Genomic DNA, 115,343 nt, shown 5'->3' on the forward strand with positions numbered 1-115,343 from the left:
AAACGAATTCCGTGGCGCTTTAGATTCTGTAGAAAAAGTACAAGAATTAAAATCAGCAGGAAAAATAAAATTAATTACTCCAGCTGAAGTCGTAGGTTTCAAAGGAACGGAAAGAATTGAATCTATAGATGTTGAAATGAACGGCGCACGCATGAATGTGCCAACCGATTATTTCATTCCACTTTTCGGACTAACTCCAAAATTAGGCGCTATTGCCAATTGGGGATTAGAAATTGAGAAAAATGCGATCAAAGTAAACAACGCTTTAGATTATCAAACCAATATTGACGGAATTTACGCCATTGGTGATGTGAATACTTATCCAGGAAAATTAAAGTTGATTTTATGTGGTTTCCACGAAGCGACTTTAATGTGTCAAAGTGTGTATAACAGAATCAACCCAGGAAAACGCTATGTGTTAAAATACACAACTGTTTCTGGAGTGGATGGTTTTGATGGAACAAGAAAAGAAGCAGAAAAAGCAGTTGTAAAATCTATAGATTAAATATAATTTTGTTTCAAGTTTCAGGCTTCAATTTAAGCGAACCTGAAACTTGAAACTTGAAACTTGAAACTAAAAATGCCACAAGACGTAACCATTTTTATTACCGACAGAAACGGTATAAAACACGAAGTTTTAGCGCCAACCGACATGAATATGAATGTGATGGAATTAATCCGTTCGTATGAATTAGCTGAAGAAGGAACTGTTGGTGTTTGCGGCGGAATGGCGATGTGCGCTTCTTGTCAATGTTATTTACTTAACGATGTTTTAAAAACAGAAAGAAATGACGACGAAGAAGCAATGCTAGCTGATGCATATCACGTAAAGGACAATAGCCGTTTAGGTTGCCAAATTCACATTTCTGAAGAGTTAGAAGGTTTGGAACTGGAAATTGCACCGGAACAATAGAATGTAACTATTTTGTAACTTTTTTATATTTTCCTCGTATAATAAAAGTAACAAAAAATAATAGATGCAAAATCCTACTAATTTACTAGGTTTACACGTATTACTTACCTTAAAAACAGCACACAATAGTAAACTTACTACTTGTGATTCTTTCATAACTTTTGTAAACTTACTTTTACAAGAGCATGATCTAGAATTAATAGGTCAAACTTCACATGTTTTCGAAAATAACAGCTTTACCATTGCTTTTTGTTTGAAAGAATCCCATATTTGTATTCATACTTGGCCAGAAATAAATCAATTAACTACTGATGTGTATTTGTGTAATTATTCTTGTGATAATACGCAGAAAGTTAGAGCTATTTCAAATCAAATTACGAATTATTTTGAAGCAACTATTGTGAAACAAACTGAAATTGAAAGGTAATGAGTGTTTGTACTTGCCCAAAATGTAGTCATACTACAGAGATAATCAATACAATTGATTTTAAGACTTTTGGTTGTTCAAATTGTGGACATGTTTTTACATTTCAAAATTCCAATTCTGAAAATTATTCTTTTTCTTCGTATAAGAATACTCAAAACATGTTATCAATTGGTCTTAAAGGGATTTTTGATAATGAAATGTTTGAAGTTGTTGCCGTAATTGTAAAAAATTTAGGTTGGTATACTTATTCGAGAGAATATACACTTCAATCTCAAAGCGGAAAATTTGTTTATTTATCAGAATGTAACGGGCATTGGATAAAACTAAAAGAAATTGAAGATTTAGATTTAAAACAGTTTAATAGAATAGATATTTATTACAATAATATCACCTATAAAAAATACGATGATAGTAAAACTGACATCATATATTTAGCAGGTTTTTATGATTTTCAAATAAAAACATCAAAAGTGTATGCCAGTGAATTTATTTGTCCTCCTTATATTTTGTCTATGGATGATTTTGGAGGCGATCATGTTTATCACGGAGAACATATCACCAAAAATGAAATAGAGAAAATATTTAAGGTTAATAATTTACCATCAAGAAGTAGTGTTGGAATTGTTCAGCCTTTTTATGTAGATTTCGTAGATACGGCAAAAATATTTGTTGCAACCATTATTATTATGTTGTTCATTTATATTTTATGGAGCCAATCTTCCACTCAAACGGTACTTTCAACAAGTTTAAATATAGATACTTATAAAAGCAAAGAATATGTTTCACCATCATTTGAATTTACTGGCGGCGCATCACCTTTAAAAATAGAAATTAATGCTCCAGTAAATAATTCATGGGCTTATACCGGTGTGAGTTTAGTAAATGAAAACACAAGTGAAGAGCAATTTGCTGAACAAGATATTGAATATTACCATGGTAATTCAGGCGGGGAAAGTTGGACAGAAGGAACAACTAATGAAAGTTTTTCTTTTTGTGGGGTAGAACCAGGAAAATACCATTTAGCATTTACTACATCAGCTGAAGAAAGATCCAATTATATTCCACCTGGAGCAACTTATGACCCAAATCAAACAATTACAACCGAAAGTGTAGATCCAAGTTTAGAAATGTCAATTAAAGCTACATTGGAAAAAACACCCTTTTGGAATGTTGGTTTTTGTATGCTAATTTTGGCTGGAGGAATTGTTCTTTTATTTGGACTAAAATACATCTTTGAAGTTTCAAGATGGAGCGATAGTAGTTATTCACCTTATAAATCAGAGGAAAGTTAATATGGATGCTGTTTTAAATTTTATTAAAAGGAATATATTCGGTTTTGCTATTGCAATTCCAGTTTTCGTACTATTTATATTTTTTACTTATAAAGGAAATAGAATTTGCGATTGTAAAGAAACAGAAAAAACACAAAGCGGCTCTTCTACCTATAGAGGCGGCGGCGTAAATAGATTTTATCACAAATAATAACATCAATATTTAATAATAATATAAACTGAAAAATATGTTAGTAAACGGATTAATTAACTCAATAGTGTTTTCATTAGTTGGAATCGTAATTTTATTAATTGGATATTTCATCATTGAAAAAGCGACACCAGAAAACACTTGGAAAGAAATTGTACAAAACAAAAACACCGCATTAGCTATCGTTTTTGGAGCATTAATTATAGGCATTTCTATGATCATTAGCGCCGCTATTCATGGGTAAAAAATTCTTAAAATTTGAATATTTACTTTTATTTGCCGTATTTATAATCGCAACTTGCGGACTTATTTACGAATTAATTGCAGGAACTTTAGCGAGTTATTTACTTGGCGATTCTGTCAAACAGTTTTCGTTTATTATTGGTGTGTACTTGTTCTCCATGGGTGTGGGTTCGTATTTTGCGAAATTCATCAAAAAGAATCAGCTAAACACTTTTATTGAAATAGAAATAATTGTCGGTTTAATCGGCGGTTTAAGTTCTGTCTTGCTATTTATCCTTTTCGAAAAAGTAGATTATTTTCAGGTTGTTTTATATCTTTTGGTTTTTATTACAGGCTGTTTAGTAGGTTTAGAAATTCCGCTTTTAATGAATATTCTGAAAGAAAAAGTAGAGTTCAGCGAATTAGTGTCCAATGTTTTTACGTTCGATTATATTGGCGCTTTATTAGCTTCGGTTTTATTTCCTTTAGTATTTATTCCTCAATTAGGTGTGATTAAAACCTCGTTGTTTTTTGGGATGATTAATATTTCTGTTGCGATATGCTTAACTTTTTTATTGCAAAAAGAAATCAAAAACAGCTTGCTACTGAAATTCAAATCCATCTTTTCATTTTTGCTTTTAGTAGTGGTTTTCTATTTTTCTAACGAAATTTTAAGCTTTTCTGAAGAAAAATTATACGGAGAAAATATTGTTTTTACCAACACAACACCGTATCAAAGAATCGTTTTAACGCACAATAAAAACGATTATAAACTCTATCTAAATAACAATCTCCAGTTTTCATCTGCCGACGAATACAGATATCACGAAGCTTTAGTGCATCCAGCAATGGAAAACGCTACTAATATTGAAAACGTATTGGTTTTAGGCGGTGGCGATGGTTTAGCATGTAGAGAAATTTTAAAATATCCAGCAGTTCAAACCATTACACTTGTAGATTTAGACGAAAAAATGACGCAAATGTTTAAAGAAAATACCATTCTTAAAACCTTTAATCACAATTCGTTTCTAAATAAAAAAGTCACGATTCACAACCAAGATGCTTTTCTTTGGGCCAAAACAACTACCAAAAAATATGATGTAATTATTATCGATTTTCCAGATCCTTCCAATTATAGTTTAGGGAAATTATATTCGCTTAATTTTTATAAAACGTTAGCGAAGTTAGCCAATCCAAACACGGTAATCGTAATCCAAACGACTTCGCCTTATTTTGCGCCTAAATCGTTTTGGTGCATCAATAAAACCGTTAAACAGGTGTTTCCAAATACAGATGCCTATCATGTTTATGTACCTTCTTTTGGTGAGTGGGGTTATACCATTGCGACATTAAATTCAAAAAACACTTTTGATAAAGTAAACAGAAAAGTAAATCATCTTAAATTCTACAACCATAATTATAAAAGTTTAAATCAATTCCCAGAGGATATGATGGCTAATAATTTAGAAATTAACCGATTAGATAACCAAATTTTAGTACGCTATTTTGATGAAGAATGGGGAAAACTCTAGTCAATTCTCAAGAAGAAACTTTGTAAAAAGTGTTGTTTTTGCAAGCATATTGGCTCAAATTCCAGGTATGTTGCATTCTTGTAAAAACACCTTAGCCGAAATTTTCTTAAAACTCACAGGAACAAATCATATTTTAGGCCACCGATTATGGCTTAAAAACTTTCCAAAACCAACTGAAATTATAGAAATTCCAATCCTAATTATAGGTGGTGGAATAACAGGTTTGTCTGCTGCAAGACAATTGGTTAAAAAAAATAAAACCAACTTTTTGTTATTAGAGTTAGAAAGTACTATTGGCGGAAATTCTAGTTTTGGTACCAATAAAGCCACTTCATTTCCTCACGGAGCACATTATTTACCATTACCGAATTTACATGATAAAGAATTAATTTCTTTTTTACACGAATCGAAAATTATAACGCATTTTGAAAAGGAAATGCCAATTTTCGATGAAACTCAACTGTGTTTTAAACCGCAAGAAAGACTTTTTATCAAAAATAATTGGCAAGAAGAATTAATCCCAAAATACGGAAATTCTGAAATAGCTAACGAAGAAATCAATCGCTTTTTTGAAATTACATCGCAACTAAAAGATGAAAAAGGTTTTGATGGATTGTATCATTTTGACATTCCGATTAATAAGATTTCTAAAGAAAAAAAATACCGTGATTTAGATACAATAACCATGAAAGATTGGTTGTCTAATAATAAATTCTCTTCTGAAGAACTTTTAGAATACGTAAATTATTGTTGTAAAGATGATTTCGGAATTGGTATAGATTTCGTTTCTGCTTGGGCTGGCTTATTCTATTTTACTGCCAGAAAACACGATACATCAACTACTGAAAATGTATTAACTTGGCCAGAAGGTAACGGAAGGTTAGCAAAACATTTAGCTAAATACGTTGAAAATAAAGTCAAAAAGAATCATTTAGTTTATGAAATTAAGCAAAACGATACATTAGTAGAAATACTTTGTTTTGATGCGAAAAACAATAAATCTGTGATGTATAATTGCGAAAAAGTGATTTGTTGTACGCCACAATATATTAACTCATATTTATTTAAAGACAGAAAAACAAGTGCTAAATTCCAATATGCGCCTTGGTTTACGGCAACTATAAGTTTAAAAAAAGAATCCGAATTGAACAATTCAGAATTGTATTGGGATAATGTAATTTATAAATCGAAAGGTTTGGGTTATATTTATAATCAGCATCAAACCATAAATCAAATTGTTGACAATAAATCGATTACGTATTATTATTCCTTTTCAAATTCGAACTTAAAAGAAGCTAGGAAAGAATTCTTAAAAATGAAAGAAGAAGAGATTAAAAACATCATTATTTCCGATTTAAGTATCGCACATCCCACAATTAAAGAAGAAATTGAAACTATTGAAATATATAAAATGGGTCATGGTATGATTAGTCCAACTCCAAATTTTATCTTTAGTGAAGAAAAAGAAATGGCTGCTAAAAATATAGAGGATAAAATATTTTTTGCTCACAGTGATTTATCAGGAATATCTGTTTTTGAAGAAGCTTTTCATCAAGGAATAGATGTTGTAAACCAAATTTTCAATGAAACAACCTTGGATTCATAAAGCCAAAACAGACGGAATTTTCATTTTAGCACCATCATTTATAGTGTTGCTTATTGTTTTTCTGTTTCATAAACAATTAATGACAATTGAAGAAAATTATTCATTTTATGTTTGGTTAGTTTTGATTGTTGGTATTGATGTGGCGCACGTTTACGCGACTTTATTTAAAACCTATTTCGTAAAAGATACCTTTAATCAAAGTAAAAAACTTTTGATTTCATTGCCAATAATCTGTTTTTTAATTGGATTGATTTTGTTTTCATTTGGTGCTTTGGTTTTCTGGTCTTTTTTAGCATACGTTGCTGTATTTCATTTTATCAGACAGCAATATGGTTTCATGCGATTGTATTCGAGAAACGAAGTCAAAACCAAGTTTCAAGTTTTTTTAGATAATCTAATTATTTATAATGCTACGGTTTTTCCCATGTTGTTTTGGTTTTTATCGAACAATAGAAAATTCAATTGGTTTGTTGAAAATGAGTTTTTTCTGTTCGAAAACACCAACATCATAACGTATTTTTACTATTTGTATTTTGCTATAATTGGAGTTTATGTTTTTAAAACGGCTTACCTTTTTCTAACTAAAAAAGATTTTAATATTCCGAAAAACGCCTTAATTATTGGAACCTATTTGTCGTGGTATTTCGGAATCGTTTTCTATAATAACGATTTAATATTCACTTTATTAAACGTAGTTTCACACGGCATACCTTATTTGGCTTTGATTTATTTTAAAGAAGTAAATGAAAGTAAAATTAGTTTTATGAAAGGGATTTCTTCATTCAATAAGATTGCCATTTTTCTTGTCTTCTTGTTGGGAATTGCTTTTGTAGAAGAGTTTTTTTGGGAGATTTTTGTATGGCAAGAAAACTTCACTTTTAATTTTGATGTTTCCGAAAACTGGCAACTCATTTTAGTGCCATTATTAACCGTTCCGCAGTTTACTCATTATTTACTTGATGGTTTTATTTGGAAAACTAAAAAGTAATTATTCGTAATCTCTCAACTTCTGTGGTGTTTCAATATATTCTTTTACAATTTGTAAAACGCCATCGTCATTGGTATCAATGAGCCATTTAATCAATGAAATTTTGCCGTTTTCAATTTCAATTCCGGTAATGTTTCTTGGGTGAACACAACTTCCATCGTTAAAGAAATTTAGTAAATTTTCACTTGGTTTTGGAAAATGTGGGCGATGCGTATGTCCAATTATAGTGATTTTGTTTCCGTTATTTGCAATCCATTTTTTGATTCTTCTTTCCACTTTCAACGATTCGATATAATTTTTAGCCGGACTAGTTGGATCTTTAATTCCCCAAACTTGAAGTGGTTTCCACAAAACTCTCACAAAAAAGCGATTGAATTTCCAACCTACATAATTCATAAAATCTGCTTGATGTCCGTGCGTTAAAAACAATTCCTGACCTGTATCAGCATTTTCTAAAACTATCGCTTCATTGAAGGTTAAATTAGGCATTAAAGGTAGGTTTTTCCCAGCAGTAGTGTCAAAATATTCTGAAAAGTGTTTTTTTACAACCTCTTGATTTCGATAAACCATATCGTGATTCCCGTAAATCATGTGAAGTTTCTTTTTTTCGTAGAACTTTTTTAAAAGCAAAAACACATTTTTATTCGCTTCAATAATATCTTTAAAAAATAAGTTTTCCCATAATTCATCGCCATCACCTAATTCGATATATTGAAAATCATTTTTGTAATACTGATTTAAAGCGTGCATATAAATGTTGCGATTATTAGCAAAATCATCTGCAAAACTTCCATCTCCACGATGGCAATCACTAAAAAAAATAAACTTATCCGAATCGGTAAATTTAATTCGGAGTGCATTTTTATAAGCTCTAGTTAATCGGGTTTGTGAAGACATGATAAGTTATTTCTAACAAATATAAGTAAAATAGTATTCGTTTTTTATTCTCTATAAACACAAAAGCCACTATTAAAGTGGCTTTGTTTATTTTTATTTGATAAAATTATTTCCCTGTGAAAACCGCTTTTCTTTTTTCTAAAAAAGCAGTTGTCCCTTCTTTAAAATCTTCTGTTCCAAAAGAAGCACCAAAGTTTTTAATTTCTGTTGCAAAACCATTTACGCCATCTTCAAAATTTGCATTGATAGCTTCAATCGCTTTAGCAATTGCTACACTCGAGTTGTTACTTATTTTTGTAGCAATTGATTTTGCTAAATCTAATAATTCTTCTTGTGGAACTACGTGATTTACTAATCCGTAACTTTTAGCCGTTTCTGCATCAATCATATTGGCTGTCATGATCAATTCCATAGCTCTTCCTTTTCCGATCAATTGTGCCAAACGTTGTGTGCCGCCATAACCTGGAATTACGCCTAAAGTAACTTCTGGTAAACCCATTTTAGCATTCGTAGAAGCAATTCTGAAATGACAACTCATGGCTAATTCTAATCCACCACCTAAAGCAAAACCATTTACAGCTGCAATGACTGGTGTTTGTAAATTTTGTACAAAATCAAACAATAATTCTTGACCTTTGGCAGCTAATTGTTCTCCTTCTGATACAGAAAAATGAGCAAATTCAGAAATATCGGCTCCAGCAACAAATGCTTTTTCACCACTTCCTGTTAAAATAATAACTTTTGTATTGGTGTCTTGATTTAATTCGTTAAAAGCAGCATGTAATTCTTCAATTGTAGCTATGTTTAAAGCGTTTAATTTGGTTGGTCTGTTAATCGTAACAATCGCTAAATTGTCTTGTTTTTCAATTAAAATATTTTCCATTTTTTAGTTTTTTATTGGTAATGTGACAGTGAATGTTGTTCCTTTTCCTTCTTTGGTGACAAAAGTAATGGTTCCTTTATAATTTTCAATAATATTTTTAATTATGGCTAAGCCTAATCCCATTCCAGAATTTTTTGTAGTAAATTTAGGTTCGAAAATATAAGCTGCATTTTCTGTTGAAATCCCAATTCCGTTATCACAAACTTTTAAAACAAATTGAGTGTCAGTTTTTGAAAGATCTACAGTAACAGATTTTTCTTCTTGATTTTCTGGAATTGCTTGAATCGCATTTTTAACTAAATTCGTAACAACTCGTGTCAGTTGAGCTCGGTCAAAAAGTGTAAAAATTTCTTTTTCTGTGGTTTGAAAACGAACATAGTCTTCATCAAATATTTCCAAAGCCATTTTACTTATTTGAACAATATTTACCAGTTCGTTTTGTTGTCCTGGCATGTTGGCGAAATTCGAAAAAGCACTTGCCACCGTTGTCATCGTATCAATTTGATGAATTAATGTTTCCGAATAATCGTTTAATTTCTGATTGATATTTGGATCGTTGACATCAAATTTTCTTTGAAAACTCTGAATGGTCAATCGCATAGGTGTTAACGGATTTTTAATTTCGTGTGCGACTTGTTTGGCCATTTCGCGCCAAGCGTGTTCCCGTTCACTTTGGGCTAGTTTTTGTACGCTTTCTTCTAACGTATCCACCATGTTGTTGTACGATAAAATTAGCCCGTTAATTTCTTGATTTCCGGGTTGAAGCGTAAGTTTTTGGTTACGTTCATTTAATTGTGTGACTTCTAATTTTTCCGAAATTTGAGAAATAGATTTCGTAATATTACTTGACAATAAATAAGAAAGTAATATCGAAATGATAAACATGATAATATATACTTGCGCATATCGGGTTAAGAAATTACGAGCTTCTTCATTATAAAAATCGCTGTTTTCTTCATATGGAATGTTTAATATCGTTAAGTTTTTAAACTTAATATCTTTAATGTAACTGAATGACGATTTTAAATACGTGTCGTTTTCTTTAGATTTAGTAATTACGATTCTTTTCTCAGAAGAATTTCTTAAATCATTGAGAATTTTTGCTTCTATATTTGGTATTTTTTTATCAATTTTAAATGCCGATTTTGAAGATAAAAGTAATTTACCATTTAAATCGAAAAAATTAATTTCTAAACTATGAATGTCAGATAATTCGTGAATTCTATCTTTAAAAATATAGCGAACATTTTTTGTTAAAAGCGGATAACTTGTAGTTTTTAAAATGTATTCAATGTGTTCTTTTATGGCGCTTTCTTTACGAGATAAGCGTTCTTCATGATATTCTTTAGCTTCGTATCGGAAGTGAATTAAAGACACTATCGAAATTAAAATAGTTGAGAATGTCGTTAAAAACAACATCGACAAAAAGATTCTTCGTCTTAACGATAGCGTATGTATTTTGAAAAATTTATTCACCTTTTTTTTCTCTAATTCTTTTGTAGAATTTAAATCCAAGCATTATTATTACAGAAAATAATACAATTCCAACTACACCATAAATCCAATTGATGGCATTTTTTAAAATGACTAAAAAAACTACGGCAAACAAAATTATTGTCGCACCTTCGTTCCATAAACGCATAAAGTTAGACGTGTAGTTGATTTTGTCATTTTGTAATTCTTTATAAATACTATGACATTTAAAATGATAAATAAACAATAAAACCACAAAACCTAATTTCACTTGCATCCAAGGCATTTCTAAAAAAGCGGGATTTAAATGTAACAAACAAAGCGCAAAAACTGTTGCTAAAACTGCACTTGGCCAAGTAATAATATACCACAAACGATAGGTCATTATTTTATATTGCTTTTGCAAAATTTCTTTTTCTGGTGAAGGCATTTCATTCGCTTCAATTTGATACACAAACAAGCGAACAATGTAAAATAAACCTGCAAACCAAGTGATTACAAAGATTAAATGTAAGGACTTTAGATAATTGTAATATTCCATTAATATAGTTTCAAGTTTCAGGTTTCAAGTTAACTAAACAAACTTTAAACCTGAAACAAATTTAATTATTTTTAAATTCTTCAATCCATTTCGCCACTACACCACACCATTCGTCTTCGTCATTCATACAAGGAATCGCTAAAAATTCTTCACCACCGTGATGTATAAATTGTTCGTTGGCTTCCATGGCAATTTCCTCTAACGTTTCTAAGCAATCTGCAACGAAAGCTGGAGTAACAACCGCCAATTTCTTAATTCCTTTTTCAGGCATTTTGTTAATTTCAACATCTGTATAAGGTGTTAGCCATTTGTCTCCCGCTAAACGCGATTGAAAAGTTTGGCTGTATTTTCCTTCTGGAATGCCTAATAATTTCACCACTTGTTTCGTCGTTTCATAACATTGGTGACGGTAGCAAAATTCGTGCGCTGGCGAAGGTGTATTACAACAAGAACCATCAATTTTACAATGAGATTTAGTTATATCTGTTTTACGAATATGACGTTTTGGGATGCCGTGGTACGAAAACAATAAATGATCGTATTCAAAACTTTCTAAATGTTTTTTTATAGAATTTGATAAAGCTTCAATATAACCTGGTTTGTTGTAAAAAGCAGGAACATTCGTAAATTTCATGTTTGGAAAATGCTTGGCGCGAAGTTCTTCAGCTAAAACTAAAATTGTTGTAGTAGAAGCCATAGCATGTTGCGGATATAAAGGAAAAAGCATGACTTCAGTTACACCTTTGTCGTGTAATTCTTGTAAGCCTTTTAAAATTGTCATTGTCCCATATCGCATGGATAAAGCTACAGGAATATCAACTAGACCTTTTACTTTTTCGTGCATTCTTTTTGATAATACAATTAAAGGCGAACCTTCACTTGTCCAAATTCTTGCATAGGCTTCTGCAGATTTTTTAGGTCTGGTTTGTAAAATAATTCCTCTCACTAATAAAGCACGTAATAAAAACGGAACGTCTATTACGTATTTATCCATTAAAAATTCATCTAAATACGGCTTAACGTCTTTTGCTGTTGGACTTTCTGGTGATCCAAGATTGACTAATAAAACTCCTTTCATAATATGTTTTTATGCTTTTATAAATTAACGTTTAAATTCAATAAGTATTTTTTTGGTGTAGTACCAAATTTCTTTTTAAAGGCTGCAATAAAATGGCTCGATGTGCTGTAGCCGATTTTTAAACCTACTTCATTCACATTGTATGAACCAGATTCTAATAGTTTTCGAGCAAATTCCATTTTATAATCGAATAGAAAATTAAAAACAGTATCGCCATAAATTTCTTTAAATCCTGCCTTTAGTTTTTTCATCGAAATACCAACTTCATCAGCTAATTCTTGTAAACCAGGTGGTTCAGCCATGTTTTTGATGATAATTTCTTTGGCTTTTTTAATTTTTAAGACATTTTCTTCGTCAGATAAAAATGGACAATGTTCTGCGTTTGGATCTTCATTCGTATTGAAAAACAAACTTAATAATTCGTAACTTTTACCTTTTAAATACAAAGTTTTTATAGACGAATTCTGGTTGTAATGAAATATCTGATTCAATACAATTGCCATTGATGGACTAATGCTTTCTTCGGTATAATATTTTTTCTCTAAATTGTCTTTACTTAAAAACGGAATCATTTCCGTATCTGAAGAAAACAAAGTGTGAAATTTTTTAATTGAAATTAATATAGAAATAATCCAACTTTTCGGAGCAACTTCTAAATGAAGTGGCAATTCTTTTTGCGGATTGTATAATAAAAGTGCTTTTTCTTCATTTAAATCTAAAGTATACGAATTGTTGTTGAAGATAAATTTCCCTTTACCTTTTACATTAAAATGAAACTGAATTAAACCGCTACCTACTTGTTTTTCAAGTGTTTCGGTGTTCTCAGAATCATTTTGAAAACGGAGTAAGGTGAAATCATCGTCAATTTTTATTTCTTCAAATGAACTCATAGCGTTATTTTTTTATGAAATGTTTAATCAAAAACAGCTTTCTTATTTATAATAATTCTAAACAAACAACTTGTATGGTGTTGGATTTGTTGCAAAGTTACTAGTTTATAGCAAAATAATTGCAATTTAATCAAAAAAAACTAATTACGATATAAAAAGTACTTTTAGCGTTGTTTTTATAAACTTGGAAACAATAATTTTGTGCATCTTTAAGAGATAACCCAATTTATGGACAATCATTCACCTGCAAAACAAAATACTTTCTACGCGATCGGTTTGAGCTACAAAAAAGCTGATGCCGAAATTAGAGGTAAGTTTAGTTTAGACGACAAAGCAAAAGCCAATTTATTGGAACAAGCCAAAACGAATGGTGTGGAAAGCTTATTAGTTACTTCTACGTGTAACCGCACCGAAATTTACGGTTTTGCACAACATCCTTTTCAATTGATTCATTTGCTTTGTGAAAACAGCTTAGGAACCGTTGAAGAATTTCAAAAATTCGCTTACGTTTACAAACAAAAAGAAGCTTTAAATCATATGTTTCGTGTTGGAACAGGTTTAGATAGCCAGATTTTAGGCGATTTTGAAATAATAGCCCAATTGAAAAATGCTTTTGTAGAAAGTAAAAAACTAAATTTAGCCAATGCTTATTTAGAGCGTTTGGTGAATTCAGTAATTCAGGCAAGTAAAAAAGTTAAAAACGAAACCGAAATTTCAAGCGGAGCAACATCTGTTTCTTTCGCGGCGGTTCAATATATTTTTAAGAATGTAGAAGACATTTCTAACAAAAACATATTGCTTTTCGGAACAGGAAAAATTGGAAGAAATACGTGTGAAAATCTAGTCAAACATTCGAAACACGATCAAATTACATTAATCAACAGAACAAAAGATAAGGCGGAGAAATTAGCCAAAAAATTAAATCTTATTGTTAAGGATTATTCTGATTTGCAAATCGAATTACAAAAAGCAGATGTAGTGGTAGTTGCAACTGGTGCTCAAAATCCAACTATCGATTTAGATATTTTAAATTTAAAGAAACCGTTGTTGATTTTAGATTTATCTATTCCGAAAAATGTAAACGAAAACGTAAAACAAAACCCATTTGTAACTTTAATTCACATGGATCATTTGTCGCAAATGACGGATGAAACTTTAGAAAACAGAAAACAACATATTCCCGCTGCCGAAAATATCATTACAGAAATTCTAACTGAATTTTTAACTTGGTCTAAAGGCAGAAAATACGCACCAACTATTCATGCTTTAAAAGCGAAATTAAACGCGATTAAAGAATCGGAAATCAATCACTTGAAAAAGAAAAACGCCGATTTTAATGAAGAATATGCTGAAATTATAACAGCTAAATTAATTCAAAAAATAACCAGCCATTTTGCCAATCATTTAAAAGATGATAATACCGTTGTGGAAGAAAGTGTGGAATGGATTAACAAGGTTTTTCAAATTGAAAATGTAAACCATTAAGAAATTAAGGTTTTATAACATAAAAATGAAGCAAAAAACAATACGAATAGGAACTCGCGATAGCGAATTAGCACTTTGGCAAGCCAAAACAGTTGAAAAACAACTGAACGATTTAGGTTATAAAACTGAAATTACTGCCGTAAAATCGGAAGGCGATATTGTTTTAGATAAACCTCTATACGAATTAGGAATCACAGGAATTTTCACGAAAACACTAGATATTGCGATGATTCAAGGCAAAATTGATATTGCTGTGCATTCTATGAAAGATGTACCAACTCAATTGCCAAACGGAATTATTCAAGGTGCAGTTTTAGAAAGAGCATCCACGTTAGATATTTTAGTTCATAAAGGAAATTTAGATTTCTTAACTCAAGAAAATAGCACAATTGCCAGCAGTAGTTTACGAAGAAAAGCAAGCTGGTTACACAAATACCCAACGCATGCTGTAGAAGATATTCGCGGAAACGTAAATACACGTTTGCAAAAAGTAGCCGATTCTAATTGGAGTGGCGCCATTTTTGCCGAAGCCGGTTTAGAACGTATCAACGTAAAACCTGCCACTTTTATTCCATTAGATTGGATGATTCCTGCACCAGCTCAAGGTGCGATGTTAGTGGTTTGTAATGCAGAAGATTTATTTTCTTTAGAAGCGGTTTCGCAATTAAATCATATTGAAACAGAAATTTGTACCTACATTGAACGTCAGTTTTTAAGAACGTTAGAAGGTGGTTGTACCGCACCAATTGGAGCACTTGCCATTTATAATGAGAAAGAAGATGTTATTGATTTTACAGGTGTGTTATTTTCAATTGATGGAAAACAAAAACTTGAAGTCAAAAAAACAGTAGAAGTTTCCGAATGGAAAAAATTAGGATTCCATTGTGCGCAAGAAATTTTAGCCAATGGCGGAACATCAGTAATGACTGAAATTAAAGAAAAATTAAAAAAATAATGTCTGATAAAACTACAATACTTTCAACCAAAACACTTTCAACAATCCAAAAACAAGTATTGTTAGATGCAGCTATTCAAGTTGTGGAAGCCGATTTCATTAAAACAGAAAACGCTTCTTTCGAAATCAAAAACCTGAACAAAAATTTGATTTTTACGAGTCAAAATGCGGTTTTAAGTATTTTACAACATCCAACAATTGAAGATTTAAAACAAAAAACAGTTTTTTGTGTCGGATTAAAAACGAAAGAATTACTTAACGAAAACGGTTTTACAGTAGAAGCCTATACAGGTTACGCGGAAGATTTAGCCGAAATTATTACGTTAGTGTATTCAGATGAAAGTTTTACTTTTTTTAGCGGAAATCTTCGAAGAGATACCTTGCCAGAAATGTTGTCTGAAAACGAAATCACTTTTAACGAAATTAAAGTGTACGATACGACGTTAACACCGCATAAAATCTCAGATAAAGTAGACGGAATTCTGTTTTTCAGTCCATCAGCCGTAACGAGTTATTTGAAAAAGAACACGCTTGCCAACGAAAAATTATTTTGCATCGGAAATACAACTGCTGATGCTTTAAGAGCGGTGTTGTCTGAAACTAAAATTAAAAACATTAAAACCGCGTACCAACCAAGTGTTGAAAACGTTATTGAACAAGTTATAGAATATTATAATAATTAAACTTAGTGCCTTTGCGCCTTTGTGGCAAAATTAAAAAAAATGATAAAAAACGATTTATTCCTACGTGCCTTAAATAACGAATCTGTTGAACGTCCACCAGTTTGGATGATGCGTCAAGCCGGAAGATATTTACCAGAATTTAGAGCGTTACGCGACAAATATGATTTCTTCACACGTTGTGAAACACCAGAATTAGCAGCAGAAATTACAGTTCAACCAATTAGAATTGTAAAACCAGATGCAGCTATTTTGTTTTCAGATATTTTGGTTGTGCCACGTGCGATGGGAATTCACGTAGAATTAAAAGACAATTTAGGACCAATTATTCCAAATCCAATCCGTACTTCGCAAGATGTTGAAAAAGTTTTCGTTCCAGATGTGAATGAAACTTTAGGTTATGTTTTTGATGCGATTAAATTAACCAAACAAATGTTGAACGATGAGGTGCCATTAATTGGTTTCGCAGGTTCACCTTGGACGATTTTCTGTTACGCTGTAGAAGGAAAAGGCTCTAAAAGTTTCGATACAGCGAAAGGATTTTGTTTTTCGAATCCAGTAGCAGCACACGTTTTATTACAAAAAATTACAGATACGACTATCTTATACTTAAAAGAAAAAGTAAAAGCAGGTTGTAACGCCATTCAAATTTTCGATTCTTGGGGAGGAATGTTGTCTCCAGTAGATTATCAAGAATTCTCATTTCAATATATCAACCAAATTACCGAAGCTTTAGCAGAAATGACTCCAGTTATTATTTTTGGAAAAGGATGTTGGTTTGCATTAGGAGATATGGCAAAAACAAAAGCTTCAGCTTTAGGAGTTGATTGGACGTGTTCGCCAAGAAACGCCCGTTATTTATCAGGTGGAAAAATTACGTTACAAGGAAATTTCGACCCATCAAGATTATTATCGCCGATTCCAACCATCAAAAAAATGGTACATGAAATGATCGACGAATTCGGAAAAGACAATTATATCGTTAACTTAGGTCACGGTATTTTACCAAATATTCCTGTGGATCACGCGAAAGCATTTGTGGAAGCGGTTAAGGAATACGGTCAGTAATATTTTTAGTTATTGCTAAATAGTTTAAAACAATTTATTATGAAAAAAATTATTTCAGCATTATTAATATTTGTATCAGTAATTTCATATTCTCAGATTGATGTAATAAAAAAGTATGATGAGTTTGATAAAACATCAGAAATTGAAATTAAAAACATTATTATTTACGAAGATAAAAATGATAATCTACAATTAGATTTAAGTAAATTTTGCATTTACAGCGAAATTAATAATAATGTAACGTGTTCAAATTATACTTTAAATATTAAAAGCAAAAAAAAAGAAATTAGTTCTACTGAACCTATAACGTCATATATAAATTTTTTATTTGATGATAAAACCACAATAAAATTATATTATGATGGGCCGTTTTTGATAGAAGCAATAGATTTAAGTTTTAATTTGTCTGAAAAAGAATTTATTGAAATTTCAAGTAAAAAAATTGAAAAAATTAGAATTCATACTGATAAAAATAATGATTATGAAATAAAAACTGAAAGTGCTTTAAAAATAAGAGAAGCAATTCAGGAATTATTAAATGCAAAATAGTTTAAGAACTTTTGATTTTTTACAATGAAAAATAAATTCTACTCATACATACAAAACCTTCAAGACCAAATTGTTGCTGGACTAGAAGCAGTTGAAGGAAAAGCCAAATTTCGCGAAGACATTTGGGAACGACCAGAAGGCGGCGGCGGAAGAACACGCGTAATTGAAAATGGAAACGTTTTTGAAAAAGGCGGTGTAAATATTTCGGCAGTTCATGGTAAATTACCTGAAGCTATGCAGAAAATGTTTAATGTTGGTGAAGCTGATTTCTTTGCTTGTGGATTGAGTTTAGTCATTCATCCAAAAAACCCAATGGTTCCAACGGTTCACGCGAATTGGCGCTATTTTGAAATGTACGACGATAATGGAAAAGTAATCAACAGCTGGTTTGGTGGCGGACAAGATTTAACTCCGTATTATTTGTTTGAAGAAGACGGAAAACATTTTCATCAAACGTGTAAAACGGCTTGCGACAAACACAATCCAGAATTCTATCCAAAATATAAAAAACAATGTGACGCCTATTTTTGGAATGCTCACAGAAACGAAGCGCGAGGTTTAGGCGGTTTATTTTTCGATTATTGTAAAGAAACGGATGACATGAAAATGGAAGATTGGTTCAATTTCGTAACAGAAGTTGGAAATTCTTTCATACAAGCCTATGTTCCAATTGTAGAAAAAAGAAAAGACTTACCTTTTACATCAGAACAAAGAACTTGGCAAGAAATTCGCCGTGGACGTTATGTAGAATTCAATTTGGTTCATGATAAAGGCACGCTTTTCGGACTAAAAACCAACGGAAGAATAGAAAGTATTTTGATGAGTTTACCACCACATGTGCAATGGGTATACGACCATCATCCAGAAAAAGATACCGAAGAAGAAAAATTGATACAAGTTTTAGAAAATCCAATAGATTGGATATAAAATCCAATAATTATGAAAAAAGCAATAATTATAGTTTTAGGAACTGGTTTGTTTTCTTGTAACTCACAAAAAGGAATACAAACAGACTACGAAGTAAACAAAAATGAAACATTCGAAGTGATTTTAAATTCTAATCCGACTACAGGATATTCTTGGAAATGGGTAAAAAATCAATCTTCAAAACTGGTTGACTCTGTAAGTACAACTTATACCCAAGATAAAGCCGAATCTGGCATGGTTGGTGTTGGTGGAAAAGAAATTTGGAAATTCAAAGGAAAAGAATCTGGTGTTGATACTTTAGTTTTTGAATACGCTCGTTCTTGGGAGAAAAATGCTGCTGCTGAAACAAAAAAAGTAGTGGTAAGAGTAAAGTAAAATTCTAAATCAACAAACAAAAAATTTAGATACAGTAAACTCCGGCGGAGTTAAACATTTATAGAGAAAAGTTAATTAAAGTTTTAGAAAACCCGATAGATTGGATGGTGTGCTAAGATCACAAATCCCACATCGTAAATCGTAAATAAAAAAATTATGTTTCCATTACAAAGAGGACGTCGTTTAAGAGTAAACGAATCCATAAGAAGTTTAGTTCGTGAAACCACATTAAGTCCAAGTGATTTTATGTTTCCGATGTTTATAACGGAAGGTGAAAATGTACAAGTAGAAATTCCTTCTATGGTGGGTATTTACCGTCGTTCGATTGATTTAACAGTAGAAGAAGTTAAAGAAATTTTCGCATTAGGCATTCGTGCGGTAAACATTTATGTAAAAGTAGATGAATCCTTAAAAGATAATACCGGAAAAGAGGCTTGGAATCCTGATGGATTAATGCAACGTGCCATCAAAGCCATCAAATCGGCTTGTCCTGAAATGATTGTGATGCCAGATGTAGCATTAGATCCGTATTCAATTTATGGTCATGATGGAATTATTGAAAAAGGTGATATTGCTAACGATGCGACAAATGCAGCTTTAGTAAAAATGGCCGTTTCTCACGCACAAGCGGGTGCCGATTTTGTAGCGCCAAGTGACATGATGGACGGAAGAGTTTTAAGACTGCGCGAAGGTTTAGATGCAGCAGGATTTCATAATGTTGGAATTATGAGTTATTCTGCGAAATACGCATCCGCTTTTTATGGTCCGTTTAGAGATGCATTAGATAGTGCGCCAGTTGATAATATCGAAATTCCAAAAGATAAAAAAACGTATCAAATGGATTATGCCAATCGTATCGAAGCGATAAAAGAAGCTTTAATGGATGTAGAAGAAGGTGCCGATATGGTGATGGTTAAACCAGGAATTGCCTATTTAGATATTGTTCGTGAAGTGAAAAATGCGGTTAATGTTCCTGTAACGGTTTTTCATGTTTCTGGAGAATATGCTATGATTAAAGCCGCTTCAGAAAGAGGTTGGTTAGATCATGATAAAATTATGATGGAACAATTAATGTGTATCAAAAGAGCAGGTGCGAGTTTAATTTCGACATATTTTGCTAAAGAAGCTGCGATTTTATTAAATAAATAATGAAGTGATATTTGTCATTTTTATTCTTGAAATAAAGTAATAGATTTGACAATCAAAATAAATTCGTAATGAAAAACTATAGAAAACTTCTCTGTTTAGCGGTACTGACTTTAGGTTTTGTTAGCTGTGGCGAAAAAAAAGAAACGGATCCAATGGGAAATCCTATTGAAGAAACAAAAACCACAACAACAGCACTTTCTTCTGAAGATTTAGGGAAAGAATTATTTGAAGGAAAAGGTATGTGTGCGACTTGTCACAAACCGGATGCCAAAATTGTTGGGCCAAGCATCAAAGAAATTGCTAAAATGTATACCGAAAAAAAAGCGAGTATTTCCTTATTCTTACAAGGAGAAGCGGATCCAATTGTTGATCCGACTCAGTTTGAAATCATGAAAGCAAATTTCGCGATTACGAAAACAATGACCGAAGAAGAGCTTAAAGGCTTGGAAGATTACATGTTAAGTTTTAAATAAGTATAAAATAAAAAAAGCTCAAAACATTGTTTTGAGCTTTTTTTTGTGCGGGTGAAAGGACTCGAACCTTCACACCTTGCGGCACCAGATCCTAAGTCTGGCGTGTCTACCAATTTCACCACACCCGCGTGTAATGGAGTGCAAATATATAAACATTGTTTGCTTCTACAAAATAATTTTGTTTTTTTATTTTTATCTTATTAAAGTTCGAAATGTATTTTATAAAAAATTAATATTTTTATTGTGTTATTCAAAAAAAATTAATGTTTTTTATCGATTATTTTTATATTTTATCGATTATATTAAAATTATTATTATTTTAGGCCTCTATAATATTAATTATCCCCCAGATATGAAATCAAAATTACTAAACTTCGGTTTGCTTTTTTTAACCGCTATAGTTGTTTCTATAGTTACTTTTAGCGTTTTTTCTGATTCAGAAATAGTTAAGCAATTCCCTAAAAAATGTTCCTCAAACTAATGATAATTTAGTTGATGAAGAAAAACAGCAAGATGTAATTACAAAAAATTACATTGTTGAGAATCAGATTGCTGATTTTAATAAAAATGTTGTTTCTAAGGCGCAAGTTTTGTCTGAGAAAAACACTCCATCACTAGAGCATAAAAATCAATTAAGTGAAATTGAGGCTTTAAGAGCAAAACATCAAGAAATGCTTGATAAGCAATTATTCAAGAAAACATTTTTAATGTCTAAGTCTGAAAGAAAGGCTGAAGGACTTCCTCCAAATAAATATTTAGAACAAGATTATGCGATGACTGCTAATCCTGCTTTAGGAAGACCTACAGGTGAAAATTTATCAGCAATTAGAGTGCAATTAGAGAATGCTAGAAATGAAGCATTAACTAACAGAACACCAGGCGATGGTGCAGATAATTCATGGGTAGAAAGAGGACCAAATAATGTTGGAGGTCGTACTAAAGCACTAATTTTTGATCCTACTGATGCTACTAATAAAACAGTTATTGCTGGAGGAATTAGTGGTGGTTTATGGAAAAACACAGATATTACTGCTGCAACTTCTTGGACAAGAATGGCACTTCCAGAAAATTTAAATGTAGTAACATTGGCTGTTGATCCTATAAATTCAAGTATTTGGTATGCTGGAACAGGTGAATCTTACACGGGAGATGTTAATGGTAATGGAGTGTGGAAAACAACAGATGCTGGAAATTCTTGGTATCAAGTTTTCGGTGGAGGAACAGTTAGTACAACTTCACAAGTGGTATATAATTTAGATATTATTACGCCTTCTAATGCAGGTGTTATAAGAGGTTATGTAACTTCTGCTGCTAATTTTGGTAATCCAATAACAACTTCTTTTACTGCTCCAATAGTATTAGCTAATGACGGAACTGCTCCAACAGACGACGGTTGCTCTACACTTACTGGGACTTATACTAATAAAATAATTTTAATTAGAAGAGGTATTTGTAGTTTTGAATCTAAAGTGCTTCAAGCTGAAATAAAAGGCGCTGTCGGTGTAATAATCATGAATAACGTAGCTGGAGGTGGTGTTCTTGGGATGTCTAGTTCTAATCTTGGAGTAGTAATTCCTTCTGTTATGGTTTCAAAAGAAGATGGTGATTTATTAGTTGCTAATCTTACAAATTTAACTGGAACTTTTCAACCAACTTTACCTGGAGAGTTTACAGGAAATGAAGTTTCAAATATTCAAATGATTAATGATATTGCTATTAAAAACAATAATGGTGTTTCTGAAATATATGCAGCTGTAGGTGATGGTTTTTTAGGCGGCGCTTACATTAATGCCTCAAATTATGGTTTGTATAAATCTATTAATGGAGGTGCCACTTGGACTAAATTGTCTCTTCCATTAGCTATAAGTGGTAATGAAACTTGTCCTATGGATATTGAAATTGCAAATGGCGGAAAAATTTGGGTTTCATCAACTCATAGTACAACTTTTAATGATGGAGGTGGTAGAATTTTCTCTTCTAATGATAATGGTGCCACTTTTGCTTTAAGACATACAGTCGTAGGTAATGGTGGTGGTGCTAGGACTGAAATTGAAGCATCTAATACATCTCCAGATAAAATTTATGTGTTAGCTCAATTAGATCAAGCGGATGCTGCAAATCCTGCAATTGAGGTTCAGTTGTTGTTAACAACAAATGGCTTTACTACCGCTCCTACGGTGTTACCATTGCCACCTACAGCTCCAGCTACCGAAACAAGATTGAATACTTATGGGTTTACAGGAGCTCAATCTTTTTATGATTTATTTATTGAGTCAGAACCAACAAATGATGCAAATGTTTATGTTGGAGGAATTAATATTCATAAGTCTACAAATAGCGGTTCGGCTTGGACTCAAATTTCAGGATGGAATACAGGAAATGGAGTGCATTCAGATCAACATGCAATGACTTTCAGACCAGGAACACCAAATACAGCAATTTTTGGTAATGATGGTGGAGTGTATTATTGTGCTAGTTTGTCTGCATCAACTACTACTTCAGCTTCTATTGTTGAGAAAAACACGGGTTTCAATGTAACGCAGTTTGTTGGTGTGGCAGTTTTACCTGGTGGTATTGCTGGGAATACCGGTGATTTTTTCGTTGCAGGCGCTCAAGACAATGGAAGTAATAACTTTCCACAGGCTCTAAGTTTAACAACTGGTGCAGGAGCAGGTGTTACCGGAAGTTTGGAAATTCAAGGAGGAGATGGTGGTATTCCATTATTTTCACAAGATACTGAGGAATATATGGTGACTAATTATGTGTATAATGATAATGTAAATTATAGAACAATTAATAATACCACTGTAAGACCGTTACATGTTACAGTGCCTTCAACACCTGCAGCAGATTTAAATAGAGGATTATTTTATCCTGCTTTTGCTTTAGATTCAGCTAATGATATTGTATATTCAGATTTTTCTGACAGTACGAATAGAGTATATTATTTAAGAAGATATATTAATATTAAGTCTGGTACTGTTACTAGAGTAGATTTAACAAATGCTTTATTAACTTCTTATCCTACAGCAATTACTCCAGGAAAAGTGACTGCCACAACATTATTTGTTGGTACTGCTAATGGAAGAATGTTAAAATTAATAAATGCAAATACAGTAACTGCTGCCAATTCAACTTCAACTGTTCCTGCAACTTCAGGTTGGTCAGATATCACAGGTTCAGGTTTTGTAGGTTCAATTTCTGATATTTCTTTTGGTGCAAATGATAGTCAAATATTTGTTACTATGAGTAATTATGGAGTTACAAGTATTTGGTATACTCTTAATGGAGGAACAAACTGGTATAGTTTGGAAGGTAATCTACCTGATTTACCTGTTCGTGCTATTTTGCAAAATCCTTTAGCTATAAATGAGCTTATGGTTGGAACAGAATTAGGTGTTTGGTATACAATAGGATTTAATCCAGCAACTTCTTCAAATCAAGCATTAACATGGTATCATTCATTTAATGGTATGAGTAATGTTAAAGTAACTGATTTAGATTTACAACCTAATTCACCAACAGCCCCAACAGGATATTCAGTATATGCAGCAACTTATGGCAGAGGTATTTTCTCAAGCCAATTATGGAGCTGTGGAGCAACTACTACAACTTGGAATGGTTCAACATGGAGTGCAGGTGTACCAACTTCTAAAACAGCAGTGGTATTCTCTGGTAATTATACATCAACAGGAAGTTTAGACGGTTGTTCTGTAACTGTAAATACTGGTGTAACTGTTACAATTACCGCTGGACATACTTTAAGAGTTGGTGATAATATTACTGTAAATGGTACAGGTTCATTCATTTTTAATAATGATTCTGCATTAATTCAACTTACTAAACATGCTAGCAATATAGGAAACATAATTGTTAGAAGAAATTCAACTGCAATGATAGTTAATGATTACACAGCATGGTCTTCTCCAGTTGTTAATCAAAATTTATTAGCATTTTCTCCTAATACAGCAGTAACTCGTTTTTATCAGTATTTATTCACTGGTACAACTACACCAACTGCATATCAATCGTTAGTACCTTCAACTAATTCATTTACTCCTGCAAAAGGATATATGATTCGTGTGCCATCAACTTGGTCTCCAACAGTACCTACAATTTACAATGGTCAGTTTACAGGAGTTCCAAATAACGGAAGTCTTTCTTATTCTGTAGGACTAGGGTATAATTTATTAGGAAATCCTTACCCTTCTCCAATTGATGCTCCAAGTTTAATTAGAATGAATGGTAAGTTAGGTACTTTATATTATTGGTCTCACAAAGTTGCGGCTAGTGGAGGAGTTTATCCGTCAAATAATTACGCCTCATTTAGTTTATTAGGTGGTGTGGCTTCAGCAAGTGGAAGCGTTATACCAAATGATAAAATTCAAGTAGGGCAAGGATTTTTTGTAAATGCAATTGGTGCTTTCAATGTTAAATTTGAAAATGAATTGAGAGTTGATGCAATCACTTCAACACAGTTCTTTAAATCTACAGATGAAAATTCAGTAAAAGAAAATAAAGTTGAAAGTCATAGAGTTTGGTTAAACCTTAACGGTAAAACAACAGGTTATAATCAAATTTTAGTCGGATATTCTACAATTGCAACAAACAATGTAGACGATAAAGTTGATGCTCTAATGCTTGATACTTCTAAAACATTTTTATACAACTTAATAGACAACAAAGAGTATGTGATACAAGGTAAAGCTTTGCCTTTCACAAATAATGATGTTGTAAAACTAGGATTAAAAGTTGTTGAAGCTGGTGATTTCGAAATTAATATTCAACAATTAGACGGTTTGTTTACAAATCAAGATGTTTATATTAAAGATAACTACACAAATTTAATTCACAATTTAAAAGAAGGTTCTTATGATTTTAATGCTCAAATAGGTGTTTTTAATGATAGGTTTGAATTAATCTACAAAAAACCAACAAAAGAAGAAGTTATAGTTGCTAATGTTGTGGATGTATTAGTAAAAAATAATGATTTAACTATTCAAGCGTTTAATTCTAATGTTTCTAGTGTTGAAGTTTATGATGTTTTAGGTAAATTAATTTATACTAAATCAGGAGTTAAAAATAAACAGTTTACTACCAATCAAATTTCAGTTAGTAACCAGGCTTTAATTGTAAAAATTCAATTAGAAAATGGTGAAATTATAGTGAAGAAAATTATAATGTAAATTGGTGTAAATTTAAAAAAAAGCCCACATTTTTGTGGGTTTTTTTGTTTAATGATGTTTTTTATCGATTTATTATTTTTTTATAAATTAGTCCCAAACTAAAATATTATGAAAGCCCCCACTTGTTTGGTATTAAAATTACTTTTTTTATGTTAATTTCTGTTGTTCTTACTAACAGTTATGCTCAAACTGAAAAACAACTTCAAGAAATAGTAAAAGAATATGATATGGTTAAGGCCAATCAATTATTACAAAATGTAAAGCAACGTGAAGCTTTAGATAAAAAATTAGTAGAAGAATTTGCTAAAAAAAATAATTTACCCATTTTTTCAAAAAAACCTAATGGTGGTTTGGATCAAATAACGCGAATTTCTTCAATACACAACGAGTTAATGCATCAGTAAGTACACAGTTTTATAGAAGTTCTAGTGCAGTATCAGTAACTGAAGAAACGGAAAAACACAGAATTTGGTTAAACTTAAATGACAACACCAATTCATACAATCAAATTTTAGTAGGTTATGCAGATAATGCTACTAATGGATTTGATACTGTTATTGATGTTGAGGTTTTAGATAAGTCAAACACGATGTTGTATAATATCATTAATGATTCTAAATTTGTAATTCAAGGAAAAGGATTACCTTTCGAAGAAACAGATGAAGTTCTGTTGGGACTTAAAGCAACTACAGCTGGAAATTATAGTATTTCAGTAGATAATGTTGATGGATTGTTTACAACTCAAAATGTATTCTTAAAAGATAATGTAACAAACAGTGTTCATTATATTAAATCGGCTCCATATTCTTTTTCAACTCCTGAAGGAATATTTAATAACCGTTTTAAATTGGTTTATAAAAATGCATTGCTATCCAGTGAGAGTTTTGTATCTAATGAAAGTTTAGTTGTTTTTACTAAAGATGAAAAAACACATATTAATGCTTCATCAGAAATTTCTTCAGTACAAGTTTTTGATATTTTAGGAAGAACAATTTATAACAACAAAAATGTTTATAATGAATCTTTGGAGCCATTTCTGTTTTGGCGCATTTCGTCGATTTTATTGTTTGTTTAACGATTTTTTTTAAATATTTTTTTACATTCGTAAAACCGAATTAACCAAATATACCCTCCACATGAAAAATAAACTACTTAAAATCAGTGTTTTATTTGTTTTTATTGCGTTTGGATGCTGCTTTTTGTATCAAAACAGTAATTTTAACGTTTTAAATTCTGAAATAAACGCTAAGAATAAAGAAGAAAATATTGCAAAACCTCAAGCAAAAACAGAGAAAACAACAGTAGGTTTAGTTTCGGTAGATTCAAAACCAAATTTTAGCAATAAAATACTGCTTTCTGAAGTAAATAAAAATAAGTCCAACGAAAAAATAGTTTCTAATTTAAAGCAAAATGAATTAGATTCAATAGAAAAATTAAGAGAAAAATATTCAGCTTATCTTCAAAACCATCCTTTTGCTAAAACAAAACAAATGTCTAAAAGCGAAAGAAAAGAGTTGGCTTTACCTCCAAACGCTTTTTATGAGCAAGAATGGCTTTATTCATCTAACCCAAATTTAGATAGGCCAGAACCTGAAGCTACCTTGCAATTACAAGAAAGTTTAAGACAAATTGAGTTGTCTGGAAGAGTACCAGGAGATGGTTTAGATAATCAATGGATAGAAAGAGGACCAAATAATGTTGGTGGTAGAGTAAGAGTATTACAATTTGCTCCAGGAAGTACAACAAAAGTATTTGCTGGTGGTGTTGCTGGTGGATTATGGGTAAATAACGACATTACTTCTGTAGCTTCACAATGGCAACCAGTAAATGGAGTTCCTGGAAATTTAGCGGTTTCTTGTTTAACTGTTGATCCTAATAATTCAAATATCATGTATTTAGGTACTGGTGAAGTTTATACTTGGGGAGCAGTTAATGGTAACGGTGTGTATAAATCAATTGATGGTGGACAAAATTGGATTAATATCTTTGGAGCGGCAACAGCTACTGTAGCTAACAATATTGTTTATATTCAGGATATTGTAGCTTGGAATAATCCAACTACAAATCAAACCGAAGTTTTTTTTGGATGTGATGCCATGTATTATTCTGAAGAAGTTACTCAAGCATCTGGCGGAACTGCCACCTACACTTATCTTGGATCAAACGCCATTGGTTTGTATAGGTGTACCGATGGAGTAAATTTCGCTAGAATTGATCAAGCTTCTTTAAAAAATGCATCTAATAGATTTTATGCGCCAAATAAGTTTGCTATCGGAAGTGATGGTAAATTATGGATGGGATCTAAATATAATTACATCTATGGTACTGCTGGAGGAATGGTTTTCTCTACTACAAACGGAGCAACTTGGACGAATGTTAGAAATTTAGGAAACAACGGAAGAGTAGAAATTGTAGCTTCAAAACAAACACCTAATAAATTGTATGTTTTATTACAAAATGAATCTGGAGTTGGTGATTTGGCGCAATTTGCAGTTACAACTGATGGTTTTGCAACAGCACCAACCTATAGAACTATTCCTGACGATGTGGATACAGGAATTCCTGCAAATGATTTTACAAGAGGACAAAACTTTTACGATTTATTAATTGGTATCGATCCTAATAATGACGATACTTTAATTATTGGAGGAATTGATTTATTTAAAACAACAAACGGTGGAGTCAATTTCACTCAAATTTCTAAATGGTCTAATAATAATAATTTAGCAGCTTTAAATGTTCCTGTAGTTCACGCAGATCATCATTGTATTGCCTTTGCAAATTCTTCAAGATTAGTGATGGGTAATGATGGAGGCATATTTTATTCGAACACAGGTGCTATTGGAGCCACTTCAATCGCGTCAAGAAATAACGGATTAAATATTACTCAGTTTTATAAAGCTGCAATCAATCAAACAGGTGTTAGTCAAAAATTATTAGCAGGTGCTCAAGATAATGGTTCTCAATTTATAGATAATGCTCCGGGTATTCCAGCTGCTTCTGTTTCTGTTTCTGGTGGAGATGGTTGTTGGGCTTTTATTGATAAACAAGATGAATTTATGATTTCTTCATATGTTTATAATATTTATTACAGAAAAAACATGTCTGGTGGTACATTAAATACAATCGTAAATAATGGAAATGATGGAGATTTTGTGAATCAGTGTGGATACGATAGTAATTCTAATATTCTTTACACAAACGGAACGGCAGCAGCTACTTATAGAATTTATAGATTTTCTGGAGCAGATTTAACAACTCAAGCCACCTTGTCAGACGCATTATTAAATAACATTCCTACTTATCTGCAGCCTTCACCTCATACAGCTAATAGATTATTGGTTGGTTTAGCTAATGGAAGATTATTGAGACTTAATAGTGCAGACGGAACGCCAACATGGGCATCAATTGGAGATGCAACCTGGGTAGGTGCAGTTTCAGATATTCGTTATGGAGCAACAGAAAACGATATTTTTGTTACCTTTCATAATTATGGTGTAGTAAATGTTTGGTATACTGCAAATGGTGGAACTTCTTGGCAAAATAAAGAAGGAAATTTGCCTAATTTACCAGTAAAATGTATTTTACAAAATCCAAATGCAACCAACGAAGTTATTCTTGGAACAGAATTAGGAGTTTGGTATACAGTAGATTTTAACGCAGCTTCCCCAACTTGGAGAAGAGCCAATAACGGAATGAAAGACGTAAAAGTTTTATCTTTCGATTATAGAAGTGTCGATAATACAATTCTTGCTGCAACATTTGGTAGAGGTATGTGGACAGGTCAATTCTGGCAATGTGGTACTACAACAAAAACATGGGATGGAACAGCTTGGTCTCCAGCAGGAGCGCCAACAAAACGTGATGCTGTTGTTTTTAATGGTAATTATACATCTACAGCTAGTTTAGATGCTTGTTCTGTAACAGTTAATGCAGGTGCTGCTGTAACTTTTGTTTCTGGTTATTCGTTAAGAGTAGGTGAAAACATAACAGTAAATGCAACAGGTTCTCTAACTATTAATAGCGGAGCAGCTTTAGTTCAATATACTAAACATGCTGTAAATACTGGAAATATTATCGTGAAACGTATCTCAACTAATATGATCCATAACGATTATACGGCTTGGTCTTCACCGGTAGTAAATCAAAATCTATTAGCGTTTTCGCCAAATACTTTAACAAATCGTTTTTACCAATATTTATTTACTGGTACTACCACACCAACAGCTTATCAATCCGTTGTGCCTTCAACAAATAGTTTTACTTTGGCAAAAGGGTACATGATTCGTGTAGATAATAATTTTACATTAACTCCAGCGCCTTTTAATGCCCAATTTTCAGGAGTTCCAAACAATGGAAGTATTACGTATGCTGTAGGTTTAGGTTATAATTTATTAGGAAACCCATATGCTTCACCAATTAGTGCAAATAAATTTCTGATTAACAATCCTAAAACAAATGCGCTTTATTATTGGACACATACAGTAGCTGCAGTTGCGGGTGCTTTTCCACAAAATAATTATGCTTCTTATACTATTTTGGGAGGAACAGCTTCAGCAGCTGGTGGTGCCATTCCAAACGATAAAATTAATGTAGGTCAAGGTTTCTTTATAAACGCTACATCTGCATATACCGTTTCTTTCGAAAATGAATTTAGAGAAGATGCTACAACGACAACTCAGTTTTTCAAATCTTCTGACGCGACTGTTGGAACTTCAGAAAGTGAAAAGCACAGAATTTGGATCAATTTAAATGATAGTACAAAAAGCTACAATCAAATATTAGTCGGTTATACAGCCAATGCTACAAACGGAGTTGATAATAAAATTGATGGTAAAATGTTAGATACTTCTAAAACATCACTTTATAATTTAATTGAGAATAGCGAATATGTTATTCAAGGAAAAGGATTGCCTTTCTCTGATGAAGATACCGTGAAGTTAGGATTGAAAGTTACTGAAGCAAGTAATTTCGAAATTAATATTCAACAAGTTGATGGGTTATTTGAAAATCAAGAGGTATTTGTTAAAGATAAGTATATCGGTGCGATTCACAACTTGAAAGAAGGTTCCTATTACTTTATTTCTCAGGTTGGAACATTTAACGATAGATTCGAATTAATCTACAAAAAACCAACAAAAGAAGTAGTAATTAGCACTACAAATGCAGTTGATATTTTAGTGAAAAATAACGAATTAACCATCCAAACATATCAATCGGCAATTGCAAGTGTTGAGGTGTATGATGTTTTAGGAAAAGTGATTTTTACTAAAAGCGGAATCCATAACAAGCAATTCAATACGAATCAAATCAAAGCTTCACAACAAACTTTAATTGTAAAAATTCAATTAGAAAATGGAGAAGTAGTAGTGAAGAAAATTATCATGTAATTTTCAATAGTATATAATAAAAAAGGCTCCGAAATTCGGAGCCTTTTTTATGCTTTATTGATTTTTATGTAATTCTGTGAAATACTTATAAAATAACGGAATCGTTTCAATTCCTTTCATGTAATTGAAAATTCCATAATGTTCATTTGGTGAGTGAATCGCATCGCTATCTAAACCAAATCCCATTAAAATCGTTTTGCTTTTTAATTCTTTCTCAAACAACGCTACAATCGGAATACTTCCTCCTGAACGAACTGGAATAGCAGAAACCCCAAAAGATTCTGTATATGCTTTGTTAGCCGCTTGGTATCCAATGCTATCAATTGGAGTTACATAACCTTGACCTCCATGATGAGGTGTAACTTTCACTGTTACCGCACTTGGTGCAATAGATTCAAAGTGGTTTTTAAACAATTCTGTAATGTTTTCCCAATCTTGGTTCGGCACTAAACGCATAGAAATTTTTGCAAATGCTTTACTTGCAATTACGGTTTTCGCACCTTCACCAGTATAACCACCCCAAATTCCGTTTACATCTAAAGTTGGACGAATCGAATTTCTTTCATTAGTAGTATAACCAGCTTCACCAAACGTATCAGCAATGTTTAAGGCTTTTTTGTAATCCTCTTCAGAATACGGTCTTTTTGCCATTTCGGCTCTTTCTTCTAACGATAATTCTTCCACACCATCATAAAATCCAGGAATCGTAATATGATTATTTTCATCATGTAATGAAGCAATCATTTTCGTTAAAATATTAATCGGATTGGCTACAGCTCCACCATATAAACCTGAATGTAAATCTCTATTCGGACCAGTAACTTCCACTTCTACATAGCTTAAACCACGTAAACCAGTTGTAATTGAAGGTTGTGTGTTAGAAATCATTCCTGTATCTGAAATTAAAATCACATCACAAGATAATTTTTCTTGATTGCGTTCTACGAACCAACCTAAACTTTTTGAACCTACTTCTTCTTCCCCTTCAATCATGAATTTCACGTTACAAGGTAAATTGTTGTTTGCAATCATATATTCGAAGGCTTTCACATGCATGTACATTTGACCTTTGTCATCACAAGCACCACGAGCAAAAATCGCGCCTTCTGGGTGAATTTCGGTTACTTTAATAACGGGTTCAAATGGAGGTGAAGTCCATAATTCAATTGGATCTGCGGGTTGTACGTCATAATGACCATACACCAAAACTGTTGGCAAATTTGGGTCAATCATTTTATGTCCGTAAACGATTGGATAACCTGGTGTTTCGCACATTTCTACCACATCGCAACCTGCTTTTTCTAAACTTGCTTTTACGGCTTCGGCAGTATTAATTACATCTTGAGCATACGCGCTATCTGCACTAACAGAAGGCATTTTTAGCAATTCAATTAATTCTTTAATGAAACGTTCTTTATTTTCTTGAACGTATTGTTTTATGTTTTCCATGTTGTTTTTTTATAAAGTTCAAATATACGAAATGAATTTTAAAGGGAAAAGATAAAAGGCAAAAGGGATAAGTCAAAAAGGGGAAAGATGAAAATTGGACTATAAACAACACTGATTGGAGAAATTTTAGAAATTAGTATATTTTTTAAATCTATGTTTCGAAAAATCAACATCTAAAATCAAATTTAACAAGCATGATTAGAGAAATTTCTCAGATTTCTAAAACTTCTCCAATCTGTGTTTCGAAAAAATCAAGTAAAAAACACCATTAAATCGCTGATATAAAAATAATTGAACATTGAACATTGGAAATTGATAATTATTATTATCTTTGCACCCTTAATTAACCGAGGTCGAGTACCTCAAATTTAATCCACAAGATTATGCCAGTAAAAATTAGATTACAAAGACATGGTAAAAAAGGGAAACCTTTTTTCTGGATCGTAGCTGCTGATGCACGCTCAAAAAGAGATGGTAAATTCCTAGAAAAAATCGGAACTTACAATCCTAACACTAACCCTGCAACTATTGATTTAAACATTGATAGTGCTGTTCAATGGTTACACAATGGTGCACAACCAACTGACACGGCTAAAGCAATTTTATCTTATAAAGGTGCTTTATTAAAACACCATTTAGATGGTGGTATCAGAAAAGGTGCTTTAACTCAAGAACAAGCAGATGCTAAATTAGCAGCTTGGTTAGAAGCTAAAGCTGGAAAAGTTGACGCTAAAAAAGACGGTTTAAGCAAAGCGGATGCTGATGCTAAAGCTACTGCTTTAAAAGCAGAAAAAGTTGCTAACGAAAAACGTATGGCTGCACAAGCTGAAGCTGCAAAAGTAGAAGAAGTAGTTGAAGAAACTGCTACTGAAGAAGTTGCTGCTGAAGAAACTACAGAAGCGCCTGCTGCTGAAGGAACTAACGAAGAAACAGAAGCTTAATATACTGCGATTATGCGTAAAGACGAATGTTTCTATTTAGGCAAAATCGCTAAAAAATTTAGTTTCAAAGGAGAAGTTCTTATCTTTTTAGATACGGACGAACCTGAACTTTATCAAAATTTGGAATCAGTTTTTATTGAATACAATAAAAATCTGGTTCCATTTTTTATTGAAAAATCTGCCATTCACAGAGATAAATTTCTTAGAGTTAAATTTGAAGATGTTGATACGGAACTAGAAGCCGACAACATGAAAAATTTAGAAGTCTATTTACCTCTAACTATGTTACCGAAACTTGAAGGTAACAAATTCTATTTTCACGAAATTATTGGATTTAAAGTTGTCGATCAACGTTTAGGCGATATCGGAACGGTTCACGCTATTTTGGATAATGCGGCACAACCTATTTTTGAAATTTTCAAAGGTCAAAAACAAGTTTTAGTCCCAATGATTGATTCTTTTATTATTGAAGTCAATAGAAAAGATAAAGAATTGGTTTTAGATACACCAATTGGTTTAGTGGATTTGTATTTGGAGTAGTCAACTTCAACATTCAAAATTCGTTTCTCAACATTCAACATTCATTTTATGTTTAAGTTTAAACAATTCTCCATTCAACAGGAAAAATCTGCCATGAAAGTAGGAACAGACGGCGTTTTATTAGGCGCTTGGACACCACTAATCAATAATCCTTACAATATACTTGATATTGGCGCTGGAACAGGTTTAATTTCGCTTATGCTAGCACAAAGAAGCTATGCGGAACAAATTGATGCGATTGAAATTGAAGAAAATGCGTACGAAGAATGTGTAGATAATTTCGAAAACTCACCTTGGGGCGACCGATTATTTTGTTATCATGCTGGTTTAGATGAATTTGTGGAAGAATTGCAAGAAATTGACGAAGAAACAGATGAGTTTGAAATGCTAGAACAATATGATGTTATTGTTTCCAACCCACCCTTTTATTCAGAAGATTATAAAACACCAGATGAAGCACGCGATTTAGCTCGATTTGCAGATGCGCTTCCTTTTGAAGATTTAGTAGAAGCAGCTTATTTATTATTGTCTGAAAATGGAATATTTTCGGTGATTATTCCTTATTCTGCAGAAGAAAATTTTATCGCTTTAGCGAAACAATCTTTATTATTTCCCTTGAAAATTACCCGTGTAAAAGGTACACCAACTACAGAAATTAAAAGAAGTTTATTGGCATTTACTCGTATCGAACAAACGCCAATTATGGATGAATTAGTCATTGAAACCGCTCGTCATCAATACACTCCAGAATATATTGAATTGACTAAAGAGTTTTATTTGAAGATGTAGGTTTATTTAGATTTTATCCAATCTAATACATACGTTTTTGCCATTTCATCGATTTCATATAATGAAGTGTTAAGCTCTAGGTTTTTAGAACTTGTTAAATAATGATTTAACGACTCAAAGACTTTAATATCAATATTTTTATTATTTATTTTTTTTAGCAAAGTAGTGTTGGCAATAGGATCTACAAAAATGTCATTGTCTCCGATGATATAAGAGGTTGGAATGCTAAGTTTTTCATAAACAGGAATAAAATTCTTTTTTATTAATTCTAAGTGAGTCGAAAAAGTAATGTGCCATCCAAAATCTTTTTTCTTAAACCCGTACTTTTTCATAGTACTATAAACTACTTCTTTTAAAGCCATTTCATCTAAAGTAGCATTTCGATCTATGATTTTTGAAATACTATCCATTACCTTGAATTTAGTTTCATTATCACTATATTGAAGGTTTTTTTCTTGTTTGTTTTGTCCTGTTGTAATTTGATATTTAAGTAATTCAGTAGCTCTTTCTACTGGAGTGGCCCATTGGATTAAAAAATCACATTTCAAACCTTTTTCTATGGCTCCTATTGTAGTTAATCCACCATAACTATGTCCAATAATTCCAATTTTTTTATTTATAAATTTTTCAGTAGTTGTTATTTCATTAAAAATAGTATGGAAATCATTTATCATTTCATTAATTGTGTAGGATAAAGAATTAAAATCCCCTTCTGATTTTCCCACACCTCTTTCATCATATCTAAAGACTGCGATATTGTTTTTTAATAATAATTCCGTTAAGATAAAATGTGAATTTTTAGTGTCTTTACCTGATCCAGGTACAATAAATACAATTTTATCGTAGTTTGTTTTCGGTGTAATTAATGTTCCTGAAAGTTTTATGTTGTCTTTCTTTTGTAAAACAGTATAGTCATAAAACTCATAATTCTCTTTATTTGAAATCTCTTTTTCGTAAAACATAATTTCTTGAGAAAATAGATTTAAACTCAATAATAAAAATAGGATAACAGAATTTTTTTTCATTTTATTTGTTTGATTTTTCTTATAATTCTGCTAAAATAGATATAAGTGTTTTAATAATTATTTTTTTAACTAGTTCTTAACTTCTAAAGAATAGATGAAAAAGTAATTTTCAATTATTCCACTTGATACATACTTCTAAACTGATAAAAAATTCTTTCAATTAATCTCAAATCTTCTGTAATAATAGCTGCAGAACCACGCATTTCTTGTTGAAATTGAATTTTCTTTTTATACGAATTTTCCAAACCATTTGGTAAAGCAACATCTATAAGTAAATTCCCGTCTTTATCTGGCGTTAAGGATATTCTTTTTACTTGACCTTTTAAAATCCCGAATTCTCTATCAGGATAATTGGCTAAACGAATATTGACGCGTTGGTTTTCTTTAATTTTTCCAGAGTTAAAGGCTGCCGCTTTTAATTTCCCCACGAAACCATTTTGGTTAGTTGGAATTATCGCAAACATATTTTCTCCAGACGTAATGTTTTGGTTCACCGACCAAATTTGTAAAAACGAAACCATTCCATCTTCGGAAGCACGGAAAACATAGTTTAATTCCCAATCTTTAATGGCTTTTTTTAGTTGGTAAAACGCTTGTAAAACATTGGTTTCTAAATTAGTATTTTCTTTGTTTTCGTTAATTTGTGTGGTTTGATTGTTTCTTTTTAAATCGTTTATCGAAGATTTGGTTTGAGAAATAGAACTCAATAAATTTTTATAATTTTTCTCCGCTTGTAGATAAACTAAGCGTTGTTTTTCGATTTCTTGAGTTGAAATTACGCCTTTTTTAAATAAAGTTTCTTGTCGGTTGATATCATTTTTTTGGAGTTGTAATTCCTTTTCAGTTATTAACTTTTGGGCGATTAACAACTGTAATCTTTCGGCTAATTGTGTCTTTTCATAACCTTGCGCATTAGTTTCTACATCAAAAGGATGTAACTTTTTGTTTAAATGATCTGCAATATATTGTTTTTGAAAAACCGCAAAACTCGCTTCCACTTCACCAAATTGAGCAGACGTAAATTTTTCAAAAGGGAATTCACTTTTATCTAAATCTATGTTTTCAATAGTCGATTTCAATAAAAATACATCTTTATAGTTTGCCGAGTTTTCAATCACCGCTAAAGGTGTGTTGGCTTTTACATTTGCCTTATCTTCAATTAAAATAGCCTGTATTTTCCCATTCACTTTTGCGACTAACTTTTCTGGTGGTGTGTTGGTGGTGATGATAATTTCGCTTGTCACCACATCTGGATATCTGATAAACCAAGAAGTAAATAACAACAATAAGATAATTCCAAAAATTAAAAAGGTGCCCCAACGAATCATCCAATTCGGAACTTTTGTTAGTATATCTTGAACTTCTTCGCTGCGAAGCTGGAAGTCGGTGTTTTTATTTTCTGACATTTTTTTCTTTTTTATCTTGCAAGGTTTTTGAAACCTTGTTGGTATTATTTTTATACGGATATCTAAAAGCTTTTAGAAACTTTGAAGAAAATTAGGTTCCTAACTGCAACTGATTTCGCACTAGATTAAAGTAATTTCCTTTTTTTCCCACTAAGGTTTCATGGTTTCCTATTTCAATTATTTTTCCTTTTTCTAGCACTACAATTTGATCGGCATTCATAACGGTACTTAATCGGTGTGCAATAACCACAACGGTTTTGTCTTTGAAAAAAACATCTAGCTTTTCCATAATCTCTTTTTCGTTATTCGCGTCAAGCGCAGAAGTGGCTTCATCAAAAAACAACATTTCTGGGTTTTTATAAACCGCTCTTGCAATTAATAAACGTTGTTTTTGTCCGGTACTCATTCCCACACCTTCAGAACCAATTTTAGTATTATAACCTAAAGGTAAACCAGAAACATATTCTTTAATATTTGCCACATCAGCAGCGTAAACCAAACGTTCTTTGTTAATCATATCTACACCAATTGCTATGTTGTTGGCAATTGTATCGTTAAAAATAAAACCTTCTTGCATCACGGCGCCAATGTTGTTTCGCCAAGCTTTTTGAGAAATGTTTTTTAGTTGTGCATTTCCAATTGAAATTTCTCCGTTTTGTGGTTCGTAAAACTTTAAAAGTAATTTCATTAAAGTCGTTTTTCCGCTTCCACTTGTTCCTACAATGGCAGTGATTTTATTAGATGGAATCGAAAGACTTAAATTGTCTAAAACAGAAACATCGGAACCTAAATAACGAAATGATACTTCTTTTAGGGTAATATCTTCATTATTAGGAATATCATGGTTTTGATGTGCTTCTTGCTGAATCTCGTCTTCTTTTTCGTGAATTTCAGACAAACGAGCTAACGATATTTTCGCATCTTGCAATTCTCTTACAAAACCAATTAATTGTGAAATCGGACCATTTAAACTTCCTACAATAGAACTTATGGCCAGCATCATTCCTAAAGTAATTGTGCCATCAATGACTAATTTTGCTGATAATATAAGGATAAAAATATTTTTTAATTCATTAATAATTTGAGAACCTGAAGATTGAGTTTGTTCTAAGATTAAACCTTTTGTGGAAACTCGGAACAATCTTGCTTGTACATATTCCCAACCCCAGCGTTTTTGTTTTTCGGCATTATGCAATTTGATTTCTTGCATTCCGTTAATCAGTTCAATGACTTTGCTTTGTTCTTGAGAAACTTCTGAGAATCGTTTGTAATCTAATTCTTCTCTTCGTTTCAAAAACAATGTTATCCATCCGAAATACAAGATACTTCCAGCGAAGAATACAAAAAAGATCATTAAATTATAGTAAGCTAAAACGCCGCCCATCACAATCATGTTAAAAACAGAAAAGATGACATTTAAGGACGAAGTAGTCAATATTTTTTCAATTCGATGGTGGTCGTTGATCCGTTGCATGATATCTCCAGTCATACGAACATCGAAAAAGGATATAGGTAAATTCATTAATTTGATAAAGAAATCGGAAATTAATGAAATGTTGATTCTTGTAGAAAGGTGAAGCATAATCCAGCCTCGTATTAATTCTAAACCCATTCTTCCTGCAAAAAAGAAGAGTTGTGCGAATAAAATCATATAAATAAAGCCCATGTCTTGGTTTTGAATACCAACGTCGACAATACTTTGCGTTAAAAATGGAAAAATTAATTGTAAAATACTTCCTGCTAGAAGATTGACAGCTAATTGTATTAAAAACGATTTGTATTTTAGTACATAACGAGATAATAAGCCGAAACCTAGGGCTTTTTTCTTACCTTCTTTATTGGTAGCATCCGTGTCTAAATTGTAAAAACTAGGTGTTGGTTCTAATAATAAAGCCACACCTTCTTGGGTGAAATGGCTTGCATTGTTTCCAATCCAGAATTTTATAAAATCGGTTTGATTGTATTCTAGTAATCCGAAACCGGGATCTGATATTAAATATTTTCCTTTTTTGATGTCATAAAGCACTACATAATGTTCTTTATTCCAATGTAAAATACATGGTAAAGGAGCATCGTTTAAGCTTTCTAAGTTTAATTTTACACCAAGTGTACGAAAACCAATTTTTTCAGCAGCATCGGATAGAAATAACAAATTACTTCCTTCACGAGTAGTTTCACTGAAATCTCTTAATTGTTGTATGTTAATGGTTTTACCAAAATGTTTCCCAACAATTTTTAAACAGGTGGGTCCACAATCTTTTGCATCGGCTTGTATGTAATTCGGGAAGTTTTTCAAGTATAATTTTTTAGTCTTAAATAATAAAATACTGCCTGAAAAAGATTCAGGCAGTATAAATAATTTCTTTGGATTAATAATTACATATTACCTCCGCCTGAACAATTTGTACCAACAACAGAACACATTTGTGTTGCTGGATACCATATTGGATTATATGCAGTTAAGCTTAAGCATTGTGATTCAGTAGAACGGAATGTTTTTGCTCCACAAAGTTTGCTTAAATCAGGGATAAGTCCACCTCTAATTGTTTTTTGTTCGTCTTTACTCAATTGTTGAGTTATCAATTTCTTTAAATTGGTTATACTGCTTTTAATGATTCTTCATATTTAAATTCTTTTTGAAAGTCAGTAATAAAGAATTTTAATTCACATATGTTATATTCATCAGGAAATAAATTTTCGTTAATTATTTTTATTGGTGTGTTGTTATATTCATTTTTCAAACACCAAAAATATTGGTTCTGTAATTGTTTGTTGGTAAGTAAATGTGGTATTTCAATGTTCCATTTTCTTCTCCAAGTTTTTAAATCGGTTTGATTAATATACCAATCTATTATAGCTTCTTTCGCTTTTTCCGGATCTTGTTCATTTAAAGCTAGCAAATTTTCCGCAACTGATTTATTAGGATTTTCTGTATTGCTAGGATTAACATTAAAAAGGATATTTAAATAGATTTTTTCAGAATAGTTTTGAAAAACTTCATAGGCTTCTTCAAATGTTTCACGACTAGTATTGCAACTTGGGTTTAATATTAGTGTTAATTGTGTAGAACTGTTTTTCTTGCCAAATGTTATCCCTTTTAATTCGTCAAAACCATCATATTCGTCAATACTTTTATAATGAAATTGGAAAAAATTGAAATTCCTTTTAAATTTTTTTAATTCCTTTATTTCCTTTTCAAATTTAATTTTGTTCACTACGATTTGATTCACAAAAAACCAAAAACATATCAGTAAAAGAGTTGAAAAAATGATGTTATAGAACGTTAATAAGGAAGTATTAATTCCATATAAGTTAACAAATTCAAAAACAACACTTTGAATGATAATTATGAATGAAACCACAATGTATAAAGTATACCATTTTTTTAGCAGATTTAGCATTTTGTTTGTTTTTTTAAAATTAATTAATTTGGGAAGCAATCTAAAATTCTGTTTTTTTACAATCTGTTTCAATTGTTATGGATGTTGAGGTTTTATTGACAAGCACAATGTTATTTTCATTTACGCCCAAAAAATTATCTGGAAATTCCAAAATTGTTCTTTAGAAACCTTAATAGTTGTGTTCTCAATAGAAGCAAATTTTAAGAATCTGTAATTGCAAATAGGCTAGGATAATTGGGATGAGATAAAAATAAATCTTCTAATGATTTTTTTTGGTTACTATAACCATTTTTATCTAAATATTTGTTCAGAAGTGTAACCATCTTATTGTTTTTTAAATTACTAATAGTAAGTATTCATAAACAATGATACACTCTTCTAGGTCTGTTTAGAATAAGTAAAAGACAATAAGTGTCGTTTTTTTGCTGTTTTATGAATCTGACAATACTACAAAAAGCAATTCAAAAAAAATTACGGGAAAACCGTAATTCTTAATTTATTTTTAATAGCTAATCCCTTTAAAATCAGATGTTATTAATTTAATGTTAGATTTTCTCTTTTCAATTGCGCTTAAAGAAAGTGGCAAATGTTCAATTAATTCTTTCGTTTTAACACCTTTTTTTGTTAGGGATAAAATCTGAAAATCGTATACATCTAATTTTATTTGGCATTGTTTTGCCCAATTGTAAATCTCTAACATTTCGGTACTGTAAAAAGTTTTATCACTTTTTAATGCGGTTAAAAGGGTAGAAAAAGTAAAAGTGTCCACATCGTTTTTAGATATGAAAACTTCAGGATTTATAAGATGTATCGCTTTTAATAAAACATGAAATTCAGTATGCATTGTAATAAAAACTACTTTAGCAAAGGGATGTTTTGATTTAAAATACAGTGCTAAATCAATACCGTCTTCCATATTTGAAATCCCTTTTTTTGGCATACTAATGTCAAAAAAAGCAATGTCTATTTTTGGCTCTTCATTAATAATAGATAAAGCTTTTTCTATTGATGTTGCTCCGAAAAATTTTTCAATCTTAAAAGTATTCGTACTTTTAAGCATAGTCACGTATGTGTCCAAAATGAAAGGATGGTCATCTAATAATAATATGTTTTTCATTTAATGTTTTTTCAAAATAGGATAACGGCGACTTAAGTAAATTTGTATGTAAGTTTCGAGAAAATTATCTACAATAAAATTTCTGACAAAAATACAGTATTAATAAAAATAAATTTGAGGCTTGACTATATTTTTAACTTTTGTTCTTCAATAAATCTAACAAATCAATTTACATTTGTTAAAAAATAATTACTTTTGCAATTCAAATTGATTTTTTAAAAAACAAACACATATGAAGCCAGATTTATTTCAATCGCCAGACTACTATTTGTTAGACGATTTATTATCAGAAGAGCACAAATTAGTACGTGATGCTGCAAGAGCATGGGTAAAAAAAGAAGTTTCTCCAATTATTGAAGATTTTGCACAACGTGCTGAATTTCCTAAGCAAATTGTAAAAGGTTTAGGTGAAATTGGTGGTTTCGGACCTTATATCCCAGTAGAATATGGTGGTGCAGGTTTAGATCAAATTTCTTACGGATTAATCATGCAAGAAATTGAAAGAGGTGATTCTGGTGTGCGTTCAACATCTTCTGTACAATCTTCATTGGTTATGTATCCAATTTGGAAATACGGAAACGAAGAACAACGTATGAAATATTTACCAAAATTAGCTACTGGTGAAATGATCGGTTGTTTCGGTTTAACAGAACCAAATTACGGTTCAGATCCAGGAAGTATGATTACTAACTATAAAGATATGGGTGATCATTATCTTTTAAATGGTGCTAAAATGTGGATTTCAAATGCTCCTTTTGCTGATATTGCTGTAGTTTGGGCTAAAAATGAAGAAGGAAGAATTCACGGTTTAATCGTAGAAAGAGGAATGGAAGGTTTTTCTACTCCAGAAACTCATAATAAATGGTCATTACGTGCTTCGGCAACTGGTGAACTTATTTTTGATAACGTAAAAGTACCTAAAGAAAATTTATTACCAAATAAATCTGGATTAGGTGCGCCACTTGGATGTTTAGATTCAGCGCGTTACGGAATCGCTTGGGGTGCTATTGGTGCTGCAATGGATTGTTATGATACGGCTTTAAGATATTCTAAAGAAAGAATCCAATTCGATAAGCCAATTGGTGCGACTCAATTACAACAAAAGAAATTGGCTGAAATGATTACTGAAATCACAAAAGCACAATTATTAACTTGGAGATTAGGTGTACTAAGAAATGAAGGAAGAGCAACAACAGCTCAGATTTCTATGGCGAAAAGAAACAACGTAGATATGGCTCTAACAATTGCGCGTGATGCACGTCAAATGTTAGGTGGTATGGGAATTACAGGTGAATATTCTATCATGCGTCATATGATGAATTTAGAATCGGTTGTAACTTATGAAGGAACACACGACATTCACTTGTTAATTACAGGAATGGACGTTACAGGTTTCCCAGCATTTAAATAATATCACAATAAATAAAAGTTATCAAAAATGCTTCTCTTTTTAGAGAAGCATTTTTATTTTTGCTAAACTTTATAACTCAAAATTACGTAAGTAAGTATAGATCAAATAATTTTAAGTACGATGAACACACAAGAAGTTAAAAACAGTATAGAAGACATTAAACAAGAGTTATTAAACCATTCGCTATATAAAAACGTAACGTCTATTGAAGAGTTACACGTTTTTTTAGAGTACCATATTTTTGCCGTTTGGGATTTTATGTCGTTGTTAAAAGGCTTACAAATTCATTTAACTTCAGTATCTATTCCTTGGAAACCAATTGGAAATCCGGAAATTAGATATTTAATTAATGAAATTGTTGTAGCCGAAGAAACCGATATTTCTTTTGATGGAAAAAGACAAAGTCATTTCGAAATGTATATCGATGCGATGAACGAATGCGGTGCCAGCACCAAACCTATTTTCGACTTTTTAGAGAATGTAGAGAAAACTAAAAACATATTTGTTTCGATTAAAGCCTCGAAATTACCAGTAGAAGTAAAAGCGTTTTTAAATTATACGTTTACGATTGTAGAAGAAGGGGAACCGCATAAAATTGCTTCAGCATTTACATTTGGTAGAGAAGATTTAATTCCGAATATGTTTACCGAAATTTTAAGAAATTTTCAAGTAAATTTTCCAACCGTAAACTTATCAAAATTAATTTATTATTTTGAAAGACATATTGAATTAGATGCCGATGAACACGGACCAATGGCAATGAAAATGATTGATGAATTATGTGGTGATTGTCCTAAAAAATGGGCAGATGTGAAACAAGTCGCACACGATTCTCTACAAATGAGAATTCAATTATGGAATTCAATTGATGCTGTAATTTCAAAACAACTAGTATAATAAAAAAGGCGACCATTTGGTCGCCTTTTTTATTGCTTTACAATGCTTGGTTTATTAGGAGAAAGTTCATCTAATCTCGCTAAAATTCTTTTGTGCATGTGTTTGTGTTTTCTTACATCACCAGCATAATATCTATTATTTTGATGATATATAGCACTGTCAATTTTATATTTTTTATAAATAAAATCTTTTGTATCTATGTTGTTGGATTGCAAAACTTCTGGCGAATTGGCTTTAGTTGCTTGTAAAACAGCTACATCAAACAAAATGTTTTCCATAGTTTCTTCGTCGAGTAAAATTTTTGGTTTTTTCACAGGATTCTCGCTACAAGCAAAAATTGCCAAAACGACACATAAATAAATGACTTTCTTCATAACTATTCTCTGTTAAAAGTTAAGCGTTGACCCGCAATAACATCTTTTACTTTACCATTGGCATAAACCAATTTTCCGTTAACAAAAGTATGCGAAATACGTGATTTAAAATTGATTCCTTCTAAAGGCGACCAACCACATTTGTATAAAATATTTTCTTTTTTCACGTTCCAAGGCATGTGCGGATTCACTAAAACTAAATCGGCATAATAACCTTCTTTAATGAAACCACGATTTTCAATTTTGAAAATCTTAGCTGGATTGTGACACATTTTTTCTACAATTTTTTCTACCGAAATTTTCCCTTTAATATACGCTTCCATCATTACTACTAACGCGTGTTGCACCATTGGAGCGCCACTTGGACAACTGGTATATTTGTTTTGTTTTTCTTCGAAAGTATGCGGTGCATGGTCTGTTGCAATCACGTCAATTCTGTCGTCAAGTAAGGCTTTCCATAAACCATCTTGGTCAGTTTGTGTTTTAACGGCCGGATTCCATTTAATTAAATTTCCTCTAGTATCGTAATCTTTATCGGTAAACCATAAATGGTGTACGCAAACTTCTGCTGTAATTTTTTTGTCTTCTAACGGAATTTTATTCGTAAATAATTCCGTTTCTTTTGCTGTAGAAACATGAAAAATATGCAAACGCGCTCCAGTTTTCTTAGCTAATTCAATTGCTTTTGATGAAGATAAATAACACGCTTCTTCACTACGAATTAAATGATGTTTATTAACAGGAATATCATCACCATATTCTTCAATATATTTCTCTAAATTGGCTTTAATAGTCGCTTCGTCTTCACAATGAACAGCAATAAGCATTTTTGTAGAAGAAAATATTTTTTCTAACGTTTCCGGATTGTCAACCAACATGTTTCCAGTTGAAGAACCTAAAAATAATTTTATTCCAGCAACATTTTTAGGATTGGTTTTTAAAATCTCTTCTAAATTGTCATTGGTTCCGCCCATCATAAACGAATAATTCGCATGTGATGTTTTAGCTGCAATTTGATATTTATCTTCAAGTAATTCTTGAGTAACAGCGTTGGGAACGGTGTTAGGTTGTTCAATAAATGAAGTAATTCCACCTGCAACAGCCGCTCTACTTTCCGATGAAATATCGCCTTTGTGCGTTAAGCCAGGTTCTCTAAAATGCACTTGATCGTCAATCACACCGGGAAGTAAAAAACTACCTTCTGCATCAATAATCACACAGTTTGAAGTTTTAGGACTAATGCTATCCGCAATCTGACTTATTATTTCATTTTCAATTAATACATCTCCTTCAAAGATGCTCCCTTCATTTACAATTCTTGCATTTTTAATTAAAAATGTGCTCATTTATAGTTTGTTAAATATTTTTCTAATTCGTAACATAATCACGCCAATAACGGCTTCGCGAATAATCGCACCACTCATTTTAGATTCACCTAAAGTTCTATCTGTAAAGATAATTGGCACTTCTTCAATTTTAAATTTGTGCACAAAAGCACGGTATTTCATTTCAATTTGAAAGGCGTAACCCACAAATTTGATTTTATCGATGTTTATGGTTTCTAAAACATTTCTTTTGTAGCAAATAAATCCAGCCGTAGCATCATGAATTTGCATTCCAGTAATAAATTTCACATAAACAGAAGCAAAATACGACATTAAAACTCTGTTCAACGGCCAGTTTACAACATTCACACCTTTAGAATATCTTGATCCAATTGCTACATCTGCGCCATTTTGACAAGCCAAAAACAATTTTTCTAAATCGTTTGGATTGTGTGAAAAATCGGCATCCATTTCATATATATATTGATAATCATGAGACAAAGCCCATTTGAAACCATGCACATAAGCGGTTCCTAATCCGGATTTTTTCGTACGAACTTCTAAAAATAATTTTCCCGAGTATTGTTGTTGTAATTCGGCTACTTTTTGTGAAGTTCCGTCGGGTGAATTATCATCCACAATTAATACGTGAAAAGTGGAAGGTAATTGAAAAACGGCGTGAACAATGCGTTCAATGTTTTCAATTTCGTTATAGGTAGGTATAATTACTATTCCTGCTGACATGTGATTTTATTTTCGTTGCAAAATTAAGATTTTTTTAGATTTAATGTCTTAATAATATTATAATTAATTCATAGTTGTTTTTTTTGTTACTTTTGCGTTATGAATATGATGCAATTATCAGAACGAATTTTAGTAAACAAAGATTGGGCCACAGTTTTATTTGTGTTAGCCATTGCTATCATTGCGCTTAACAAATCTATATTTTCTGTTAGGTTTAATGAGTTTGTAAAATTAGGCTATTCAGATAAGTACAATAAAGTATATAAAGAAACCAATAATTTATTGAACTGGTTTACTATTTCTATGTTTATCATTCAATTAATTTCCTTTTCCTTCTTTATTTTACTGTTTTTAAGCTTTTTTAATTACACCAAAACTGATAATTATATTACTTATATTCAAATTGTTACCTTTCTTTTTGTGTTTGTTTTATCGAAATTTTTAATTGAAAAAATTGTTGGAACAGCGATAGATTCTGAAAGTGTTGTAGATCAATTTAACTTGATTAAAACCAATTATAGAGCTTTTTTAGGATTTATTTTATTGCCGGTTAATATAGTTTTGTATTATAATGCAGTTCCAATTAAAGAAGTTTTCTATATAATACTGGGTGTTTTCCTGCTTTATAACGTTTTTACATATTATTTTTTAGTAAAAACATATCAAAAGATGATACTTGGTAAATTGTTTTATTTTATTTTGTATCTTTGCACGCTTGAAATAGCACCGTATTATTTCATGTATTATTGGGTAACTAAAAATTAGGAATTTGTTAGATATGTCAAATTTGAAAGTAAAAACGATTTTGGTTTCTCAACCAGAACCGAAAGTGGAAAATTCTCCATATTATGATCTGCAAAATAAATTTAAGGTAAAAATTGATTTTAGACCTTTCATTCATGTAGAAGGCGTTTCGGCAAAAGAAATTAGAGTTCAGAAAATCGATTTAAATAATTTTACTGCAATTATATTTACGAGTAAAAACTCTGTTGATCATTTTTTTAGAGTAGCTGAAGAAATGAGATATAAAATTCCAGAGGATTTAAAATATTTTTGTCAATCGGAAGCTGTTGCCTTTTATTTGCAAAAATATGTAGTATACAGAAAACGTAAAATTTATGTAGGTCAGAAAGATTTTGCTGATTTAGCTCCGCTGATTAAGAAGTATAAAGACGAAAAATTTTTATTGCCAAATACAGATCAATTGAATCATGATGTGCCACAAACACTTGATGGTTTAAAAGTAGATTGGAAGCAAGGTATTTTCTATCGCACAGTAATGAGTGATTTAACGGATTTAAAAGATGTTTACTACGATGTATTAGCCTTCTTTAGTCCAACAGGAATTAAATCGTTATTTAAGAATTTTCCGAATTTTGAGCAAAACAATACGCGTATTGCAGTATTCGGACCGACAACTCAAAAAGAAGCTTTAGATCACGGTTTAAGAGTGGATATCATGGCTCCAGCACCTGGAACACCATCAATGACAGGCGCATTAGAAAAATATGTAGCAGAAGTGAATAAAGGAAAGTAATTCACTTAATTATAAAATATATAAAGCGTTCAGAAATGAACGCTTTTTTTATGTATTTATGTTTTGTTTTTAGTCACAAAAAAAACGCCTTGAAATGTTCAAGACGTTTTTTAAGTAGTGTTTTGGTTGTTTATGCTTTTATAATTTCGGACCTGCGTTTACTAAGGCAGCACCTTCTTCATTATCTGTATATTGTACAAAGTTCTTAATGAATCTTCCAGCTAAATCTTCCGCTTTAGTTGACCATTCAGAAGCATCAGCATAAGTGTTTCTTGGATCTAAAATGTTTGAATCTACATTGTTTAAAGATGTAGGAACAACAAAGTTGAATGTGGGTACAACTGTAGTTTCAGCATTTTCAATCGAACCATCTAAAATCGCATCGATAATAGCGCGAGTATCTTTAATAGAAATACGTTTTCCAGTTCCGTTCCAACCTGTGTTCACCATATAAGCAGTTGCTTTGTGTTCTTCCATTTTCTTAACTAACTCTTCACCATATTTAGTTGGGTGTAAAGTTAAAAAAGCTTTTCCGAAACAAGCAGAAAACGTTGGTTCTGGTTGTGTAACACCTCTTTCTGTTCCCGCTAATTTAGCAGTAAAACCTGATAAGAAGTAATATTTAGTTTGTTCTGGAGTTAACTTAGATACTGGAGGCATAACTCCGAAAGCATCTGCTGTTAAAAAGATAACTTTATTGGCGTGACCTGCTTTAGAAACAGGTTTTACAATATTGTCAATATGATAAATTGGGTAAGAAACACGTGTATTTTGTGTTACTGAACCGTCTTTGAAGTCAATTTTTCCGTTGGCATCAACGGTAACATTTTCTAATAAGGCGTCTTTACGAATAGCATTGAAAATGTCTGGTTCGTTTTCCTTACTTAAGTCGATAGTTTTTGCATAACATCCACCTTCGAAGTTGAAAACACCATCATTATCCCATCCGTGCTCATCGTCACCGATTAATTCACGTTTTGGATCTGTAGATAAAGTGGTTTTTCCTGTTCCTGATAATCCGAAGAAAACAGCAACATCGCCATCTTTTCCTTTATTAGCTGAACAGTGCATTGAAGAAATTCCTTGTAATGGTAAGTAATAGTTCATTAATGAAAATAAACCTTTTTTCATTTCACCACCATACCAAGTTCCACCAATTAACTGAATTTTTTCTGTTAAGTTGAAGGCAACGTATACTTCAGAATTTAAATTATGAGCTGCAAAATCTTTAAAAGAAGTTTTTGAACCATTCATAACTACGAAATCTGGCTCACCAAAAGTCACTAATTCTTCAGCAGTTGGTCTGATGAACATATTAGTTACAAAGTGCGCTTGCCAAGCCACTTCCATAATGAAACGCACTTTTAAACGTGTGTTTTCATTTGCGCCACAAAAAGCATCTACTACAAATAATCTTTTTTCAGATAATTGTGAAACAGTAGTTTCTTTTAAAGCATTCCAAGTGTCAGTTGAGATAGGTTTGTTATCGTTAACTGCTTTTTCAGAATTCCACCAAATTGTGTTTTCTGTAGTTGCGTCTTTAACAATATATTTGTCTTTAGGAGAACGACCTGTGAATTCACCAGTCATTACATTAACCGCACCAAGTTCAGTTAATTGTCCTTTTTCAAAGCCTTGTAGTTTGTCGCTTAATTCTTCGTCATATAATAAATCGTATGACGGATTATAAACGATTTCTTTAACATTTTTGATTCCATATTTTTCTAACGAAATCGATTTCGTAGATTGATCGTATGTATTCATAAAATAAATAAGTTATGTTGCTTTTATCTAAAGTGCAAAATTAAACAATAATTTGACAAATAATCGTTTTCTGTTATTTTTTCATTAAAATAGCGTAAAATAAATATCCCCAAGAAAGGATTAGAAATAAACCACCGATTGGAGTGATTGGTCCAATTATTTTAGATTTTATTCCAGTAATCGTACTTGTTGTTAAAATATATATCGAACCCGAAAAAAATAAAACGCCAACCAAAACCAAATAAAACAAAACGACTTTTTCTTTAAGCGATATTATTTGCGTCATTCCAATAAACAACAGGAATAAAGCGTGATACATTTGGTATTTCACACCTGTTTCAAAAGAAATTAATTGTTCAGGTGTTAATGTTTTCTTTAAAGCATGTGCGCCAAAAGCCCCAAAAATAATGGCTAAAAACCCTAATATACATGCGGCTAATAAAATCTTCTTTTCCATGGATTCATTTAAATTTAGCACAAATGTAATAAACTTCAAAACAACTTTTTTTATAAATACAAGGTTTTATTTTTTAGAAATACAACATTTTATTACCTTCGTGTGATATTTCAAAGAAACAATGAGAAAGATTTTAATAATAGGAGCAGGAAGATCTGCTTCATCACTTATAAAATATTTATTAGACAAGTCGGAAGCTGAGAATTTATTTGTTACCATTGGTGATTTGTCTGAAGATTTAGCCAAAAAGAAAACGGGTAATCATGAAAATTCAAGAGCCATTTCTTTTGATGTTTTTAATGCCGACCAAAGAAAACAAGAAATTCAACAAGCAGATGTAGTCATTTCTATGTTGCCAGCTCACATGCATATTGAAGTAGCTAAAGATTGTGTTTTGTATAAAAAACATATGGTTACGGCTTCTTATATCAGTGCAGAAATGCAAGCTTTAGATGCTGTGGCGAAAGAAAACAATATCGTTTTAATGAACGAAATTGGTTTGGATCCAGGAATTGACCATATGAGTGCCATGAAAATTATGGATGAAATTAAAAGCGAAGGCGGAAAAATTATCCTTTTCGAATCGTTTTGTGGTGGATTAGTAGCTCCAGAAAGTGATAATAATTTATGGAATTACAAATTCACTTGGAATCCAAGAAATGTAGTTTTAGCCGGACAAGGTGGCGCAGCAAAATTCATTCAAGAAGGAAAATACAAATACATTCCGTATAATAAATTGTTTAGAAGAACAGAATTTTTAGAAGTAGATGGTTTCGGAAGATTTGAGGCTTACGCGAATAGAGATTCTTTAAAATATAGAGAAATTTACGGTTTGGATGATACCAAAACATGTTATCGTGGAACCATTAGAAGAGTTGGTTTTTCAAAGGCTTGGGACGTTTTTGTACAATTAGGAATGACAGATGACACATTTATCGTGGACGATTCTGAAACCATGAGTAACAGAGAGTTTGTAAATTTATTTTTACCTTATCATCCAACAGATTCTGTAGAAATTAAATTCAGACATCAATTAAAAATCGACCAAGATGATGTTATTTGGGATAAATTGTTGGAACTAGATTTGTTTAGTAAAACCGCAATTTCAGGTTTAAAAAATGCAACTCCAGCACAAATGTTAGAAAAAATATTAGCTGACAAATGGACGTTACAACCTGATGATAAAGACATGATTGTAATGTATCATAAATTTGGATACGAAATCAATGGCGAAGAAAAACAAATTGATTCTACAATGGTTTGTTTAGGAGACGATCAAACCTATACAGCAATGGCTAAAACAGTTGGTTTACCTGTTGCTATCGCAGCTTTAAAAATATTAAATGGTGAAATTACTACTGCTGGCGTACAATTGCCAATTTCAAAAGAAGTGTACGAACCAATTTTAAAAGAACTAGAAGCGTACGGCGTTTTATTTAAAGAATTCGAAGTGCCTTATTTTGGATATAATTATTCTATGTAATAGATTTAAATAAATTTCATAACTTTAATCCGAAATAGTAACTTATTTCGGATTTTTTATTTAAAATTACAAGCTATGAAGATAAATCACTTACAAATTGAAATAGACGGAATCGACAAAGAAATCCTTCGTAATTTAATGGAAGATGCACGAAAACCGATTCTTCAAATTGCCAATAAACTCGGAATTTCAGGTGCTGCGATTCATCAACGTTTAAAAAAACTAGAACAAGCTGGTGTGATTTCTGGTTCGAAATATGTCGTAGATAATAAAGTGTTGGGTTATAAAACGATGGCTTTTATTGGAATTTATTTAGAAAAAGCCTCAAATAATCCTGACGTAGTAAAAGAATTAAAAAAAATTCCAGAAGTTTTAGAATCGCATTATACCACTGGAAATTGGAGTATTTTAACCAAAATTATTTGCAGAGATAACGAACATTTGATGCAATTGTTAAACCAAAAAATTCAAAGCATCAATGGTGTTTCTCGAACAGAAACGTATATATCATTGGAGCAACAAATCGAAAGACAAATACAATTATAATTTACGATTTGGGATTTACGATTTGGGATTTACGAGTAAAAAAAAGTCCGTCAAAATGAATTGACGGACTTTTTTATAACATTTTATGAAGTTAATCTCTTGAGCCTAAAATTCGATACGCCCAATATAGTAATGAAGCTAAAGCACCTAAAGCAGCCACTAAATACGTTCTGGCAGCCCATTTTAAGGAGTCTTCTGCGCCAGCATATTCTTCTTGACCCAACATATTTTTATTTTTTAACCAAGCTAAAGCACGGTTACTTGCGTCATATTCTACTGGTAAAGTAATGAAACTGAAAGCCGTTGCCACAGCCATTAAAGCCAAACCAGCCACAGCCACATAAAATCCAATTCCAGATTTTGAAGCGAAACCTAAAATAATTCCACCCATAATTAACCATTGCGACATACTTGACGAAACATTAACCATTGGCACCATTTTAGAACGCATCGTTAACCATTCGTAGGCTTGTGCATGTTGAACGGCGTGTCCACATTCGTGAGCAGCAACCGCAGCCGCAGCCGCATTACGTTGGTTGTAAACCGCTTCTGATAAGTTTACGGTTTTATCTGTAGGATTATAATGATCAGTTAATCTTCCCGGTGTAGAAATTACTTTCACATCACGAATTCCATGATCTGCTAGCATTTTTTCTGCAATTTCAGCACCAGACATTCCATTTCTTAAGGTAAGTTTTGAATAATGCTCAAACTTACTTTTTAAGCGCGAACTTACTAACCAACTAAATAGAGCAATCGCTCCAATTATTATCATGTAAGGTAAATCAAACATAGTTTTTTAATTTTAAAAATTTAAAGTTACAAAATAAACATCAAATTATGAGCCAAATTTTAAAAATGACAAGTTGTCAATGTTAATTTATTATTTGTAGAAGGAAATACTAAAGTGTTACATAAAAAAATCCCAATTTCATTAAACAATTGAAATTGGGATTATAGGAATTGGCACAATGACCAATTGACTTATTGTCTAATTATTATCCCACCAAATTAATAATCTTACCCGGAACGATAATGACTTTATTTGGCGTTCTGCCTTGTAATTGTGCTTGAGTTCTTTCATCAGCCATTACGATTTCTTCAATTTGAACAGCTGTTAAATCTAACGGCAACTTAATGGTGAAACGCATTTTTCCATTGAATGAAACCGGATATTCTTTTTCAGATTCCACTAAATATTTGGCTTCAAATTTTGGAAAAGCAACTGTTGAAATCGAACCGTCATGACCTAAAGCAGACCATAATTCTTCAGCGATATGTGGTGCATATGGCGAAACCAAAAGTGCTAAAGGTTCTAAAATCGCACGGTGATTACACTTTAATTGTTGCAATTCGTTTACGCAAATCATAAATTGAGAAACCGACGTATTGAAAGAGAAATTTTCAATGTCTTCCGTAACTTTTTTGATGGTTTTATGTAACGATTTGTACATTTCTGCTGTTGGCTCGTCGTTTACAATTACTGAACCGTTATCGTCAAAATACAAACGCCATAATTTTTTTAAGAAACCAGAAACTCCTGTAATTCCAGCTGTGTTCCAAGGTTTAGATTGCTCTAATGGTCCTAAAAACATTTCGTATAAACGTAAGGTATCGGCTCCGTATTCTTCACAAATATCATCTGGATTTATTACATTGTAGAATGATTTTGACATCTTTTCTACTTCTCTTCCAGCTAAAAATTTCATATTTTCTCCAAAAGATATGAATCTTGCTTTAGAAAATTCAGAAGAATATTTAGGGTCAATTTTAAATCTATCTATATATAATTCATTAGTGACTTCATCAATATTTTGTAAGTCAATTCTAATTGGGCTAAAACTAAAAGAAACCGAATAATTTCCATATGAATCAAAACCTATACTATCCGAAATTTCAGGATATTTTTCTTTTAAACTTGATAATAAATCAAGTAAAATTTTTTTAATTACTTTCAAATCATTTATATCTGATTCTGAGTAAGCTTTTTTTATTTTATCGTAAAAATCAACTCCTGTTATATTGTCTTCTAAAATTTCTAACAATTTGAAAACCCATTCATTTCCAAATTTATCTCCGATTAAATATTTATCTGCTTCACTTAAATTTAATGCGTCAAATTTATCTAGCAATTTATTGTATTTCTTATAAAACTCATATTCAATGACTGTTGTTGGAAGTTCTAAATCAATCGATTTTTTATCAGCGGCGCCAAAAAAATAAATTGATCCAATTTGAGCTCTTACTATGTAAGCACTCATTCCCAAAATCATTCCCTGATTAATCAGTTTTTTGAAAGGTTCTTCGGTTGGTGCGTAACCTCTGTCTTTTAAGAATTTATTCCAAAAACGAGAATATAATAAATGTCCGGTTGCGTGTTCGCTTCCACCAATGTATAAATCTACGCTTTCCCAATATTTTAAGGCTTCTTCGTTAGCGAAATCTTCTGTATTGTGTGCATCCATATAACGCATCCAATACCAAGAAGAACCTGCCCAACCTGGCATTGTGTTCAATTCCAAAGGAAAAATATTGACATCGTCAATCAACTGATTACTAACCATTGAACACTGAACACTATCCCAAGCCCAAACGGTTGCGTTACCTAATGGTGGTTGTCCGTCTTCGGTTGGTAAATACTTTTCTACTTCTGGTAATACGATTGGCAAGTGTTTTTTGTCAATCATTTGTGGCAAACCATTCACATAATACACTGGAAAAGGTTCGCCCCAATATCTTTGGCGAGAGAAAACGGCATCACGTAAACGGTAATTTACCTTAGCGTTTCCTGCTCCGATTTCTTCTAAAGCTTCAATCGCTTTTTTTGTTCCGTTTTTGTACTCTAATCCGTTTAAGAAATCAGAATTTACTAATTCGAAACCACCTTTTTCTCCGTAAGCGGCTTCTGAAATATCTTGGTTGAAAATGTTCTTAATTTCTGGCATTCCGTTGGTGCCTTTGAAGAAATTCGCGAAAGCATAATCTCTTTCATCACCACAAGGAACGGCCATAACAGCTCCTGTTCCGTAACCTGCTAATACGTAATCGCCAATCCAAACTGGAATAGGTTCTTTTGTAAAAGGATGTTCGGAATACGCACCAGTGAAAACACCTGAAATGGTTTTTACATCGGCCATTCTTTCTCTTTCTGAACGTTTTGCTGTTGCTTCTACATACGCTTCAACCGCAGCTTTTTGTTCTGGAGTTGTAATTTGAGAAACTAATTCATGTTCTGGCGCTAAAGTCATAAACGTCACTCCGAAAATCGTATCAGGTCTTGTCGTAAACACTTCAACTTGAAACTTGGAACCTGAAACTTGAAACTTAACTAATGCTCCAACCGATTTTCCAATCCAATTTCTTTGTGATTCTTTGATCGATTCACTCCAATCAATTTCGTTTAAACCTTGTAATAAACGTTCCGCGTAAGCAGAAATTCGCATACTCCATTGTGTCATTTTCTTACGAACTACGGGATGTCCACCACGTTCTGATACTCCGTTTACAATTTCGTCATTCGCTAAAACTGTACCTAAAGCCGAACACCAATTCACTTCGGTTTCTGCTAAATACGTTAATCTATATTGTAAAAGAATTTTTTGTTGTTGTTCCGAAGAAAAAGCATTCCATTCTGCTGCTGAAAATGGTGAGATATTATCATCACAAACTGCATTCACATTCGCATTTCCTTCTGAAGCGAAAATTGCAACTAATGTTGAAATGTCTTCAGCTTTATCTGAATTTTTATTGTACCAAGAATTGTATAATTGAATGAAAATCCATTGTGTGTGTTTGTAATAATCAGGATTCGATGTACGAACTTCTCTGCTCCAATCGAAAGAAAAACCAATTCGGTCTAATTGATTTCTGTAACCTTGAATCGTATTTCCCGATTTATCGATTCCACCTTCAATATTCATGCGAGTCGTATCCGCTGGATGTTGACCCGTTTGAATCGCATATTGTTCAGCAGGTAAACCAAATGAATCGTACCCTTGTGGATGCAACACATTAAAACCTTGATGTCTTTTATATCTTGCCACAATATCTGAAGCAATATAACCTAGCGGATGCCCAACGTGTAAGCCTGCTCCCGAAGGATAAGGAAACATATCTAATACAAAGTATTTTGGTTTGTCAGATGTGTTACTTGCAGCAAAAGTTTGTTTTTCTGCCCAATATTGTTGCCATTTGGCTTCGATTTTTTCGTGATGGTATTTCATGTTCTAGGTTTCAGGTTTCAGGTTTCAGGTTTCAGGTTAAAAGTGATTAAGTCATATAAAACTTGAAACCTCAAACTTGAAACAAAAATTCGGTTGCAAATTTACATTTTTATATACTAAAGTTAAAACTTTGTTGTTATATTCTGTGTAAACAAAATTTCTTTACTATTTTTACAGCATAATTATAAAATTTATGGCACAATCGTTTGAGCAATATCAACGCAGAAGATTAATTTCTTCTTATTTTTCGGTAGTTTTTAGTATTTTTTTAGTGCTGTTTTTATTAGGCGCTTTAGGATTATTTGTGATTAATTCTGAGAAAATTTCGAATGATTTTAAAGAAAACATTCCAATGAGTGTGTACTTTAAAGATGAAGCCAACGACACCATTTTAAATGCTTTTGATACGGAACTGAAGAATTCAAAGTTTATTAAATCTTATGATTTAGTAACGAAAGACGAAGCTGCCAAAAACAATCCAGATATTGTAGGTAAAGATTTTATGGAGTTTTTAGGATTTAATCCATTGCAAAACTCGTTTGATATTCATTTAAAAAGTGAATATGTAACCAAAGCAGAAATCACCAAAATTGAAAATGAATTTAAACGAAACGGCAATATTTCTGATATTATTTACGATAAAGAATTAGTGGAATTAGTCAACGAAAACGTAACTGAAATTAGTTTTTGGATTTTAATTATCAGTGCGGTTTTAACTTTTGTAGCGATGTTGTTAATTAATGGTTCTATTCGTTTGTCGATTTATTCACACCGATTTACCATTAAAACCATGCAAATGGTTGGAGCAACCAAATCGTTTATTAGAAAACCGTTTATAAAAACGAGTATTTTATTAGGAATTATTGGTGCTGTTTTAGCGATTATTGGTATAGTTATTTTAGCGTTTTATATCGATGGATTGTTCCCAACTTTAGGAATTGCAAAAGATTACACTTCTCTTGGAATTGTCGCTCTAGGCGTTTTATTAGTTGGAATAATTATCACTTGGTTGAGTACGTATTTTGCCACAACACGTTTCTTAAATTTAAGAACGGACGATTTGTACTAGAAGAGCCAAGTAAAAAGAACCAAGTAAAAAGAGCCAAGTAAAAAGTAAAAAGAGCCAAGTAAAAAGGTTTAAAAATTATGAAAGAAGATACAAACAAGCAGGAATTTTTATTCGGTGCAAACAATTATAAGATATTAATCATTGGATTAGTCGTGATAGCCTTAGGTTTCATTTTAATGAGCGGTGGTTCCAACGAAAACCCAAATGTTTTCAATGAAGAAGTATATAATTTCAGAAGAATCAGATTAGCGCCTACAGTCGTGTTAATTGGTTTTGGAATTACAATTTATTCGATTTTAGCAAAGAGTAAAAAGTAATTAGTGACTAGTATTTTACTAATCACTCTTCACTAATCACTAACCACCATAAAAATGGATTTATTACAAGCCATAATCATTGCTATTGTTGAAGGTTTAACGGAATATTTGCCGGTTTCCTCAACAGGTCACATGATTTTTACTAGTTCTTATTTCGGAATTGAAAAAGAAGAATTTGTGAAATTATTTCAAGTTTCAATACAATTTGGGGCCATTTTAGCGGTTGTCGTATTGTATTGGAAAAAGTTTTTCGATTTCTCTAAACTACAATTCTTCATCAAATTAGCTTGTGCCGTTGTACCCGCTTTAATCTTAGGGAAACTATTCGATGATAAAATTGAGGCCGTTTTAGAACATCCAACTCCAATTGCAATCGTATTAATTATAGGTGGAATTATTTTATTATTTATCGATAGATTTTTTCAAAGTCCAACCATTCATAAAGAAGAAGATATTACGATTAAAAAAGCCGTTGCTATTGGTTTTTGGCAATGTTTAGCCATGATGCCAGGAACTAGTAGAAGTGCTGCAAGTATTATTGGTGGAATGCAGCAAGGTTTAACGCGTCAAGCGGCAGCCGAGTTTTCGTTCTTTTTAGCGGTGCCAACTATGTTAGCGGTTACCTGTTATTCTGTGTTTTTGAAAACGTACGACAAAAGCGGTTTAAAAGGTTTTGAATTAATTTTAAAATCAGAAGAAAACACCAAAATGTTTATTGTTGGAAATATAGTTGCCTTTGCGGTCGCGGTTTTAGCGATTAAATTTTTTATAGAAATTATCAAAAAATACGGATTTAAACCTTGGGGTTGGTATAGAATTATCGCAGGAATTTTATTATTAGCTTACTTTAATTTATACAAATAATGACTCCAGAAAACTATTTAGAAGGGCAGATTTTATTGATTGATAAACCACTAAAATGGTCGTCTTTTCAAGCAGTAAATAAATTAAAGTTTGGTCTAATCAAAGAATTAAAACTACCTAAAAAATTCAAAATTGGTCATGCGGGAACGTTAGATCCATTAGCTTCTGGCTTGTTGATAATTTGTACGGGAAAATTCACGAAAAGAATCGAAGAATTACAAGGTCAAGCCAAAGAATATACTGGAACTATCACAGTTGGTGCCACAACACCTTCCTACGATTTAGAAACAGAAATCAACGAAAGATTTCCAACCGAACACATTACAGAAGCATTAATTCACGAAACGTTACCACAATTTATTGGTGAAATCGATCAAAAACCACCTGTTTTTTCAGCCATTAAAAAGGATGGAAAGCGTTTGTACGAATCAGCTCGTGCTGGAATTGAAGTCGAAATTAAAACGAGAAAAGTAACCGTTTCCGAATTTGAAATTACCCGAATTGCCTTACCAGAAATAGATTTCAGAATTGTATGTAGCAAAGGAACTTATATTCGTTCAATAGCTTACGATTTTGGGTTAGCTTTAAATTCTGGCGGACATTTAACCGCACTTCGTAGAACTAAAATTGGGGATTATTCTGTGGAAAATGGAGTAGAACCGGAAGCTTTTATTGAAGCATTGCAACAATCTCCTTCTGAGTAGAAATTCCTTTATCATCCAAATACCATTTTTGTAACGCAATTTTCGCAGGTTCATCTACAATTCCGTGTTTAGCTTTGTAATCTAGAATTAAATTTTTCGCAGCTTCTGGTCGGGGTCCCCAATGATTGATTAGGTTTAAGTTTTCGTCTAAAATAATCAATTTCGGAATAGATTTAGCGCCATTTGTTAAAAACTGGTTGATTAAATCTTCGTGTTCATCACGTAACACAATTTTCAAATCTATGTTTTCAGAAGCCTCAGCCATTAATTTGATAATAGGTAAAATCTGAGCCGCATCACCACACCAACCTTCGGATATCACTAGCCAAGTTAGTTTCGATTTCAAATTTTGTAGTGTTGAAAAAACTTCCGAATCCATTTTCAAGGTTTTCTCTAAACGTTTCATTCGAACTTCATTCAATTCTGAATAATGTAACAAATCGGCACTTTGTTCATTTCCTGTCGATTTTCCTTCGTCAATTAATTTCGAAACTAAAGTTCGGTATGCACTATAAGAAAGACTGTTTTGTAACGCAGATTGGATGATAGATATCATAATTGATGAATTGTTTCTACAAAATTAAAAATAATTAATGAGGAATTGTGTAATATAAGTTACACATAATATTTCTTCTGTATTATTCGTTACTTTTGTATAGATAATCTTATAATAATGAAAAGTAATACAAAAAATAATGGTTTCGTTTTTTCGGGTGGTGGTTCTAAAGGAATTGCGCATGCAGGCGTACTGAAATATTTTCACGAACAAAATATAAAACCAACTTGTATTGCTGGTTCTAGTGCAGGTGCCATTGTTGGTGCGATGTATGCTTTTGGTAAAAAACCCGAAGAAATTTTAGAATTTTTTAAATCGATTTACTTTTTTCACTGGAAACATTTCACTTTCAAAAAAGCCGGAATTGTAGATTCTGATTCGTTTAAACCTTATTTTCAGGAAATATTTGGCGATGTTACTTTGGGTGAATTAGAAATTCCAACCTACATAACAGCAACAGATATGGTGAAAGGAAAATTGAAAATCTTTAGCCCAGAAACTAAAATTGTAGATGCTATTTTAGCGTCAACTGCCGTTCCAGGTATGATTTCACCATATCTGATTAAAGGCGAATTATTTAGTGATGGCGGTATATTAAATCATTTTCCTGCCGATTTATTAGTAGGGAAATGCGAATCCATTATTGGTGTTTATGTGAGTCCGGTTCAGAATTTGGAAGCTAAACAGTTAAATTCTATAAAATCAGTAACGTATAGAGCCTTGGAATTATTGACAGCTAATTCGAGTTTTCAAAAATTTAATTATTGCGATTTAATTATTGAACCCAAAGAATTAGCTAATTTCAGTACATTTGAAACTAGTAAATCAAAAATGGATTCGATTTATAAAATTGGTTATGAAGAAGCCAAAAAGAGTTTTGAAAATTTAGTCGCATAAATCTTAAAAACATATTTTTTAGAAAAGAGCTATTTAACTATATTTGCATCAGAATTTCAGAAGTATCAATAATTTATTCTGGAAACAAAAATCAAACAATCCAACACAATGAGTTACAAAAGAATACTTCTTAAATTAAGTGGAGAAGCCTTAATGGGCGAAAGACAATACGGAATTGATCCTAAAACTTTAGCAGAATATGCTGCAGAAATTAAGCAAATTCACGATCAAGGTGTAGAAATTGCCATTGTAATTGGTGGAGGAAATATTTTTAGAGGTGTAGCTGGTGCGAGTAACGGTATGGATCGTGTGCAAGGTGATTATATGGGAATGTTAGCAACCGTGATTAACGGAATGGCATTACAAGGTGCTTTGGAAGATGCTGGAATGCCAACTCGTTTGCAAACAGCCTTAAAAATTGAAGCGATTGCAGAACCATATATTAAAAGAAGAGCAACACGTCACCTAGAAAAAGGAAGAATTGTAATTTTTGGTGCAGGAACAGGAAATCCTTATTTCACAACTGATACAGCAGCCGTTTTAAGAGGAATTGAAGTAGGTTGTGATGTGATTTTAAAAGGAACACGTGTTGACGGAGTTTACACAGCTGATCCAGAAAAAGATGCTAACGCCGTAAAATATGACACCATTACTTTTGATGATGTGTTAGCGAAAGGATTAAATGTGATGGATACAACAGCTTTTACGTTAAGTCAAGAAAATAAATTACCAATTATTGTTTTCGATATGAACAAAAAAGGGAATTTACTTAAAATTTGTAACGGCGAAACTGTTGGAACTACAGTGATTATTTAATTACGAATTTAGAATTAGGATTTACGAATTTAGAAATATAAAGTTAGTAAGAGTTAGATAGGAATTAGAACATGTGTTTTAACCTGAAACTTGAAACTTGAAACAAGAGTATTATGACAGAAGAAATTAATTTTATTATCGACAGTGCTAAAGAATCTATGAATGGATCTGTAGCGCATTTAGAAAAAGAATTTTTAAACATCAGAGCAGGTAAAGCGTCTCCTCAAATGTTAGGAAGTGTTTTTGTAGATTATTATGGTGCGCAAACGGCTTTGTCTCAAGTAGCCAATGTGGTTGCTGCTGATGCAAGAACGTTAACAGTTACACCGTGGGAAAAAGCGATGTTACAACCTATTGAAAAAGCAATTATGATTGCTAATTTAGGTTTAAATCCAATGAACAATGGTGATAATATTATCATTAGTATTCCAGCTTTAACAGAAGACAGACGTAAAGAATTAGTAAAACAAGCTAAAGCGGAAGCGGAAGATGCTAAAGTTGGTATCAGAAACGCAAGAAAAGACGCTAATAGCGACATTAAAAAAGAAGAAAAAAACGGAACGTCTGAAGATATTTGTAAGGTAGCAGAAGATTCAGTGCAAAAATTAACAGATTCGTACATCAAAAAAATTGAAGAAGTTTTAGCCGTTAAAGAAGCTGAAATTATGAAGGTATAAGTTTGTGAAAACATTCAATATTAAAAAATCCAAATTCCAATATGTAAAAGGAATTTGGATTTTTTATGCCTACTAATGTTTTGGTTTTTGCTTCGTACCTCTAAAATTAATTATTTCAATACGGCCTTTAGAGTTGTTTATCTTATAGACTAAGTAATTATTTTTATCTATAATTACTTTATGTAAATCTTTATAATATTCAGATTTTGGAAATAATTCAGGGTTTGTAGCAATTTGATTTAAAGCATTTTTTAATTTAGTTTCTAATAGCAAAATTTCTTTAATTGTCCATTCGGTTTCTAAATATTTTATAACATGGTCTAAGCCTTTTTCTGCTTGCTTAGTCCATTTTATTTCTAATGCCATTTCGAAAATTTATTCATTACTTTTTCGTTAGAAATAAATTCTTCGTTTTTAGCATCGTTTAAACCATTTTCAATTTCTTTCAATTCGTCAGAAGAAAGTTCATTATGCCAATCTTTTTTGTTCGATTTAAGAAGTTTTTCCAATTTTTCAAAAAGTTTTTCGTCAATATGAATTAACTCTTGAATGAAATTATATTTTCTTGTCGCTAAATCCATAATGTAAATATATTTAGTATAACAAATATACAAAATTGATTGAAATAAATTTTAAGGTTTCTCAATCAACTCTTTCAAATACACTTTCATATCACTAAACTCAAAAGCAATAGCATTTTTGATTTTATTCGTATCGTGGATTTCCAAATTGTACAAAGAATTTATGGTGGATTTCGTCAACATTCTTTTTCTGAAAAATAGTGCGGCAAAAATAAATTCTAAAACACGCGCAATTTGCACTTGCCACTTTTTGACTTCATATTTTGGTTTTTTTATTCTTTTGTCATTCTGAACTTGTTTCAGAATCTCAGCAATGCTATCAAATAGTTCTTTGTAAGTTACTTCTTCGGCAACCAAAATGAATCGTTCTCCAGAAATGGTGCTTTTCATTAAAGTCATCATGGCTTTTACCACATCTTCAACGGCAACAATTCCGAGTTTTCCTAACGTGTAAAACAATTGTCCCTCTTTGATGTTTTGAATGAATAATGAACTTCCTTCTTTAGGAAATCCGTTTCCGAAAATCACACCTGGATTCACAATTACTACTTCTAATCCTTCTTGAAAGCCGCGCCAAACTTCCATTTCCGCGCCAAATTTCGAAATCGAATAATCGCTTCTAACCGCTTCGTTATTTCTCTCCGTTTCTTCGTTAATGATTAAATTATGCTCTGTTCCGTTTCCTAAAGCAGCTATCGAACTCACATAACAAAGTTTTTTCACAGTTGTAGAAAGTGAAAGATTGACCACATTCGCCGTTCCAACAATATTATTTTGATAGAGTTTGTCTTCGTCTTTCGGATTAAAAGAAACCAAAGCGGCGCAATGATACACCAACGAAACATCTGTAAAAGCTAATTCAAGCGCTGGAACATCTAAAATATCGGCTTGAACCCAATCAATTTTTTCAAATTGAGGAAGTTTGTTTGCTTTTTCAAATAAATTTTTAATGTGTTGTAGCTTTTTCTCCGATCTATATATTGCCCGAACAGCCTCCTTTTCTAAAGAAAGTTGCAATAATAAATGAAAACCCACTAAACCTGTTCCGCCTGTAACTAAAATCATTTCGTAAAATTATGGAATAAAAAAATATGCTTTAAAAAGTTAAATTTATTTTATACTCTTTTCTTAATCTTTTCAAAACTTTGTTTTTGTGCTAAAACTCCAATTACAAGAATGGTTTTTAGTTCTTCTTCAATGATGTAGTAAATGGTATAAGGAAATCTTGTTACAAATGCTTGTCTGATTTCGTTATGTTTTTTCTGATAATTTTTTGGAAATTGATTGATGTATTCAAATTCCTGATTTACTTTTTCTTTAAAATCGTTTCCTAATTCAGTATTAATAGTGGCATACCATTTTTTAGCTTTTTGTAAATCTTTATAAACTAGCGGTACTAATTTTAAGGTATATTTCATTACCACTTTTCTTTCAAATCAGACCAATTTAAAACGTTTTCCGGATTTTTTCTATATTCTTCTAAACGTTTTTCAAGTTCTAACTTATGGTCTAATGGAATTTCAGATTTTTCATTTTTCTCTTTTTTTAAAATCTTTTCTAATTTCTCAAAAATTTCATTTTCTATAGAAAAAACTTCCTGAATAAAATTATATTTTCTCGTTGCTAAGTCCATAATATTATAAATATTTGTAATACAAATATACAAAAATCCTAAATACAATAAACTGCAAAAACACATTTCTAAAACTCAATAATTCGCACTATATTTGCACTTTAAATGAATTTTACGAAAAGATGAAGAAGCACATAAGAATTATAGATTTATTAGAAAATACAAAAACGTTACAAGAAGTAAACGCAAAAGGTTGGGTAAGAACGTTTAGAAACAATCAGTTTATTGCGCTAAATGATGGTTCAACACTTAATAATATTCAATGTGTAGTTGATTTTGAAAACACGCCTGAAGAAACGTTAAAGCGTATCACAACAGGTGCGGCTATTTCTGTTATTGGAACTTTGGTGGAAAGTCAAGGTGCGGGTCAGAAAGTAGAAATTCAAGTAACTAAACTAGAAATTCTTGGAGATTCTGATGCAGAAAAATTCCCAATACAACCCAAAAACAAACCAAGTTTAGACTTCTTAAGAGAAAATGCCCATTTACGTACGAGAACAAATATGTTTGGTGCGATTATGCGTGTGCGTTCTACGTTGTCTTTTGCGGTGCATAAATATTTTCAAGAAAAAGGATTTGTGTATGTAAATACGCCAATTATCACAGGTTCAGATGCAGAAGGTGCTGGAGAAATGTTCCAAGTTTCGGCTTTACCATTTGACAATACGCCAAGAACAGAAGAAGGAAAAGTAAACTACAAAGAAGACTTTTTTGGAAAACAAACGAATCTTACAGTTTCTGGACAATTAGAAGCGGAAACATACGCAATGTCTTTAGGTCAGGTTTATACGTTCGGACCAACGTTCCGTGCGGAGAATTCAAACACTTCTCGTCACTTAGCGGAATTCTGGATGATTGAACCAGAAGTGGCATTCAATGATTTAGCTGCGAACATGGATTTAGCAGAAGATTTTATTCAAAATGTAATCAAATACACGATAGATAAATGTTCTGAAGATTTAAAGTTCTTAGAAAACCGTTTAATCGAAGAAGAAAAAAACAAACCACAAGCGGAACGAAGCGAAATGCCGTTATTAGAAAAATTGAATTTCGTTTTAGAAAACAATTTCAAACGTGTTTCGTATACGGAAGCTATCGATATTTTAAAGAATTCTAAGCCAAATAAAAATAAAAAATTCCAGTATTTAATTGACGAATGGGGTGCCGACTTACAATCGGAACACGAACGTTTTTTAGTGGAAAAACATTTCAAATGTCCAGTAATTTTATTCGATTATCCTGCGAAAATTAAAGCGTTTTACATGCGTTTAAATGACGGAACAGAACCAGGAAAAGAAACGGTAAGAGCGATGGATATCTTATTCCCAGGAATTGGAGAAATTGTTGGAGGTTCTCAAAGAGAAGAACGTTTAGACGTTTTAGTTGAAAAAATGAAAGCTTTAGGTATTGATGAAGAAGAATTATGGTGGTATTTAGATACTCGTAGATTCGGTTCAGCAGTGCATTCAGGTTTCGGATTAGGTTTCGAAAGATTGGTATTATTCGTAACTGGTATGACAAATATCCGTGACGTAATTCCTTTCCCAAGAACACCAGATAACGCAGAATTCTAAAAATTTGTTTCAAGTTTAAAGTTTCAAGTTGTTGTTGTTGCAATAACTTGAAACTTGAAACCTTAAACTTTTAAACAAAAAATCAATGCTAAAACACAGTTTAAATTTCAAATTATCGCAAAAATTATCTCCTCAACAAATTCAGTTGATGAAGTTAATTCAATTGCCTACGCAAGCTTTTGAGCAACGTTTGCAAGAAGAAATGGTTGAAAATCCAGCTTTAGAAGGAAGTTTAGATGACAATAATGAATCGTTAGATGATTATAATGATAATTCAAATGACGAGGATAGTTATGACGATTACGACAACGATCAAATTGACACTGGCGACATCAACATCGATGAATATTTAAGCAACGACGAAACGCCAGATTATAAATACCAAAGCAATAATTATAGCGATGACGACGAAGACAGAACGATGCCGATGCAAGCTCAAGTTAGTTTTCATCAAGATTTAATTAATCAGTTAAATACTTTTATCCTTACGGAAAATGATAGAGAAATTGCTGAATTTTTAGTCGGAAGTATCGAAGATTCTGGTTATATCAGAAGAACGATTCAGGATATTGTGGATGATATGGCGTTTACGCAAGGAGTCTATACTGATGAAAAAACGGTAGATAGAATTTTACACATCGTACAACAATTAGAACCATCTGGAGTTGGCGCAAGAGATTTACAAGAATGTTTGTTAATTCAATTGAAACACAAAACGCCTACCGAATCGGTAAATTTAGCGATTGCTGTAATTGAAAAACAATTTGATGCTTTTACGAAGAAGCATTACGATAAATTATTACAAAAATTTGATTGTACGAAAGAGCAATTGAAAAAAGCTATTGACGAAATTGAAAAACTAAATCCAAAACCAGGAGGAAGTTATGATAGCAACAGTAGAATGGTCGAACATGTAGTTCCAGATTTTACGATTCGAATTGTAGATGGCGAATTAGAATTACTTTTAAACGGCAGAAATGCTCCAGAATTGCACGTTTCTAAAGATTATCAAGAAATGTTGCAAACCTATAAAGTGTCGAGTGATAAATCGAATTCACAAAAAGATGCGGTTCAGTTTATCAAACAAAAACTAGATTCAGCTAAATGGTTTATTGATGCGATTAAACAACGTCAAGAAACATTATTTGTTACGATGAATGCGATTATGTATTTCCAACAAGAATATTTCTTAGATGGAGAAGAATCAAAGTTAAAACCCATGATTCTGAAAGATATTGCAGATATGATTGGTTTAGATATTTCTACGATTTCTCGTGTGGCGAATAGCAAATATGTAGATACGCCTTACGGAACGAAATTAATTAAAGAATTCTTTTCTGAAGCGATGAAAAACGATCAAGGAGAAGATGTTTCTACGATTGAAATCAAAAACATTTTAGAAAGAGTTATTGCGGAAGAAGATAAAAGCAAGCCTTTACCAGACGAAGATTTAGCAGCCATGTTAAAAGAAAAAGGTTTTCCAATTGCCAGAAGAACCATCGCTAAATACAGAGAACAATTAGATATTCCTGTGGCTCGTTTGAGAAAAAAAATGTAGCTTTAGAGATAATTTCCTAAATTTTATTTATCATTGAAAACAAAATACCTTTTACAACCGTTTTCATATATTTTTCACCCCATATTTATCTCTATTTATGGTGCGATTTTATACTTTTTATTCACTAAAAATATAAGTTTATTAGCGGAAGTGTATTTGTCTTTTATTCAGATATTTATTTTAACAATTCTTTTGCCTATAAGTTTTTACATGTTGCTAAAAGCTTTAAAAAAAGTAAAATCATTCACAGAAGCCACTATTGAAGAAAGAAGATTGCCTATTTTTATTCAAGTGTTATTATTGTATTGTTTGTTAAATTTCACGATTTTGGATACTCATTTTCCAGAATTGTATAAGTTTTTTCAAGCGGGATTAATCAGTTCTTTTTTGGTTTTTGTTTCCGTTATGTTGAGGTTTAAAGCGAGTTTACATATGATTGGCATTACATCATTATTTGTTTTTGTTGTAATGTTAAGCAGTTATTTAGAAATTGAAGCGACTTATACACTTGCATATTTAATCATGTGTATGGGTTTTGTAGCGTCTTCAAGATTATACATGAAAGCACATACGCCAATTGAATTAATTGCAGGAATGTTTATTGGTGCGTTACCGCAAGTATTTGTTTGGTTTTATAGTATGTAAAACTGAAAGCCAATATTAAAATTACTCATCTTCGAGCCATCTTTAAAAATCGGGTTCAAACCGTAATATACGTAGGGATTCCAAGTGTTAAATCCAACAGAAATATAAGCGCCATATTGCCAACGATTGATTTCATCTGAAATAGATTCTTTCGTGCTTCCAGTTGAAGATTCAATTTTTAGTTTAGAGTTGAAAACATAAGTCGCTTTAAAACCTGTATATATTCTCCAAAAGCTATGACTTGTTGGATTAGAGTTTCTCCATCGTACTTCTAAAGGGATTTCAATGCCGTGAGTTGTAATTACAGTTCTAATGTTTTCAGCTGGAACAATGATATTGCTTCCTGCAAGTTCGTCGGAATTAATAAATTGTTTGATGTTATTATACGAATAACCTAATCCGGGAGCAATAGCCCAATGTCTGTTTTTTGAAATCGGAAAATCTCTCAAAAAACCAACTGTTATTCCTGGAGAAAAGGAAAACTGCTTAAATCCAGAAGGTCTGTTTTGAATTAAATTATAACTTAAAGAAGCGTAAAATTGATCTTCTCTGTAAAGTGAATCTATCTTCGTTAAATTGTTTGCTTCAGTTGGTTTTATTTCTTGTGAGAAACAAACAAACGGAATCCATAAAAAAAACAATATTTTCATCTTCATCACTTAGTTTTTTGCAGAAAGGAAGGGATTCGAACCCTCGATATGTTACCATATACACGCTTTCCAAGCGTGCGCCTTCAGCCACTCGGCCACCTTTCTAGTTTTAATCGTTCATTTCTCCTCGTAAAGGAGTCTCAAAAATAGTCTTAAAAACTGAACTTGCCACGTTTTGACCCAACAAATACATTAATTTCGTAATTGCTGCTTCAGTTGTGATGTTTTTTCCAGATATTAAACCTATTTCTTTTAATCTTGTACTGGTTTCATATGTTCCCATTAAAACACTTCCGCCGCTACATTGTGTGACATTAATAATATGTAATCCACGTTCAATGGCGTTTTCAATTTCACTAATAAACCAATTTTCCATTGGCGCATTTCCTGAACCATAAGTTTCTAAAATGACACCTTTTAAATTGGGTGTGTGTAAAAGAGAATGTAAAATGGTTTTGTTAATTCCTGGAAATAATTTTAATATCAAAACATTATCGTCAAAATTGATATTGACTTTTAGTTTCTTGGTTGTTTTTTGTTTCAGTAAAATAGCATTATTGACTTTCAAATGTACGCCAGATTCTACTAATTCAGGAAAGTTGGGTGATGTAAACGCATTAAAATGTTCCGCACTTATTTTAGTTGTTCTGTTTCCTCTATATAATTTATATTCGAAATATAAGGAAACTTCTTGTATTACTGGCTTGCCTTTATCTTGTAAAGAAGCGATTTGAATGGCTGTAATTAAGTTTTCTTTCGCGTCTGTACGCAAATCACCAATAGGTAATTGTGAGCCCGTAAAAACGATAGGTTTGTCTAAATTTTCAAACATAAAACTTAAAGCAGAAGCGCTATAAGACATCGTATCCGAACCATGAAGCACAACAAAACCATCAAAATTAGTATAATTTTCTTCAATGATGGCTGCCATTTTTTGCCAATCTATAATCTGCATATTTGAGGAATCGATTGGTTTTTGAAAGGAAACCGTTTCGACGTTACAATCCAATAATTTTAATTCTGGAATGCCTTTTATTAATTTTTTAAAGTTGAAAGCTTTTAGCGCGCCAGTATCGGCATCTTTTATCATACCAATAGTTCCACCGGTGTAAATTAGTAAAATATTTGGCTTAAGAATGGCTTTCAATTTTTTGATATTTTAATTTGTTAATCACCGGATTCGCATACATAGCTAAGAAGCTTTCTTTTATTTTTGAATCATCGGCATTAATTCTTAGTTCTAATCTACGTTCAAACAGTTGTTTTTCTTTTTCGGTATATTTATCAGAATAAGTATTGGAATTGTTTAGTAAATCGTAAGCGATATAATTTGTTGGCCAAAGTTTGTAGGATTGCAAAATAGAATCATCAACAACTTGTGCCAATGCAAACATTTGTTTGTTAGAATTAGTTGTTTCTGCAGAAATAGCATCTAATTCTGAATCTAAAACATCACCAACATGAATGTGAATGCGTTTTTTCTGACCAATAATTCCGCTTAAAAGCGTGATGAAATCTTCGTTTTTATCTTTGGTGTAAATTTCATCGTTAGCTTCAGCCATTAATTGCGGCATTTTTAAAGCATCTGTCGGATCGTATTCGTACGAAATAGAAACAGGCACAATTCTCACTTTTTTAAAGAAATCCATGCTGTTTTTTTCGTCCGAAGCCATCGCCATCATCTTTAAAACACCTGGATGTGTCGCGTCATTTCCGTCTTTTGTTCTTCCTTCACGTTGTGCAATCCAAACCGAACGATTTTCTTTTGAAACCAATCGGTACATATATTCTGAAAGTAATCTAGAACTTTCTAATAATTCTCTAGGTGTAAGATTTCTTTGGACTAAAAAATTTCTATTTAGTTTAGAAAGCATTAATAAAAAATCTTTTTTTACTAAATTATCTCCAATGGCAGATGCAGTCATTACTAAGCCATGTTCATGTAAACATACATTTAGTAAAGAAGTATCTAATATGATATCTCTATGATTCGAAATGAAAAAATATGATGTATTTGGTTCTAATTTTTCAAAACCAGATGTAGTCAATCCGTCAGAACTTTTTTCCAAAATCTTTTTTATGGCGTGATACGCAAAATTAATTTGAAAATCTCTAATGGAATGCGTACGAAGTAATTGTTCTTTCCAAACGCTTTCTTCCACGTTTGGATAAGCAAAATCCATTAATGCTTTCATCATAGGATGATTGATTGAAGTACGAATGGCATCGTTTACTTCAGCATCATAATAAGGACGTATTTTATCAAATTTCGACATACTTTATTTTATATCTACAAAAAAACGAAAAAAATAGGAATTAATCGTTATCAAATATTAAAATCCGAAGACATCTTTGCTATTTTTTGTGGTAATTGCAGCAATTTCTTCTAAAGGCAAGTTATAAATTTCCGATAATTTTTCTGCAACTAATTTCACATAACTACTTTCATTGCGTTTTCCACGAAATGGAACAGGTGCTAAATACGGTGCATCGGTTTCTAAAACGATATTTTTGATGTCAATTTCATTTAAAAATTGATCGATTTTCCCGTTTTTAAATGTTGCTACGCCACCAATTCCTAATTTCATTCCGCACGAAATCGCTTGGTTTGCTTGATTGAAATCGCCCGTAAAACAATGAAAAATTCCCCAAAGTTCAGGTGATTTTTCTTGTTCTAAAATTTCTAATACTTCATCAAATGCATCTCTGCAATGAATATTTATAGGTAATTTATAATGTTTGGCTAATTGAATTTGTCTCGTAAAAACTTCTTGTTGTTGTTTTAAAAACGATTTGTCCCAAAATAAATCGATACCAATTTCGCCTATTGCAGCAAATTTTCTTTTCGATAATTCGAATTCTACGTGAGCTAATTCCTCTAAATAATTTTCCTTTACATAACAAGGATGTAAACCCATCATTAAAAATACGTTTTCAGGATATTGTGCTTCCAAATCGTACATTTTTTGCGTATAACTGCTGTCAATTGAAGGTACGAAAAGTCGCGAAACACCTGCTTCAAAAGCGCGTTGTATCATGAAGTCTCTATCTTCTGAAAATTCTTCGGAATATAAATGCGTGTGCGTATCTGTAAAAATCATTTTTTTATTTTTAATTGGGTTTTGAAGTTGGAATTAGTAAACCATCAGATTACAACCTCTAATGTCAGAGTTGTCAAATCGACCTAATACTTCAAATGTTTTATTTTCGTATTTTTTCCCTAAATCTTGTGTGGCTATAAAAGAACAAGAATTTATATTTGCTAAATCAATTACGTTGATACCACCGGTTTTTCCGTTATCCATATAACTTAAAGCATCTTCCGTATCACGAATTAAAACATCCATCCATATTGGACATTCGAAAATTCCGTTTCCTAAAGAATAGGCTTGCGATAATAATTCGGTCATACCGTATTCGGAATGAATGGCAGAAACTCCAAATCCATCGCAAAGTGTTTGGTGTAATTCTTCTCTGATGATTTCTTTTCTTTTTCCTTTCATGCCGCCAGTTTCCATTATGATGGTGTTTTTCAATTGGAATTTTTTGTATTCAATTAAATCCAAAAGAGCATAAGTAACTCCAATTAAAACGATGTTCTGACCTTCATTTTCTAATTCGATAATCTTATTAGAAAGTTCTTCCAGATTATTCAAATAAAAGCCGCTGTCTGGATGATTGCTGCTTTTAATTAAATCTTCTACCATATAAATCAAAGACGATCCATCTCGTTCTAAATAGGATGGAAGCAAGGCTAAGACACAATAATCTTCAATGTTTCCGTAAAACTGTGCAAAAGCTTTGTTGTAGCTGTTTTCGTAAAGAGAAACATCGGTTACAAAATGTTTGCTAGTGATCATTCCAGTTGTACCGCTGCTTGTAAAAATCACTTTGGGTTCGTCTATAGTACTTACTATTTTATCGGATTTAAAAAATTGAATCGGTAAAAAAGGAATGTCTCCAATTTGTTTTACATTACTTGGACTTTTTCCTAAATGAGTACAAAAAGATTGATATACTTTATTGTTTTCGTATTGGAAACGAAAGACTTTTAAAGTAATTTTTTCAAATTCTTTTTTAGAGGCAATAGAGAAAATATCTTCATTTGAAATCATAGTGCAAAAGTAGAAAAAGATTATTAGTTGTACGTTGCTTTTCTGTTTTTTGAGCATAAAAAAAGCACCAACTTTCGTTGATGCCTTTTTAAAATATATTTTAAAAATAATTATTCGATAATTAATTTCTTAGTTGAAGTTTTTCCTTCTTCCGTAATTTTTACAATGTAAATACCAGAAGTTAAGTTAGAAACATTAACCGTGTTGTTAACTACTTTAGTGTTTACAACCTCTTTACCTAACATGTTTACAATTGATACATTGATGTCGCTATTTAAAGCTGTTTCAATAAATAAATTGTTTTTTGTTGGGTTTGGATACATTTTTAATCCGTTAATTTGAGAGAAAGAAGATGAAGATAAAACAACGTTTAAATCAGCAGTATTTCTTGAAGTAACTTGTGCAGCAGCACCATTTCTTCCTACTAAAGCATATATGTTAGTGGCTGTTGCTGGTTTTGCATTATTCATATAGTTTGCTTCAGTAAATAATGTTCTAAATACCATTGTATCAGCTCCAGTTGTAATAGTTACATTTGTAGCAGTTGTTGGGAAATTAGCAACAGTAGTATCAAAAGTTACATTGTTAATTTGTACTAATTCACTTTCGTAAGTTGCAGCAGCAGCAGCAGCATTTAAATCAGCAATTGTAACAACTTGTGGAGTTACAACATTTCCTGAAGAGGCAACTGTTGCGTTTGTTGAAGGAATAAATTGTAATAAAGAACTAAATAAAGTTGCTTGACCTTTTAATCCACCTAATGCATCACCAGCTACCATTGTAGTAGTTATAGTACCAGCTAAATCGTCAATTAAAACACCGCCAGTAGCGTCTTGAATGTATTTTTGATTTCTTGTTGTTCTAGCATAAGTAATAACTGGATTACTTGAAACTTGGTAATATTTGTTTGCTCCATTAGCAACAACATCAGCTCTAACGGCAGCTAAATTAGCAACAACATTGTAAGAAGCAATAGTGAATGTAAAAGTTGTATTTACAGCAGGAACTACAGCAACATGAGTATTATTTACTAATTCTAAATAAACAGTATAAAGACCTGGAGTTAAACTTGTTAATGAAATTGGTGTTGTGTCATATTTCTCCACTACTGGACCAGCATTAATTCTGTAATGAATGTGTCCATTTCCAGTTCCGTTAGCTACATTAAAGTTGTTTACAGCTAATGTTAATGACATTGAAGTTGTTTCTGGGCTAAATGTTAAACCGTTTGATGGAGAACTTACTGATAAACTTGGCGCAGTACAGCTATAAGTAGCAACAGAAGAGTTTCTTGGGTTTGCACTTGCTACAGCAAAATCAGTTGAATTATTATCTGTATCAGTACATCCGTTATTTCCTCTATTAAAAGAAAGAGTACTATTAACTCCTGTACCTGGGAATAAAGCTGTTTCAAATGAAGTTGCAGTTGATCCAAATCCTAATAAATCAACATATCCAGTAGTAACAACAGCTCCAGCTAATGCTGTAGTGCTGTTAACTAATGCAACTTTACCAGCTGTTCCAGACATATTTGAAGGTGATGTTGTTATATCTGCATCTGGAGTTGGTAATGCAGTTCCAACCGCACCTCCTGAAGCTAATTTAACTAAAAAATATTTTCCAGCCCCAATTGTAGAAGTAGCAGGAATTGCGTTAACTGCCCAAGCAGTACCTGTTGCACTTGCATATTGTACTGACCATCCAGAAATATCTACAGATGCAGCACCTTTGTTGTATAATTCAACAAAATCGTGAGTGTAAGTAGCGCCAGCATTTCCACCACCACCATAAACTTGACTAATAACTACTTGTGCCTGTGTTGAAAGAGATACAAGAGTAATTAATAATAAAGAGTAAATTTTTTTCATTTTTTTAAATTTTTAATTTGAGTACAAAGATATGAACAAAAAAAACTTTTCAGCTAATTTTTGTTATAGATTTAACAATAAATTATTGTTAACTAATTAACAATCAATTTTCTAGTTGCAGAAGCTTCTCCTTCTTTAATTTTGATGATGTAAACACCAGGGTTTAAATTAGAGATGTTAAGTTCTTTAGTGTAAAGTGTAATGTCAATTACTTTTTTACCTAATACATCAAAAACCTCTACTTTTTTGTCAAGGTTTAGTCGAGAAGTAATATATACTTTTCCTGTATTATTAGGATTTGGGAATAAGCTTAATCCTTCAATAGTAGGTTCTTGAGATTTAGATGAAGTGGCAGTTTTGCTGTCTTGAGCAAAAGTGCTTAAACTAAATGATAAGAATAGTAGGATGATATAAATGTAATTTTTTGTCATAGTTTCTATTTGTGAAGTAAAGTTATAAAATAAAAATCAATTACCATGCCATAAAATAAAAAAACTCGTCTAATTTTAACAATCCAGACGAGTTTTAGGTGTTTATATTTTTATTTGATTAATCTAAGTAGTAGATATATCCAAAGTTTAACCATAAATTCCAATCATTAACTTTGTTTTCCGGAAATCTTGCTTGGTCAGGACTTACACCATCAATCCAGTTTGAAAAATAATATTGCCATCTTAATTCTACAAATAAATCTGATAACTCATTTAATTTATATCTTGAACCTACACTTGATACAATACTCCAAGTACTTCCACCATCATTGTTTACTCCTCCGTCATAATATTTTGGAAACCAAGGCATAGTCAATGCAGATACTTTGCCATTACCAGTAGTTGTATAAACGTTCGGTTTGTAAAAATTATAGTGTGCTCCAAGACCAATGAATGGTCCCCAAGCGCCATCAGTAGCAGTAAATTGACGAATACTCCATGGGAAATATTCTAATTGCATACCAATATCTGTAACTTTAGCTTCCCCGTTCATCGCTCTTAATTGTGCTCCTCCAGAAGATTGTTTTTCTGCCCATTCTCCAAAATGATCTAACTTCGTTTTTGTATAAGAAAGCTCAGTACGTAATTTGAAATGGTCGTTAAAATAGGTTTCAGGTGTGTAGCAGTTACATTCAGCTCTGTATGAAAAGTTCATATAATGTACTAATCCAACTCCAAAACCAGTATTTCCAGCATTTGTTGTTATATCGTGTCTTTCTCCAAAATCTGATTGAAAAGCAACTGGTCCTACAAAAGCACCTACTTCGTGTGAAAAACCAAACTGTGCATTTGAAAACTGTGAGATTCCAAATGCTAATAATAGGCTATAAATTATTTTTTTAGTCATCGCTGGGAAATTTTATCCGACAAATATAAAAAAACAAACTTCATATTAAAATATTTTTTTTGTTTTCTTCAAAATTTGATGATTTTTTTACGATTTCGTAGTTTGATTTACCTAATTTTCTATTTTCTTAAAAAAAGGTTATTTTTTTTAAGATATTCTTCGAAGTTTTTTTTATTAGATGTATATTTGCCTTCAGAAAAATTTTTTTAAAAACATAATTATGAGTCAAAGTGTTACAGCATTTTTAGGCGAAGTAGCTAAAAGAAATGCAAATGAACCAGAGTTTATGCAAGCCGTAAGAGAAGTTGCAGAAACAGTTATTCCGTTTATCGAGGAAAACCCTAAATACCAAGGCAAAATGTTATTGGAAAGAATGGTGGAGCCTGAAAGAGTAATTATGTTCAGAGTAGTTTGGATAGATGATAAAGGAACAACTCAAGTTAACAGAGGTTACAGAATTCAAATGAACTCTGCAATTGGACCATACAAAGGAGGAATTCGTTTCCATCCTTCTGTAAACTTAAGTATCTTGAAATTCTTAGCTTTCGAACAAACTTTCAAAAATTCATTAACTACATTACCAATGGGTGGTGGAAAAGGTGGAGCTGATTTCGATCCAAAAGGAAAATCTGATATTGAAATCATGAGATTTTGTCAAGCATTTATGACTGAATTATCTAAACATATTGGAGATAACACAGACGTTCCAGCTGGAGATATCGGTGTTGGAGGTCGTGAAGTTGGTTACATGTTTGGTCAATATAAAAGATTAAGAAACGAATTTACTGGAGTATTAACTGGTAAAGGAATTTCTTTTGGTGGATCATTAATTCGTCCTGAAGCTACAGGTTACGGAGATGTGTATTTCGCTGACAGCATGTTAAAAACTAAAGGAAAAAGTTTCGAAGGACAAACTGTTGTGGTTTCTGGTTCTGGAAACGTAGCACAATACGCTACTCAAAAAGCAACTCAATTAGGTGGAAAAGTAGTAACTATGTCAGATTCTTCTGGATATATTTATGACGAAGCTGGTATTGATGCTGAAAAATTAGCTTACGTGATGGAAATCAAAAACGTAAACTACGGAAGAATTTCTGATTACGTTAAAAAATACCCATCTGCAAAATTTGTAGAAGGAAAACGTCCATGGGAAGTTAAATGTGATATCGCTTTACCATGTGCAACTCAAAATGAATTAAATGAAGATGAAGCTAAAACTTTAGTAGCAAACGGATGTATCTGTGTGGCTGAAGGAGCAAATATGCCTTCAACTCCAGAAGCAGTTACTGTTTTCACTGACGCAAAAATCTTATTTGCTCCAGGAAAAGCCTCTAATGCTGGTGGTGTTGCAACTTCAGGTTTAGAAATGTCTCAAAACTCTTTACGTTTAAGCTGGACTTCAGAAGAAGTAGACAACAGATTAAAAGTAATTATGAAAGACATTCACGAAGCATGTGTACAATATGGTTCTGACGGAAATGGTTATGTAGATTACGTTAAAGGTGCAAACATTGCAGGTTTCGTAAAAGTTGCAGACGCTATGTTAGGTCAAGGTGTAGTATAATATACATTTTAAATTATATAGAAAACGGCTTTCAAGAAATTGAAAGCCGTTTTTTTATCTCCAAACTAATTACTAAAAACTCCCAACTAAAACTTTCCGTTCCACTCGTTATAAAACTGTTCTAAAAACGTTTCCATAAAAGTATGGCGTTGTTGTGCGATTTTCTTACCAGATTCCGTATTCATTTTGTCTTTTAAAAGTAACAGCTTTTCATAAAAATGATTGATTGTTGGTGCTGTAGAGTTTTTATATTCTTCTTTCGACATCTTTAAATTAGGTTCGATTTCCGGATTATAAATTTCTCGGTTTTTAAACCCGCCATAATTAAAGGTACGAGCTATTCCTACTGCTCCAATTGCGTCTAATCTGTCTGCATCTTGCACAATTTCTAATTCTTTAGAAGTAAATTTTTTTTCGAAGTTGCCGCCTTTAAACGAAATGTTTTCAATAATTTTCACCACATGATTGATAGTTTCTTCCGAAACATTTTCAGAAGTTAAAAATTCTTTAGCCACTTTCGGACCAACCGTTTCATCACCATCATGAAATTTACTATCGGCAATGTCGTGCAATAAAGCCGCTAATTGAACCACTTCTAAATTACAAGTTTCCTCTTTCGCAATCAACAAAGCGTTATTATACACACGTTCCATATGAAACCAGTTGTGCCCGCTTTCTGCATTTTCTAATTGTTTTTTTACGAAGTTGATCGTGTTTTCTATTACTGACATAGGTGTTAAAATAAAAATTCCAAATTCAAAAGTTACGTTTTAGAATTTGGAATTTATGTTATTGATTTTTTTAATTTATCTAATTAAAGCTGGTTCTACCCATTTAAAAATATGTCCTTCTTCTGGAATGATTAATCTTTCAGAAATTTTTCTCATTCTTTCTGGTAATTTCATTAGATAATCTCTTGCTTTTTCAGCTTCAGCTGTTAAACCATTGATGTTTCCGATGTCCCATTTTTCGTTTAATTTTTGTAAGATATCTACATAATCAGAAGCAGTATAAACTCCAATTCTTTGTGCAGAATCTGAAAACGCTTCAAAAGCACTTCCAATTTTATCGCCAGATTCACGTAAGAAAAGCGCTGGCATGGTGATTTTTTGCTTCATCATGTATTGGAAAGCCAACATCATTTCACTTGGATCTACTTTAAAAATCTGATTTACAAATTCGCTGTAGGCTAAGTGATGACGCATTTCATCTCCAGCAATCAAATTACACATTTTGAATAATTTTTTCTCACCGTATTTCTTAGCAATTAACGCCACTCTATTGTGTGAAACGAAAGTTGCTAATTCTTGAAAACTAGTGTACACGAAATTTTTATATGGATCTCTTCCTGTTCCGATATCAAAACCATCATTGATTAAATGTTGTGTAGTTTGTTCAATTTCACGCATATTTACTCTTCCTGAAAGATATAAATATTTGTTTAGTACATCACCATGACGGTTTTCTTCACCAGTCCAATGACGTACCCAACGGCTCCAACCATTTCTTTCTACATTGTCAACACCTTCCACATCCATTAACCATGATTCGTAGGTTGGAAGTGCTTCTTCTGTGATGGTGTCTCCAACTAAAGTTACCCAAAAATCGTAAGGTAAATCTTTAGAGATTTCTCTTAATTCCTTAACTTCTTCTAAGAAATTTTCGTTGTTAGAATCTGGTAACAAATCTGTAGGTTGCCAAATTTTTTCTACTGGAATTAAAAATTCTTCCATGAAAGAATCAATTTTTCTTTCCAATAATTGCATGACTTCAAGTCTGATGTTATGTAATGACATGGGGTTTATTGTTTTATATGTTTTTTTATTACTTGTTCTGTTTTTTCGAAAATTTCATCAAACGAATACTCAGAAACTTTTAAGGGTTCATGAATTTCTAATGTAATATTCGTACCTAATCCTAATGGGAAAGCTCCAAATTTATTCATTTTCCACGAATTATTGATGCTTATCGGTACAAAATATGAATCAGGCGCAAATTTGTACAACATTTTTAAACCGTTGGTTGCAAATTCTTTAGGTTTGCCTGTTTTGCTTCTAGTGCCTTCAGGAAAAATTACAACTGAATAGTTGTTCTTATTTATGTATTCTCCTGTCTTTTTGATTTCTGCTAAAGCTTGTTTTCCGTCTTTTCTGTCAATTAAAGCCGAACCTCCAATTCTTAAATTTAACGATACACTTGGAATGCCTTTTCCTAATTCTTTTTTACTAATAAATTTAGGATGCACTTTTCGTAAAAACCATATTATTGGAATAATATCGTGCATACTTTGATGGTTGCAAACCAAAATTAAAGGTTTGTTTTCTATTAATTTTTCTCTTCCAATAATGTTATAGGTTGTGCCTAAAATATGAGACGTTCTTAAAAGGAAAAAATTTAAAATCGCAACTGATATTCTGTGCGCGTTGTAGCCAAATACATGGTAACAAACCAACTGAATCGGATGAAAAATGATCAACCAAATTAAAAAAACTATCGCATAAAGTATCGATAAGGGATACGAAATAATTTTTTGCATACTTTTTTGTTGTATTTTTTACGTTAGCAAAGATACTAGATATAAATAAAAAAACCACCAAAGAGGCGGTTTTTATAATATGCTAGCATAGTAGTTAGCAAAATTCGTTATAAGCGTCTTTTAAGTTTTCTGCAATAAGTTCTGCTGGACGACCTTCAATATGATGGCGTTCTAACATGTGAACCAATTCACCATCTTTAAATAAAGCCATACATGGTGAAGATGGAGGAAAAGGGAACATATGTTCTCTTGCTTTGTCAACAGCTTCTTTATCAACGCCAGCAAAAACCGTTACTAAATTGCTCGGTTTTTTTACGTTTTCTAAACTCATTTTTGCTCCTGGACGTGCATTTCTTGCGGCACAACCACAAACTGAATTTACAACTACTAAAGTTGTTCCTGTTTTACTTATTGCTTGTTCAACTGTTTCAGCTGAATATAAATCTTGAAAACCAGCATCAGATAATTCTGCACGCATGGGTTTTACCATTTCTTCTGGATACATATTTTTGTATTTAAATAGCGTTTATAATGTACAAATTTACAAAGTTTTTAGCTTTACACATATAAACTTATCATAAAGATTTGTTATCGTTATATAAATTTCATCAAATCATGAAAATAGTGTTTTATATTTGCATCAATTATTTAAGTCATGCGATATTATATTTTACTTTTTTTAAGTGTTACCACATTCAGTTTTGCCCAAGAACTTAAGGATGCCGAAATTGAAACGGTTAGTGTAAAAAGCAAACCTAAAATGGCGACCATCTTAAAAAGATTGAACAAGCAATTGCTTAAAAAAACAGATACCACCAGTTTTGTTTTCCATTTGCGTCAAGTAAATTTGAGAAATTCTGATACGATTATCAATAGAAGTGAAGCGCAAATTATAAAAATCACGAATTTCAATAATACGTTTTCAAAAAAGAACGTGATTGAAAATAAAGACAATTGGTTTTCTGATTTTAAAGATATTTTTAAAAATTATTCAGCTGAAGAATCGCCAATTGGTTGGCTTTCTGGCTTTCCTATTCGTAAAAATTTAACTACCGCAGATCTTGATTTTTTTAGTCATCCAAATGGATATGTATTTACAAGAGAATGGTTAGATAATGAGGAGTTATTGGTGACTTTCGAATCAAAAGGTTTTTATAAAGGCAGTTTTGTTGTAGATAAAAACTACAATTTATTGCAATTGAATTACGAAACACAAGAGCCTTATCCGTTTTTTTATACGAGTGAAGAAAGTATTGGTAAAAACCACAAATTCACCTCAAATTGGATTTACCAAAGAGAAAAAGTAGCCATGAGTTTTGAAATTGTAAAAAATAAAATGGTTTTGAAATCTTTAAGTATAGAAGAAAAATTACGCGATTTTACTTTTAAAAGATTTGATGAAAAAGGCGCTACTTTTACAGATGCAAATAATTTTTACACGAATATAAAATTAGTGAATAAGAAGTATTTGGAAGAAGAATAAAACTGCGTTTTTATTTTTACATACAAAGTTTTGCCTTTTACACCTTTTTTTAATTAATAATTATATTTCTCATACTTTTATTGGCTTATTTTTTGATAAAAATAATTCTATAAAATAATTTTGTTTGTTTTTTTTAATGCTTTCGTTTTCGATTTTTACTCAAGAAAAAGAGTACAATCGAGCTGCATTTTATATAAAAATAATCAAATAGAAGAAGCTCCTACAAATATTCAAAAGGCAATTCGTAAAGTAAAAACCAATAAGTCAAAATGAAATATAACTGACAGCCTATTCTATACTTATAGCGTAAAAACTGAATTTTATCGCTACTTTGGTGAAAAAACAAGGCAGACACTTGTCTTTTAAATATTAAAAAATTCAACCTTTAAAAATTTTATGGCTTCGAGAAGTTGAAGCCTTTTTACTATATTTGATGTTAATAAATTTATATAGTGTATTATTTCCTGTAGCTAGGAAAAAGAAATTGAAAACTTAAATGAAATCATATATACTTTTTTTTCTTATTATATTTCAATGGTCGTTTGCCCAACACGATGCTATTTATGCTATTGGTGAAAAATTAATTAATGAAAACAAACTCGAATTAGCAAAAATATATTTCGAGAATAATTTAAAAAAAGCCACAAACAATGAACTTAAAATTAAATTGTTTGTTGGTTTAGCAGAAACTTATAAACTACAATTAGATTATAATACTTCCAACAAATATTATACAGAGGCTTATAAAATAATCAAAAACACGAATAATATTCAATTAGAGTTTTTGTATCACGTTAAAATGGCAGAGTTTTATAGAAAAAGAGCAATGTATATCGAATCTGTTGCGCAATTAGAAAAAGCGACAGTTGTTTTAAAGAAAAATAAAATTAAAGACCTTTATTTAGCTAAATATTACAATAGAAAAGCAGCCCTTTTTACGGAATACTTTCATATTCAAGATTCTACACTTTTATATGCAAAAAAGTCCTTAAAACTTGCAAAAGAACTTAACGATAAGGATAATGTTTTTTATTCCTTATTAGAAATTGCTGGTGTTTATGAACGTGAAAAAGACTACGAAACTTCCATAAAATATATAGAAGAAATAATTCAATTTGCAAAAAGCAATAACTTGCTCCAGCAAGAAGCTGATGCTTATATAAGTTACATAATGGCTTTAGCAAGAAGCAATCAATTAGAAAAAGCATTAAATGTAGCTTTATATGCTGCTAATTTTTCTAAAAAACACAAGTTTTATTATAATGAAATTATTTTTAATGAAAACATTCAAAACCTGTATTTTAGATTGAACAATATAGAAAAAGCCTATGAATATTTAAAATATAGGTCAGAACTTACAACTAAGTATAATGAGTTAAAAAAAGAAGAATTAGTTCTAAACTTAGAAACAAAATATAAGCTTAAAGATAAAGAAAATGAAATAAAAATTAATCAGTTAGAAATCATAAATAAAGATAAAGAATTAAGTTCTAACAAAGCTAAATTATATCTTCTCATAGGATTATTTTTGATTGCCGTTTTAATAACGTTACTAATAGGTTATTTTTATACCAAATCTAATAAAAGTAACAAACAACTTAAAATATTATCTAAGCAAAATGAATTCTTAGTAAGCGAGACAAATCATAGAGTAAATAATAACTTGCAACTTATTGCTGTTTTAATTGAAAACAGAATAAGGAAAAATGAAAATGAAAATGAAAAATCTGAATTTAAACGTTTGCTCACAAAAGTAGAAGCTATTGCAACATTACATAGATGTTTATATACTACGAGTAACATAAACACTATAAACCTGCAAGAATATTTATTAGATATTAAAAATAATTTTGATGAATTAATTTTAGAAGAAAATATTCACTTAAATATGGTAGTTGATATTGTGGATGTAGATTCTGATACTGCTTTGTTTTTAGGTTTATTAATCACAGAGCTAATAATTAATTCTATGAAACATGCATTTGAAGTTAAACAAGAAAAGAGAATTGAGTTATCTGTTGATATTATTACTAATCAATTAGATTTCAACTATAAAGATAACGGTAAAAACAGTAAACAAAAAGTTTTAAAACCAGTACTTGTAGAACAATTATGTATGCAGTTAGAAGTACAACACACAATTAATACCGAAAACGGATTTCAACTCAATTTTAAAAAACCATTATAAAATGCCAAAAATACTAATTGTTGAAGATCAGGTTTTAACAGCAAATCATATTAAAAACATTTTAAATGATAATAATTGGCATCAAATAGAAATTGCCTATAAAATTAATCAAGCCATTGAACTTCTAGAAACTTTTGTTCCAGATATAATTTTATTAGACATTAATGTAGAAGGAAAAAATTCAGGAATTGAATGGGCAAAAAAATATGTGACTGAAGCTAAAATTATTTTCATAACAGGTCAAACCGAATTGGAAACACTGCAATTAGCACTTTCAACCAATCCTATTTCCTATTTAACAAAACCAGTAAAAAAGATTGATTTAGTTGCTGCCATTACACTGTTTTCTATTAACATTAAACCTACCTATATTGTTGTCAAAGACGGTTATGATGAAGTAAAAATAAATGTAGACGATATCTTATTTATAAAAAGCGATGCAAATTATATTGACATTCAATTAGAGAATAAAAAATTCACCATCCGAAAATCATTAGACTTTTTTTTAAAAGAAGTGCAATCCGATAAATTTATAAAAGTCCATCGTTCGTATATTATAAATCAAGTCAAAATAACTAAAAAAACTAGCGCCTTTCTTTATATCGAGGATTTTGAAATACCACTTTCAAGAAACCTCGATTTTAAGCTATAATCTACGTTCTTATACAAAGTTCTGCAGTTCTTAACATTTTTTTTTTCTTCTTAGAAGTAAAAAATACTTTTGCGTCAAATCACAAATTCAAAAATTATGAAACAAAAGTATTATCTGATTGTATTATTTTTATTAGTATTCAATCACAGTTTTGCAACTTATGTATTTCAAGTATCAAGTGTTGATCCTTTAACAGGTGGACAATCATATCAAATAAATCAAACAGCAAACCCGTTAAGTCTTTCAATTAATGTTTGTGCTTTTGGTAATAGCCAACCATCTGTTGCTACAAGTTACACTTTAACATGGTATAGAAACACTGTAAACTCTACAGTTGGTGGAGTATTGGTCAGCTCAGCAACTCAATCGACACCAAATGAATATAATATTGTAGATATTAAGACTTATTTGCCAAGCACATCCCAAGCAGGAACATTTTATTATTATGCTGTTTTATCAAATCCTACGGCAACATCGTGTGGTTTTACAGGTACTTTAACATCTACAACACAAAGAGTTGATGTTTTTGCACCTGCAACCCATTTAAATTTTGATGGAGTTGATGATTTTATTACACTGCCAAATGAATCAAATTTTGATTTTACCAATCAAATGACAGTAGAGGTTTGGGTAAAATCAAGCGTTGCACCTGATGAATGGGATGCGTTAGTTATAAAAGGCGATAATAGTTGGAGATTACATTTAAATAGCACAGGAACTGTTAATTTCACATGCAGTGGTACTACTTCTTCACAAGTTAACTCAACTTCTTCTGTTACTGATGGTAATTGGCATCACGTAGTTGGAACGTTAGGAGGAAATTCTATTAAAATCTACATTGATGGTGTTTTAGAAAATGTAGTTGCAACTTCTGGAAACATTAATAATACAGTAGACCAAGTTTTAATTGGGAATAACCCAACATTTGGTCCTCGCCATTTCAATGGTAATATGGAAGATGTGCGTATTTGGAACGTAGCTAGAACAGCAGAACAAATAAACGGTTCCAAAAATTGTGAATTACAAGGTAATGAAACAGGTTTAGTAGCCAATTACAAATTCAACCAAGGTTTAGATGCTGCAGATAATACAGCTATTACTAGTTTAACAGATGCTACTGCAAACGCCAATAATGGAACTTTAGTTAATTTTACAAAAACTGGGACAACATCAAACTTTTTGGCTGGTTCACCAGTTACAACAGGTTCTATAATTCCTTCTGTAGCGACAGTTACAACACCAGTAACTTATGCTCAAGGAGCAACTGCAACAGCCTTAACTGCAACAGTTGGTGCAAACGGTACAAGTTTAGTTTGGTACACAACTGCTACTGGTGGAACAGGTACAACTGCACCAACACCAAGTACAGCAACAGTTGGTTCAACATCGTATTGGGTTTCAAGTACAAATGCAAATGGTTGTGAAAGCGCAAGAACAGAAATTGTAGTTACGGTGAATGCTTCAATTCCAGCCACTCATTTAAATTTTGATGGTGTTAATGATTATGTTAATTTATCAAACTTAATTTCTGGAGGATCTTCTTATACCAAACAAGCTATGATTAGACCTACATACATATCCTCTGGTGCTGGTCAAAACATTATATCAAATTCTAATGAGGTATTTTGGATTTGGAGTGGTAATATTAGAGCAGGTAATAATGGTAATTTTCAACATGTTTTGGCAGATGCATCGTCTTTATTAAATACATGGAATATGGTAACAGTTACATATGACGCGCCAACCACTACTATGAAATTGTATATTAATGAAATATTAGTAAGTGAAAACAATAGCGTATCAGCAACTGTTGGAGGTAATATGCAAATTGGCGCATACGGGTCTGGAGCAGTGTTTAATGGAGATATTGAAGAAGTTCGTATTTGGAATAGAGCATTACCTTTAGCGGAAATTCAAAATAATATGAATTGCGAATTACCAAGCCCTTCAACTCAAAATAGTTTAGTAGCTTATTATAAATTCAATCAAGGTACAGATGCTGCAAATAATACAACTATTACTACACTTACAGATGCATCTGGTAATGCCAATAATGGAACTTTAGTTAATTTTACAAAAACTGGGACAACATCAAACTTTTTGGCTGGTTCTCCTATTGTTACTGGGACAAATTGCGCGGTTTTGAGCAACGAAAGTTTTGAAGTGGCTAACAACATTAAAATATATCCAAACCCATCAAACGGCATTTTTGCTATCGAAACTCAAGAAGATAGTACTGTTGAGGTATTTGATATGATTGGTAAGAAAGTATATTCTAATAAAGTATCTGTTGGATCTTCTAACATAGATTTATCTAATTATACAAATGGTATCTATTTACTAACAGTTACTAATCAAAAAGGTAATTTAAATACCTTCAAATTAATCAAACAATAATGAAGTTAAAAGAAGATAAAAGATTAGAGGTGTTGTTAATCCTTATATATATTCTAATATTTTCAATAGGAATGATTATTTGTTTCTCATAATAAAAAAGCCAGCTTTAGCTGGCTTTTTTTATTTAACTAAAAAACTCTCTTCCACAATGCTTTAATAAACAACCCTTTCGGACACATCCAAATGACTTTTAAATCTTCCCAAAAAGAAGTTTCTTCGTCTAAGAATTTAAAAATTAAGGCAGCTTTTCCTGTTTTGAACATACTTGAGAAAATAGCGCTTCCGTGTTGATTGGTTTGATACAAAATATCAATAAGTAGTAAATCGTAAAACCAAAACTTGTTGATTTTATGAAATTTGGTAAAGTCTTTTCCTGTTTTTAAAAACCGAACTAATTCTTTTGATTTTTTTACCGAATTTTTAAACGTATAACCCGTACTGGCTTTACTCCAACCACCAGCTGAACCAATGTTTATGATGTTTTTACTGTTGTTTTTCCAAAAAGGAAAACACGTCATTGGAATGTTACCTTGTTCTTTTTCTACAATTTCATATTCGGTAATGCCTAATTTATGAATGTAGTTTTCAATTTCGCTTTCGTATTCTTCTTTCGGTAACAAATCTTTAGAAAATAAAGTATATTCTAATAAAGCTTCGGTTGAAGAAGTTGGTAACACATACATAAATCGCGTATTTCCTTTCTGCTCGACAGAAAAATCCATAAAAGTTGGGCAATCTTCTGTGAAAACAGTTTCCTTGCTTTTGATAAACCAACCAATAAAATGTTGTTGCACCAAAGGAAATTTAGTTTGCGATTTTACTAATTTTGGGTTGTAAATGCTATTGAAAACTTGATTACACGTAAACGATTTGGTTTTCGTTTTCACAACACAATGCTTTCCTAATTCTGAAAAATCAGTCACTTCATCTTGAAAGATTTCAATGTTGGGTTGTTTTGCAATTTTATCGAAAATTAACTTATAAAAATCCGCACTTCGAATCATTTTATAGTCGTACGGATTTAAATCTAATTGATTAATGAAACTTTCATTTTTAAACCAAGCTTTTTGCCATTTTTTAGAAATAATTTCGTCAAATAAATTTTCGGAATTCCAAAAACACCAAGTTCTATCATTTTTGTTTTTCAAATCTGAATCTATCAAAAGTATTTTTTTATCAGAAAATTGTCCTGATTGAATCATTTCAAAAAGGGTTAATAAAGCTGATAATCCGTTTCCGGTAAATATGTAATGATAGTAGTTCATAGTTTCAAAAGTACTTCTTTTAGATGGAATTTGAAAAAAGATTATTCCACTTTAACAGCTTTTTTGTTTTCGTCTATCGCTACAAAAGTAAATTCACCAGTAATGGCTTTTTCTCTTGAAGTAGAATACATTTCTTCAATAAAAATATCGACTCTCACTTTTAAACTGGTTGTCCCTAAATAGGTTACTTTTCCAATCAATTCTATAATAGTTCCGTGTGGAATTGGTCTTTTAAAATCTATTTTATCACTACTTACGGTTACCATTTTTTGGCGACTATATCTGGTTGCTGTGATGAAAGCAACTTCATCCATAAATTGCATGGCAGTTCCACCAAATAAAGTATCGTAATGATTGGTTGTGTTAGGAAATACAGCTTTAAAAACTCTTGTTGTAGAATCTTTGATTTTTTCTTCTTGTGTTTTCATCGGTTTGATTTATGAGGCAATTCTTTCGAATGCAATGTAATTTACTATATTGTTATTGGTATCAAATTTTGGATAGGCTTCGATTTCGCATTTATAGCAAGTGCCATCTTTTTTGTAATTAATGACGATTTCTTTAAAAGGATGATTTTTGCTAATTGCCATTTTGATTTTTTCTCTAGTTCTATCATCCGTTAAAGCACCTTGAAACATTTTTGGAGTTTGTCCAATAATTTCAGAAGAACGATAGCCCGTTAATTCAGAAATTTCTTTAGTAGCAAAAATAATGGTAAGCTTACTATCTGTTACAATCACAGATTTATTGGCAATCTGATTGTAATAATCTTCCTTATTTACCCAGTTTTTTTGAAGGGAATTAAAAGCTGTAATTGGTGCAATCTGATGGCTAAAAATATTCCAAGAAAGCAACGGTAAAGGTTTAAGTCTTAATTTTTTTTGATATTTAGCCCAAGCTTGGTCGTATTTGTCAAACATTTTTTATTCGTTTTAAAGTTATAAAAGCGAATAAAACAGAGCGTTTCTTCATTATAGTGAAATGAAGAAAATTCTAGCTTATGCACTTTCGTGATGCGTAAACAAAAATCAATTATATGTATCTGACTTATTTCTAAAAGAAAATCACAGTTGCACGACAGTTCGAGAATTTAACTCGATTCCACATTGAAAAGTAAAAACTACTTCTCAAAAATTGATTTTAATATTTGGTAAAGTTATGAATTTAAAAATAAAGACTGCTCAAAAAGGGCAGTCTTTAATCAAACACAAACAAAATTCAAAGTTTAATTAGAAACTTCAATTTTTTTATTCTATGTTTTTTATAGAATAATTTTAAAAGTTTTTACTTCCATTAGGTTGGTAAACAAAATTAAATTTATAATATCTTGATGGTTCTGTTCCTGTTGGGTTTGCAGGTGCGTTTTGATAATAATTTAAAATCTCCATTTTTGCATATTTTCCATCGTGGGTTTTTACTACAATTACTTTTCCTGCAATTGGAGAGACTACATTAGTAGCACCATTATAATTATACCAACCATTTCCAGAACCAGTTGGTATTGCGTAACTTGTTTCTGTATCTTGTGCAAATAAATTATCTGTTGGAGCTGTTATAATGTTTGCAAAAGTTCCAGTAACAACAGATGCAGCTGCAATACCTGTTCTTGCTGGTTGATCTGTTCCTGCAACTCCGCCATTTACTAGAATTGTAGTAGAGCGAAAAGCAATGTCCCAATTGTCTCCTGCGGTTACAATTTGTCCTGTTGCAAAATTGAATTTTACAAATTCTCCACTTACGGGTTGCCCACCACCACCAGTAACTGGCGCATGCAAATTAGAAAAGGTTTTTACGGTTAGTGTTGTTGGTGTAGCAGTTGGTGTTGGCTCATCGTCTTTTGAGCAAGAAAAAAAAGCAACTGAAATTGCTAATACTAAAATTGTTTTGAAATTCTTCATAATGTTTAAATTAGGTTTAAAATAATTAAAAATGGTATTGCACTTTACAATACGTTACTCTTCCTGCGTAGTTACTCGCATTTTGTGTATCGGTAAAATTCAAAATATTATCGATGCCGATTTGTACTTCAAATTTTTTCTTTATTTTTTTGGTTATTGAGGTGTCGAAAATCACATACTCTTTTGCAAAAGCATCATAATTGTCTAGAATTGCATTATTGTTAGTGTCGAATAATCCGTACTTGCTTCTGTAAGTTGCTCGGATATTGTGATAGAGTTTCCAATTTGGAATTTTTAAAAAATATTTGAAGTTTGCAGTATGTTTAGAACGATTGAATAATCCGAAATAATCCGATTGTTTTAGTTCAAACGATTGTGATGTAATTGGTTCACGAGCAAACACTTTTTTGTCTTTAATATCCTGAATTACATCATTATCTTTTGCAATTAGATATTGATATCCACCTGAAATTTCTATGTTTTTAGTTATTTTGACTAATGAATTAAGCTCTAAACCTTGTGTAGAAACGGAACCGATATTTGTATAACTAAAAATATTTTGTCCGTTGGTTAATTGTGCAATGGCTCTCGTATCTATTAAGTTTTTTACTTCGTTGTAGAAAATATTTATAGAAGTTTTTATTTTTTCTCGATTGTGTTTGATGCCGAAATTATAACCCACACTAGTTTCAGGATTTAGTGGGTTATCGAAAAAATTAGGAGAAACCATACTGTTTTGAATGCGTCTTTGTGATTCTAATTCAGCTAATCGATTTGGAGCAACATTATAACCCAAAACAATATAGCCCACGCCAACATTTTCGAAATTGAAAAATAATTGTCGTAAATCAGGTGCTTTGAAACCATAACCAACAGAACCTTGAATTGAAAACTGTTTTGAAAATTGATAATTCAAAGCTAATTTCGGACTTAAAACAGAAGCATAAGCTAAATTTTTGTCATAACGTAAACCAGCCAAAATGTTAAACTTCTCTTTTAAATTGTAATCGTATTGTAAAAATCCGTAATAAGAATTATTGAGTGCTTTTTGGTCAAAATAGGTGCGTTCCAGATTATTTAAATTATATCCAAAACCTGAAGTATAGGTTGTATTTCGTTTCTTGTATGAAGTTCTAATTTCTGGACGGAGTAAGTTTTCTTTAAAAAAATCATTATATAAAGTTGCATTCGTATCATTAAAACGCACCTCGTCTTTTATGTAATATTGAGTGGCATAAAACTCGCCTGTGAAACTTAAATTGTCATTTGGATTATAAAAAAACCTAGAATGACTATTGTATTCGTTGGTTTTGGTTATACCCGATGCGTTTTTGTTGTTTACAATAGTTTCAACATTGTTGCTTTGATTGAAATATCGATTGGATACTACTAAATTTGATTTATCCGAAAATCTATAATCAAGTTGCAATTGTGAAGTTAAATTTCGATAGGGTAAAACCGTTTTTTCATTATCCTTTTTATCTAAATCATAGCCATCTGTTGAAAATGAATTTATTGATGCATTGATGTTTAATTTATTGATGCCAAATCCAAAATTTAGATTGTTATCAGTAGTAAAAAAGGTTCCTATACGGCTATTTAATTCACCTGTAATTTTTTTGTTTTTCGGACTTTCCGTAATTATATTTATTACACCACCTAATGCTTCAGAACCATACAAACTAGACGATGCACCTTTTACAATCTCAATTTGTTTGATGTTGTTTACAGCAACTCTACTCAAATCTAGAGATCCTGCCGAACGACCAACAAGCGGCACGCCATCTATCAATATCAAAGTATATTGAGCATCTAAACCTTGCATTTGAATTCCAAGAACACCACCAAAATCGGGAACTATTATAAGTCCAGTTTGCTCTTCAAGGATATCATTTAATTTTAACGCTCCAGTTTGTTTAATTTGTGCTTTCGTAATTAATTGTACCGGTAATGGTAAAGATGATAATTGTCTTTCTGTTCGAGTTGCCGTTACAACAACTTCTTCTATTAAGACACTTTTAATCGTGTCTTTTTTTTCGTTTTGTGAAAAGGACTTAAACGCCAATAAAAACAGGATATATCTGATATTCTTCATTATATTAAATTAGACTTAATAAAAATATTTTGACAAATATATATATTATTTTTATTTAGAATGAATAAAAATAAATATATTTGCCTCAGAAATTTAATCTTAAAACATAACATTATGAAAATCAATTCATTTATTTTAACAACTACATTATTGTTAATTGGCTTTGTAGGAAGAAGTCAGGATGTAAAAAAGAAAGAAGACGTAAAAGCCATAAAATCGATGTGTGGTTGTTACGAGGTGCAGTTCAATTTTGCGGAAACTTTTAGTTATTCTAAAGACAGTTTGTATAAAAAATCACCAGTAAAACATGAAACCGCTTTAGAATGGGTAGAATTAATTGAAGACCAACCGAATAAAATTTCGTTACAACATTTATTAATTACAGGAAAAACAGAAGAATCAATAGTAAAACATTGGCGTCAAGATTGGTTGTTCGAAAACACAAAATTTTATACTTTCAATAAAGAAACGACTTGGAATTTTAATCAATTATCATCTAAAGAAGTAAAAGGGCAATGGACGCAAAAAGTGTATCAAGTGGATGATAGTCCGAGATATGAAGGAACAGCGACTTGGGTTCATGTTGACGGAAGACATTATTGGGAAAATACAACAGATGCGCCTTTACCAAGAAGAGAACATACCATTAGAAATGATTATAATGTTTTGAAAAGAACAAATGTGCAAGAAACAACTACAACTGGTTGGATTCATGATCAAGATAATGCTAAGTTGATTAGAAAAAATAATGAAAAAGATGTGTTATTAGCTCTAGAAAAAGGTCATGATGTGTACACTAAAGTGGATGATTTTAAATGTAAAATCGCACAAGATTGGTGGAAAAAGAACAATTCGGTTTGGAAAAAAGTGAGAGACCAATGGGAAATTGTTTTCTTGAAAAATAAAGATTTAACCTTAGAGAAAAAAGTGGACAATCAGCCGTTGTTTATGAAATTATTCGATTTAAAAGCAGATGCTTCAAGAGAAGAAGTTGCAAAAATTATAGAAAGTTACATTTCAAAATAAGATAGTTATGTGTTGCAATTTTACAAAAGTTAAAGAAACAAAAAATGGAATTTTAATTTACATGAATAATTGCAAGAAATTCCAATTGAGTTTTAATAACCTACATTTTAGTTTAGATATTCTAGAATTAGAAACATTTAAAGATTTTTTACGAAAAGTAGATATCAGTTATTGGGAAAACGAATATGAAAATTCTATTTATAATAAGAAAATTCCAATTCCTACGTTACAGAAAAATTTTATCATTCTAATTGATAGATATGAATTGTTTGAACTATTGAGTTTACTCGATTTTGATACAGAAAAAAAAGGTTTTTTAACCTATAAAGATTTTGATAATACTATCAATTTTAATTAATTTTTAGAGTTATAAAGAAAAGCCCGCCTCATAAAAGCGGGCTTTTTGGTTTTTATTTCAAATAATATCTTAATCCTAAGAAACCTCTAATTCCTTGATTGGGTGCGTACACATAAGCGGGATCAAAAGTTAAAGCATATGGATTTTCTGGTGTGGCAATTACATTTCCATTTCCGTCAAATTGCACATTTTCATCAAACGGATCATTTGGTCTGGCAATTAAAAATGCATTCTTTTTGTTAGGTGTCCAATTTAATAAGTTCTTAATTCCGCCATAAACTTCAAACCTATTATTCCATTTATAAGTCGCTTGAATATTTTGAATACTCCAAATAGGTGAAGTTGCTGCTCTAGGATCTAAGCTGCTTAATAAAGGCAATCGCATCGGACCATATAAATTTCCGGTATAATCAAAAGACAAATTCCATTCTAAAATTTCATAAGTTATCGCCCAATTCGCACTATATTTCTCCGTTAAAATTGGTGTTGAGGTTACGCCGTCTTTTGTGTTTTTACTTTCTAAAATACTTGCGCCTAAAATTGCTTTTAATCCGAAATTCGTCATATAATCAATATTCATGCTTACACCTTTTGTTTCCGCAAAACCATTTAAGTTTTTATAAATAATTTGATTGGGATTGGTGTCGTAATCCGGAATAATTTGATTCGAAAAATGAGTATACCAAGCGGAAATATCAAAACCTAAAGACGAAGCATTTTCAAATCGCATCTTTTTTAAATAATTCACATTCACATTAAACGATTTTTCTGGTTTCAAATCTTCTTCAACAAGTACTTCTCTAGAACCTGTAAGTGCGGCGTGTTCTTCGGTAAATAAATTCACGACTCTAAATCCAGTTCCAGCATTAATTCTAAAAATATCCGAATCTGTAAATTTCCATTTATAAGCAATTCTCGGAGTATAAATGTATCCGTGATTGTTGTTGTAATCCAATCGACTTCCCAATAAAACACTGTGCATTTTCGCCAATTTTATTTCATCTTGACCAAAAACACTAAAAATATGAGTTCTTTCTGGTGCAACCGTTGCGGTTGTATTGTCGTTATAAAATTGGTAACGATACGCACTACCAATTAATAAATCGTGACTACTAATTTTTTTATCCCAAGTGAGTTGTCCGAAACCAATTTGCTGTTGTGCGGCATATTTTGTGGTTCCATAATATGAATCTTGGTCGTGATTAGTAGCTGAAAACGAGAAATAAATTTTTTTTGAAAAAGGCAATTGGTATTTTCCGATTACTTCTTGACGAGACGTGTAAATACTTTCACCATAAACCTGATTTGTTCCTCGGTACGATTTGTTCCAATTCATTTCACCACCCCAACGATCTTCGTAAAAAAAACGACCTGCTAAAGTGAATAATTTATCATTTTTTCTGATGAAATTCCATTTATTAAATATCGAAATTCTTTCTTGTAAAGTGATATCTGTAAAATTATCGTGATTGTTGTCTATTGGTGAATTATAGTTGTAATAATTCAAACCAACTAACGTATTTGCTTTGTCTTTTATGTTCTTTTTAAAACCCAAATCTAAATTGTTTTCTAACCAAGAAGTCGTGAAAAAATCGGCTGAAAAAATTGGAGCTTGAGTCGCATTTTTTGTGATTATATTGATTAATCCACCAACGGCTTCACTTCCATATAAAGAAGAAGCCGGACCTTTTACAATTTCAATTCTATCAATTAACGAATTCGGAATTCCAGATAAACCATAAACCGTAGAAAGCGAACTTACAATTGGCATTCCATCAATCGTAACCATTGTATACGGTCCTTCCAAACCATTAATGTGAATGTCGCCAGTATTACAAATGTTGCAATTCAATTGCGGTCGAACACCATTTACGTTTTGCAAGGCTTCAAAAATATTGGAAGTTGGATTTTTCTTTAAGAAAGTCGCCGTATAAATTTCTACAGGAACTGGCGTTTCTAATCGAGATACCGGTTTTAAAGTTCCTGTAACAACAATTTCATCTATGTCTTTATCTGTATTTTTTGCAATAGTATCTTTTATTTGCGCTTGAGAAAGAACAGAAAAAAGGAACAAAAGAAATATTTTTTTCACTTTTAGTAATTTAATTTTTAGACAAAACTAAAAATATTATTTGTATTAATGAAATATTATTCACTATTTTTGTTCAAACGTATTTTATGACCACTTCCGAAGAAAACTATTTAAAAGTAATTTATCATTTGTCGAACCTTTCACCAAAAGGCGTTAATACAAATGCTATTGCTGGAATGTTAGATACAAAAGCCTCATCTGTAACGGATATGCTTAAGAAATTATCGGACAAAGAATTGGTGGACTATCAAAAGTATCAAGGTGTTTTTTTAACCGAAAAAGGGAAACTAAATGCGAAAATGATTGTCAGAAATCACCGTTTGTGGGAAGTTTTTTTGGTAGAAAAATTAGGTTTTGCTTGGGATGAAGTCCATGAAGTAGCGGAAGAATTAGAACATATTCGTTCGGAAAAATTGATTAATCAGTTGGATAAGTTTTTAAATTTTCCAAGTTTTGATCCGCATGGTGACCCAATTCCTAACGCAAAAGGAGAAATTCCAACGATAGCAAAACAATTACTTTCTGAAATTGAAACAGGAAAAACCATCACGTGTGTTGGTGTAAAAGATACTTCAGTTGATTTTTTACAATATTTAAACAAACAACAAATTTCGTTAGGTACAAATATTAAAGTTTTAGAAAAAGAAGCCTTTGATGGCACAATAAAAATTGAAATTAACAATACTATTTTAGTTATATCAGACAAAATTGCTAATAATTTATACGTAAAATAATATGTATCAAGATTTAATAAAATATTTAGAAGGTATTGATCCCATTTTAGCGGCGTTTTATGCAACCATGTTTACGTGGTTAGTTACTGCAGCTGGAGCTTCTTTGGTGTTCTTTTTTAAAACGATGAACAGAGCCGTTTTAGACGGAATGTTAGGTTTTACTGGCGGTGTAATGGTTGCAGCAAGTTATTGGAGCTTATTAGCGCCAGCCATAGAAATGAGTGAAGGCGAAGGTTTTACAAAAGTAATTCCAGCAGCTTCTGGGTTTTTAATGGGTGCGTTATTTTTATTTGCGTTAGACAAAACACTGCCTCATTTACATATTAATTTTAAAGAAACAGAAGGTATAAAATCACCTTGGCAACGAACCACTTTATTGGTTTTAGCCATTACTTTACATAATATTCCAGAAGGATTAGCTGTTGGGGTTTTATTTGGTGGAGTTGCTGCTGGAATTCCGGAAGCTTCTATTGCTGGAGCCGTTACTTTAGCAATTGGAATTGGAATTCAAAATTTTCCTGAAGGAATTGCGGTTTCTATGCCTTTACGAAGAATGGGAATGAGTCGTGGAAAAAGTTTTATGTACGGACAATCGTCTGCAATAGTAGAACCAATTGCTGGAGTTATAGGTGCGTTTGCCGTAACTTTTTTTACACCAATTTTACCTTATGCTTTAGCTTTTGCAGCAGGTGCGATGATTTTTGTGGTAGTAGAAGAAGTGATTCCAGAAACCCAACAAGATAATAATACAGATATTGCCACGTTAGGATTTATTGGTGGTTTTATTGTGATGATGAGTTTGGATGTAGCTTTAGGATAATTTTAAAAAATATAATATGAAAAAAGTAATTTTAGTTTTTATTTTATTTGCTTTTGTAGCTTGTAAATCAGTAAAGGAAAATGCAAATGAAGTTATGCTTACTTCCAAAAATGAAGTGGTTACGAATGATTATACCATTGTAATTAATAAAATTGTTTCCGATTCAAGATGTCCAGAAGGAACTAATTGTATTTGGGCTGGAGAAATAGTTATGGAACTAAGTGTTCTACAAAACAAAGAAATCAAAGAATCTCTTGAATTAACTTTTTCTCAAAAAACGAAAGAAGAAAATTTAGCTTGGTTTCGAAAATATATTCCAAATAATAAGAAATTAATTAAATATAAAATTTCTCCTTCTAAAACAGAAAAGCAATTGGAATTGAAAGATTATAAAATAGAATTAATTTTAGAATAATTTAAAAATAAAACCCAGCTCCAAAAGTGGCATAGTTATAACTTGGTGAAGCAATTCTTAAATTTTCATAACCCATAGAAAAAAAGTGATTTTTCTTATGGTATTTCCCTCTGAATTCGAAGGAATTTACAGGCAATCCGTTGATTTTACTCCAAAGCATTGCGCTATTAAAACTTACATTTTTAAACGCAAAAATATCCGTGTTTAATCCGTAAGAGAAACCGGCTTTATTGATGTCGTTAGCAATATAGGTTGCGCCAAGTGTCCAACCTAGATTGAATTTTTCAAAACGTAATCGGTCGTAACCAAAATTAAATTGAAATAAAGATAAATTGGAAGTTGTTTTAGAAAATTTGTCATTTTCTATCAATGTTCTATAATCAGTTTGGAGATAGAAATACTGAAAAGGTCGAAATTTGCCTTTCAAATGATTTCCAAAAGAAGCGTTATTGCCATATAAAAAATGGTTTTCTACATCAAATCGTATGATGTCTTTCGATTCTTCTTCGTACTTTTCATCATATTTCATGTAATTTCCTGTTTTGTTGTCGAAATAGGGATAAGGTGAAAGTATACTAAATAAATGATCTTCATTTTCGTAATCGCCAATTCCTCCGTATAAAAAAGCATAAAATCCAATCTTACCAAAAAAAGCTAGTGTGCTTAAATCGTCAGAGTCATCGCTTTCACGAGAAGTGGTAGTGGAATTTTGATATGTGGGTTCGGTAGGTAAGGGTGGACGATTATCTTCTTTTCCTGATTTTAATTCGTCCTTAGATTTATCAATTTTTTGAGCGTAAAAGCTACTTGAAAAAGTAAAAAGGATAAGTAGTAAAGTATTTTTTAGCATAAAGAAGTTTTTCTTTTTCTTTCAAAAATAATGCCGAAAATTACTTACAACCACAATCGTCTCCGCAGCCTTTTTTGTTGGCTTTTTTCTTCCAAAAGAATTTTCTAACCAAAAATCCTACGGCTAAGGCTAAACAGATATAAGTTAAAATTTCTTGCATAATAATTTGCGTTTTAATTGGTCTTAATTTTAAAAACTGTGTTTAAAACATTTCTAATGATAACTATCTAAAGCGAAGCTTCTAAAGAATTAAAAAAAACCTATGTGACTATGTGTTTAAAAATCTATTTCAGTGTTTGATAAGCAATTAAAGCCACAACATATGCAAATCCACTCATAAAAACCAGTTGCACTAAAGGCCATTTCCATGAATTCGTTTCTTTTTTTACGATGGCTAATGTACTCACACATTGCATCGCGAAAGCATAAAATAAAAGTAAGGAAATACCTGTAGCAAAATTAAAAATCTTATTTCCATTGGCATCAATATCTTCCGCCATTTTCATTTTAATAGTTGCTTCTTCATCGCTTTGACTTCCAACACTGTAAATCGTCGCTAAAGTTCCAACAAATACTTCACGAGCCGCGAATGAACTCACCACAGCAATTCCGATTTTCCAATCGTAACCTAATGGTTTGATAGCTGGTTCTATGGTTTTACCCATAATTCCAATATAAGAATTTTCTAATTTGTATGCGTTAACTTGGTTTTCGAAAGCGCCTTCAGATAAACGAACATTCGCATTTTTTTGTGCGATAATTTCTTCTGCTTTGTTGAAATTTCCGGGTCCGTGTGAACCTAAAAACCATAAAACAATAGAAATCGCTAAAATTATTTTTCCAGCACCCGTTACAAAAGCTTTCGTTTTTTCTAAAACATTTAACGCTACATTTTTAAACAGTGGGACTTTGTAACTCGGCATTTCTACTACAAAATATGATTTACATTTCAGTTTCAACAATTTGTTTAAAATATAAGCCGAAGCAATGGCAACTACGAAAGCCAATAAATACAAAGCCATTAAGGTTAAACCTTGTAAACTGAAACCTAAAAAGCGTTTTTCGGGAATGATTAAGGAAATTAAAATCGCATAAACAGGTAATCTTGCGGAACATGTTATAAATGGCGTAATTAAAATCGTAATTAAACGTTCTTTCCAGTTTTCTATATTTCTGGCACTCATGATAGCAGGAATCGCACAAGCTGTTCCGGAAATTAAAGGCACAATACTTTTTCCTGATAATCCGAATCGGCGCATGATTTTATCCATTAAAAACACAACTCGACTCATATAACCACTTTCTTCTAAAACAGAAATAAATAAGAAAAGAAAGGCGATTTGTGGAATAAAAATCACAATTCCTCCAATTCCAGGAATGATACCATCTGAAATTAAATCTGTGAATTTTCCTTGTGGAAGATTGTTTTTGGTAAATGCGCTTAATTTAGAGAAACTCGTATCAATAAATTCCATCGGAATGCTACTCCAATCGAAAATAGATTGAAAAATTAGCATTAAAATTCCGAAGAAAATTAAGTAACCAAAAACTTTATGTGTTAAGATATTGTCTAACCTACTTTGGAAATCAGTAGCTTTAGATTTATCTATTTTTTGAGCTACTTTCAACGTATCATTAATAAATTGATAGCGTTTTATAGTTTCTTTTTGTTGTAATTTTTTTAATTCCGTGTGCGAACGGGTGAAGTTGTTTTCAATTTCGTTTCGTTCTAAATTTAAGAAATTAACGTCTTGTGTAATCACCAACCATAATTTATATAATAACTGATTTGGAAACGCTTTTCTTAATCTGTTAAAATATTCTTCATCTATAGAACTGGCATTTAAACACGCTTCTGTAGAAAGTGATCTGTAATTTAAAATTAATTCTTTAACCTTGTCAATTCCGATATTTTTTCGAGAACTGATTAAAGCAATTTTAGTTTTTAATGCAGTTTCTAATAGTGGAATATCTAATTCAATTCCTTTTTGTTTCATTCGGTCACTCATATTAATGACAAGTAACGTTGGAATTTCAAGGTCTTTTATTTGTGTGAAAAGCAATAAATTTCGTTTAAGGTTTTCTACTTCAGTCACTACAACGGCAACATCTGGAAAATCTTCATCATTTTTATTTAAAAGCAATTCAATCACTACGTTTTCGTCAATGGAATTCGCATTTAAACTATATGTTCCGGGTAAATCTATAATTTTTGCTCTGGTAATTTGATTGATTTTACAAATCCCCGTTTTTTTATCAACGGTAATTCCAGGGTAATTTCCCACTTGTTGATTTAAACCGGTCAATTGATTGAATACAGATGTTTTTCCAACATTTGGATTACCAATTAGCGCAACTTTTATAGTATTTGGAGTCATTTATTTAATGGATTCTAGACTGATATAGATAGCAGAAGCTGTTTTTTTTCTAATAGCCACTTTCGAATCATTAATGTTAAAAAATAGAGGATCGCCCATTGGAGCAATTTGAATTAATTCAATGTCATTACCAGGCAAACATCCCATTTCAATTAATTTTAACGGAATTTCGTCAATATTAATATCGATAATTTGGGCACTTTGTCCTTTTTTAAGGAAAGAAGCATTACAATCGCTCACGAACTTATTTAGATTGAATTAAAATACAAAGATAAGTAATTCTTAAAATATAAACCTAACAAATGTCATGTTTTGCAATTGAAGTTTTATTTGTACATTAGTCCATATATTTTACAACATATAAATGAGCAGAACATTAGTAATTGGCGACATACACGGAGGATTAAAAGCAATTGAACAAGTTTTAGAAAGAGCAAAAGTTTCCCTAAAAGACACTTTGATTTTTTTAGGGGATTATGTTGATGGTTGGAGTCAATCACCAGAAGTTTTAGATTTTTTAATGGTTTTGTCTGAAAAGCAAAACTGTATTTTTATAAAGGGAAATCATGACGAATTACTTTTAGATTGGTTACAAAACAATCATGAACATTTAAATGAAGAAATGTGGTTTAAACATGGAGGAAAAGCGACTGTTAATGCTTATTTGAATGTTTCAAACCCAACCAAACAAAAACACATTCAGTTTTTAAAATCCTTACAAAATTATTATTTAGACGAACAAAATAGATTGTTTGTTCATGCAGGTTTTACCAATATGAATGGTGTGAAACTTGAGTTTTTTCCAAAATTATTGTATTGGGACAGAACGCTTTGGGAAGTGGCTTCATGTTTGGACGAAGCTATAGATAAGAATTCTGAATTGTATCCAAAAAGATTAAAAATTTATTCGGAAATTTATATTGGACATTCGCCTATTTCTAAAACGGAAAAAGTGGCGCCTCAATTTAAAAATTCAGTTTGGAATTTAGATACAGGTGCTGCTTTTAAAGGCGCGTTAACCATTATGGACATTGATTCAAAAGAATTTTGGCAAAGTGAGGTGTTGCCAGATTTGTACCCAAAGGAATTAGGTAGAAATTAGTTTTGATTTTTTGGATGAAATCGTTTTACTCTGAAGGAGATAATGAAAGTAAAACTTGTACTTTTTCATCTTTAAATCGTAAAGGATACATTCCTTTTTTTTAGCAAGCAATACGTTGGATTTAGCTCTAAATAAAGCATAAGATTTATTTCAAAAATAAAATCTTCATCTTGAACGAATGATGTATTTTCCATTCTAGTTTTAATAGTGTAGTTAGTTCCAAACATTAAAACTTGTTCTTCTTTTGATAACTTGTTAAGATCTACTTCTAAGATTAAATCTTTAGAAGTAATTTTTGTATAATTAAATTTTTGTATACTATTTATTTATGGTTATGAATAAATTATATCTTTTTGTTTTTTAAACCGAAAAACCTTTAGATTAAAAGTTAATGCTATTTAAATTAGGTTGTTAAAACTCCAATTACGTTGATAATTAACTTTATCAAGGTTTAAATTTTAGAAGTATAAATTACTTTTGAGAAGTGTTTTATACTTACGGTTTTTTCGTAAAAAATGTTTAATATAGTACCTGAATTTATTAAAAAGAATAATCCGTCTGAAAATTTCAGACGGATTATATTCACTTCACAACCCCCCAGTTGTTATATGAAAAATTTACTATAACGAAATTAGTAATAAATACGTTTGCTAGCTTACGGCTTAGCCGTAATTTTTGTTAAATTTTCATTTTAAAAAAAATCCGCCTAAAAGTTTCAGACGGATTTTGCTCATTTTACAACCCCCTAGTTGCTTATGAAAAATTTATTGGTGTAAATATACTTGTTCTAGCAGTCTTCCAGTTACGGCATTTTCGTAAAAAACGTTAAAATTATATAAAGCTTTGTTTTTTTTGCTTCAATTTGAATAATATAAAATTTAACAATAGTTAATAAAAATGCTTAATATTTTATTTATATATTTGTAATATTATTAAATTAATTAGTAATAATTTATTAAATTTGAATAATTAACAAAAATAATTTATATGATGAACTTTACTTTAAAATCGTTTTTTTTAACTTTTATGATTTCTTTTTTAGGGAATAGTAATTGTAATGCTCAAGTTGGAATAGGAACAGTTTCTCCTGTAGGAGCATTGGATGTCACTTCTACAAATGAAGGACTTTTGATTCCAAGAGTTGCTTTGGCTGCAACAAATGTGGCTACAGTTTTAACTCCAACAGTTTCTGAGTTGGTGTATAATACATTTACATCTGCCTTAGGCCCAAATCAAGTTGCGCCTGGATTTTATTATTGGAATGGAACGATTTGGGTGCCAATAACAACTGGAAATCTTGCCGCATGGTCATTGACAGGAAATGTTGGAACAGTCGCAACTACAAATTTTATTGGTACTACTGATGCTGTTGATTTTGTTACAAGAACAAATAATACGGAAAAAGTTAGAGTGACAAGCGCTGGAAATTTAGGTATCGGAACTCCAAGTCCTGCCTCTAAATTAGATGTTGCGGCTGGAGTAACTACTGTAAATTCTGTTGTTAATGCAACAGGAAGTATAAATGATTTTTTACAATATAATGTACAAAATACGAGTACAGGTGTTCGAGCACAAAGTGGGTATTCCGCTACAGCAGATAATGGAAATGCAACCACAGGTTTTGCTTGGATTGGAATTAATAATTCAACGTTTAATTTTCCAACAGCTTATAATATTGGTGTAGCAAATGATGTAAGTTATATAGGAAGTGGTCAAGACATGTATATTGCCAATGCTAATAACACAAAATCAATTATTTTTTCTACTGGTAGAGCTACCACACCTTTTTTTAATGAAAGAATGAGAATTAGATCAGATGGAAGTGTTGGAATAAACAACACAGGAGCTGCTTCTGAAAAGTTAAAAGTTTCTCACACTGGTGTTGGAAATGATGCAATAAACGCTGTAAATAATGATGATAATGTAGGAAAGGGAAATGCAGTTTGGGCAACAAACGGTAATGCAACGGGTACAAGTATAATAGCAAGTGCTGGGGCAACACCTCCAAGTATTTTACCTACAATAGGGGCTGGAATTGCAGGTTCACATGTTGATGGTTATGGTGTGTATGCTAGTACAGGAAATGGTGACCCTAATACAGCTGCTCACAATGGTCATGCTGCTGGAGGTTTTTCATTAGATAACGATAATAATGCTTCTACAGCTGGTTCAAGTGCTTTTGCAAAATTGGCAGGTAAAGATAATGCATCACCAGATGGTCTTTTACCTACGGCAAATGTGTTATTTGGAGGTTATTTTGAGGGAGGTGTAAGTGCACAATCTTATTCTTATGCGGGTTTAAAATACAATCACAACGGTGCAGGTGGTGGTGGTACAAATTATAAGGTAATTGGAAATGGAGTTGCATCTACAATAATTCTTGATGAAAACAAAAAACCAAGAATTATGTTTTGTCCAGAAGCACCAGAAGTTTTATTTGAAGATTATGGTGTAGCAAAATTAACTAATGGAGAATCTTATATTACATTGGATAAAGTATTAGCTGCTTCAATGAAAATTGATGAGAAGCATCCTTTAAAAGTTTTTATTCAATTAGAAGGGGATTGTAATGGTGTTTTTGTTACAGATAAATCAAATATTGGATTTAGAGTTAAAGAATTAAATAAAGGAAATAGTAATGTTAGTTTTTCTTGGCATATTGTTGGAAGTAGAGCTGATAGTAAAGATGTAAATGGAAATATAAATTCTGAATTTGAAAATTTAAGACTTCCTATTGGTCCAACAAAGTTGAAGCAAGAAATCATGCTGGATAAAACCACTGTTAAACAAAAATGATGCTTTAATTCTTAATAGTTATTATAAAAAAAACTGTGTCAAATCTTTTTGGCACATTTTTTTTGGACTATAATTTGTTTCAGCTACTTAGATTTGTCCTGGCTTTATTTGAGATGAGCGTATATAAAATGATAATTGGAGTTTGTAAAATTGTAATCGTTTCTCTAAGCGATTAACAATAGATTCGGGATATCTAGCTGTAAATTTCCCCAGTTATTTTAAGACTTTAATTTTACAGAATTTGTTCTCAGTAATAAGTTTGTATGTAGTCTATGTTTCTTGGGTGTTTTTTTTCTAAATTGCTGTTTTAAAGCAAATAAAGGATAAAAAAAAATCCGTCTGAAAGTATCAGACGGATTATGCTCATTTTACAACCCCCCAGTTGTTTGATGAAATATTTACCTATTCAAAGGTAATGGTAAACTTTTACTTTTAATTACGGTTTTGCCGTAAATTATGTTAAATTATATAAATCCTTGATTTTTTGCTTCTTTAATAAGTTCTTCATCAGTAATTTTATTATTTATGAAAAATTCTTTAATTTTTGATTTTCTTTTTTCTACAGTACTATCACTTATTCCTAATTGTGTTGCTATAGTTTTGTTTTTAAATCCTTGAGCTAATAAAACGATAATTTGTCTGTTAGTACTATCTAAATAATCTTTTCTAGTTAATAAATTTTTCATGTTTTCTAATACCGTAGTACTGTAATAAGTTTTACCTTCAACAATATCATGAAAAGCTTCTAAAAGAACTTCGCCAGTTGCATCATTTTTAATAATTAATCCATTTGGTTGTATTTTGTGGATAATATCATATATAATAAAGGTTTCAGCATGGGCTGTTAACATTACAATTTTGGCTTTAGGTTGATATTCTTTTGCTAGAATTGCTAAATCTTCACCGGATGTAATATTCATTTCAGGAAAAGGAGGCAAGCTTCTGTCGAGAAAAATAAAGTCGAAATAATTACTATGTTCCGGATTAGTGATGGCGTTATAGGCATCTTCACAATTGTAACAAAATGTTGGTGTAAGTTCAATTTCTTTATCATTAAAGCCTAGAACCGAAATATATCCATTTAGGATTGCGGGATGATCGTCGACCAATAAAATGTTTGAATTCATGTTTTGTAAATTTATCAGAAATATACTAATTATATTTTAAATTGTAGGCTTATTTTTGTGCCGTTTTTTCGAGTTGATTCTAATAGAAATTGACCATTAATTTCTTCCATTCTTTTTCTCATGTTATTTAATCCGATTCCTTTTTTGTTTTTGTTAAATCCAATTCCATTATCAGTGATCGTTATGTGAATTTCATTTTCATATTTATTCATTTTTATATCCACTTTTGAAGCTTGTGCGTATTTGTCGATATTTTGTAACGTTTCTTGAATAATTCTGTAAATGTTTATTTTAATATTGTAGTTCATCAAATCCCAATCAATTCTTTCATCAACTTGTAAGTTAAATTCTATATCTGAATGGTTTTTAATCATAGTAAATAGATTTTCAACTATAGATATGAAAGTCACATTGTCATCAAATAAATTTTGATTCAAATCATGTGCGATTTGTCTAATTTCTATTTCAATATTTTGAATGTCATCTATAAAAGGTAAACGCTTTTGAATAGTTTCTGTATCTTGTCTTTTTTTTAAAATGAATAAGTTTAATCGAATGCCCGTTAGTTTACTCATGACTCCATCATGCAATTCTTGTGAAATTCTGTTTTTTTTCGTAATATTTCCCTTCTTGAATGCGTTGTTGTTGGTTCAGCATTAAGGTATAAATTTCCTCTTTGTTATTTTGTTTTTCTTGAATGAACTTAATTTCTTGATTTTTTAAGTTTCTAGATTTGATAAAATATAACAAAAGAATGACTAAAATTATTACAATTGCAATTGAGGAAACCGATCGTGGTTTTTTTGTCATTTTTTCATTTTCTTTTTCAATTCCCTTTTTTTCTGAAATTATTTCATTTGTTTCATATTCAATTCGAGCAAATTTATCTCTAGTTTGTCTTTCAATTAAAAACAAGCTGTCTTTTAAGTAAGCTATCTTTTTTAGAAAATTTGTGTTTTTTGGCTCCGTTAAAGTTAGCTTTTCTAATGCTTTTAATTGGTCGTCAACTAAATAAGTGCTATATACCTTTAAAATAAAGTTTTGCTTTTGAAGTATCTTTTAATTAAAGATACTATTCGCCTAAATGTAGGTTTGAAGTATTTTGAATAGGTTTGAAATTCAAACTGTCCCCAATATTCAAACTTTCTTTAAATTCCTCTACGGAAGAAGCGTCGCCTAATTTTAATTTTTATAACCAAAAAAGTTTTTAAGATAAGAATACGTGCTTATTTCAATAAACTTTAAATTTTTAATTGAAAGCACTTTTTTTGAGTAATAATATAAGTTTTTGTAATCGTTCTTTTTTCCGCCAAGCTAAAATATTCTAATGCTTTCTTGTAGTTTTTCATGCCTAATTCATACAATCCAAAAAGCGAATAACATTCAAAAAGATAATCGTTATTTTTTATTTTTTTTGCGTTTTTTTGAATCCTTAATGTTGTTTTTTTGTATTTTTCAAACAAATTTAAGTTGTAGTATCTATTAGCAACTTTAAATTCATAGTGTTTATGAATGCTATCCGTCTCGATGTTTTTTAAAAGAGATATACACTGTCAGTAAAAATTAAAAGTAATTTCCTATCGAGTAAATCATCATTTGCTTTTACTAACAGTGTGTCTATTTTGTGGTGTAATTCTAATTGATTTTTTTCAATAGATTTATCGCAACCTAATAATAAAATAGAAGTAAATAGAGTTAAAATTATTTTCTTAATCTTCATTAAATTTCGATATATACAAAATTAATGTTTTTAATATTTGTATATGGATGTTTTAGTCTTTTTTTGGCTTTATTGGTTCAGAAATACTATCATTTACTCTGTTAGTTGAGTCTTTGTGGGTTACGCGTAAATTTGAGGTGTTTTCAGTACTCAAAATTATATTTTTCCTGTTTTGATTGTAAGTTTGCTCGTCTTCAGTTGAACAAGACACTAAAGTTGCCATGATAACCGAATATAAGAATAATTTTTTCTTAGGTAATTAATTTTATTTAAGTTTTGTGTTTTAGTAATTTTAAATTTGTAAGAATAAATTTTATTAAGGCTTTACCTTAAGAAATGTTAATTTTCATTATTTTTGTAACCAATTTAAATCATAGAGAGATGAAAAAAATAGTATTTATGGCATTCTTAGGAATGGGACTTTTAGCCAACGCGCAAGCCTACAAAGGAAAAGAAGATGTAAAATTACAAATTGGTGCTACGATTCAAAATGGTGGAACTGGTATTGTTTTAACTAACGATTATGGAATTGGAGAAAATATGTCATTCGGTTTTTCGGCAAGTTATATGTTAAGTGCTGATAATGGCATCCAATTTAATGCCGCTACAAATTCAATTGATACTGTAAAACCAAAATTTCAAGATAGAGCAGATATTAAAGCTCGTTTTAACGCTAACTTAGGAAATGTTATTGGTTTTGAAGATAATATGGATCTTTATCCAGGTTTAAATTTAGGGACAAGAAATTTTGGAGCACATTTAGGTTTCAGATATTTCTTTACAGACGGTTTTGGTGTGTATACAGAAATGAATATTCCAATTGCTGAATATGATTCAAATCCTGGTGTATTTGGTAAATATAACAATCAATTTGTGTTTCAAGTTGGTGCGTCATTCAATTTATAAGAAATGAGTATAGTTACTGAAAAAAGACTAAAAGACAGAAGTGGAAGTGTTTGTGAAATTAGCGGAAGCGATGAAAACCTAGTGGTTTACATTGTAGAACCTAAAACAGAAGCCATTCCTGAAAACTGTATTTTAATTACAAAACAATTAAGAGATCAAATTGAAAATAAAGATTTGATGAACGCCACCGATTGGAGAGGTTTGTCAGACAGTATGTGGAACGAAAATTTACCAGTACAAATTGTTTCTTGGAGGATGTTAGCCCGTTTAAAAAATCATGATTTATTAGAAATGATGTATTTAGACGAAGATGCTTTAGAGTGGGCAAAAGCAACTGGTGAAGATGAAGATGAAGAAGGAAAAATCATCCACAAAGATTCTAACGGAAATATTTTATTAGACGGCGATTCTGTGGTTTTAATTAAAGATTTAGATGTCAAAGGCGCAACTTTCACTGCAAAACGTGGTGCAGCCGTTCATAATATTAAATTAGTTTGGGACAATGCCAATCAAATTGAAGGTAGAGTTGAAAACCAACATATTGTTATTCTAACGCAATATGTAAAGAAAACGAAGTAGTTTTCAGTTGGTCCATTAGCCAATCTGTCAACAATTAAAAAACCCTGCAAACATTATATTTGCAGGGTTTTTCTATATTCTAAAATTTATAAATTCTATAAATCAAATTTAATTCCTTGTGCTAAAGGCAATTGATCAGAGTAATTTACTGTATTAGTTTGTCTTCTCATGTATACTTTCCAAGCATCTGAACCAGATTCTCTTCCACCACCAGTTTCTTTTTCTCCACCAAAAGCTCCACCAATTTCTGCACCAGAAGTTCCGATGTTTACGTTAGCGATACCGCAGTCAGAACCAGCGAATGATAAGAATTTTTCCGCTTCTTTCATGCTATTTGTCATAATTGCTGAAGATAAACCTTGTGCTACACCATTTTGTTTGTCAATCGCGTTTTCTACTTCGCCTTCATATTTCATTAAATATAAAATTGGAGCAAAAGTTTCGTGTTGAACAATTTCGAAATGATTTTCAGCTTCAATAATTGCTGGTTTCACATAACATCCAGATTCGTAACCTTCTCCAGATAAAACGCCACCTTCTACTAATACTTTTCCACCTTCAGCTTTAGCTTTTTCAATTGCTGCTAAATACGTGTTTACTGCATCTGTATCGATAAGTGGACCAATATGATTTTTTTGATCTAATGGATTTCCTATTGTTAATTGTCCGTATGCACCAACAATCGCATCTCTTACTTTATCGTAAACTGATTCGTGAATGATTAATCTACGTGTAGAAGTACATCTTTGTCCAGCTGTTCCAACCGCTCCAAATACCGCTCCAGGAACTACTACTTTTAAATCGGCAGTTGGCGTGATGATAATCGCGTTGTTACCTCCTAATTCTAATAAAGATTTTCCGAAACGTTGTGCTACAGTTGTACCCACAATTCTTCCCATTCTTGTAGAACCTGTTGCAGAAATTAACGGAATTCTTACATCTGTTGTCATCATTTCACCTACTTTGTAATCTCCATTAATAATACAAGAAATTCCTTCTGGTAAATTATTTGCTTTTAAAATGTCAGCAATTATATTTTGACAAGCGATAGAACATAATGGTGCTTTTTCAGAAGCTTTCCATACACAAACGTCTCCACAAATCCATGCTAATGCTGTATTCCAAGCCCAAACAGCTACTGGAAAGTTGAAAGCAGAAATAATTCCAACCACTCCAATTGAATGCCATTGTTCTCTCATTACGTGACCTGGACGCTCAGATGGAATTGTTTGCCCGTTTAATTGACGAGATAAACCTACTGCGAAATCGCAAATGTCAATCATTTCTTGAACTTCACCGTAACCTTCTTGAAGAGATTTTCCCATTTCGTAAGAAACTAATTTCCCAAGTGGTTCTTTTAATTCTCTTAATTTATTTCCAAACTGACGCACAATTTCTCCACGTTGAGGTGCTGGCATAGCGCGGAATGTTTTGAATGCTTCCGTTGCACTTTGCATCACTTTTTCGTAGTCTGCAGCAGTTGTTGTTTTTACTTTACCGATTAATTGACCATCAACTGGTGAATAACTTTCGATGATTTCTCCTGAAGAAAAACTGTTTGAACCTGTAGAAGTTCCGTCGTTTACTTCTTTAATTCCTAATGCTTGTAAGGCTTCTTGCATTCCGAATTGTGATGCTATTGTTGACATATGTAACTTTATTATGTGTTTTTGTTATTTTTATGCAAAGGTAATAAATAGATTTGAATTGCAATGCAAATCAATGGAATCACTAAAAAAGTGAGTTATTTCACAAATTTTGGATTGGTTTCCATTATTGTTCCGCATTTGTCACAAGTTCTTTTTTCTTCTGAGGAATAAAAATCCTTGAAATGAGAAAGGAAGTCGTTTTCAATATTGTTTAATTCGAAATATACTTCATGAAGTTTGTGGTTGCAATTGTCGCAAAACCATAGTAAACCATCTTTTAAGCCTAAATGATTTCGTTTTTTTTCGATAACTAAACCAATAGAGTTTTCTGTTCTGTTTGGAGAATGTGGTACTTTTGCGGGTAATAAAAACATGTCGCCAGCAGAAAGTTTCATTGCTTTCTTTTTGCCGTTTTCTTGAATGTAAACGGTAATTTCTCCTTCTAATTGATAAAATAATTCTTCTGTTTCATTATAATGATAATCTTTTCGCGCATTCGGTCCAGCTACAATCATTACGATATAATCGCCTGAATCAACATACAAATTTTTATTGGCTACTGGCGGAACTAAAAGATGACGATTTTCTTCTATCCATTTATTTAGGTTGAAAGGTTTGGCTATTGACATGTTGTAGAAATTTTTATGTTTCACGAATTTACGCCGATTTTTCGAAACAGACAAAAAATAAAAAACCGCCCCAATTTTGTTGAGACGGTTAATATATAAGTGTTTTAGATTTATTTTTTTTCTTTCAATAGATAAATGTAAGAAGGGAAGTGATCTGAATACCCTGGGCCCGTTGCTCCATTTCTTAAAGCATACCCTTTATATTGTCCGGTTTGTTGAATCATAAATGGCGCATTATAAACACCAGCTTTCCAGTACTTCCATGTTGGGTAAAGTTTGTCTCTACTTAATAAAGATTCAGAAATGATAATTTGATCGAAAAAATCCCAAGAATCTCTGAATGCTAATGTTCCAATTCCTTTATTCATTAATTTTTCAGCAGGATTGTATAAGCCTAAAGGTTGTACATCTTTTTCATCACCTTTTGCCCCTAAAACTTGTTTTACACTTTTGTTGAAAGGTCCGTCGTTTAAATCTCCCATTGTGAAAATTTTAGCGTTAGGATTGATGGTTTGTAATGAATCTATGATTTTTTTGTTTAAAGCAGCAGCAGCCTCACGTAATGGGCTACTTTTCTTTTCTCCACCTCTACGAGAAGGCCAGTGATTTACAATAAAGTGCATTTCTTCTCCATCTAATAAGCCAGTCATTAGTATTTGATCACGAGTATAGATTCTTTTTGTTTTGGTATCTATAACATTATCGTCAGTATCTTCTACTTTTTCTTTGTCTTTTGCTTTTTTATCTGTAAGATCTTCTGTTACAATTAAAGGGTAGTTTTTGTAACTCGTTGGTGTAAAATGTCCTTTTTGATATAAAAAACCAGTGTCAATCCCTCTTCGGTCTGGAGAATCAAAATGAATTACTGCATATCCTTTTGCCGCTAACAAAGGTTGTTTGCATAAATCTTCTAAAACTTGTCTGTTTTCAATTTCTGCTACACCTAAAACAACTGGAGAGTTTTTTTGCTCTGCACTAGTTCCAATTTGAGAAATTACTCTTTCTAATTTTTTTAATTTGTCTTTGTAATTTTCTGGGGTATAAATAAAATCCTCGTCATTAATTGTAGGATCATTAATAGTGTCAAATAAATTTTCTAAATTATAGAAAGCTATTGTGTTAACCATGTAGTTTTTTTTCTCTTGTGCAAAACTCGTTGCAACAAACAAAAGAACTGCTAAAGCGCTGTAAAATGGTTTAATTTTCATGTCTAAGGTTAAATTATGATTAAATATTAAAGCAAAATCGATGCCAAAGGTAAATAATATTATTAAATGTTGTACATTTGCCCGCATTTAGTTTTTGTAAATTAAATGTTAGTTAAAGTATTAATTAATAATTAAGTATGAAAAAACTTGTATTAAGTCTTTTATTTCTATTTCAGGCCATTTTTGTAATGGCTCAAAATCAATCAACTGTTAAAGGAAAAGTAGTTGATTCTAAATCGCAAAACCCTTTGGGTAGCGTAAAAGTTATGATTCAGTCTAACGAACAATTTGTTACTACTAATAACTTAGGAGAATTTCTAATTAAAGGCATAACAAAAGGAGATCAAATTTTGGTTGTTTCTGTAGATGGATACAACACACAAAACTTCGCTATTGAAGTAGTTGAAAACCAAACTTTAGATGTTGGATTAATGTTTTTGGAAGAAGACATTACATCGGAACAACAATTAAGTTTAGTAACTATTACGGAAAACGATTTAGGTGATGACAACAGTGGTTCTGAAAGTACTGCTGGATTGTTACAATCTTCTAGAGATGCGTACCAACAAGCCGCAGCTTTCAATTGGGGACAAGCTCGTTTTAGAATGAGAGGTTTAGATAATGAATATGGAGTTACTATGATTAATGGTATTTCTATGAACAAAATCTACGATGGAAGACCACAATGGAGTAACTGGGGTGGTTTAAATGACGCAACTAGAAATCAAGAATTTACTTTAGGTTCTGCACCATCTGATTATACTTTCGGTGGAATTTTAGGAACTCAAGAAATTAATACAAGAGCTTCTTTATACAGAAAAGGAACAAGAATTTCTCAATCGGGGACTAATACAAATTATTCTTGGAGATCTATGATAACTCATAATTCAGGTTTAATGGATAATGGTTGGGCTTATAGTATTTCTGGTTCAAGAAGATGGGCAAAAGAAGGTTATTTTGAAGGTACAGATTATGGCGCAAATTCATTTTTTGCAAGTGTGGAGAAAAGATTCAACAAAAAACATAGTTTAAACTTTACTAGTATTTATGCTCAAAATAGTAGAGGAAAAAACTCTCCTAATACTAAAGAAGTAAACGACTTAATGGGAATTAAATACAATTCTTATTGGGGATTGCAAAACGGAAAAAAACGTAATTCTAGAGATAAAGATGTAGAAGAGCCAATGATGATGTTAAGTCACTATTGGAAAATGACTGAAAAAACTACATTAAATACAAATGTATCTTACCAAACAGGTTCTATTGGAAACAGTAGATTAGACTATCAAGGTGCTAATAGTCCTGACCCAACATATTACAAAAACTTACCAAGTTATTATTATAATTTAGGGGATGCTACTGGAGCTGCTTCGGCACAAACGTATTTCTTAAACAACAGTCAAATTAACTGGAATGCTATGTATATAGCAAACCAAAATAGTGCTAATCCTGGAAAAAGTGTTTACGCCTTATACCAAGACAGAACGGATGACAAGCAAATTACAGCTAATTCAATTTTATTCTCAGATTTATCTGATAACGTAAAATTAAATGCAGGTGCAAGTTTCAAAAAATTAAAATCTCATAATTTCCAAAACATGTTGGATTTATTAGGTGGTGATTATTTTTCAGATATTGATCCATTCTACTTAACAGGTGATAATTATTATCCAGGACAAGAGCAATCAGACTTAAACAATCCAAATAGACAAATTAAAGTGGGTGATGCTTACGGGTACAACTATAATTTGAATGCTATTGTTATGGATGCTTTTACTCAGTTTAAGTTCACTTACAAAAAAACAGATTTCTATTTAGCGCAATCTTTCTCAAGAAGTCAATACGAAAGAGATGGTATATACAGAAATGGAATTTACGCAAACAACTCTTTCGGGAAAAGTGGTAAACAAATTTTTGAAAACTTTGGTTTCAAAGGAGGATTTACCTACAAAATTACAGGTCAGCATTTATTAGATTTCAACGGGGTGTATATGACAAAAGCACCAAACATGAGAAATACTTTTGCTAACGCACGTATTAACAATAACATTACGCCAGATTTAGATAGCGAACAAGTTACAAGTTTAGATGCTTCTTATGTAATAAGAACACCTAAATTCAAAGCACGTTTAACTGGTTTTGCTTCTAAAGTACAAAATGCAACAGAAATTTCTTTCTATTATGCTGAAGGTGTTGGGGAAGATGTAGATGGAAATGAACAAGACTCTTTTATTTCTGAAATTTTGACAGGAGTTGAAAAGAGAAACTTTGGTGCTGAATTAGGTTTAGAATACCAAATTACTTCTACAATTAAAGCCACTGTTGCGGCTTCTTACGGTCAATATTTATATGGAAACAATCCAAATTTAAAAATTAACGATGATGGACAAGCTACTTTAACAAACTCTCAACCAGT

At 31.5% G+C, this 115,343-nt stretch carries 111 protein-coding genes, 2 tRNA genes and 1 riboswitch (2 of these 114 only partly in view); of the genes, 55 read left to right on the forward strand and 58 right to left on the reverse strand.

Translation table 11 applies throughout. The features are described 5' to 3' along the window. The 8 genes from UEQ13_RS13825 to UEQ13_RS13860 all read left to right on the forward strand — a co-directional run. Positions 1-505: the final stretch of an NAD(P)/FAD-dependent oxidoreductase gene (locus tag UEQ13_RS13825; protein ID WP_166129629.1), read on the forward strand. It extends 554 nt beyond the left edge of the window; only the last 505 of its 1,059 coding nucleotides appear in the window; its start codon lies beyond the left edge, outside the window; its stop codon occupies positions 503-505. A 75-nt stretch (positions 506-580) separates the two neighbouring features. After that, positions 581-913: a 2Fe-2S iron-sulfur cluster-binding family protein gene (locus UEQ13_RS13830; protein WP_329806918.1), complete on the forward strand. Its 333-nt coding sequence runs from the start codon at positions 581-583 to the stop codon at positions 911-913. A gap of 64 nt (positions 914-977) precedes the next feature. Beyond that, a complete protein-coding gene (locus UEQ13_RS13835) occupies positions 978-1,340 on the forward strand; it encodes an S-adenosylmethionine decarboxylase family protein (protein WP_329806919.1) in 363 nt (120 codons plus the stop codon). After that, positions 1,340-2,632, forward strand: coding sequence for a hypothetical protein (locus tag UEQ13_RS13840; RefSeq protein WP_329806920.1), 1,293 nt, complete (start codon positions 1,340-1,342; stop codon positions 2,630-2,632). The genes UEQ13_RS13835 and UEQ13_RS13840 overlap by 1 nt, the downstream gene beginning before the upstream one ends. 227 nt (positions 2,633-2,859) lie before the next feature. Continuing rightward, positions 2,860-3,066 (forward strand): DUF350 domain-containing protein, encoded by a 207-nt coding sequence (locus UEQ13_RS13845; RefSeq protein ID WP_166129644.1) that lies wholly within the window; start codon positions 2,860-2,862, stop codon positions 3,064-3,066. Continuing rightward, complete coding sequence (locus tag UEQ13_RS13850; RefSeq protein WP_329806921.1) at positions 3,059-4,576, forward strand: polyamine aminopropyltransferase; 1,518 nt, start codon at positions 3,059-3,061, stop codon at positions 4,574-4,576. Before UEQ13_RS13845 ends, UEQ13_RS13850 begins: the two co-directional genes overlap by 8 nt. Further along, a complete protein-coding gene (locus UEQ13_RS13855) occupies positions 4,554-6,182 on the forward strand; it encodes an FAD-dependent oxidoreductase (RefSeq protein WP_329806922.1) in 1,629 nt (542 codons plus the stop codon). The genes UEQ13_RS13850 and UEQ13_RS13855 overlap by 23 nt, the downstream gene beginning before the upstream one ends. Next, positions 6,160-7,170: a hypothetical protein gene (locus tag UEQ13_RS13860; RefSeq protein ID WP_329806923.1), complete on the forward strand. Its 1,011-nt coding sequence runs from the start codon at positions 6,160-6,162 to the stop codon at positions 7,168-7,170. Before UEQ13_RS13855 ends, UEQ13_RS13860 begins: the two co-directional genes overlap by 23 nt. Here the strand turns inward: UEQ13_RS13860 and UEQ13_RS13865 are convergent, their stop codons facing one another. From UEQ13_RS13865 to UEQ13_RS13890, 6 genes are all read right to left on the reverse strand, one after another. Further along, entirely contained in the window at positions 7,171-8,067 is an 897-nt protein-coding gene (locus UEQ13_RS13865; protein WP_329806924.1) for a metallophosphoesterase, read from the reverse strand. It lies immediately after the preceding gene. Between the two features lie 106 nt (positions 8,068-8,173). Further along, positions 8,174-8,950 carry an enoyl-CoA hydratase/isomerase family protein gene (locus tag UEQ13_RS13870; protein WP_329806925.1) on the reverse strand — a complete coding sequence of 259 codons (777 nt, stop codon included), beginning with the start codon at positions 8,948-8,950 and terminating at the stop codon, positions 8,174-8,176. A 3-nt stretch (positions 8,951-8,953) separates the two neighbouring features. After that, positions 8,954-10,369 carry a sensor histidine kinase gene (locus tag UEQ13_RS13875; RefSeq protein WP_329807245.1) on the reverse strand — a complete coding sequence of 472 codons (1,416 nt, stop codon included), beginning with the start codon at positions 10,367-10,369 and terminating at the stop codon, positions 8,954-8,956. A 49-nt stretch (positions 10,370-10,418) separates the two neighbouring features. Then, positions 10,419-10,964: a CopD family protein gene (locus tag UEQ13_RS13880; protein WP_329806926.1), complete on the reverse strand. Its 546-nt coding sequence runs from the start codon at positions 10,962-10,964 to the stop codon at positions 10,419-10,421. Between the two features lie 61 nt (positions 10,965-11,025). Then, positions 11,026-12,042, reverse strand: coding sequence for a ferrochelatase (hemH, locus tag UEQ13_RS13885; RefSeq protein ID WP_329806927.1), 1,017 nt, complete (start codon positions 12,040-12,042; stop codon positions 11,026-11,028). Positions 12,043-12,059: 17 nt separating this feature from the next. Next, a complete protein-coding gene (locus tag UEQ13_RS13890) occupies positions 12,060-12,932 on the reverse strand; it encodes a helix-turn-helix transcriptional regulator (protein WP_166129448.1) in 873 nt (290 codons plus the stop codon). A gap of 228 nt (positions 12,933-13,160) precedes the next feature. On the opposite strand from UEQ13_RS13890, the gene hemA reads away from it, so the two are divergent. From hemA to UEQ13_RS13935, 9 genes are all read left to right on the forward strand, one after another. Then, a complete protein-coding gene (gene hemA, locus UEQ13_RS13895) occupies positions 13,161-14,417 on the forward strand; it encodes a glutamyl-tRNA reductase (protein WP_329806928.1) in 1,257 nt (418 codons plus the stop codon). Positions 14,418-14,442: 25 nt separating this feature from the next. After that, complete coding sequence (hemC, locus tag UEQ13_RS13900) at positions 14,443-15,372, forward strand: hydroxymethylbilane synthase (RefSeq protein WP_329806929.1); 930 nt, start codon at positions 14,443-14,445, stop codon at positions 15,370-15,372. Next, positions 15,372-16,055 carry a uroporphyrinogen-III synthase gene (locus UEQ13_RS13905; RefSeq protein ID WP_329806930.1) on the forward strand — a complete coding sequence of 228 codons (684 nt, stop codon included), beginning with the start codon at positions 15,372-15,374 and terminating at the stop codon, positions 16,053-16,055. The genes hemC and UEQ13_RS13905 overlap by 1 nt, the downstream gene beginning before the upstream one ends. A gap of 39 nt (positions 16,056-16,094) precedes the next feature. After that, positions 16,095-17,120: a uroporphyrinogen decarboxylase gene (gene hemE / locus UEQ13_RS13910; protein WP_329806931.1), complete on the forward strand. Its 1,026-nt coding sequence runs from the start codon at positions 16,095-16,097 to the stop codon at positions 17,118-17,120. 39 nt (positions 17,121-17,159) lie between these two features. Then, positions 17,160-17,669 (forward strand): hypothetical protein, encoded by a 510-nt coding sequence (locus tag UEQ13_RS13915; RefSeq protein WP_329806932.1) that lies wholly within the window; start codon positions 17,160-17,162, stop codon positions 17,667-17,669. 24 nt (positions 17,670-17,693) lie between these two features. Continuing rightward, complete coding sequence (hemF, locus tag UEQ13_RS13920) at positions 17,694-18,596, forward strand: oxygen-dependent coproporphyrinogen oxidase (RefSeq protein WP_329806933.1); 903 nt, start codon at positions 17,694-17,696, stop codon at positions 18,594-18,596. Between the two features lie 12 nt (positions 18,597-18,608). Beyond that, positions 18,609-18,971 (forward strand): protease inhibitor I42 family protein, encoded by a 363-nt coding sequence (locus UEQ13_RS13925; protein WP_329806934.1) that lies wholly within the window; start codon positions 18,609-18,611, stop codon positions 18,969-18,971. Between the two features lie 156 nt (positions 18,972-19,127). Then, on the forward strand, positions 19,128-20,120 hold the full coding sequence (hemB, locus tag UEQ13_RS13930) for a porphobilinogen synthase (protein ID WP_329806935.1): 993 nt from the start codon (positions 19,128-19,130) through the stop codon (positions 20,118-20,120). Between the two features lie 68 nt (positions 20,121-20,188). Continuing rightward, positions 20,189-20,593 carry a c-type cytochrome gene (locus UEQ13_RS13935; protein WP_329806936.1) on the forward strand — a complete coding sequence of 135 codons (405 nt, stop codon included), beginning with the start codon at positions 20,189-20,191 and terminating at the stop codon, positions 20,591-20,593. Between the two features lie 46 nt (positions 20,594-20,639). Here UEQ13_RS13935 and UEQ13_RS13940 read toward each other — a convergent pair. Next, positions 20,640-20,721 (reverse strand) — tRNA-Leu (locus UEQ13_RS13940). Positions 20,722-21,264: 543 nt separating this feature from the next. Between UEQ13_RS13940 and UEQ13_RS13945 the strand changes: the two genes are divergently transcribed. The 4 genes from UEQ13_RS13945 (at position 21,265) to UEQ13_RS13960 (ending at position 31,169) form a co-directional block, all read left to right on the forward strand. Next, positions 21,265-25,779, forward strand: a complete 4,515-nt coding sequence (locus tag UEQ13_RS13945) for a PA domain-containing protein (RefSeq protein ID WP_329806937.1) — start codon at positions 21,265-21,267, stop codon at positions 25,777-25,779. Between the two features lie 149 nt (positions 25,780-25,928). Next, positions 25,929-26,183, forward strand: a complete 255-nt coding sequence (locus UEQ13_RS13950) for a hypothetical protein (RefSeq protein ID WP_329806938.1) — start codon at positions 25,929-25,931, stop codon at positions 26,181-26,183. Between the two features lie 185 nt (positions 26,184-26,368). Beyond that, on the forward strand, positions 26,369-26,854 hold the full coding sequence (locus UEQ13_RS13955; protein WP_329806939.1) for a hypothetical protein: 486 nt from the start codon (positions 26,369-26,371) through the stop codon (positions 26,852-26,854). 61 nt (positions 26,855-26,915) lie between these two features. Further along, a complete protein-coding gene (locus UEQ13_RS13960; RefSeq protein WP_329806940.1) occupies positions 26,916-31,169 on the forward strand; it encodes a T9SS sorting signal type C domain-containing protein in 4,254 nt (1,417 codons plus the stop codon). Positions 31,170-31,223: 54 nt separating this feature from the next. On the opposite strand, the gene UEQ13_RS13965 is transcribed toward UEQ13_RS13960, so the two are convergent. Further along, entirely contained in the window at positions 31,224-32,618 is a 1,395-nt protein-coding gene (locus UEQ13_RS13965) for a dipeptidase (RefSeq protein ID WP_329806941.1), read from the reverse strand. 383 nt (positions 32,619-33,001) lie between these two features. Here UEQ13_RS13965 and UEQ13_RS13970 point away from each other — a divergent pair, with 383 nt between their 5' ends. The 3 genes from UEQ13_RS13970 to UEQ13_RS13980 are packed head-to-tail and all read left to right on the forward strand — an operon-like array spanning position 33,002 to position 34,888. Then, positions 33,002-33,559 carry a 30S ribosomal protein S16 gene (locus UEQ13_RS13970; protein ID WP_329806942.1) on the forward strand — a complete coding sequence of 186 codons (558 nt, stop codon included), beginning with the start codon at positions 33,002-33,004 and terminating at the stop codon, positions 33,557-33,559. A gap of 12 nt (positions 33,560-33,571) precedes the next feature. Then, the gene (gene rimM / locus UEQ13_RS13975) at positions 33,572-34,099 is read left to right on the forward strand and encodes a ribosome maturation factor RimM (RefSeq protein ID WP_166129378.1); all 528 of its coding nucleotides are present in this window, start codon (positions 33,572-33,574) and stop codon (positions 34,097-34,099) included. A gap of 48 nt (positions 34,100-34,147) precedes the next feature. Next, complete coding sequence (locus tag UEQ13_RS13980) at positions 34,148-34,888, forward strand: tRNA1(Val) (adenine(37)-N6)-methyltransferase (protein WP_329806943.1); 741 nt, start codon at positions 34,148-34,150, stop codon at positions 34,886-34,888. A gap of 2 nt (positions 34,889-34,890) precedes the next feature. Here UEQ13_RS13980 and UEQ13_RS13985 read toward each other — a convergent pair whose 3' ends face one another. From UEQ13_RS13985 to UEQ13_RS14015, 7 genes are all read right to left on the reverse strand, one after another. Further along, positions 34,891-35,913: a serine aminopeptidase domain-containing protein gene (locus UEQ13_RS13985; protein ID WP_329806944.1), complete on the reverse strand. Its 1,023-nt coding sequence runs from the start codon at positions 35,911-35,913 to the stop codon at positions 34,891-34,893. Between the two features lie 113 nt (positions 35,914-36,026). Then, positions 36,027-37,319: an HlyD family secretion protein gene (locus UEQ13_RS13990; RefSeq protein ID WP_329806945.1), complete on the reverse strand. Its 1,293-nt coding sequence runs from the start codon at positions 37,317-37,319 to the stop codon at positions 36,027-36,029. A gap of 91 nt (positions 37,320-37,410) precedes the next feature. Beyond that, positions 37,411-39,615, reverse strand: a complete 2,205-nt coding sequence (locus tag UEQ13_RS13995; RefSeq protein ID WP_329806946.1) for a peptidase domain-containing ABC transporter — start codon at positions 39,613-39,615, stop codon at positions 37,411-37,413. A gap of 80 nt (positions 39,616-39,695) precedes the next feature. Beyond that, positions 39,696-39,887 (reverse strand): hypothetical protein, encoded by a 192-nt coding sequence (locus tag UEQ13_RS14000; protein ID WP_329806947.1) that lies wholly within the window; start codon positions 39,885-39,887, stop codon positions 39,696-39,698. A 29-nt stretch (positions 39,888-39,916) separates the two neighbouring features. After that, positions 39,917-40,720: a hypothetical protein gene (locus UEQ13_RS14005; RefSeq protein ID WP_329806948.1), complete on the reverse strand. Its 804-nt coding sequence runs from the start codon at positions 40,718-40,720 to the stop codon at positions 39,917-39,919. Between the two features lie 200 nt (positions 40,721-40,920). After that, entirely contained in the window at positions 40,921-41,043 is a 123-nt protein-coding gene (locus tag UEQ13_RS14010; protein WP_329806949.1) for a hypothetical protein, read from the reverse strand. A gap of 179 nt (positions 41,044-41,222) precedes the next feature. After that, entirely contained in the window at positions 41,223-41,837 is a 615-nt protein-coding gene (locus UEQ13_RS14015; protein ID WP_329806950.1) for a response regulator transcription factor, read from the reverse strand. 232 nt (positions 41,838-42,069) lie between these two features. Between UEQ13_RS14015 and UEQ13_RS14020 the strand changes: the two genes are divergently transcribed. Then, positions 42,070-43,248 (forward strand): acyl-CoA dehydrogenase family protein, encoded by a 1,179-nt coding sequence (locus UEQ13_RS14020; RefSeq protein ID WP_329806951.1) that lies wholly within the window; start codon positions 42,070-42,072, stop codon positions 43,246-43,248. Between the two features lie 120 nt (positions 43,249-43,368). Beyond that, positions 43,369-44,145 (forward strand): DUF3050 domain-containing protein, encoded by a 777-nt coding sequence (locus tag UEQ13_RS14025; RefSeq protein ID WP_329806952.1) that lies wholly within the window; start codon positions 43,369-43,371, stop codon positions 44,143-44,145. Positions 44,146-44,174: 29 nt separating this feature from the next. Here the strand turns inward: UEQ13_RS14025 and UEQ13_RS14030 are convergent, their stop codons facing one another. Genes UEQ13_RS14030 through UEQ13_RS14040 form a run of 3 tightly spaced genes read right to left on the reverse strand, consistent with a single transcriptional unit; the run spans position 44,175 to position 46,588 of the window. Then, complete coding sequence (locus UEQ13_RS14030) at positions 44,175-44,519, reverse strand: DUF4296 domain-containing protein (protein ID WP_329806953.1); 345 nt, start codon at positions 44,517-44,519, stop codon at positions 44,175-44,177. Positions 44,520-44,521: 2 nt separating this feature from the next. Beyond that, on the reverse strand, positions 44,522-45,865 hold the full coding sequence (locus UEQ13_RS14035; protein ID WP_329806954.1) for a dihydroorotase: 1,344 nt from the start codon (positions 45,863-45,865) through the stop codon (positions 44,522-44,524). Beyond that, entirely contained in the window at positions 45,866-46,588 is a 723-nt protein-coding gene (locus tag UEQ13_RS14040; protein WP_329806955.1) for a polyprenol monophosphomannose synthase, read from the reverse strand. 105 nt (positions 46,589-46,693) lie between these two features. On the opposite strand from UEQ13_RS14040, the gene UEQ13_RS14045 reads away from it, so the two are divergent. Together UEQ13_RS14045 and UEQ13_RS14050 are read left to right on the forward strand one after the other, a co-directional pair. After that, on the forward strand, positions 46,694-47,353 hold the full coding sequence (locus tag UEQ13_RS14045; protein ID WP_329806956.1) for a DUF4271 domain-containing protein: 660 nt from the start codon (positions 46,694-46,696) through the stop codon (positions 47,351-47,353). A 22-nt stretch (positions 47,354-47,375) separates the two neighbouring features. Next, entirely contained in the window at positions 47,376-48,125 is a 750-nt protein-coding gene (locus UEQ13_RS14050) for a uroporphyrinogen-III synthase (RefSeq protein ID WP_329807246.1), read from the forward strand. 138 nt (positions 48,126-48,263) lie between these two features. On the opposite strand, the gene pckA is transcribed toward UEQ13_RS14050, so the two are convergent. Both pckA and UEQ13_RS14060 read right to left on the reverse strand, forming a co-directional pair. After that, positions 48,264-49,889 (reverse strand): phosphoenolpyruvate carboxykinase (ATP), encoded by a 1,626-nt coding sequence (pckA, locus tag UEQ13_RS14055; protein ID WP_329806957.1) that lies wholly within the window; start codon positions 49,887-49,889, stop codon positions 48,264-48,266. A gap of 73 nt (positions 49,890-49,962) precedes the next feature. Beyond that, complete coding sequence (locus UEQ13_RS14060; RefSeq protein WP_329806958.1) at positions 49,963-50,346, reverse strand: DUF423 domain-containing protein; 384 nt, start codon at positions 50,344-50,346, stop codon at positions 49,963-49,965. A gap of 121 nt (positions 50,347-50,467) precedes the next feature. Between UEQ13_RS14060 and UEQ13_RS14065 the strand changes: the two genes are divergently transcribed. Both UEQ13_RS14065 and UEQ13_RS14070 read left to right on the forward strand, forming a co-directional pair. Next, complete coding sequence (locus UEQ13_RS14065; protein WP_329806959.1) at positions 50,468-51,829, forward strand: saccharopine dehydrogenase family protein; 1,362 nt, start codon at positions 50,468-50,470, stop codon at positions 51,827-51,829. Positions 51,830-51,904: 75 nt separating this feature from the next. After that, positions 51,905-52,375 (forward strand): Lrp/AsnC ligand binding domain-containing protein, encoded by a 471-nt coding sequence (locus tag UEQ13_RS14070; RefSeq protein ID WP_166129287.1) that lies wholly within the window; start codon positions 51,905-51,907, stop codon positions 52,373-52,375. A gap of 91 nt (positions 52,376-52,466) precedes the next feature. Here the strand turns inward: UEQ13_RS14070 and UEQ13_RS14075 are convergent, their stop codons facing one another. Together UEQ13_RS14075 and UEQ13_RS14080 are read right to left on the reverse strand one after the other, a co-directional pair. Beyond that, a complete protein-coding gene (locus tag UEQ13_RS14075) occupies positions 52,467-53,168 on the reverse strand; it encodes a zinc metallopeptidase (protein ID WP_329806960.1) in 702 nt (233 codons plus the stop codon). A 205-nt stretch (positions 53,169-53,373) separates the two neighbouring features. Continuing rightward, positions 53,374-56,598 (reverse strand): leucine--tRNA ligase, encoded by a 3,225-nt coding sequence (locus tag UEQ13_RS14080; RefSeq protein WP_329806961.1) that lies wholly within the window; start codon positions 56,596-56,598, stop codon positions 53,374-53,376. A gap of 193 nt (positions 56,599-56,791) precedes the next feature. On the opposite strand from UEQ13_RS14080, the gene UEQ13_RS14085 reads away from it, so the two are divergent. The 4 genes from UEQ13_RS14085 (at position 56,792) to truB (ending at position 59,552) form a co-directional block, all read left to right on the forward strand. Further along, positions 56,792-57,667: a cell division protein FtsX gene (locus UEQ13_RS14085; protein ID WP_329806962.1), complete on the forward strand. Its 876-nt coding sequence runs from the start codon at positions 56,792-56,794 to the stop codon at positions 57,665-57,667. 77 nt (positions 57,668-57,744) lie between these two features. Next, positions 57,745-57,984 (forward strand): DUF3098 domain-containing protein, encoded by a 240-nt coding sequence (locus tag UEQ13_RS14090; protein WP_329806963.1) that lies wholly within the window; start codon positions 57,745-57,747, stop codon positions 57,982-57,984. Between the two features lie 54 nt (positions 57,985-58,038). Continuing rightward, positions 58,039-58,848, forward strand: coding sequence for an undecaprenyl-diphosphate phosphatase (locus tag UEQ13_RS14095; RefSeq protein ID WP_329806964.1), 810 nt, complete (start codon positions 58,039-58,041; stop codon positions 58,846-58,848). Then, on the forward strand, positions 58,848-59,552 hold the full coding sequence (truB, locus tag UEQ13_RS14100; RefSeq protein ID WP_329806965.1) for a tRNA pseudouridine(55) synthase TruB: 705 nt from the start codon (positions 58,848-58,850) through the stop codon (positions 59,550-59,552). The genes UEQ13_RS14095 and truB overlap by 1 nt, the downstream gene beginning before the upstream one ends. Here truB and UEQ13_RS14105 read toward each other — a convergent pair. Continuing rightward, entirely contained in the window at positions 59,518-60,108 is a 591-nt protein-coding gene (locus tag UEQ13_RS14105; RefSeq protein ID WP_329806966.1) for a thioredoxin family protein, read from the reverse strand. The two genes, truB and UEQ13_RS14105, sit on opposite strands and share 35 nt — an antisense overlap. 117 nt (positions 60,109-60,225) lie before the next feature. Here UEQ13_RS14105 and UEQ13_RS14110 point away from each other — a divergent pair, with 117 nt between their 5' ends. The 3 genes from UEQ13_RS14110 (at position 60,226) to frr (ending at position 62,498) form a co-directional block, all read left to right on the forward strand. Next, positions 60,226-61,005, forward strand: a complete 780-nt coding sequence (locus UEQ13_RS14110) for a patatin-like phospholipase family protein (protein WP_329806967.1) — start codon at positions 60,226-60,228, stop codon at positions 61,003-61,005. 108 nt (positions 61,006-61,113) lie between these two features. Continuing rightward, on the forward strand, positions 61,114-61,821 hold the full coding sequence (gene pyrH, locus UEQ13_RS14115; protein ID WP_329806968.1) for a UMP kinase: 708 nt from the start codon (positions 61,114-61,116) through the stop codon (positions 61,819-61,821). A 113-nt stretch (positions 61,822-61,934) separates the two neighbouring features. Further along, positions 61,935-62,498, forward strand: a complete 564-nt coding sequence (gene frr / locus UEQ13_RS14120) for a ribosome recycling factor (protein WP_166129224.1) — start codon at positions 61,935-61,937, stop codon at positions 62,496-62,498. A 72-nt stretch (positions 62,499-62,570) separates the two neighbouring features. Here frr and UEQ13_RS14125 read toward each other — a convergent pair whose 3' ends face one another. The 5 genes from UEQ13_RS14125 to UEQ13_RS14145 are packed head-to-tail and all read right to left on the reverse strand — an operon-like array spanning position 62,571 to position 64,712. Beyond that, entirely contained in the window at positions 62,571-62,864 is a 294-nt protein-coding gene (locus tag UEQ13_RS14125; protein WP_329806969.1) for a type II toxin-antitoxin system RelE/ParE family toxin, read from the reverse strand. After that, the gene (locus tag UEQ13_RS14130; RefSeq protein ID WP_329806970.1) at positions 62,855-63,079 is read right to left on the reverse strand and encodes a hypothetical protein; all 225 of its coding nucleotides are present in this window, start codon (positions 63,077-63,079) and stop codon (positions 62,855-62,857) included. Before UEQ13_RS14130 ends, UEQ13_RS14125 begins: the two co-directional genes overlap by 10 nt. Positions 63,080-63,130: 51 nt before the next feature. Continuing rightward, a complete protein-coding gene (locus tag UEQ13_RS14135) occupies positions 63,131-64,144 on the reverse strand; it encodes an NAD-dependent epimerase/dehydratase family protein (RefSeq protein WP_329806971.1) in 1,014 nt (337 codons plus the stop codon). Positions 64,145-64,194: 50 nt separating this feature from the next. Continuing rightward, a complete protein-coding gene (locus tag UEQ13_RS14140) occupies positions 64,195-64,497 on the reverse strand; it encodes a type II toxin-antitoxin system RelE/ParE family toxin (RefSeq protein WP_329806972.1) in 303 nt (100 codons plus the stop codon). Beyond that, positions 64,497-64,712, reverse strand: coding sequence for an addiction module protein (locus UEQ13_RS14145; RefSeq protein WP_329806973.1), 216 nt, complete (start codon positions 64,710-64,712; stop codon positions 64,497-64,499). Before UEQ13_RS14145 ends, UEQ13_RS14140 begins: the two co-directional genes overlap by 1 nt. A 122-nt stretch (positions 64,713-64,834) precedes the next feature. On the opposite strand from UEQ13_RS14145, the gene asnS reads away from it, so the two are divergent. The 3 genes from asnS to UEQ13_RS14160 all read left to right on the forward strand — a co-directional run bounded on the left by asnS (position 64,835) and on the right by UEQ13_RS14160 (position 68,489). Continuing rightward, positions 64,835-66,286: an asparagine--tRNA ligase gene (gene asnS, locus UEQ13_RS14150; protein ID WP_329806974.1), complete on the forward strand. Its 1,452-nt coding sequence runs from the start codon at positions 64,835-64,837 to the stop codon at positions 66,284-66,286. 85 nt (positions 66,287-66,371) lie between these two features. Next, on the forward strand, positions 66,372-67,844 hold the full coding sequence (gene rpoN, locus UEQ13_RS14155) for an RNA polymerase factor sigma-54 (protein WP_329806975.1): 1,473 nt from the start codon (positions 66,372-66,374) through the stop codon (positions 67,842-67,844). A 33-nt stretch (positions 67,845-67,877) separates the two neighbouring features. Further along, a complete protein-coding gene (locus UEQ13_RS14160) occupies positions 67,878-68,489 on the forward strand; it encodes a hypothetical protein (RefSeq protein WP_329806976.1) in 612 nt (203 codons plus the stop codon). On the opposite strand, the gene UEQ13_RS14165 is transcribed toward UEQ13_RS14160, so the two are convergent. The 9 genes from UEQ13_RS14165 to UEQ13_RS14205 form a co-directional block, all read right to left on the reverse strand. Further along, on the reverse strand, positions 68,477-69,139 hold the full coding sequence (locus UEQ13_RS14165) for a porin family protein (protein WP_329806977.1): 663 nt from the start codon (positions 69,137-69,139) through the stop codon (positions 68,477-68,479). The genes UEQ13_RS14160 and UEQ13_RS14165 overlap by 13 nt on opposite strands. Before the next feature lie 20 nt (positions 69,140-69,159). Next, a tRNA-Ser gene (locus tag UEQ13_RS14170) sits at positions 69,160-69,244 on the reverse strand. A gap of 4 nt (positions 69,245-69,248) precedes the next feature. Continuing rightward, the gene (locus UEQ13_RS14175) at positions 69,249-70,286 is read right to left on the reverse strand and encodes an asparaginase (protein ID WP_329806978.1); all 1,038 of its coding nucleotides are present in this window, start codon (positions 70,284-70,286) and stop codon (positions 69,249-69,251) included. Beyond that, positions 70,270-71,415: a 1-acyl-sn-glycerol-3-phosphate acyltransferase gene (locus UEQ13_RS14180; RefSeq protein ID WP_329806979.1), complete on the reverse strand. Its 1,146-nt coding sequence runs from the start codon at positions 71,413-71,415 to the stop codon at positions 70,270-70,272. Before UEQ13_RS14180 ends, UEQ13_RS14175 begins: the two co-directional genes overlap by 17 nt. A gap of 57 nt (positions 71,416-71,472) precedes the next feature. Beyond that, positions 71,473-72,240 carry a TatD family hydrolase gene (locus UEQ13_RS14185; RefSeq protein WP_329806980.1) on the reverse strand — a complete coding sequence of 256 codons (768 nt, stop codon included), beginning with the start codon at positions 72,238-72,240 and terminating at the stop codon, positions 71,473-71,475. Positions 72,241-72,273: 33 nt separating this feature from the next. After that, positions 72,274-73,254, reverse strand: coding sequence for a LuxE/PaaK family acyltransferase (locus tag UEQ13_RS14190; RefSeq protein WP_329806981.1), 981 nt, complete (start codon positions 73,252-73,254; stop codon positions 72,274-72,276). Positions 73,255-73,364: 110 nt separating this feature from the next. After that, positions 73,365-75,122 carry a T9SS type A sorting domain-containing protein gene (locus UEQ13_RS14195; RefSeq protein ID WP_329806982.1) on the reverse strand — a complete coding sequence of 586 codons (1,758 nt, stop codon included), beginning with the start codon at positions 75,120-75,122 and terminating at the stop codon, positions 73,365-73,367. Positions 75,123-75,214: 92 nt separating this feature from the next. Next, positions 75,215-75,553, reverse strand: a complete 339-nt coding sequence (locus tag UEQ13_RS14200) for a T9SS type A sorting domain-containing protein (RefSeq protein WP_329806983.1) — start codon at positions 75,551-75,553, stop codon at positions 75,215-75,217. A gap of 118 nt (positions 75,554-75,671) precedes the next feature. Then, positions 75,672-76,460, reverse strand: a complete 789-nt coding sequence (locus UEQ13_RS14205; RefSeq protein ID WP_329806984.1) for a THC0290_0291 family protein — start codon at positions 76,458-76,460, stop codon at positions 75,672-75,674. A 220-nt stretch (positions 76,461-76,680) separates the two neighbouring features. Here UEQ13_RS14205 and gdhA point away from each other — a divergent pair, with 220 nt between their 5' ends. Continuing rightward, on the forward strand, positions 76,681-78,024 hold the full coding sequence (gene gdhA / locus UEQ13_RS14210) for an NADP-specific glutamate dehydrogenase (RefSeq protein ID WP_329806985.1): 1,344 nt from the start codon (positions 76,681-76,683) through the stop codon (positions 78,022-78,024). An 86-nt stretch (positions 78,025-78,110) separates the two neighbouring features. Here gdhA and UEQ13_RS14215 read toward each other — a convergent pair whose 3' ends face one another. The 4 genes from UEQ13_RS14215 to UEQ13_RS14230 form a co-directional block, all read right to left on the reverse strand. Beyond that, positions 78,111-78,755 (reverse strand): HD domain-containing protein, encoded by a 645-nt coding sequence (locus tag UEQ13_RS14215; RefSeq protein WP_329806986.1) that lies wholly within the window; start codon positions 78,753-78,755, stop codon positions 78,111-78,113. Positions 78,756-78,830: 75 nt separating this feature from the next. Then, entirely contained in the window at positions 78,831-79,820 is a 990-nt protein-coding gene (locus tag UEQ13_RS14220; protein WP_329806987.1) for an acyl-ACP desaturase, read from the reverse strand. 5 nt (positions 79,821-79,825) lie between these two features. Then, positions 79,826-80,560, reverse strand: a complete 735-nt coding sequence (locus UEQ13_RS14225; protein WP_329806988.1) for a lysophospholipid acyltransferase family protein — start codon at positions 80,558-80,560, stop codon at positions 79,826-79,828. A 94-nt stretch (positions 80,561-80,654) separates the two neighbouring features. Then, positions 80,655-81,065, reverse strand: coding sequence for a BrxA/BrxB family bacilliredoxin (locus UEQ13_RS14230; protein ID WP_329806989.1), 411 nt, complete (start codon positions 81,063-81,065; stop codon positions 80,655-80,657). Between the two features lie 150 nt (positions 81,066-81,215). Between UEQ13_RS14230 and UEQ13_RS14235 the strand changes: the two genes are divergently transcribed. The 4 genes from UEQ13_RS14235 to UEQ13_RS14250 all read left to right on the forward strand — a co-directional run bounded on the left by UEQ13_RS14235 (position 81,216) and on the right by UEQ13_RS14250 (position 87,280). Next, the gene (locus tag UEQ13_RS14235; protein WP_329806990.1) at positions 81,216-82,043 is read left to right on the forward strand and encodes a hypothetical protein; all 828 of its coding nucleotides are present in this window, start codon (positions 81,216-81,218) and stop codon (positions 82,041-82,043) included. Positions 82,044-82,539: 496 nt separating this feature from the next. Next, positions 82,540-84,231, forward strand: coding sequence for a sensor histidine kinase (locus UEQ13_RS14240; RefSeq protein WP_329806991.1), 1,692 nt, complete (start codon positions 82,540-82,542; stop codon positions 84,229-84,231). Between the two features lies 1 nt (position 84,232). Continuing rightward, on the forward strand, positions 84,233-84,883 hold the full coding sequence (locus tag UEQ13_RS14245) for a LytR/AlgR family response regulator transcription factor (RefSeq protein ID WP_329806992.1): 651 nt from the start codon (positions 84,233-84,235) through the stop codon (positions 84,881-84,883). Positions 84,884-84,979: 96 nt separating this feature from the next. Further along, a complete protein-coding gene (locus UEQ13_RS14250) occupies positions 84,980-87,280 on the forward strand; it encodes a LamG-like jellyroll fold domain-containing protein (protein ID WP_329806993.1) in 2,301 nt (766 codons plus the stop codon). 128 nt (positions 87,281-87,408) lie between these two features. Here the strand turns inward: UEQ13_RS14250 and UEQ13_RS14255 are convergent, their stop codons facing one another. The 5 genes from UEQ13_RS14255 to UEQ13_RS14275 all read right to left on the reverse strand — a co-directional run bounded on the left by UEQ13_RS14255 (position 87,409) and on the right by UEQ13_RS14275 (position 92,538). Next, entirely contained in the window at positions 87,409-88,545 is a 1,137-nt protein-coding gene (locus UEQ13_RS14255) for a lycopene cyclase family protein (RefSeq protein ID WP_329806994.1), read from the reverse strand. Between the two features lie 41 nt (positions 88,546-88,586). After that, the gene (locus tag UEQ13_RS14260) at positions 88,587-88,973 is read right to left on the reverse strand and encodes an acyl-CoA thioesterase (RefSeq protein WP_329806995.1); all 387 of its coding nucleotides are present in this window, start codon (positions 88,971-88,973) and stop codon (positions 88,587-88,589) included. Positions 88,974-88,982: 9 nt separating this feature from the next. Then, a complete protein-coding gene (locus tag UEQ13_RS14265; protein WP_329806996.1) occupies positions 88,983-89,465 on the reverse strand; it encodes a PAS domain-containing protein in 483 nt (160 codons plus the stop codon). A gap of 70 nt (positions 89,466-89,535) precedes the next feature. Beyond that, positions 89,536-89,670, reverse strand: a riboswitch (adenosylcobalamin (AdoCbl) riboswitch). Between the two features lie 149 nt (positions 89,671-89,819). Continuing rightward, positions 89,820-90,443 (reverse strand): HmuY family protein, encoded by a 624-nt coding sequence (locus tag UEQ13_RS14270; protein WP_329806997.1) that lies wholly within the window; start codon positions 90,441-90,443, stop codon positions 89,820-89,822. Between the two features lie 25 nt (positions 90,444-90,468). After that, a complete protein-coding gene (locus tag UEQ13_RS14275; protein WP_329806998.1) occupies positions 90,469-92,538 on the reverse strand; it encodes a TonB-dependent receptor plug domain-containing protein in 2,070 nt (689 codons plus the stop codon). Positions 92,539-92,652: 114 nt separating this feature from the next. On the opposite strand from UEQ13_RS14275, the gene UEQ13_RS14280 reads away from it, so the two are divergent. Both UEQ13_RS14280 and UEQ13_RS14285 read left to right on the forward strand, forming a co-directional pair. After that, positions 92,653-93,564 (forward strand): DUF6607 family protein, encoded by a 912-nt coding sequence (locus UEQ13_RS14280; protein ID WP_329806999.1) that lies wholly within the window; start codon positions 92,653-92,655, stop codon positions 93,562-93,564. Positions 93,565-93,571: 7 nt separating this feature from the next. Next, positions 93,572-93,922 (forward strand): DUF6686 family protein, encoded by a 351-nt coding sequence (locus UEQ13_RS14285; protein WP_329807000.1) that lies wholly within the window; start codon positions 93,572-93,574, stop codon positions 93,920-93,922. A gap of 52 nt (positions 93,923-93,974) precedes the next feature. Here the strand turns inward: UEQ13_RS14285 and UEQ13_RS14290 are convergent, their stop codons facing one another. Next, positions 93,975-96,014: a TonB-dependent receptor plug domain-containing protein gene (locus UEQ13_RS14290; protein WP_329807001.1), complete on the reverse strand. Its 2,040-nt coding sequence runs from the start codon at positions 96,012-96,014 to the stop codon at positions 93,975-93,977. An 86-nt stretch (positions 96,015-96,100) separates the two neighbouring features. Here UEQ13_RS14290 and UEQ13_RS14295 point away from each other — a divergent pair, with 86 nt between their 5' ends. The 3 genes from UEQ13_RS14295 to UEQ13_RS14305 are packed head-to-tail and all read left to right on the forward strand — an operon-like array spanning position 96,101 to position 97,983. Next, positions 96,101-96,748: a metal-dependent transcriptional regulator gene (locus UEQ13_RS14295; protein ID WP_329807002.1), complete on the forward strand. Its 648-nt coding sequence runs from the start codon at positions 96,101-96,103 to the stop codon at positions 96,746-96,748. Between the two features lies 1 nt (position 96,749). Further along, positions 96,750-97,568, forward strand: a complete 819-nt coding sequence (locus tag UEQ13_RS14300) for a ZIP family metal transporter (RefSeq protein ID WP_329807003.1) — start codon at positions 96,750-96,752, stop codon at positions 97,566-97,568. A 16-nt stretch (positions 97,569-97,584) separates the two neighbouring features. Then, positions 97,585-97,983, forward strand: coding sequence for a hypothetical protein (locus tag UEQ13_RS14305; RefSeq protein ID WP_329807004.1), 399 nt, complete (start codon positions 97,585-97,587; stop codon positions 97,981-97,983). A 1-nt stretch (position 97,984) separates the two neighbouring features. On the opposite strand, the gene UEQ13_RS14310 is transcribed toward UEQ13_RS14305, so the two are convergent. The 4 genes from UEQ13_RS14310 to UEQ13_RS14325 all read right to left on the reverse strand — a co-directional run bounded on the left by UEQ13_RS14310 (position 97,985) and on the right by UEQ13_RS14325 (position 101,451). Then, positions 97,985-98,833, reverse strand: a complete 849-nt coding sequence (locus UEQ13_RS14310) for a hypothetical protein (protein WP_329807005.1) — start codon at positions 98,831-98,833, stop codon at positions 97,985-97,987. 40 nt (positions 98,834-98,873) lie between these two features. Continuing rightward, positions 98,874-98,993: a FeoB-associated Cys-rich membrane protein gene (locus UEQ13_RS14315; protein WP_407934663.1), complete on the reverse strand. Its 120-nt coding sequence runs from the start codon at positions 98,991-98,993 to the stop codon at positions 98,874-98,876. A 124-nt stretch (positions 98,994-99,117) separates the two neighbouring features. After that, the gene (gene feoB, locus UEQ13_RS14320) at positions 99,118-101,211 is read right to left on the reverse strand and encodes a ferrous iron transport protein B (RefSeq protein WP_329807006.1); all 2,094 of its coding nucleotides are present in this window, start codon (positions 101,209-101,211) and stop codon (positions 99,118-99,120) included. Beyond that, a complete protein-coding gene (locus UEQ13_RS14325) occupies positions 101,212-101,451 on the reverse strand; it encodes a FeoA family protein (protein WP_329807007.1) in 240 nt (79 codons plus the stop codon). Between the two features lie 124 nt (positions 101,452-101,575). Between UEQ13_RS14325 and UEQ13_RS14330 the strand changes: the two genes are divergently transcribed. After that, complete coding sequence (locus tag UEQ13_RS14330; RefSeq protein WP_329807008.1) at positions 101,576-102,313, forward strand: metallophosphoesterase; 738 nt, start codon at positions 101,576-101,578, stop codon at positions 102,311-102,313. Positions 102,314-103,300: 987 nt separating this feature from the next. Beyond that, on the forward strand, positions 103,301-105,109 hold the full coding sequence (locus UEQ13_RS14335; RefSeq protein WP_329807009.1) for a hypothetical protein: 1,809 nt from the start codon (positions 103,301-103,303) through the stop codon (positions 105,107-105,109). 464 nt (positions 105,110-105,573) lie between these two features. Here the strand turns inward: UEQ13_RS14335 and UEQ13_RS14340 are convergent, their stop codons facing one another. The 4 genes from UEQ13_RS14340 to UEQ13_RS14355 form a co-directional block, all read right to left on the reverse strand. Next, positions 105,574-106,236 carry a response regulator transcription factor gene (locus UEQ13_RS14340; protein WP_329807010.1) on the reverse strand — a complete coding sequence of 221 codons (663 nt, stop codon included), beginning with the start codon at positions 106,234-106,236 and terminating at the stop codon, positions 105,574-105,576. Between the two features lie 29 nt (positions 106,237-106,265). Beyond that, positions 106,266-106,811 carry a sensor histidine kinase gene (locus tag UEQ13_RS14345; RefSeq protein WP_329807011.1) on the reverse strand — a complete coding sequence of 182 codons (546 nt, stop codon included), beginning with the start codon at positions 106,809-106,811 and terminating at the stop codon, positions 106,266-106,268. A gap of 7 nt (positions 106,812-106,818) precedes the next feature. Then, positions 106,819-107,151, reverse strand: a complete 333-nt coding sequence (locus UEQ13_RS14350; RefSeq protein WP_329807012.1) for a hypothetical protein — start codon at positions 107,149-107,151, stop codon at positions 106,819-106,821. Between the two features lie 857 nt (positions 107,152-108,008). Continuing rightward, positions 108,009-108,179 carry a hypothetical protein gene (locus UEQ13_RS14355; RefSeq protein WP_329807013.1) on the reverse strand — a complete coding sequence of 57 codons (171 nt, stop codon included), beginning with the start codon at positions 108,177-108,179 and terminating at the stop codon, positions 108,009-108,011. 158 nt (positions 108,180-108,337) lie between these two features. Here UEQ13_RS14355 and UEQ13_RS14360 point away from each other — a divergent pair, with 158 nt between their 5' ends. Both UEQ13_RS14360 and UEQ13_RS14365 read left to right on the forward strand, forming a co-directional pair. Further along, entirely contained in the window at positions 108,338-108,862 is a 525-nt protein-coding gene (locus UEQ13_RS14360) for a DUF6646 family protein (protein WP_329807014.1), read from the forward strand. A 3-nt stretch (positions 108,863-108,865) separates the two neighbouring features. Further along, the gene (locus UEQ13_RS14365) at positions 108,866-109,441 is read left to right on the forward strand and encodes a PhnA domain-containing protein (protein ID WP_329807015.1); all 576 of its coding nucleotides are present in this window, start codon (positions 108,866-108,868) and stop codon (positions 109,439-109,441) included. 95 nt (positions 109,442-109,536) lie between these two features. Here UEQ13_RS14365 and amaB read toward each other — a convergent pair whose 3' ends face one another. The 3 genes from amaB to UEQ13_RS14380 all read right to left on the reverse strand — a co-directional run bounded on the left by amaB (position 109,537) and on the right by UEQ13_RS14380 (position 112,927). Beyond that, positions 109,537-111,090: an L-piperidine-6-carboxylate dehydrogenase gene (gene amaB / locus UEQ13_RS14370; protein WP_329807016.1), complete on the reverse strand. Its 1,554-nt coding sequence runs from the start codon at positions 111,088-111,090 to the stop codon at positions 109,537-109,539. A gap of 95 nt (positions 111,091-111,185) precedes the next feature. Continuing rightward, complete coding sequence (locus UEQ13_RS14375; RefSeq protein ID WP_329807017.1) at positions 111,186-111,719, reverse strand: 3-hydroxyanthranilate 3,4-dioxygenase; 534 nt, start codon at positions 111,717-111,719, stop codon at positions 111,186-111,188. 110 nt (positions 111,720-111,829) lie between these two features. Further along, the gene (locus tag UEQ13_RS14380) at positions 111,830-112,927 is read right to left on the reverse strand and encodes an endonuclease/exonuclease/phosphatase family protein (protein WP_329807018.1); all 1,098 of its coding nucleotides are present in this window, start codon (positions 112,925-112,927) and stop codon (positions 111,830-111,832) included. Between the two features lie 137 nt (positions 112,928-113,064). Here UEQ13_RS14380 and UEQ13_RS14385 point away from each other — a divergent pair, with 137 nt between their 5' ends. Then, positions 113,065-115,343, forward strand: partial view of a TonB-dependent receptor gene (locus tag UEQ13_RS14385; RefSeq protein WP_329807019.1) — the 5' portion only. Its footprint extends 505 nt past the window's final position; only the first 2,279 of its 2,784 coding nucleotides appear in the window; the start codon lies at positions 113,065-113,067; its stop codon lies beyond the right edge, outside the window.

The sequence above is a fragment of the Flavobacterium facile genome, assembly GCF_036321945.1.
Lineage (GTDB): Bacteria > Bacteroidota > Bacteroidia > Flavobacteriales > Flavobacteriaceae > Flavobacterium > Flavobacterium facile.

What these genes read in the sequence shown, in the direction of transcription:
- UEQ13_RS13830 (WP_329806918.1), top strand. Translation starts at nt 581, where the DNA reads ATGCCACAAGACGTAACCATTTTTATTACCGACAGAAACGGTATAAAA.
- UEQ13_RS13835 (WP_329806919.1), top strand. Translation starts at nt 978, where the DNA reads ATGCAAAATCCTACTAATTTACTAGGTTTACACGTATTACTTACCTTA.
- UEQ13_RS13840 (WP_329806920.1), top strand. Translation starts at nt 1,340, where the DNA reads ATGAGTGTTTGTACTTGCCCAAAATGTAGTCATACTACAGAGATAATC.
- UEQ13_RS13845 (WP_166129644.1), top strand. Translation starts at nt 2,860, where the DNA reads ATGTTAGTAAACGGATTAATTAACTCAATAGTGTTTTCATTAGTTGGA.
- UEQ13_RS13850 (WP_329806921.1), top strand. Translation starts at nt 3,059, where the DNA reads ATGGGTAAAAAATTCTTAAAATTTGAATATTTACTTTTATTTGCCGTA.
- UEQ13_RS13855 (WP_329806922.1), top strand. Translation starts at nt 4,554, where the DNA reads ATGAAGAATGGGGAAAACTCTAGTCAATTCTCAAGAAGAAACTTTGTA.
- UEQ13_RS13860 (WP_329806923.1), top strand. Translation starts at nt 6,160, where the DNA reads ATGAAACAACCTTGGATTCATAAAGCCAAAACAGACGGAATTTTCATT.
- UEQ13_RS13865 (WP_329806924.1), bottom strand. Translation starts at nt 8,067, where the DNA reads ATGTCTTCACAAACCCGATTAACTAGAGCTTATAAAAATGCACTCCGA.
- UEQ13_RS13870 (WP_329806925.1), bottom strand. Translation starts at nt 8,950, where the DNA reads ATGGAAAATATTTTAATTGAAAAACAAGACAATTTAGCGATTGTTACG.
- UEQ13_RS13875 (WP_329807245.1), bottom strand. Translation starts at nt 10,369, where the DNA reads ATGTTGTTTTTAACGACATTCTCAACTATTTTAATTTCGATAGTGTCT.
- UEQ13_RS13880 (WP_329806926.1), bottom strand. Translation starts at nt 10,964, where the DNA reads ATGGAATATTACAATTATCTAAAGTCCTTACATTTAATCTTTGTAATC.
- hemH (WP_329806927.1), bottom strand. Translation starts at nt 12,042, where the DNA reads ATGAAAGGAGTTTTATTAGTCAATCTTGGATCACCAGAAAGTCCAACA.
- UEQ13_RS13890 (WP_166129448.1), bottom strand. Translation starts at nt 12,932, where the DNA reads ATGAGTTCATTTGAAGAAATAAAAATTGACGATGATTTCACCTTACTC.
- hemA (WP_329806928.1), top strand. Translation starts at nt 13,161, where the DNA reads ATGGACAATCATTCACCTGCAAAACAAAATACTTTCTACGCGATCGGT.
- hemC (WP_329806929.1), top strand. Translation starts at nt 14,443, where the DNA reads ATGAAGCAAAAAACAATACGAATAGGAACTCGCGATAGCGAATTAGCA.
- UEQ13_RS13905 (WP_329806930.1), top strand. Translation starts at nt 15,372, where the DNA reads ATGTCTGATAAAACTACAATACTTTCAACCAAAACACTTTCAACAATC.
- hemE (WP_329806931.1), top strand. Translation starts at nt 16,095, where the DNA reads ATGATAAAAAACGATTTATTCCTACGTGCCTTAAATAACGAATCTGTT.
- UEQ13_RS13915 (WP_329806932.1), top strand. Translation starts at nt 17,160, where the DNA reads ATGAAAAAAATTATTTCAGCATTATTAATATTTGTATCAGTAATTTCA.
- hemF (WP_329806933.1), top strand. Translation starts at nt 17,694, where the DNA reads ATGAAAAATAAATTCTACTCATACATACAAAACCTTCAAGACCAAATT.
- UEQ13_RS13925 (WP_329806934.1), top strand. Translation starts at nt 18,609, where the DNA reads ATGAAAAAAGCAATAATTATAGTTTTAGGAACTGGTTTGTTTTCTTGT.
- hemB (WP_329806935.1), top strand. Translation starts at nt 19,128, where the DNA reads ATGTTTCCATTACAAAGAGGACGTCGTTTAAGAGTAAACGAATCCATA.
- UEQ13_RS13935 (WP_329806936.1), top strand. Translation starts at nt 20,189, where the DNA reads ATGAAAAACTATAGAAAACTTCTCTGTTTAGCGGTACTGACTTTAGGT.
- UEQ13_RS13945 (WP_329806937.1), top strand. Translation starts at nt 21,265, where the DNA reads ATGCTTGATAAGCAATTATTCAAGAAAACATTTTTAATGTCTAAGTCT.
- UEQ13_RS13950 (WP_329806938.1), top strand. Translation starts at nt 25,929, where the DNA reads ATGTTAATTTCTGTTGTTCTTACTAACAGTTATGCTCAAACTGAAAAA.
- UEQ13_RS13955 (WP_329806939.1), top strand. Translation starts at nt 26,369, where the DNA reads ATGTTGTATAATATCATTAATGATTCTAAATTTGTAATTCAAGGAAAA.
- UEQ13_RS13960 (WP_329806940.1), top strand. Translation starts at nt 26,916, where the DNA reads ATGAAAAATAAACTACTTAAAATCAGTGTTTTATTTGTTTTTATTGCG.
- UEQ13_RS13965 (WP_329806941.1), bottom strand. Translation starts at nt 32,618, where the DNA reads ATGGAAAACATAAAACAATACGTTCAAGAAAATAAAGAACGTTTCATT.
- UEQ13_RS13970 (WP_329806942.1), top strand. Translation starts at nt 33,002, where the DNA reads ATGCCAGTAAAAATTAGATTACAAAGACATGGTAAAAAAGGGAAACCT.
- rimM (WP_166129378.1), top strand. Translation starts at nt 33,572, where the DNA reads ATGCGTAAAGACGAATGTTTCTATTTAGGCAAAATCGCTAAAAAATTT.
- UEQ13_RS13980 (WP_329806943.1), top strand. Translation starts at nt 34,148, where the DNA reads ATGTTTAAGTTTAAACAATTCTCCATTCAACAGGAAAAATCTGCCATG.
- UEQ13_RS13985 (WP_329806944.1), bottom strand. Translation starts at nt 35,913, where the DNA reads ATGAAAAAAAATTCTGTTATCCTATTTTTATTATTGAGTTTAAATCTA.
- UEQ13_RS13990 (WP_329806945.1), bottom strand. Translation starts at nt 37,319, where the DNA reads ATGTCAGAAAATAAAAACACCGACTTCCAGCTTCGCAGCGAAGAAGTT.
- UEQ13_RS14005 (WP_329806948.1), bottom strand. Translation starts at nt 40,720, where the DNA reads ATGCTAAATCTGCTAAAAAAATGGTATACTTTATACATTGTGGTTTCA.
- UEQ13_RS14010 (WP_329806949.1), bottom strand. Translation starts at nt 41,043, where the DNA reads ATGGTTACACTTCTGAACAAATATTTAGATAAAAATGGTTATAGTAAC.
- UEQ13_RS14015 (WP_329806950.1), bottom strand. Translation starts at nt 41,837, where the DNA reads ATGAAAAACATATTATTATTAGATGACCATCCTTTCATTTTGGACACA.
- UEQ13_RS14020 (WP_329806951.1), top strand. Translation starts at nt 42,070, where the DNA reads ATGAAGCCAGATTTATTTCAATCGCCAGACTACTATTTGTTAGACGAT.
- UEQ13_RS14025 (WP_329806952.1), top strand. Translation starts at nt 43,369, where the DNA reads ATGAACACACAAGAAGTTAAAAACAGTATAGAAGACATTAAACAAGAG.
- UEQ13_RS14030 (WP_329806953.1), bottom strand. Translation starts at nt 44,519, where the DNA reads ATGAAGAAAGTCATTTATTTATGTGTCGTTTTGGCAATTTTTGCTTGT.
- UEQ13_RS14035 (WP_329806954.1), bottom strand. Translation starts at nt 45,865, where the DNA reads ATGAGCACATTTTTAATTAAAAATGCAAGAATTGTAAATGAAGGGAGC.
- UEQ13_RS14040 (WP_329806955.1), bottom strand. Translation starts at nt 46,588, where the DNA reads ATGTCAGCAGGAATAGTAATTATACCTACCTATAACGAAATTGAAAAC.
- UEQ13_RS14045 (WP_329806956.1), top strand. Translation starts at nt 46,694, where the DNA reads ATGATGCAATTATCAGAACGAATTTTAGTAAACAAAGATTGGGCCACA.
- pckA (WP_329806957.1), bottom strand. Translation starts at nt 49,889, where the DNA reads ATGAATACATACGATCAATCTACGAAATCGATTTCGTTAGAAAAATAT.
- UEQ13_RS14060 (WP_329806958.1), bottom strand. Translation starts at nt 50,346, where the DNA reads ATGGAAAAGAAGATTTTATTAGCCGCATGTATATTAGGGTTTTTAGCC.
- UEQ13_RS14065 (WP_329806959.1), top strand. Translation starts at nt 50,468, where the DNA reads ATGAGAAAGATTTTAATAATAGGAGCAGGAAGATCTGCTTCATCACTT.
- UEQ13_RS14070 (WP_166129287.1), top strand. Translation starts at nt 51,905, where the DNA reads ATGAAGATAAATCACTTACAAATTGAAATAGACGGAATCGACAAAGAA.
- UEQ13_RS14075 (WP_329806960.1), bottom strand. Translation starts at nt 53,168, where the DNA reads ATGTTTGATTTACCTTACATGATAATAATTGGAGCGATTGCTCTATTT.
- UEQ13_RS14080 (WP_329806961.1), bottom strand. Translation starts at nt 56,598, where the DNA reads ATGAAATACCATCACGAAAAAATCGAAGCCAAATGGCAACAATATTGG.
- UEQ13_RS14085 (WP_329806962.1), top strand. Translation starts at nt 56,792, where the DNA reads ATGGCACAATCGTTTGAGCAATATCAACGCAGAAGATTAATTTCTTCT.
- UEQ13_RS14090 (WP_329806963.1), top strand. Translation starts at nt 57,745, where the DNA reads ATGAAAGAAGATACAAACAAGCAGGAATTTTTATTCGGTGCAAACAAT.
- UEQ13_RS14095 (WP_329806964.1), top strand. Translation starts at nt 58,039, where the DNA reads ATGGATTTATTACAAGCCATAATCATTGCTATTGTTGAAGGTTTAACG.
- truB (WP_329806965.1), top strand. Translation starts at nt 58,848, where the DNA reads ATGACTCCAGAAAACTATTTAGAAGGGCAGATTTTATTGATTGATAAA.
- UEQ13_RS14105 (WP_329806966.1), bottom strand. Translation starts at nt 60,108, where the DNA reads ATGATATCTATCATCCAATCTGCGTTACAAAACAGTCTTTCTTATAGT.
- UEQ13_RS14110 (WP_329806967.1), top strand. Translation starts at nt 60,226, where the DNA reads ATGAAAAGTAATACAAAAAATAATGGTTTCGTTTTTTCGGGTGGTGGT.
- pyrH (WP_329806968.1), top strand. Translation starts at nt 61,114, where the DNA reads ATGAGTTACAAAAGAATACTTCTTAAATTAAGTGGAGAAGCCTTAATG.
- frr (WP_166129224.1), top strand. Translation starts at nt 61,935, where the DNA reads ATGACAGAAGAAATTAATTTTATTATCGACAGTGCTAAAGAATCTATG.
- UEQ13_RS14125 (WP_329806969.1), bottom strand. Translation starts at nt 62,864, where the DNA reads ATGGCATTAGAAATAAAATGGACTAAGCAAGCAGAAAAAGGCTTAGAC.
- UEQ13_RS14130 (WP_329806970.1), bottom strand. Translation starts at nt 63,079, where the DNA reads ATGGATTTAGCGACAAGAAAATATAATTTCATTCAAGAGTTAATTCAT.
- UEQ13_RS14135 (WP_329806971.1), bottom strand. Translation starts at nt 64,144, where the DNA reads ATGATTTTAGTTACAGGCGGAACAGGTTTAGTGGGTTTTCATTTATTA.
- UEQ13_RS14140 (WP_329806972.1), bottom strand. Translation starts at nt 64,497, where the DNA reads ATGAAATATACCTTAAAATTAGTACCGCTAGTTTATAAAGATTTACAA.
- UEQ13_RS14145 (WP_329806973.1), bottom strand. Translation starts at nt 64,712, where the DNA reads ATGGACTTAGCAACGAGAAAATATAATTTTATTCAGGAAGTTTTTTCT.
- asnS (WP_329806974.1), top strand. Translation starts at nt 64,835, where the DNA reads ATGAAGAAGCACATAAGAATTATAGATTTATTAGAAAATACAAAAACG.
- rpoN (WP_329806975.1), top strand. Translation starts at nt 66,372, where the DNA reads ATGCTAAAACACAGTTTAAATTTCAAATTATCGCAAAAATTATCTCCT.
- UEQ13_RS14165 (WP_329806977.1), bottom strand. Translation starts at nt 69,139, where the DNA reads ATGAAAATATTGTTTTTTTTATGGATTCCGTTTGTTTGTTTCTCACAA.
- UEQ13_RS14180 (WP_329806979.1), bottom strand. Translation starts at nt 71,415, where the DNA reads ATGTCGAAATTTGATAAAATACGTCCTTATTATGATGCTGAAGTAAAC.
- UEQ13_RS14185 (WP_329806980.1), bottom strand. Translation starts at nt 72,240, where the DNA reads ATGATTTTTACAGATACGCACACGCATTTATATTCCGAAGAATTTTCA.
- UEQ13_RS14190 (WP_329806981.1), bottom strand. Translation starts at nt 73,254, where the DNA reads ATGATTTCAAATGAAGATATTTTCTCTATTGCCTCTAAAAAAGAATTT.
- UEQ13_RS14195 (WP_329806982.1), bottom strand. Translation starts at nt 75,122, where the DNA reads ATGAAAAAAATTTACTCTTTATTATTAATTACTCTTGTATCTCTTTCA.
- UEQ13_RS14200 (WP_329806983.1), bottom strand. Translation starts at nt 75,553, where the DNA reads ATGACAAAAAATTACATTTATATCATCCTACTATTCTTATCATTTAGT.
- UEQ13_RS14205 (WP_329806984.1), bottom strand. Translation starts at nt 76,460, where the DNA reads ATGACTAAAAAAATAATTTATAGCCTATTATTAGCATTTGGAATCTCA.
- gdhA (WP_329806985.1), top strand. Translation starts at nt 76,681, where the DNA reads ATGAGTCAAAGTGTTACAGCATTTTTAGGCGAAGTAGCTAAAAGAAAT.
- UEQ13_RS14215 (WP_329806986.1), bottom strand. Translation starts at nt 78,755, where the DNA reads ATGTCAGTAATAGAAAACACGATCAACTTCGTAAAAAAACAATTAGAA.
- UEQ13_RS14220 (WP_329806987.1), bottom strand. Translation starts at nt 79,820, where the DNA reads ATGTCATTACATAACATCAGACTTGAAGTCATGCAATTATTGGAAAGA.
- UEQ13_RS14225 (WP_329806988.1), bottom strand. Translation starts at nt 80,560, where the DNA reads ATGCAAAAAATTATTTCGTATCCCTTATCGATACTTTATGCGATAGTT.
- UEQ13_RS14230 (WP_329806989.1), bottom strand. Translation starts at nt 81,065, where the DNA reads ATGTATCCAGAAGAAATGGTAAAACCCATGCGTGCAGAATTATCTGAT.
- UEQ13_RS14235 (WP_329806990.1), top strand. Translation starts at nt 81,216, where the DNA reads ATGCGATATTATATTTTACTTTTTTTAAGTGTTACCACATTCAGTTTT.
- UEQ13_RS14240 (WP_329806991.1), top strand. Translation starts at nt 82,540, where the DNA reads ATGAAATCATATATACTTTTTTTTCTTATTATATTTCAATGGTCGTTT.
- UEQ13_RS14245 (WP_329806992.1), top strand. Translation starts at nt 84,233, where the DNA reads ATGCCAAAAATACTAATTGTTGAAGATCAGGTTTTAACAGCAAATCAT.
- UEQ13_RS14250 (WP_329806993.1), top strand. Translation starts at nt 84,980, where the DNA reads ATGAAACAAAAGTATTATCTGATTGTATTATTTTTATTAGTATTCAAT.
- UEQ13_RS14255 (WP_329806994.1), bottom strand. Translation starts at nt 88,545, where the DNA reads ATGAACTACTATCATTACATATTTACCGGAAACGGATTATCAGCTTTA.
- UEQ13_RS14260 (WP_329806995.1), bottom strand. Translation starts at nt 88,973, where the DNA reads ATGAAAACACAAGAAGAAAAAATCAAAGATTCTACAACAAGAGTTTTT.
- UEQ13_RS14265 (WP_329806996.1), bottom strand. Translation starts at nt 89,465, where the DNA reads ATGTTTGACAAATACGACCAAGCTTGGGCTAAATATCAAAAAAAATTA.
- UEQ13_RS14270 (WP_329806997.1), bottom strand. Translation starts at nt 90,443, where the DNA reads ATGAAGAATTTCAAAACAATTTTAGTATTAGCAATTTCAGTTGCTTTT.
- UEQ13_RS14275 (WP_329806998.1), bottom strand. Translation starts at nt 92,538, where the DNA reads ATGAAGAATATCAGATATATCCTGTTTTTATTGGCGTTTAAGTCCTTT.
- UEQ13_RS14280 (WP_329806999.1), top strand. Translation starts at nt 92,653, where the DNA reads ATGAAAATCAATTCATTTATTTTAACAACTACATTATTGTTAATTGGC.
- UEQ13_RS14285 (WP_329807000.1), top strand. Translation starts at nt 93,572, where the DNA reads ATGTGTTGCAATTTTACAAAAGTTAAAGAAACAAAAAATGGAATTTTA.
- UEQ13_RS14295 (WP_329807002.1), top strand. Translation starts at nt 96,101, where the DNA reads ATGACCACTTCCGAAGAAAACTATTTAAAAGTAATTTATCATTTGTCG.
- UEQ13_RS14300 (WP_329807003.1), top strand. Translation starts at nt 96,750, where the DNA reads ATGTATCAAGATTTAATAAAATATTTAGAAGGTATTGATCCCATTTTA.
- UEQ13_RS14305 (WP_329807004.1), top strand. Translation starts at nt 97,585, where the DNA reads ATGAAAAAAGTAATTTTAGTTTTTATTTTATTTGCTTTTGTAGCTTGT.
- UEQ13_RS14310 (WP_329807005.1), bottom strand. Translation starts at nt 98,833, where the DNA reads ATGCTAAAAAATACTTTACTACTTATCCTTTTTACTTTTTCAAGTAGC.
- UEQ13_RS14315 (WP_407934663.1), bottom strand. Translation starts at nt 98,993, where the DNA reads ATGCAAGAAATTTTAACTTATATCTGTTTAGCCTTAGCCGTAGGATTT.
- feoB (WP_329807006.1), bottom strand. Translation starts at nt 101,211, where the DNA reads ATGACTCCAAATACTATAAAAGTTGCGCTAATTGGTAATCCAAATGTT.
- UEQ13_RS14330 (WP_329807008.1), top strand. Translation starts at nt 101,576, where the DNA reads ATGAGCAGAACATTAGTAATTGGCGACATACACGGAGGATTAAAAGCA.
- UEQ13_RS14335 (WP_329807009.1), top strand. Translation starts at nt 103,301, where the DNA reads ATGATGAACTTTACTTTAAAATCGTTTTTTTTAACTTTTATGATTTCT.
- UEQ13_RS14340 (WP_329807010.1), bottom strand. Translation starts at nt 106,236, where the DNA reads ATGAATTCAAACATTTTATTGGTCGACGATCATCCCGCAATCCTAAAT.
- UEQ13_RS14345 (WP_329807011.1), bottom strand. Translation starts at nt 106,811, where the DNA reads ATGAGTAAACTAACGGGCATTCGATTAAACTTATTCATTTTAAAAAAA.
- UEQ13_RS14355 (WP_329807013.1), bottom strand. Translation starts at nt 108,179, where the DNA reads ATGGCAACTTTAGTGTCTTGTTCAACTGAAGACGAGCAAACTTACAAT.
- UEQ13_RS14360 (WP_329807014.1), top strand. Translation starts at nt 108,338, where the DNA reads ATGAAAAAAATAGTATTTATGGCATTCTTAGGAATGGGACTTTTAGCC.
- UEQ13_RS14365 (WP_329807015.1), top strand. Translation starts at nt 108,866, where the DNA reads ATGAGTATAGTTACTGAAAAAAGACTAAAAGACAGAAGTGGAAGTGTT.
- amaB (WP_329807016.1), bottom strand. Translation starts at nt 111,090, where the DNA reads ATGTCAACAATAGCATCACAATTCGGAATGCAAGAAGCCTTACAAGCA.
- UEQ13_RS14375 (WP_329807017.1), bottom strand. Translation starts at nt 111,719, where the DNA reads ATGTCAATAGCCAAACCTTTCAACCTAAATAAATGGATAGAAGAAAAT.
- UEQ13_RS14380 (WP_329807018.1), bottom strand. Translation starts at nt 112,927, where the DNA reads ATGAAAATTAAACCATTTTACAGCGCTTTAGCAGTTCTTTTGTTTGTT.